Raw genomic sequence first — 85,407 nt, 5'->3', positions numbered from 1 at the left:
CGATTCCCGTTCGGCGCGGGCGGCGCGGCGCAGCGAATCCGCCTTGCCGCGCACCGATTCCGCGCGCTCCTCGGAGGTGCGCACCGCCAGCCGGGCCTCGACCTCCATGGAGCGGGCCTCCGCGAGCGCCGCCGCGGCCTCCTCGCGCTCCTGACCGGCGGTCTCGGTTCCGGCGTCGGAATCCGAATCCAGTTCGGACTGTTCGGATTCCGCGTGCCGCAGCCGATCCTCGAGTTCGGCCAGCTTCGTCAGATTCTCGTCGCGTCCGGTCTCGGCGTCGGCCCGCTGGGCCAGCAGCCGCTCACACTCCTTCTGCGCGGTGCGCGCGCTGTCACCCAGACGACCGAGCCGGTCGTAGATCGACACCAGCGCCTGATCGGATTCGTGCAGCGCCAGCAGCGCCTGATCGGCGGCCTCCTTGCGCACGGTCTGCTCGGCCAGCGCTCCCGACAGCGCCGCTTCCAGTTCCTCGGCCTGCCGCTGCCAGGACTCCAATTCGGCCTTGGCCGAGTCGATATCGGCCTGGATCTCGAGCTGACTGGGCGCGCGATAAGAACCACCGAGCAGCCAGCCGGTCCCGGTGAGATCGCCGTCGCGGGTGACGACCTTCAATGCCGGCTGCGCCGAGAGCACCTCCGCGGCCGCGGTCAAATCGTCGACCACCGCGATCCCGTGCGCCAGCGCCTCGATGGCGACCCGCAGATCCCCCGGACAATCGACCACCTCGGCCAGCCAACGCCCCCCACCCGGCAGCGCGCCGGGTGAGCCCGACGGCGCAATGGCCTCTCCCGCAGCCGAATCAGGGGACGCCATGGTCGTCGGTCCGTCACCGAAGCCCTGGGCGGGCGCTGCCGTCGCGGGACCATGCTCGGGCGTGGCGCTACGAGGCCGCTCGCTGTCTGTCGCGCGGGCGGGGCTGCCGAAGACGAGCGCCGCGCGGCCGCCGTCGGCCGCCTTGATGGCGTGCAGCGCCGCCGCGGCGGCCGAATTCGATTCGGCGGCAATGGCGTCGGCCATGGGGCCGAGGGCCGCGGCGACCGCGCCCTCGTAGCCGGGGTGGATGCGCAGTAGGCCCGACAGCGGGCCGAGCAGGCCCCGGCCGTGGTTTTCCAGCAGCCATGCGCCGCCGTCCTTGCGGGACAGGCCCATGGTGAGGGCCTCGATGCGGGCGGTGAGGGAGGCGACCTTCTTACTCGCCTCGCGATCCTTCTCGCGCAGTTCGGTGACCCGCTCCTCGGCCTGCTGCAGGGCCTGGGCGGCGTGCTCGTAGGCCTCGTCGAGACTTTCCTCGCCCGCGTCGAGTTCGTTCAATTCCGTTTGGACGGATTCGAATTCGGCCTCGGCGGCGCCACCGCGTTCGCGGGCCTCGGCCAGGGCGGTGGACAGACGCGCGATCTCGGTGTCGGCCGATTGGGCGCGGTGGCGCAGATTGTCGACCTGCCCGGACAGCCGCGCCAGGCCCTCCCGGCGGTCGGCGATGGCCCGCACGGCGGCCAGATGGGCCTGTTCGGCGGCCTTGGCGGCCTGTTCGCGCTCGTAGAGCTGCTCGCGCGCGGCTTCCAGGGTGGCCGTGGCGATTTCGACCGCCTCGAGCAGTTCGGCCTCCTCGGCCTCCACACGGGCGGCGTCGGCCTCGAGTTGTTCGGGATCGCGGCTGGTGCCCGTGGGTTGTTCGATGGTCAGGTTGCGGGCGCGGTCGCGCGCGATGCGAATGGTGGCGTTGACCCGCTCGACCAGGGCCGAGAGCTGGAACCAGGTCTGCGCGGCGGCCTCGGCGCTGGGCGTCAGGCGGGAGAGCTGGAATTCCTGTTGGGCCAGCGCGGCATTGGCGGCGTCGAGTTCGGCCTGGACATTGATCTGCTGCTCGCGGGCGAAGGCCTCTTTACTCTGCTGGCTCTCCAGCTCACCGCGACGGCCGACCAGATCGTCGGCGGCCAGACGCAGTCGGGCATCGCGCAGTTCGGCCTGGACGGTCGCGGCGCGGCGGGCCACCTCGGCCTGGCGGCCCAGCGGTTTGAGCTGGCGGCGCAGTTCGGCGGTGAGGTCGGTGAGGCGAGCCAGATTGGCCTGCATGGCCTCGAGCTTGCGAACCGCCTTCTCCTTGCGCCTGCGGTGTTTGAGCACACCGGCGGCCTCCTCGATGAAGGCGCGGCGGTCCTCGGGGCGCGATTCCAGAATCGCCGACAGCTGACCCTGGCCGACGATGACGTGCATTTCCCGGCCGATGCCGGAGTCGGACAGCAGCTCCTGCACATCCATCAGGCGACAGGAGTTGCCGTTGATCTCGTATTCGCCCGCGCCGTCACGGAACATGCGACGGGTGATCGAGACCTCGGAGTACTCGATGGGCAGTGCGCCGTCGGAGTTGTCGATCGTCAACGTTACCTCGGCACGGCCGAGGGGCGCGCGGCCCGCGGTACCGGCGAAGATGACGTCCTGCATCTTCCCGCCGCGCAGGGCCTTCGCGCCTTGCTCACCCATCACCCAGGTGAGCGCGTCGACGACGTTCGACTTGCCCGAACCGTTGGGACCCACCACACAGGTGATGCCCGGCTCCAGGCGCAGCGTCGTCGCGGACGCGAAGGATTTGAAGCCCTTCAGCGTCAGACTCTTCAGGTGCACAGTCGGCCAGGCTACCTCGTCGATGGGCGTTGCCCCGAGTATGCCGGGCGAACGTGTTCGCCCGGCGAGTTACCACTCAGGCGGCCGGGTCGGCCTTCACGGTCAGGGTGTAGTCGGCGGCGGCGCCGTCGAGAGAGACGATCTGCACCTGGTAGTCGGTGCCGTCGGTGACCCAGTCGGCGACGGGGGCCTCGGCGGCGATCATCGGGCCGATCAGCGGCGCGACCGAGACGCGGGCGTTGTTATTGGGCGAGGTGACCTCGAGGTGCAGCTTCAGCCCGCCGCCCGCGGCGATGGCATAACCCTCGGGCTTGCCCTCCATGACGCTGCCGGTGTACTGGCTCTCGCCGGGTCCGACCTGGAGCCGGTGCGAGAAGCTGGGCAGCGCGGGGATGCCCGGCGCCTGGGCGCTCGCGACGCCGCCGGCGACGGCGAACGTGGCCGCCGCGATCACGGCGATGAGCACCGCGGGCACGGCCCGCAGCAACGAACGGAACACACGGGATGCGGTCATGGGGCCTTATTGTTCCCCACAGACCGCCCGAGATCGCAAGCGGCTGGGGGAAATTGATCATCAAATCGCCCGAATTGGGTGTGTCGCACCGGGGATTGCGAACCTACGGTCGGCTTTTCGCCCACGTCGCCGGTCGCGCGGGCATCGGCGGGCGTACGGGCGCAGCGGGCCGTGACCTCCCGGCCCGGGGTTCGCACGGCCGAGCCTCCCACCCCGCGACAACCCGGAACGCCAGCACCGCACCCCACGGCCCGATGACCCAGATCGGCCAGAAGTAGACGAACTCACCCAGGCCGAGTGAGACCGCGGCCCAGATCAGCACATTGAGCAGCCCCACCCCGAGCCACGCACCGCCCTCGATGCGCTGCCACACGGGGATGCGCGGGGCCGCTTTCGAATTCCGCGCCGAGGCAGGCGCTTTCGGCAGATCCGCGACGACCGCCCGCAAATCCTCCTGCGTCGCAGCGGAATACACCCGCTCCAACCGCCCGTCGTACTCCGCCAGATCGATCCGCCCCTCACCCACACTGCGCACCAGCAGATCCGCCACCTGCTTCCGCTCCGCGTCGGAGACCCGGGTGCCGCTCGCGATATCCATGAGCCCGTCCTGTCGATATTCCAATGTGGGATGCTTATAACGATGTTATAGCTCCATTGTGGAATGTCAATCCTCAGCCTTCGACCGAGGGAAAGAGACGGCGAAGCCGGGAGGTGAAGCAGGGGAGGCGGCAGCTTCTAAGTTAACGGCCATTTGCGTTCGTATGTGAGTAAATGAGAAGGTAGAGCTCCACTATTCGCACAAGGAGTTGCCCGTGGATCTGGACTGGTCGCCCACCGATCTGGCGTTTCGCGACGAGGTGCGGCGCTTTCTGGACGAGAATCTGACGCCCGAGTTGCGCCGAGCGGGGCGGCTCGCGACGAGTGTGTATCCCGATCACGAGGCGAGCATGGCGTGGCAGCGCATTCTGCACGCGCGAGGCTGGGCCGCGCCGGCCTGGCCGGTGGAGCACGGCGGGTGCGCGTGGAGTCTGGCGCAGCACTACATCTTCGATCGGGAATCGACGCTGGCGGGTGCGCCGATGCTGTCGCCGATGGGGATCCGGATGGTCGCGCACGCCATCATCGCCTTCGGCACCGCGGAGCAGAAGGCGTATTTCCTGCCGCGCATCCTGACCGGCGAGGTGTTCTTCTGTCAGGGCTACTCCGAACCCGAGGCGGGTTCGGATCTGGCCTCGCTGGCCATGGCCGCGGTCGCCGACGGCGACGATCTGATCTGCACCGGCAGCAAGATCTGGACAACCCATGCGACCGAGGCGAATTGGATCTTCTGTCTGGTCCGCACCGCGCGCCTGGAACGCAAACAGCAGGGCATCACCTTCCTGCTCATCCCGATGGACTCCCCCGGCATCCAGGTCCGCCCGCTGGTCATGACCTCCGGCGAACAGGTCCAGAACCAGGTCTTCTTCGATCAGGTCCGGGTGCCGAGGTCCAATGTCCTGGGTCGCGTCGACGACGGCTGGACCGTCGCGAAATATCTGCTGAACTTCGAACGCGGCGGCGCGGCCTACGGCCCCACGCTGCAGGTCATGGCCGAATCGCTGGCCGCCCAGGCCGCCGCGGCGCCGGGCCCGAACGGCGGTGCGCTACTGGACGATCCGGCCTTCGCCGCCAAACTGGCCGACGCCCGCATCCGCGCCGATGTGCTCGAGATCCTGGAATACCGCACCATGTCGGCGATCTCGCACGGCCGCGATCCGGGCCCGGCGGCCTCCACGCTGAAGATCCTCGGCACCGAATTGAGCCAGCGCCTCACCGAACTCGCCCTCGAGGCGGCCGGTCCGCGCGGACGGGTCTATCAACCGCACGCCGCCATGCCGGGCGGTCCGGTCGCCGACTACCTGCCGCCCGCCGACGACCACCTCAGCGGCGCGGACTGGCAGGCGGTCGCCCCGCTGCGCTACTTCAACGATCGGGCGGGCTCGATCTACGCCGGTAGCAACGAGATTCAGCGCAACATCATCGCCAAGGCAACCCTGGGACTGTGATATGGACTTCGAACCGACCGCCGAACAACAGCTGCTGCGCGACACCGTCACCGACTTCCTGACGGCCCGCTACGACCTGGAGAAAAGCCGCGCCGCGGCCCGCGTGGGCTCGGGCTGGCAGCCGGAGATCTGGCGCGCCTTCGCCGAGGAGGTTGGGATACTCGGCGCGAGCCTGCCCGAGAATGTGGGCGGATTCGACGGCGGCGCGGTGGAGACGATGCTCATCGCCGAGGCGCTCGGCGCGGCGCTGGTCGTGGAACCGTATGTGGACACCGTCGTGGTGGGCGCGGGGCTGCTGCGCCGCGCGGGCGGGGCCCGGGCCGAAACCCTGTTGCGGGGTATCACTTCCGGCACGGTCGTCACGGCTTTCGCCGCGCTGGAGGCCGATTCGGGCTACGACCTGAACAGGGTCTCGACAACCGCACGGCGCGAAGGGGATTCGTGGGTGCTCGACGGTGCGAAGATCGTCGTGACGAGCGCGCCGCTGGCCACGCATCTGCTGATCACCGCCCATACGCCCGCGGGTCTGTCGCTGTTCGTGGTGGACGCCGGAACCGCCGGTCTCACCCTGCACCCGTACCGGACCATCGATGAGCGCCGGGCCGCCGATATCGTCCTGGAATCCGTGCGCGTACCGGCGGACGCCCTGCTGGGAACCGAAGGCGCGGTCGCGGATTCACTCGCGACCGCCGCCGACGAGGCGATCGCCGCCATCGCCGCGGAGGCGGTGGGCGCGATGCGCCGGGTGCTGGCCGACACCGTCGACTACGCCAAACAGCGTAAGCAGTTCGGCGTCCCGATCGGCAGCTTCCAGGTGCTGCAGCACCGTATGGTCGATATGCATCTGGAACTCGAACAGGCCGTCGCCGCAATGTATCTCGTCACGCTGAAGCTCGACACCGCCCCGGCGGAACGGGCCCGTGCCGCGGCCGCCGCCAAGGCCACCATCGGCCGCGCGGCCCGCTTCATCGGCCAGCACGCGGTCCAGTTGCACGGCGCCATGGGCATGACCGAGGAACTGTCCATCGGCCATTACTTCAAGCGCCTCACCGCCCTCGAGTACGAATGGGGTCCGGCCGACCATCACATCGCCCGCTACGCCGCCCTCACCAAGCCCGTCGCCGCGCAATAAGCTCGCGGGATGCGTTCGGAATCCCCTGAGGTGCTCGCACCGGTCGACCCGGCGGAGGTCGGACTGTCCCCGGATCGACTGCGCCTCCTCGACGAGGCGCTGACCGCGGAGGTCGCGGCGGGGCGGCTGTCGGGTGCGGTCGTGGCGATCGCTCGTGGCGGCGGGCTCGCACATCTACTCCCCGTCGGCTGTCGCGATGCCGCGGCCGGTGTGCCGATGACCGCCGATACCCTGTTCTGGCTGGCCTCCATGACCAAACCCGTGACCGCCGCGGCCGCGCTGAGCCTGTCAGAACAGGGCGCGCTGCTGTTGAGCGATCCCCTCGCGACGCATCTGCCGGAGTTCGAGGGGCAACAGGTGGCCGTCGTCGATCCGGATACCCAGGCGGTGAAACTCGTCGAGCCGGTTCGGCCGCCGCAGCTGTTCGATCTGCTGCGGCACACCAGCGGCATCATCGAGGGGTTGCTGGGCGACTCGCCGGTGCATCGGCTCTACGCGGAGGCCGTCGGCGACGGGGTCACCGAACACACCGGCCAGGATTTCATCGATCGACTCGCCCGCCTGCCGCTCCTGCATCAGCCCGGCGCGCAATGGCATTACGGGCTCGGGCTGGATCTCACCGGGCTGATCATCGAACGCACAACCGGCACGCCCCTGCGCACCTTTCTGCGCGAGCGGATCCTCGAACCGCTGGGCATGCGCGACACCACATTCGGTGTGCCAGAAGAACATTCCGATCGCCTGGCCCGCCCCGAGGTACAGGATATGTCCCGGGTGCGATTCGACCACGGCGGCTCGGGCCTGTTCGGTACCGCTACCGACTACCTGCGCTTCGCCCAGATGCTGCTCGGCGCAGGACAATTGGGCACACAGCGGCTACTCGGCCGCAAGTCGGTGGAGCTCATGACCGCAAACCAGCTCGAGCCCGATACCGATGCCCACTGCCTGCGCGCCATGGGAGATTGGTCGCGCGGCAACGGTTTCGGTCTCGGCCTGGCCGTCCGCGGAGCGGTCGGCGCTCCCGCGGCGGGCAGTCCGGGCGAGCTGACCTGGCCCGGCGTCTCGGGCACCTACTGGTGGGCCGACCCGCGCGAGGATCTCGCCGTGGTCTATCTCGCCCACACCGAGGACCGCGTGCACAAGCGCCGCCACTATCAACTGATCCGCGCGCTGGTGCTGCAGGCCCTGAAATAGCCGAGGCGTCACCCACTTCCGGCACAGCGGGTGACGCCTCGGTTCTTCATCGCACGGGACCGAAGTCCCGGGCGGCGATGTGGGTGGGCCGCGCGGTCGGCGCCGCGTAGGGCTCCCCCAGGACGTTCTCGACGCTGTTGAACACCATGAAGATGTTCGACCGCGGGAACGGGGTGATGTTGTTGGCCGAGCCGTGCATGATGTTCGAATCGAACAGCAGCGCCGAACCGCGCGCACCGGTGAACTGGGCGATACCGTGACCGTTCGCCAGTTCGGTGATGTGCGCGTGCGAGGGCACGCCGATCTGCTGCTCCTTCAACGACTCCCGATAGTGATCGGCCGGGGTCTCCCCCTGACACGGCACGAAGGTGCGGTGCGAGCCGGGCATCACCATCAGGCTGCCGTTGAACGGATAGTTGTCGGTCAGCGCGATCGACAGGCTCACCGCTCGCGGCGCGGGCATACCGTCCTCGGCATGCCAGGTCTCGAAATCGGAGTGCCAATAGAATCCGGCGCCCTCGAAACCGGGCATGTAGTTCACCCGGCTCTGATGGATGTAGACGTCCGAGCCCAGCACCTGCCGGGCCAGTCCGACCACCCGCTCGTCGCGCACCAGTTCCGCGATCGCCGCGCTGATCTTGTGTACCTCGAAGATCGACCGGACCCGGTTCGATTTCTTCTCGATGATCACCCGCTCGTCCAGCCGCAGCTCGGGATCGCTTGCCAGCCGGTCGATCTCGGCGGAGAAGTCGGCCACCTCCGTCGGGCTCAGCAACTCGTCGATGATCGCGTATCCGTCGGCATCGAAATTCGCCAGTGCGGGCGATTCGATCCGCCCCCACACCGTGGGGTCGGTCCGCTCGATCAGCGGTGCGGCACCGGCGGTCCGAGTCGGGTATCGGTCGATTCGACTCTCGGCCAACGTCATCGCGGTGTGTTCCTCCTTATTGCTACTGGGATACGGCGACCAACGGGTAGACGCCGTTCTCGTCATGTACCTCTTTGCCCGTCACCGGCGGATTGAACACGCACAGCATCCGCATCTTGGTGCGGGTGACCAGGCGGTGGCGCTCATGCCCATTCAGCAGGTACATCGAGCCCGGGCCCAGTTCGTAGCGCACATCGTTGTCCAGGTCGTAGAGCGTGCCCTCGCCCTCGACCAGCCACACCGCCTCGACATGGTTGGCGTAGTGGAACTCGTGGGTGGTCCCGGCCTGAATGGTGGTCTCGTGGAAGGAGAATCCCACCCCGTCCCCGCCCAGGATGATGCGCTTGCTACGCCAGCCCTCGGCCGCGACGTCGCGATCGGTGCCGGTGATCTCGTCGGTCGTCCGCACGATCATGTCTTCAGTTTCCTCCTCTGACCATGTCGACCGCACGCCCCAAAATGCTCAGGCCGTGGTCGAGTTCGTCCTCGGTGATAGTCAGCGGCGGCAGCAGCTTCACGACCTCGTCCTCGGCGCCGGAGGTCTCCACCAGCAGGCCGTGTTCGAACGCGATGCGGCTGACCTTGCCCGCCTGCGAGGGCTCGTCGAACACCAGGCCGTGCACCAGGCCGCGGCCGCGGGTGGAGATGCCGGAGTAGTTGTCCGACAGCTCGGTGAACGACTTTCGAATCCGCTCGCCCTTGACCGCGGTCGCCTCCTCGAGCCGGTTGTCGCTCCAGAAGTGCTCGAGCGCGGCCGTGGCGGTGACGAAGGCCGGGTTGTTACCGCGGAAGGTGCCGTTGTGCTCACCGGGCGCCCACTGATCGAGATCCCGGCGCATCAGTACCAGGGCCAGCGGCAGGCCGTAGCCGCCGATGGACTTCGACAGCGTGACGATATCGGGGGTGATGCCCGCGGCCTCGAACGAGAAGAACGGGCCGGTGCGCCCGCAGCCCATCTGCACATCGTCGACGATGAGCAGAATGTCGCGCGCCGCGCACAATTCGGCGAGCCGACGCAGCCACTCCGGCCGCGACAGGTTGACCCCGCCCTCGCCCTGCACCGTCTCCACGATCACCGCGGCGGGCTTCTCCACGCCGGAGGAGTTGTCGTCGAGGGCCTTCGCCATCCAGGCCAGCTCGTCGCCGCCTTCGAGGTAGCCGTCATAGGGCATCGGGTTGACATGCACCAGCGGCACGCCCGCCCCGGCGCGCTTGGCGGCGTTGCCGGTGACCGACAGCGCGCCGAGCGTCATACCGTGAAACGCGTTCGTAAAGTTCAGGATCGTGGTGCGGCCGGTCACCTTGCGGGCCAGCTTCAGCGCCGCCTCGACGGCGTTGGCGCCGGTGGGGCCGGGGAACTGCACCTTGTAGTCCAGACCGCGCGGATCCAACAGCACGCTGTTGATCGTCTCCAGCAGTTGCTGTTTGGCGACCGTGGACATATCCAGTCCGTGGGTGATTCCGTCGCGGGAGATGTAATCGATCAGCGCCTGCTTGAGCACGGGATTGTTGTGCCCGTAGTTGAGCGCACCCGCGCCCGCGAAGAAATCGAGATAATCGCGGCCACTGCCATCGCGCAACCATGCGCCCTGCGCGGTATCGAACAGCGTCGGCCAAGAGCGGCAATAGCCGCGCACATTCGATTCCAGATTTTCGAAAACGGTCATCTCAGCCGTGGTCATCGATGATCCCTTCGTGATGTTTGGGCCGCTGCTTTCAATGGCCCGATCCGGTACAGGTCCTCTGATTCGTGCCCGTCCGGGAAATCCTGTGGTTCGAACAGCGTCTGCCGCGTCATGCGCGCGCCCCGGCCGCGGGCCAGGGCGGCGAACATCGCCAGCGACGCCTCGTTGTCCGGTGACACCGTTGTCTCCAGCGTCGAAATGCCTTGCGCCGCAACATTGTTAACCAAATGATCCAACATCGCAACGCTGAGCCCGCGGCCGCGGTATGCATGGTCGACCGCGACCTGCCAGATGAACAGCACGTCCGGCGCCTGCGGGCGCAGATATCCGGTGACGAATCCCGCGATATCTCCCCCGATTTCGACTACGACCGAGGTGGCGCGAAAGTCACGGCACCACAGCAGATACGCGTAGCTCGAATTCGCATCGAGCACCTTCGAATCCACCGCGATCCGCCACATAGCCGCCCCGTCACCGAGGCGTGGTGCGCGAATCACAGTAGGAACCGACGTCTCGATCGGCATACTGCGTGTTCGGGTCTGCATGTAGCTAGATTTGCCAAGAAAGTTTGAGGGCAACCTGTCGGCTTCATTACAGTCGTGTTACACCGGCGTTTTCAGTGAGTTGCCTCACTTATCGGCAACCAAACCGTGAAACGCGCGCCCCCGCCGTGACGTTCACCACATTCCACTCGCCCGCCATGGGCCGCAACGGTTTCCGCGACCAGCGCCAAACCGATTCCGGTGCCGGTTCCCGAACGCCGCCCGCGGCGCACGGTGACGAACCGGTCGAAGATGCGCTCGCGGTCCTCCGCCGCTACGCCGGGTCCGGCGTCGTCGACCGTGATCACCACCTCGCCGCCGTCTCGCCGCACACCCACGGCAATCACCCCGCCGCCGTGCCGGTCACCGTTCTCGAGCAGATTCACCACGGCCCGTTCCAGTTCGAGTTTGCGACCCAGCACCGTGGCGTCGACATCGGATCGCAACAGATCGGGCGGATAGCGCAGTTCCGCGAGTGTGTGGGTGAGCAGATCGCGCACCGACAGCGGCTCGGCGTCCGCGCGGTGCATCCGCGCCTCCGCGCGCGCCAGAGCCAATAGATCGTCGAGCAGCCGCCGCAGATGGTCCAATTCGGCGCGGACGAGATCCAGCGCCCGGCGGGAGCGCTCGGGCAGTTCGTCCCTGTGCCGGTTCATCACCGCGACGCTCGTGGTCAAGGTGGTCAGCGGCGTACGCAATTCGTGACTTACATCACCCACGAGGCGGCGTTCTCGATCGATACGCCGTTGCAAGGAGTCGACCATCGCGTTGAACGCGTCCACGGTCGGCGCGAGATCGGGATCGTCGGTATCGGGCAGCCGGGTGCCGAGCTGTCCGGAGGCGATACTGGCCGCGGTACCGGTCACCTGGCGCAGCGGTTCCAACAGTCGCCGCGACAGCCACAGTCCGAATACCGCGCCGATGCCGGTACCGGCCAGCGCGCAGACGATCAGGGTCTCCCAGAAACCGCGTTCCAACAGGGCCACCGTGGCCGCGAGCAGCGCCGAGACCAGTCCGGCCGTGACGGCGAAGGCGAAAATGGTTCTCGCGCGCAGACTTTGCCGTCGCGCGAACGCAACTCCGCGTCGGCGGCTAACGCTGCACATCCAATCGGTAACCCAAACCGCGCACCGTCACCACGAGCACCGGATCCGACGGATCCTTCTCGACCTTGGTGCGCAATCGGCGCACATGGACATCGACAATGCGCTCGTCACCGAAAAACCCTCGGTCCCACACCCTTTCCAGCAGTACGGTGCGCGAGAGCACACGCCCGGGCGTCTCGGCCAGTTCGCACAGCAGGCGGAATTCGGTGAGGGTCAGATGCAATTCCTCCTCGCCGCGGCGCACAATGCCCGCCTCCGGCGAAAGCAGCAGCGGCGCATCGGGATCCGCGTCCAGCACCACCTCCTGCGGCGCGGGCGGCTCGGCGAACTGCTGCGCGCGGCGGCGCAACGCGCGCATCCGCGCGGTGATCTCCTTGATTTCGAAGGGTTTGGTGACGAAGTCGTCGGCACCGGCCTCGAGGGCGGCCACCACGTCATGGGTGTCGTCACGCGCGCTCACCACGATGATCGGAACATCGTGATCGCGGCGGATCTCCCGGATACAGGAGAAGCCGTCCATATCGCCCAGCATGAGATCGACGATCATCACATCCGGGGCCCCGTTGTCACGCAGCAGCTCGAGGGCGTCCTCGGCCTCCTCCGCCTCCGCGACGTCGTAGCCCTCATCCTCCATAGCCAGTCGCAGAGCGCTGCGCACCCGATCGTCGTCCTCAACGATCATCAGGTTCGCGCCCATGACTCCCACCTCACTTCAGACACACACCGGTAGCTGGAGTACCCGACCGACCACCTCGTAAACCTGGGGCAACACCTCGGGGTGCCGCCCGTTCTCCCCGCCCCGTAAACTACCCGTCGAGACAGTTAGGCGATTGGTGCGCTGCGGGGGTCTGCCCGCCCGAGCGCACGGCGAGCGCAGGAGACACCATGTCAGGTCGCCGCTGCCGATTCGGTATCGCCACCGGAATTGCCCTGGTGACGATGCTGTTGGCCGCGTGCTCATCTTCGTCGGGGACCACGCCGAAACCGGCGCCGGGCTCCGCAGGTCCGGCGGCACCGATCATCGCGGTGACGCCCGGGGACGGCAGCAAGAACGTCGACCCCCTCGGCAAGATCGAAGTGAGCGCGTCCGACGGCATCCTGACCGATGTCGCGATGACGAATGAGCAGGGCAAGCCGGTCGACGGCATCCTGACCCCGGATCGCACCGCGTGGAAGCCGACCGCGCCGCTGGGTTACGACCACACCTACAGTGTGTCGGCCCAAGGCATTTCGATCAGCGGACCGACCGGGCCGTTCAAGGCGTCGTTCGCCACGATCACCCCGAGCAATCAGACCAAGGTGTATCTGACCACCACCGGCGGTCAGCCGCTGGCCGAGGGCGGCACCTACGGCGTGGGCACGGTGATCGTCGCGCATTTCGACGAGAGCATTCCGGACAAGGCGGCCGCGGAGAAGCGACTGACCGTGACCACCGATCCGCCGGTGCAGGGTTCCTGGTACTGGCTCGACGATCGCAACGCGCACTGGCGACCCGAAAAGTATTGGGCCACGGGCACGAAGGTCTCGGTGCAGGCCAATCTCTATGGCGCGCAGTTCGGTCAGGGCCTCTACGGACAAGAGGATTCCAAGACCAACTTCGTGATCGGCCCCGCGCACGTCGCCATCGCCGAGGACAGCACCCACCAGGTGCAGGTCTTCGAGAACGGCAAGCTCATCCGCACGATGCCCACCTCGATGGGCCGCGGCGGCAGCGAGCAGGTCGGCAACAAGACGATCTACTTCAACACCCCCGCGGGCATCTACACCGTGATGGACCGGGGTAATCCGGTCATCATGGACTCCTCCACCTACGGCCTGCCGGTCAATTCCCGGCTCGGCTACAAGGAGGCCATCGGCTGGGCCACCCGCATCAGCGGTGACGGCATCTATCTGCATCAGCTGGACTCCACCGTGTGGGCGCAGGGCAGTCAGAACACCTCGCACGGATGTCTGAACCTCAACCTCGATAATGCCCAGTGGTTCTACAACTGGGCGATTCCGGGGGATGTGGTGGAGATCCGCGGTACCACCGGACCGCCGCAGCAGTCGTGGAACAACGGCGACTGGACCATTCCGTGGGACGAGTGGCAGGCCGGTAGCGCGCTGCGCTGACTCATGCCTCGCAGGCCGTGCCCTGAATCGTGTAGTAGGCGACCGGCCCCGATTCGACCAGCGAGATCGGATCGAATCGGTAGCTGGTGACGCTGCCGGTGCCGGGGTCGGGGACCTCGATCGCCGCGCCCTGGCTGAAGACGATCTCCACCTCGGCGGCGTCGGTATCGGTCAGCAGTGATCGGATGGCCCGGTTCGTCGTGGCCAGGGGGCGCAGCGCGGCCAGGGCGTGGCCGTTGCCGCCATTGCTCAGTTGGCCGTCGACGTACCAGAGCAGCATGTGCCGCGCCGTCGAACGCCACTCCGGGAGCTGCCGCGCGTGCGGACTGGAGAACAGCCATTGCAGCAGGTTCTCTCCCGCACACAGACCGGTGAAGATCGCACGCCATTGTGCGTTGCACGCCACCAGATCCCAATCCAGGGTCAGATTGGCGGCAGGTCCCGGGTGGATGTCGAGCGGATCGGTATCCGTCGGATGCACCGCTAGGCGGAACCCAGCGCGAGCATGCCCAGCGGGCCCAGCATGCTGCTGCCGGCGCCGGCGCTGCCGGTCGCGGCCTTGGCCAGCGGCGCCACCGCGGAGCTGCCGGTGGACAGACCCTTCGCCAGGCCGCCCGCGGCGGAGCTGCCGGTCTCCAACGTCTTGGCCAGGCCCTCGAGCAGTTTGCCGATATCGGCGCCGCCGTCGGCGGTGGGCTTCTTCTTGTTCTTGGCCTTCTTCGCGGCGGGCTTCTTCGCGGCCGCGACCTTGGTCGCGTGCTTGGACGCGGCGACCGGGGCCTCGGTCTTCGCCGCCTCGACCGCCTTGGTGATGGGCAGGGATTCGACGTGGTTCACCAGTCGGACCGTATTGGTGTCGGTGCTGGTGGTCGTCGAGTGCGACGGCTGCGCATTGGCCGTGGTCGTGCTCAGTTCGGCGATGCCCGCGGTCGTGACCAGCGCGGTCATCGAGAGCATGGCCAGTCGGACCGAACCCACCGAGGTCTGTTTCTTGCTGTGCTTACCCATGAGATGTCTTCCTTCGTCGAATTGTCTTGTGTCACCGGCTAGAACAGGCCGCCGCCGACGCCCGCGAGATCGCCGAGGCCGCCGCCGAACAGATCCCCGCCACCGCCGAACAGATCGCCACCGCCGCCGAGCAGATCGCCGCCGCCGTTGCCGAACCAGTCGAAGCCGCCGCCGTCGCCGCCGAACAGGTCGCCACCGCCGTCACCGCCGCCGAGGAGGCCACCGAGCAGGTCGCCACCGTCGCCTCCGCCGCCGAACAGATCGCCGCCGGAATCGCCTGCGCCGTCACCGTTTCCGAACCAGTCGAAACCGCCGCCGTCCTCGGAGGCGTCGGCGCCCTCGTCGCCGCCGCCGAACAGATCGCCGAACAGGCCGCCGCCGTCCTCGGTGGCCTCGTCGCCACCGACCGTGTCACCGCCGTCGGAGGCTTCGTCGCCACCGAACATGTCGTCGCCTTCGGAGGCCTCGTCGCCACCGAACATGTCATCGCCGCCGGAAGATTCATCGCCGCCGGAGGAGTCGTCGCCGCCCGCGGACTCATCACCACCGGAAGACTCGTCGCCGCCCGCGGACTCATCACCACCGGAAGACTCATCACCACCGGAAGACTCGTCGCCGCCCGCGGACTCATCACCACCGGAAGACTCGTCACCACCGGAAGATTCGTCACCGCCGCCGGACTCGTCGCCACCTGCGGACTCGTCGCCGCCGGAAGATTCATCGCCCCCGCTGGATTCGTCACCGCCGCTCGGCTTGTCCTCATCTCCGCCGCTCGGCTTGTCCTTGTCGCCCCCGCCGGACTTGTCGTCGCCGCCACCCGAGGGCTTGTCCTTCTTGCCCTCGTCCTTCTTGGGTTTGTCGTCCTTCTTGTCTTTGTCGTCCTTGCCCTTGTCCTTGTCGTCGGCCTTTCCATTGGACGTGCCGAAATCCTGTGTCCAATAGGGGCTTCCGTCGGAACCTTTGGCATATCCGACGCCGATTTCCTTGAGACCGCAGTTCAAGATATTGGCGCGGTGACCGGGACTTTTCATCCACGCATCGACGACCTCGGCCGGCGTGCGCTGACCCATGGCGATATTCTCCGCCCAGGTCTGCGCCTTGTACCCGGCCTCGCCGATGCGATCGCCCGGATCGCCCTTCGGGGAGTCGTGATCGAAGTACCCGCCCTCGGCCATATCCTTGCTGTGGGCCTGAGCAGCCTCGGTGAGGTGGCTTTCGGCCTTCAGGTCGGAACATCCGGCCTTGGCGCGTTCCTTGTTGACCAGGCTGACGACTTCGTCGGCAGGAGATTTGGAATCGGGAGCCGCGTGCGCCGACGGGGCTCCGGCAATTGCCAGTGCGGCGAATGCCGAAACGCCGACGGATGCGGATATCGAGCGAAATGTAATCGAATGCGAAGTCATGTTTTCTCTCGAAGGCCGGAGCATAACGTTCGCATAACGATAACAGTCACATTCGAATCACGATACGAAACCTCGTGAGACTGAATAGCTTTGAAGCTCCGCCTTAAGAGCGGTGCGCGACAGCAAGATCAAAATATCGAATCGCGACCGCGGAACGGCCGCAATCGATTACAGATACCCGCCGTCGCCGACCGGCGCGGAGCTCGGCGCGACCTGCACGCGGGAACCACCGTCGCGCGCCTCGATCAACTCCGCCAGCGTCATCCCCGCCGAACCCACCGGGGGCCGGGGCCGATCGCCGAGTTCGCGATCCAGCCACGCCATGGACTCCGAATACGACAACCGCCCCACCTCGAGCTGCGCCAGACACCGCCCCGGCCGCACCACCGCCGGGTGCAGCCGCGAGAGATTCTCGTTGGTCGTGATCGCGACCAGCACATCGCGCCCCTGGCCCAGCATCCCGTCGGTGAGATTCAACAGCCGCGAAAGTCCCTGTCCGGTGGACTCTTTCGCCGAGCCGCGGATCAGTTCGTCGCAATCCTCGAGGACCAGCAGCCGCCAGCGACGCTTGGTGTCGTCGTAGGCGTCGACGCCGATGGCGACCTCCATGAGGTAGCCCGAATTGGCGAACAGCACCTCGGGATCGAGTACACAGTCGACCTGGCACCAGTCGGCCCATTCCCGCGCGAGCGCCCGCAGCGCGGAGGTCTTACCGGTGCCCGGCGGCCCGTGCAGCAACAGCAGCCGCCCACTGATCTCCTCGGGCCGCTGAGCCATCACCCGCCCCAGCGCGGTTCCGACCTCGGCGCTGTAATTGCCCTCGATCTGCGGCCAGGCCGCGGCCGTGATCGTGCGCTCACTGCGATTCGCGCACTGCGGCCCGAGATGCCAGAACCCCATCGAGATCCGGCTCTCATCGGGCTCGGCCTCGGCCGTCGCACCCGCCGAACAGGCCTGCACGACCTCGCGCGCCAACGCCTCGGTGACGGCACACACATTCAGCACGGCGGTTCCATTGGTCCGCCGCTGCGCGATCAGCGTCCACCCCTCCCCCACCGCCAACGTCACCCGATAACCGTCGTCATCACTGCTGCGCAGAATCCGCGCATCCTCGGGCAGCAACGACGCATCGGCCTTCACATGCTCGAGCGTCGTCGACACCGCGTGCGGCTGCACCCCGTTCACATAGGGCGCGATCCCCAACGCGTCGATGACATCACGCGGCGAATCCGCGTCATCGAGATTCATCACCCACGAGAGCTCCCCGGCTTCCACGCCCCCGAGCCCCTCGCGCCCGATGACCCGAAGCCGGTCCTGGGTTGAACTCATCCGACGATGATCCGACGAACCCACCCCGAGGTCCAGCGATTTTTACGGTCAATCCTCACTTTCCGGGTATCGGCTCGCGGGTCCGCCATTGCGGGCGGGTCAGGTAGGTGGCGGCGCGGAGGAGCCATTCGATCGGGCCGTAGGTGTGGGTGGTGAGCCACCAGCGACTGAAAGCCAGTTGGAGGGCGAAGGTGAGAAGGCCGAGGGCTACTACGGCGGAGATGGGGATTCGGGCCGAGAGGCCGTAGCCGCTGTAGAGGAGCATGAGGGCTACCGATTGGCCGATGTAGTTGGTGGCGGCCATGCGGCCCGCGGGGGCCAGCCAGGAGATGGGGGTGGACCAGCGGGGGGTGTGGGCCAGGTGCAGGATCAGGGCCAGGTACGCGAAGGTCATCAGGGGGTTCACCAACTCCTGCAGGCCCATGGACCATTCCGGGATCGCGCCCGCGTCGGCGGTGCTCTGGACGAAGGTGATCGCCGAGATCGGCAGGCCCAGGCCGAAGCCGACCCACATGGCGCGAGGTACCCAGCGGCGCAGGCGTTCCCGATCGCGGAACAGGCCCGCCTTACCCGCGGCCAGACCGAGCAGGAACATGCCCAGGCTCGGGATGCCCTGACTCAGCCAGGTCAGCGCCATGAAACGCGGCCCGACATGCAGCTGGGCCCGCAGTGTGTCCAGCGGCCCGCCCGCATATCCGTCCCGCAGCATCGACAGGCCCAGCCAATCGCCCACCGGCAGGTCCCCGTCGCTGGGCAGAAACGACAGCAGCGCGAATCCCACCACCAGCACGGTCCCGATCACCACCGCCGTTCGCGGCCCGATCCACCGCAGCAGCAACAGGATCAGGCACAACCCGGCATAGAGCGTGAGAATGTCGCCGACCCACAGCAGCAGCACGTGCGCCAGCCCGATCACGAACAACGCGAGGCAGCGCCGCACCAACCGGCGCGGCCCGGAGACGTTCGCCCGCCGCGCCGCCTCCAGTTGGAGGGTGAACGAATAGCCGAACAGAAACGAGAACAGCAGAAAGAACCGCCCCAGAAACAACGCCGAGACCACGGCGTCGGTCACCCGATCGACCACACCGTCGTGTTGCCAGAGCTGCCCGGCCACCGCGGCATGATCGGAGGTGAGCAGCCCTACCAGCACCACCGCATTCGTGATCAGAATTCCGAACAGCGCGAACCCACGCAGCATGTCGACCTCGGGAATCCGAACCCCGGAAGTGACCGAAGACGTTGCCGGACTTGCCATTACCCCACGCTATGGGCTCGCCCGCCCCACCCACATCGCCCCCGCGACCGACCCCGCATCGCCCTCGGGCGGTAATCTCCATCACCCCTGCGGCGTACCCGAGGCCCGAGATGTGACCGAAGTGTGACGCCGCGACAGACCGGAACTTTCCGGGCGTGGGTCACGGTTGTACCGGGTGTCGATATGAGGAGGTCATATGGCACGGGAGTTCAACCGCAATCCAGCGGCCGTCGCCGCGCTGTCGCCGGAGCAGTACCACGTCACCCAGAAGAACGGGACCGAGCGGGCATTCACCGGCGAATACTGGGACAACCACGAACCGGGTATCTATGTGGACGTGGTGTCGGGTGAGCCGCTGTTCGCCTCGGTCGACAAGTTCGACAGCGGCAGCGGATGGCCGAGCTTCACCAAACCCCTCGACACCGAAAATGTGGTCGAGAAAAGGGATTTCAGCCATCTGATGATCCGCACCGAGGTGCGCTCGACGCACGGCGACAGCCATCTCGGGCATGTCTTCACCGATGGTCCCACCGAGGCGGGCGGCCTGCGATACTGCATCAATTCCGCGGCGCTGCGCTTCATCCACCTCGACGATCTCGAGGCCGAGGGGTACGGGCAGTACCGCACTTTGTTCACCAAGGAGGACGCATGACCGATACTCGCACCGCGATTCTGGCCGGCGGATGCTTCTGGGGCATGCAGGATCTGATCCGCAAGCAGCCGGGGGTGCTGTCCACGCGGGTCGGCTACACCGGCGGCCGCAACGACCACCCCACCTACCGCAATCACCCCGGGCACGCCGAGGCCGTGGAGATCGTCTACGACCCCGCGCGGACCGACTATCGGGCGCTGCTGGAGTTCTTCTTCCAGATCCATGATCCGACGACCAAGGATCGCCAGGGCAACGACATCGGTAGCAGCTACCGATCGGCGATCTTCTACCTCGACGACGAGCAGCAGCGCGTCGCGCTGGACACCATCGCCGACGTCGAGGATTCGGGTCTGTGGCCGGGCAAGGTCGTCACCGAGGTGACCCCGGCGAGTGCGTTCTGGGAGGCCGAGCCCGAGCACCAGGACTATCTGGAGCGTTACCCGGACGGCTACACCTGCCACTTCCCGCGCCCGGGCTGGAAGCTGCCCAAGCGGCAGACCGCTACATCCTGATCGATCGCGCCACCCCGATTTCCGGGGTGGCGCGCCGATGAATTCGGCGCGTGCGTACCGTCCGAACGGATATGACGACTCACACGCTGGAAACCGCCGAAGCCGATCTGGTCTACGACGTGCACGGCCCGCTGCCGACCGCGGACGGCCGTCCGCCGCTGTTGATGATCGGCCAGCCGATGGACGCCCGCGGTTTCCGCGCGCTCGCCTCGTATCTCACCGATCGCACCATGGTCACCTACGACCCGCGCGGTATCGAGCGCAGTACACGTAAGGACGGCCGAGACGACCACCGCCCGGAGGTTCAGGCCGAGGATGTGCACGCACTGATCGAGGCGCTCGGCGTCGGGCCGGTCGAGCTGTTCGGCTCCAGCGGCGGCGCGGTGACCGCACTCGCGCTGGTGACGGCGCATCCGCACGATGTCACGACGCTCGTCGCGCACGAACCGCCGCTGATCCCGGTGGTGCCCGATGCCGCGCGCGCCGAGCGCGTGCGGGCGGAGATTCGAGATGTCTACGAGGCCAAGGGATTCGGCGCGGGAATGGCGGCCTTCATCCAGTGGACCTCATGGCGGGGTGAGGTCACCGAGGATTACTTCACCCAGCCCCCGGCCGACCCCGCGCAGTTCGGCCTGCCCACCGAGGACGATGGCGCTCGCGACGACATCCTGCTGTCGGATCGGTGCTGGGCGGTCAGCGGCTACTCCCCCGATATCGAGGCCCTGCGCGCCGCGCCGACCCGGATCGTGATCGCCCTCGGCGAGGAGTCGGCCGACGAGTTCACCGGCCGCGCCGCGACCGCGACCGCCGAACTGCTCGGCCAGCGGCCCACCGTCTTCCCCAGTCACCATGGCGGCTTCCTCGACGACGAATTCGGCTACCCCGGTCAACCCGAGGCCTTCGCCGCCAAGCTGCGCGAGGTGCTCGACGCGAAGGACTGATCCGAGCCACGATTAATCTCACCCTGCGCCAATCCCTCGTGCGGGCCGTGCCCGCGAGCCACCATCGATGCATACATGTGAATGTGCTCACCCCACCTCGATGAAGGCGCGAACATGACCGTGACCGACGAGTACCTGGCCAACAATGCCGAATACGCCGCCACCTTCGGCGGCCCGCTGCCGCTGCCCCCGAGCAAGCACGTCGCGGTGGTGGCCTGCATGGACGCCCGGCTGGACGTCTACCGCGTCCTCGGCCTGAAAGAAGGTGAGGCACATGTCATCCGGAATGCGGGCGGGGTGATCACCGATGACGAGATCCGGTCGCTGGCCATCAGTCAGCGGCTGCTCGGCACCACCGAGATCATCCTCATCCACCACACCGACTGCGGCATGCTGACCTTCACCGACGACGATTTCAAACGGTCCATCCTCGACGAGGTCGGCGTGAAGCCCGCCTGGGCGGCCGAGGCGTTCCCGGACCTGGACGAGGATGTGCGCCAATCGATTCGGCGTATCGAGGCCAGTCCGTTCATCACCAAGACCACCTCGCTGCGCGGTTTCGTCTTCGATGTCGCGACCGGCAAGCTGATCGAGATCGTGGCCTAGCCGGATCAGGAGATCGGTAAGACGACGCCGCGCGGCGGGAGGAAACCGTTAAGGAGTCACCGCCCGGCGCGACCGTGCGGTTCGATGGAATTTCCCAGACACTGCGAGGAGTGAGCCAACGATGACGACCGACACCAACCTGCTGTCGTCGTTCCATGTTCGCTGGTCGGCGGCGGAATCCGCATTCGTCGCGCGGTCGGATCGATATCCCGGTCTGACCTGTCGCGACGAATACTCCTCGCTGGCCGCGGTCGACGGCCTGCTCGTCCTGATCGAACGGCAGCGCTGCTCGCAGGCCACCCGCCGACCGGCCGCCTGAGCCTCACACCTCGATGTGCGAACCCATGATCACCGTGCGTTCGCGCGGCAGGCCGAAGTATTCCGCGGCGTCGGCGGTGATGTAGGAGGTGGCGATGAACAGATGCTTGCGCCACCTCGCCATCGTCGGCTGATCGCCGGGTCGCAGCTCGATCTTGGACAGGAAGTACGAGGCCTGATCCAGTTGCAGCCGTCCCTCGGTCGCGGCCGGATCCACCAGCGCCAGCGCGCGCGGCACATCGGGGGTTTCCATATAGCCGAATGTCGCTGTCACATGGGTGATTCCGTCGTCGGTGTGTCCGAGATCGTCCACCGCGATCCGCTCGGCGTCGGATACGCGCGGCACCGTCTCGGTATGGATGGACATGACGACGACGTGTTCGTGTCGCACGTGATTGGCCTCCACATTGGCCCGCATGGCCAGCGGCGCGGTCAACTTGCCGCGATTGAGGAATACCGCCGTGCCGGGAACGGTCGTGGTGCGCGTTCGGCCCTCGCGCAGATCGTCGATGAACACGCGCAGTGAGCCCTCGCGGCGTTCACGTTCGGCGGTGACGATCTCGCGACCGCGCTGCCAGGTGGTCATCACCGTGAAGGCCACCAGGCCGATCAGCAGCGGCAGCCACGCGCCGTGCACGAATTTGGTGAGATTGGCGCCCACGAACAGCAGATCCACGATCAGCAGCGGGACCGCGCCCAGGCACAGCAGCCACAGCGGCGTACCCCATTTCGCCCGTGCCACATAGAAGAACAGCAGGGTGGTGATGGTGATCGTCGCGGTCACGGCCATACCGAAGGCGAAGGCCAGGGCGGCCGAACTGCGGAAGGCGAAGATCAGGGTCAGCACCGAGACCATCAGCAACCAGTTGATCCACGGCACATAGATCTGCCCGACCGTGGATTCGGAGGTGTGCGCGACCCGCAGCCGCGGCAGATAACCGAGCTGAGCCGCCTGTGCCGCAACAGAATACGCGCCGGTGATCACGGCCTGGGCGGCGATCACGGTGGCCGCGGTCGCCAGCACCACCATCGGCAGCCGCGCCCACCCCGGGGCCAGCAGGAAGAACGGGCTGCTGATATTGGCCGAATCGTCGAGGATCAGCGCACCCTGCCCGAGATAGCTCAGCACGCACGCCGGGAACACCAGCAGCAGCCACGCCCGGGTGATCGAGCGACGGCCGAAATGGCCCATATCCGCGTACAGCGCCTCCGCACCCGTCACGGCCAGAACGATCGCGGCCAAAGCGAAGAACGCGGTGCCGAAGTGCCCGAACAGGAAACCCACCGCATAGGTCGGCGACAACGCCTCGAGAATCCGCGGATGCCGGGCGATCCCACGGATTCCCAGCGCCCCGATGGTCACGAACCACACGATCATCACGGGCCCGAAGATCCGCCCCACCACCGCGGTCCCTCGCCGCTGCACCATGAACAACGCCACGATGATCACCGCGGTCAACGGCACGATCATCCGCTCGAACGACGGCTCGACGGTTTTCAATCCCTCCACCGCCGACAACACCGAGATCGCCGGGGTGATCATGCTGTCGCCGAAGAACAGCGAGGCCCCGAAAATCCCCAGTCCCGCAAGGAATACCGCGAACCGCCGCCCGCGCGCCGTACGCCACCGACTCAACAGCGTGATCAAAGCCATGATCCCGCCCTCACCGTCGTTGTCGGCTCGCATGGCCAACAGCACATAGGTGATCGTCACGATGATCATCACCGACCAGAACACCAGCGACGCCACGCCGTACACATTCTCGGGACTCACCGGAACCGGATGCGGGTCACCGGGATTGAACACCGTCTGCAAGGTATACAGCGGACTGGTGCCGATATCCCCGAACACCACCCCCAGCGCCCCGATCACCAGCCCCAACCGCACCGCATCCGTCCCCGTCGAATGCGCGGCCACCTGCGGGCGATCTGTCACGGTCATCCTCCTGGCGGATACGCGGGGAACTTCCTCGCACCGGACGATACCGTCGGTTCGGTTTTCGGAGCGCTTCGACCTCAGCCCTGGTACGGGTACCGCTTGTCCAGATCCAGGTTCAGTTCCAGGACGTTGACCCGGGGCTCGCCGAAGAAGCCGAGGTCTCGGGCGGCGGTGTGGGCATCGACGATCGCACGGATCTGCGACTCGGAGGCGTTGCGGGCCTTGGCGATTCGGGGGATTTGGATGGCCGCGTACCGGGGGGAGATGTTCGGGTCCAGGCCCGAGGCCGAGGCGGTGACGGCGTCGGAGGGGACGGGGGTGTCCCTCGGGACATCGCCCGGGATCGGGATGATCCGGCCCGCGGAGTAGTCCTCGCCGGGGACCGCGCAGTCGACCTTGACGCCCTGGTAGGCGTCGAGGAACGGCTTCGTCGGGCAGGCCTCGTTGACGCTGATCACCTTCGTGGGCTTGACCACGTTGCCGTGCGCGTCGCGCGGGCCCATCACGGCCAGGACCGCGCCGACGCCGTCGGGAGTACAGAACGGCCGGGCGCCGGAAATCCCTTCGCGGTCGCCGATCGCCTTGCTGCGCGCGCAGACCGTGGACAGCAGGGCGAGTTTCGTCTTCGACGAATCGGAGTCGAGGGTGTCGACGTTGCTCTCCGGACCCTGGTTACCGAAGGCGGTATTGGTGGGGTCGTAGCCGTCGGGCATGCTGCCGTCGGCGGGCGCCGAGGCCGAGGGGCGGCTCTGGAAGTACTGCACCAGGGCGTTGCCCTTACCGTCGGTGAACGCCTGTCCGATCAGGCTCGAGCCGACGATCCTGCCGTCCCGCTCGATCAGCGAACCCTCCGCCTTGTCGTGCAGCCCGGGCAGCTGCGCGACCGCGAAAACCGCTACGGGATAGGCGATTCCGGTGATCACCGTGAGCACCAGCAGCGCGCGCAGCGCCGCGATGTGTTGCCGGATCCAGGTTGACATACGCATTAGGACATCCCCGGGAAGAATTGGATGACGAGGTCGATCAGCTTGATGCCGATGAACGGGGCGATGATGCCGCCGAGACCGTAGACATAGAGATTGCGGCTCAACAGCTTCGACGCACTCGACGGCCGATAGTTGACCCCGCGCAGCGCCAGCGGAATCAGCGCCACGATGACCAGGGCGTTGAAGATGACCGCGGACAGAATCGCCGACTGCGGACTGTGCAGCCGCATGATGTTGAGCACGTCCAGGCCGGGGAACAGCGCCACGAACAACGCGGGAATGATCGCGAAGTACTTGGCGATGTCGTTGGCGATGGAGAAGGTGGTCAGCGCGCCGCGCGTGATCAGCAACTGCTTGCCGATCTCGACGATCTCGATCAGCTTGGTCGGATCCGAATCCAGATCGACCATATTCCCGGCTTCCTTGGCCGCCGAGGTGCCGGTGTTCATCGCGACGCCCACATCGGCCTGCGCGAGGGCGGGAGCGTCGTTGGTGCCGTCACCGGTCATCGCGACCAGCCGCCCACCGTCCTGCTCCTTCTTGATCAAGGCCAGCTTGTCCTCGGGCGTGGCCTCGGCGAGGAAGTCGTCCACCCCGGCCTCGTCGGCAATCGCCTTGGCGGTCAAGGGATTGTCGCCGGTGATCATGACCGTGCGAATGCCCATGCGCCGCATTTCGTCGAAACGCTCACGCATGCCCTGCTTCACGACGTCCTTGAGGTGGATCACGCCGAGCAGCCGGGCTTTTCCGTCCCGCATCTCACCGACCACCAGCGGCGTGCCGCCGGAGGCGGAAATGCCGTCGACGGTGACACCGACCTCGCCGGGAATCGCGCCGCCGTTCGAGCGGACCCATTCGATGACCGCACTGGCCGCGCCCTTGCGCAGTTTGTGCCCATCGGACAGATCCACCCCCGACATGCGGGTCTGGGCGGTGAATTCCACCCAGGTGGCCCCGGTCAGCTCGCCCGGGGTGCGCTCGCGCTTGTTGTAGGCCTGTTTGGCGTACACCACGATCGAACGCCCCTCCGGCGTCTCGTCGGCGAGGCTGGAAAGCTGTGCGGCATCGGCGATCTCGTCGGCGGTCACACCCGGCATCGGCACGAAATCCGATGCCTGGCGGTTGCCGAGGGTGATGGTGCCGGTCTTGTCCAGCAGCAGGGTGTTCACATCGCCCGCGGCCTCGACCGCCCTTCCGGACATCGCCAGCACATTGCGCTGCACCAGCCGGTCCATACCCGCGATGCCGATGGCCGACAGCAGCGCACCGATGGTCGTCGGGATCAGACATACCAGCAGCGACACCAGCACGATGCCGGTGATGCCGTTGACGTCCAGTGCCTGACTGTCGGCGACACCCGGATTGTTGGCCTTGGAGAAGATCGCCAAGGGTTGCAGCGTCGCCACCGCGAACACGAAGATGATCGTCAACGCGGCCAGCAGGATGTTCAGCGCGATCTCGTTCGGCGTCTTCTGCCGCGAGGCGCCCTCGACCAGCGCGATCATCTTATCGATGAACGAGCCGCCGGGCTCCTGGGTGATCTTGACGACGATCCGGTCGGACAGCACCGTGGTGCCGCCGGTGACCGCCGAGCGATCGCCGCCGGATTCGCGGATCACCGGCGCGGATTCACCGGTGATGGCCGATTCGTCCACCGACGCAATGCCTTCCACCACATCGCCGTCGCCGGGGATGACCTGTCCGGCCTCGACCACCACGTAGTCGCCGCGCTGCAGTTCCGGCGCCGCTACCTTCGCCTCGGTGACCCGCTCCTGGCCGGGATGCCATTCCACGAGCCGTCGCGCGACGGTATCGGTCTTGGCCTTGCGCAGGGTATCGGCCTGCGCCTTACCGCGGCCCTCGGCGACGGCCTCGGCGAGATTGGCGAAAAGCACTGTCAGCCAGAGCCATACGACGATCGCCCAGGCGAAGAAGGTCGGCTCGGCCATCGCGAGGATGGTCGACCACACCGCGCCGAGCTCCACGATCAACATCACCGGATTGCGCCACAGCGTGCGCGGATCGAGTTTGCGGAAGGCGTCCGGCAACGACTTCACGAGCATCTTGGGGTCGAACAGGCCGCTGGTCACCTTGCTGCCGCTCCGGCCTTGCGGCGGTTGCGGTGTCGAGGGCGTCGCGGTGTCGAGGGTCGTTGTGGACATATCAGTGGATTCCTTCGGCGAGCGGCCCGAGCGCCAGTGCGGGCAGGAAGGTCAGTGCGACCAGAACCAGCGTCACGCCCGCGACCAGACCGACGAATTGCGGTCGATGCGTCGGCAGGGTGCCGATGGACTGCGGCGTATGACCTTGCTGCGCCAGCGAACCGGCCAGTGCCAGAACGAAGATGATGGGAATGAACCGGCCGAGCACCATGGCCAGGCCGAGCGCGGTATTCCACCACACGGTGTTGCCGCTCAGACCGGCGAAGGCCGAACCGTTGTTGTTGGCCGCGGAGGTGAACGCGTAGAGCACCTCGGTCAGCCCGTGCGGGCCGGAGTTGGCCATCGCGGCGCGCTCCCCGGGCAGAGCCATGGCGACAGCGGTGCCGACCAGCACGATCAGCGGGCTCACAAGGAAATAGGAAGCGGCGAGCTTGATTTCGCGCGGGGTGATCTTCTTGCCCAGGTATTCGGGAGTGCGGCCGACCATCAGACCGGCGATGAATACCGTGATCACGGCCAGGATCAGCATGCCGTACAGACCCGAGCCGGTGCCGCCGGGCGCGACCTCACCCAGCTGCATATTGAACAGCGGCCACAGCCCGCCGAGGCTGGTGTAGGAGTCGTGCGCTGAGTCCACCGCGCCGGTCGAGGTCAATGTCGTCGCTGTGGCGAACGTCGCGGAGTTCGAGACACCGAAACGAGTTTCGACACCTTCCATCGCCGCACCGACCGCACTCGGCACGGTGCCGTGGTGACGCAGTTGGAAGAAGTTGGTCAGCACCAGGCTCAACAGCGCCAACGACGCCATCACCGAGACGATCGCGAAACCCTGCTTGGTGCTGCCGACCATACGGCCGAAGGTGCGCGGCAGCGAGAAGCTGATCACCAGCAGCAGAAAGATTTCCACCCAGTTCGTCCAGGTCGTGGGGTTCTCGAAGGGATGCGAGGAGTTCACGTTGAAGAAGCCGCCGCCGTTGGTGCCCAGCTCCTTGATGACCTCCTGGCTGGCCACCGGCCCGCCCGGCAGGGTCTGCGAGCCGGTGTTGCCGACCGTCTGCGCGACCTGGTCGTAGACATGGAAGTTCTGGATCACGCCACCCGCGACCAGCACGATCGCGAAGACGAACGCGATCGGCAACAGGATTCGGACGGTTCCCCTCACCAGATCCACCCAGAAGTTGCCGAGATCGGCGGTGTGGTTGCGGGCGAAGCCGCGCACCAGCGCGATCGCCACGGCCATACCCACCGCCGCCGATACGAAGTTCTGCACGGCCAGCCCGCACATCTGCACGACATGGCCGAGGGTGGACTCACCGGCGTAGTTCTGCCAGTTGGTATTGGTGACGAAGCTGATCGCGGTGTTCCACGCCAGATCGGGCTTCATCTCGGTGCCCGGATCGGTCAGATGGAACGGCAGCCTGCCCTGGACCAATTGCAGGAAGAAGAGGAACAGCACGCTGATCGCCGAGAAGGCCAGCACGCTGCGGGCATAGACGCCCCAGCTCTGTTCCACCCCCGGCTGCACCCCGATGGCACGGTAGAGCACGCGCTCGGCGCGCGAATGCTTCGTGCCGGAGTACACCCGATACATGTAGTCGCCGAGCGGAATGTGCACGACGGCAAGCGCGATGACCAGGGCCGCCGCGAAGGCGATCCCTGCCGTGGTCGTGTTCAACTACTAGAACCTTTCCGGGTACAGCAGTGCGGCCACCAGATAGACGGCGACCGCGACGGCCAGCACGAGACCGATGATGTTCGCCGTCACAGCCGCTCCAACCCCCGTTGGATCAGGCCGAACACAGCGAAGATCGCCACGGTCAGCAGTGTGAACACCACGACAGACATGGGTGGAAAACCTCTCTTCGATTACGACGCACCCTGATGCGCCGCAGTGAGTACAGCGTCAAAATTTGTCGAAAAGAGTGCCGTTAACGCCTTCTTATCGTCTCCCGGGCCCGCATTGACGGCCCACTTACGGGTGTTCCCAGTGTGTCGTCTCCAGGACGTCAAGGTACGCGCGAATCGCGTCAAGAAAGCGTCAACGATGCCGAGCGGCAGCTTTCCCGCCGGGCACAGTGTGTTGTTCGGTCGCGGCATCCGGGTGACCGGCAATCGATGTCGGAGGGAGAAGAAGTGCCGGACTTCGCGGTCACGCTGAGTGTGATACTCGGCTTCCTGGCCTGCGCGCTGATCCTGCGTGTGCTCGCCAACGCGGGCAACCCGACCGAGGTGCGCGTGCCGCGGGACTCACGACCGTCCGCACGCGCGATGATGGACGAGTGAAACGCGGCCAATTACGCATCTACCTCGGCGCGGCCCCGGGTGTGGGCAAAACCTTCGCGATGCTCTCCGAGGCCCATCGGCGGCTCGAACGCAGCCGCGATGTGGTGGCCGCGGTGGTGGAGACGCACGGTCGGAAGAAGACCGCGGAACTGCTCGAGGGTATCGAGCGAATTCCGCAGAAGTCGATGACCTATCGCGGCGCGGCCATGCTCGAGCTCGATGTCGAGGCGGTCCTGCGACGCAAACCCGCCGTCGTACTGATCGATGAACTCGCGCATACCAATGTCCCCGGCTCCAAACACGAGAAGCGCTGGCAGGATGTGCACGAAATCCTCGACGCCGGAATAGATGTCATCTCCACGGTGAATGTGCAGCATCTGGAGAGCCTCAACGACGTCGTCGAGCAGATCACCGGCGTGGCGCAGCGGGAAACGGTGCCGGACTGGGTGGTTCGCGGGGCGGATCAGGTGGAACTCGTCGACATCACGCCGGAGGCGTTGCGGCGCAGGATGTCCCACGGCAACGTCTACGCCGCCGAAAAGGTGGACGCGGCGCTGCGCAATTACTTCCGGCCCGGAAACCTCACGGCGCTGCGGGAATTGGCGCTGTTGTGGTTGGCCGATCAGGTCGACTCGGCGCTGGCGAAATATCGCGCCGATCACAAGATCACCGATATGTGGGAGGCGCGCGAGCGCGTCGTGGTGGCGGTGACCGGCGGGCCGGAATCGGAGACGATCGTGCGCCGCGCCAGCCGCATCGCCACCAAATCCAGCGCCGATCTGATCGTGGTGCATGTGGTGCGCGGCGACGGTCTGGTCGGCGTCTCGCCGCAGCGGCTGACCCGGCTGCGCGATCTGGCCAACAGTCTCGGCGCGAGTCTGCACACCGTCACCGGGGAGGATGTGCCCAGCGCACTGCTGGATTTCGCCCGGCAGGTAAATGCGACCCAGCTGGTGCTCGGCACATCCCGGCGCTCGCGCTGGGCGCGCATTCTCGATGAGGGCATCGGATCGACGGTGGTGCAGATGTCGGGAAAGATCGATGTGCACATGGTCACCCACGAGGAGGCCAAGCGCGGATTCCGCTGGTCGTCACTGAGCCCGAGGGAACGCCGGATCTCGTCGTGGCTGCCCGGCATACTCGTGCCGTCGTTCATCACCGCTATCTGCTATTTCTGGCTGGACAACCATCTCGACCTGGACGGCGAGAGCGCGCTGTATTTCATCGGCGTGATCGCGGTATCGCTGCTCGGCGGCGTCGCGCCCGCCGCGCTGTCGGCGATTCTCGGCGGGGTCCTGCTGAATTGGTTCTTCGTCGCCCCGCGGCACAGCCTGACCATCGCCGAGCTGAACAATTTTCTGACCATCGTGGTGATGGCCATGGTCGCGGTCGCGGTCGCCGCGCTGGTCGACATCTCGGCCAAGCGCGCCCGCGAGGCGCGGCAGGCCTCGCGCCAGGCCGAACTGCTGACCGTTTTCGCGGGCGCGGTTCTACACGGCGCGGATCTGCACGATCTGCTCGAACGCGCCCGCGAGACCTACGGTCAGCGGGCCGCCAGCTTCGTCACCGCCGACGAGGTGCTGGCCTGTGTGGGCGAGGAACCGGCACGCCGCGTCGCCGATGCCGATACCGCCGTCGAGGCCGGTGACGACGAGCACTGGTTACTGCTCAACGGCCGCTCGCTCACCCCGGCCGATCGCCTGGTCCTCGGCGCGGTCGCCAACCAGGCGGCGGGTCTGGTGCGACAGCGGCAGCTGGCCGACGAGGCGCAGGCCGCGGCCGGAGTGCTCGAAACCGACCGGCTGCGCCGCGCCCTGCTGTCGGCGGTCAGCCACGATCTGCGCACGCCGCTGGCCGGGGCCAAGGCCGCGGTGTCGAGCCTGCGCAGCGACGATGTCGAGTTCTCCCCCGAGGACACCGCCGAATTGCTGGAGACCATCGAGGAATCCGTCGATCAGCTCACCGGCCTGGTCGGCAATCTGCTCGACTCCTCGCGCCTGGCAGTCGGCGTGGTGAAACCGCAACTGAAGCGGGTGTATCTGGAAGAGGTGGTCAATCGCGCGGTCGTCGGTGTCACCATGGGCACGCGCGGGCTGCGTCGCGCCGCGGTCGATCGGGTCAAGGTCGAGGTGGACAGCATCGCCGTGCGCGCCGACAGCGGCCTGCTCGAGCGGGTGCTGGCCAACCTCATCGATAACGCCCTGCGCTACTCCCCCGGCGACACGCCGATTCGGGTGACCGCCGAACGCACCCGTGACCGCGTGTCGATTACCGTCGTCGATTACGGTCCCGGCGTGCCCACCGGCCTGGAAGACCAGCTGTTCGAGCCGTTCCAGCGCCTCGGCGACCGGGACAACTCCACCGGCGTGGGGTTGGGACTGTCGGTGGTGCGGGGCTTCGTCGAGGCCATGGGCGGCACGGTCCACGCCGAGCCGACGCCCGGCGGGGGGCTGACGATGGTGATAGATCTGCCGGCCGATCAACAGGAACAGGAGAACGGGTGACGACACCGGCGATAGGACCTCGCGAACGCGACCAGGCCCAGGCCGCGTCGACGAGGGTGCTCGTGGTCGACGACGAGCCGCAGATCCTGCGGGCGCTGCGCATCAATCTGTCGGTGCGGGGGTACGAGGTCATCACCGCCTCCACCGGCGCCGCGGCCCTGCGCGCCGCAGCGGAGAAGCATCCGGATGTGGTGGTGCTCGATCTCGGCCTGCCCGATATGGACGGGATCGATGTGCTGGCCGGATTGCGCGGTTGGAGTCAGGCGCCGGTGATCGTGCTGTCGGCGCGCACCGATTCCGGTGACAAGGTGGAGGCCCTCGACGCGGGCGCCGACGACTATGTGACCAAGCCGTTCGGCATGGACGAGTTGCTGGCTCGGCTGCGCGCGGCCGTACGCCGCTCGGCCACGGTCGGCGACAGCGCCGATCCGGTCGTCGAAACCTCCTCGTTCACCGTCGATCTCGCGGCCAAGAAGGTCACCAAACACGGCCAGGACATCCATCTGACGCCCACCGAATGGGGCGTGCTGGAGATGCTGGTGCGCAATCAGGGCAAGCTGGTGGGGCGGCGGGAACTGCTGCGCGAGGTGTGGGGTCCGTCGTATGCGACCGAAACCCATTATCTGCGTGTCTATCTCGCCCAGTTGCGCCGCAAGCTCGAGGACGATCCCTCACATCCGAAGCATCTGCTCACCGAGGCCGGGATGGGGTATCGCTTCCAGTCGTGACCCTCAGCGCGTCACATGGATCGGCAGCGTTTTCAGGCCGTTGACGAGGTTGGAGCGGATCCGCCGCGCGGATCCGGCCGATTCGACGACGGTGAAGGCGCGCAGCAGTTCCTCGAAGAACACCCGGCCCTCCAATCGGGCCAGATGCACACCGAGACAGAAGTGGTGCGCGGTGCCGAAGGACAGGTGCGGGTTGGGATTTCGGTGGATGTCGAAGCGCTGCGGATCGGTGAAGACGGACTCGTCACGGTTGGCGGAGGTGTACCACATGGCGACCTTGTCGCCCACTCGAATCGGTACGCCGCCCAGTTCGGTATCGATGGTCGCGGTGCGGCGGAAGTAGTGCAGCGGATTGGCGTAGCGCAGAATCTCTTCCACCGCACCGGGAATCAGGCTCGGATCGGCGCGGAGCTCGCGGAGTTGATCGGGGTGATCCAGTAGCAGGCGCAGGCCCGAGGACAGCATGGTTTTGGTGGTGTCGTTGCCCGCGGTCACCAGTTGGGTGAAGAAGCCGCCGAATTCCAGCTCCGACATGGGTTTTCCGCCGAAGCTGCCGGACAGGACGAGACTCGTCAGGTCATCGCGCGGGTGCGAGTCGGCGCGGCGACTCCTCGCGAACTCGATCGCATAACCGGCCATGGCACTGAGCTCGGCCGCCGGATCCAGGTCGCCGACCAGCTCGGGATCCTGTGAGCTCGTGGACTGTTCGGCCCAACGACGAATCAGCGGCCAATCCGCCTCCGGGATCCCGAACAGCCCGCCGACCACCTGACTGGGCAGCACACCCGCCACCTCGTGCACGAATTCGACCGTGCCGTCCACCTCGTCCAGCAGCCGCCGAGTCAACTCGCGCACCCGCTCCTCGAGGCGGCCGATCACGCGGGTGGTGAAATGTCCGGCCAGCGGCTTGCGGTAGACGGTGTGCCGGGGCGGATCCATCATCAGCAACATGCTGCGGCTGCGCTCGAGGCGCTTCGGGGGCGGATTCTCCAGCAGAACGCCCGCGCGCTCGGCGGAGAACAAGCGCGGATTGCGGGCGACGTGGACGAGTTCACGATGGGTGAGCACGGCCCAGTAACCGGGTTCGCCGGGCATGTCCTGCCAGTGCACCGGTCCGGCTCGGCGCAGATCGGCGAATATCTCGTGGATCGGCCCGTCGACGTACAGGTCTGGGTCGTAGATATCGACGGTCACGGATCAGCTATACGTCATCACCGCGTCCTTGTGGCGGGAATGCCCCGGAGACCGGGAAAGGGACGGCTGCGCACCGGTCCTGAGCCAATGGCAGGATCGGGGTATGGCTGAACAGACCGCTGCATCCACTTCGTCGCCGACCACGCTGTGGGTCGAGCGCACCGGCGCCCGGCGCTATACCGGGCGCAGTTCGCGCGGCGCGGAGGTGCTGGTCGGTTCCGAAGGCATCGAGGGCGTGTTCACTCCCGGTGAGCTGCTCAAGATCGCGCTGGCGGCCTGTACCGGCATGAGCACCGACTTTCCGCTGTCGAATCGGCTCGGCGACAGCTACGACGTGACGATCCGGGTGTCGGGTGCGGCCGATCGCGAGAACGAGGTCTACCCGCAGCTCGACGAGGTGGTCGAACTCGATCTGAGCGAACTCGACGAGGCCGGGCGCGAGCGGTTGCTGGTGACCGTGCAGCGGGCCGTCGACAAGGTGTGCACGGTGGGCCGCACGCTGCAGACCGGAACCAAGGTGACGCTGTCGTTCCAGATCGACGCGTGATGGCCGATCCGATTCGGTTGAGCGCATGGGTGCACGGGCTCGTGCAGGGCGTCGGCTTCCGCTGGTGGACCCGCTCGCGCGCGCTCGAGCAGGGTCTGGTGGGATACGCCCGCAACACCAGCGACGGCCGCGTGCACGTCATCGCCGAGGGCCCGCGCGCGCGATGCGAGCGGCTGCTCGAACTGTTGCGGTCCGGCAACACGCCTGGCCGAGTGGATCTCGTTGTGGAAGACTGGGGCGCCGCACAAGGCGGTTTCACCGGCTTCGAGGAACGGTAGCGGCGGGGAACAGGGAGTCGATCGTTGGCAACTGACAATTCCGGCAACCGGCCCGACAACCCCGATTCGAGCGGCCCACCACAGCCCCCCGAATCCGCCTCGGCAACAACGCCGTCGGCCGCCCACCCGGAACCCACCGCCCCCCTGCCGGGCATGCCGAACCTGTTCCCGGGCCAGGACCCGACCGTGCACGGGGCGAGTGAGCACCCCGGCGAATCCGCGGGCACACGGCCGGGCGGCGAATTCGCGGGCGGACAACCCGGCAGCGAACCCTCGGGCGGACAATCGGACAGCGAGTCTTCGCGCGCACGCCCCGGCGGCAAATTCGCGGGCGGACAGCCAGACAGCGGAACCTCAGGCGCACAGCCCGGTAGCGAATTCGCGGGCGGACAACCTGTAGGCGAGCATCCCGGCGGCGAGCACGGTCCCGAGGAGCCGCCGCGGCGGATGCGCGGGAGTATGCAGCGTCAGGAGGCGGGGGTCACGCAGCCGCGGCCGCCGACGCTGGCGGAATCACGGGCGCGCGACAAGGCTCGGAAGCGCGCCGAAGAGGCGCAGCGGGCCGCCGAGGCGGCGCTCGAGGAGAAGCGTAAGCGGCGCAACAAGATGCTCATCGGGGGTGCGGCGGTGGTCGGCGTGGCCGCGCTGGTGGGTGCGGGTTACCTTGCCTACCAGGCGATCACGGCACCGGACGAGGTGACGGCTTCCTGTATCACCGACGACAACGGCAATCAGACGGTCGTCCCGGATCAGGACTGCGAGGTGGCGCAGGCCGCCTACACCTCGAGCCCCGGCTATTACGGCGGCGGCCCGCACATCCCGGGCATCTTCATCTACAACGGTCACCAGTACCGCTACTACTACGGCGGCAATCAGACGGTCGGCCGCCCGCCCACCGGCGGCAGCACGATCGCGCCCAGCCACGCCACCACGACCACCAAGAGCGGCACGGTCGTACGCGGCGGCCTGGGCAGCAAGAGCGGATCGAGCTCGGGCGGTTCGAGCTCCAAGAGCGGAGGTTCCTAGTGCGACGGGTACGCAGTCAGCCCCGAGCGAGCTGGCGGCGGATCATTGCCGATCAGGGGCTGGTGTACGGCTCCCCGGGCGTTGATCAGAACGGCCAACCGCGCCCGTACTGGGACGAATCGGTGCACTACGAATTCGATCTCGACGAGATCCTCGGTCTGGAGGCCCAGGTCGAGGTGCTGCATTCGATGTGCCTGCAGGCGTGCGAGCAGATCGTGCTCACCGAGCGGTTCGCCGAATTCGGCCTGCCGGAATGGAGTTGGGGCCCGATCAAGGAATCCTGGCAGCGCTCGGATCCCTATATCTATGGCCGCTTCGATATGCGCTACGACGGCCGCGGCCCGGCGAAACTGCTGGAATACAACGCCGACACTCCGACCTCCCTGCTGGAGGCCGCGATCGTGCAGTGGCACTGGCTGACCGACAAATACCCCGGCGACGACCAGTGGAATTCGCTGCACGAGAAGCTCGTCGAACGCTGGACCGAACTGCGCGAGAATCACCTGCCCACGGCCGAACTGCACTTCACATGGTCCTCGGCCGATTCCAGCGGTGAGGACAATGTCACCACCGCCTATATGCAGGAGACCGCCGCCGAGGCCGGATTCGACACCATCGCGCTGCCCATCGAGGAAATCGGCTGGGACACCGAACTGGACCGATTCGTGGATCTGGCCAACGCGCCGATCCAGTCGATCTTCAAGCTGTATCCGTGGGAGTGGGTCCTCGACGACGATTTCGGCAAGCGCGTGGTCGATTCGATTCCCAAGCACACCTGGATCGAACCGCTGTGGAAGACCATGCTGTCGAACAAGGCGCTGCTGGCGGTGCTGTGGGAGATGTATCCGGGCCATCCGAATCTGCTGCCCGCCTACATCGATGATCCGCACGAGCTCACCGAATACATCCGCAAGCCCAAACTCGGGCGCGAGGGCGCGAATATGACGATCGTGGGCACGGGCATGGAAACCGCGACCGGCGGCGTCTACGGCGACGAGGGCTTCGTCTATCAGATGTTCGATCCGCTGCCCGATTTCGACGGTATGCGGCCGGTGGTCGGCGCCTGGATCGTCGGCGATACCGCCGCCGGAATGGGCATCCGCGAAACGCCGGGACTTATCACCGACGACAGTTCGACCTTCGTCCCGCATCGCATTCCGACCAAGTAGCATCCACGCAACCCGACACCATCCACCACGGAGGATCCCACCTTGGCTACCACCACCCTCGCGCTCGAATCGGGGTACTGGAGCACGATCGGCCACGGCGTCGGAGCGATCCTCCTGTACGCCGTCGTCGGTCTGCTGCTCATGCTCGTCGGCTTCTGGGCCATCGACATCACCACACCCGGGCCGCTGCGCAAGATGGTCTGTGACGGCAATCCGAACGCGGTCGTGGTCGCCGCGGCGGGCATGGTCAGCATGGCGCTGATCGTGGTGCTGGCGATCTACGCCTCGGCGGGCAAACTGTCCGAGGGTCTGATCGCGACGGCCGTCTACGGGCTGGTAGGCATTGTGGCCCAGGTGATTTCGGTGCGCGTGCTGGAGAAGGCGGTCGGGCTCGACATCGGCGGGCTGCTGAAGTCTCCGACCTATGCGGTGCAGTCGCTGCTGGTCGCCTCCGCGCATCTGGGCATCGGCCTGGTGGTAGCCTTCGCGATCCTCTAGGACGCGGTCCAGGCCAGCAGCTCGTCCAGTGACCAGGCGTTGATCACCCGGTCGGCCTCGACGCCGTTGGCCATCGCGCGCTCGCAGCCGTACCACTGCCAATCCAATTGGCCCGGGGCGTGCGCGTCGGTATCGATCGAGAAATAGCAATCCATCTCGAGAGCCAGCTTCATCAAGCGCGACGGCGGATCTCGGCGCTCGGGGCGGCTGTTGATCTCGACGGCGGTACCGTAGGTGCGACACGCCTCGAAGACGACCTCGGCATCGAATTGCGATTCCGGGCGGGTGCCGCGACCGCCGGTCACCAATCGGCCCGTGCAGTGGCCCAGGACGTCGACATTCGGATCGGCCACCGCGGCCACCATGCGCTTGGTCATGGTCGCGCTGTCGTCGCGCAGACGCGAATGTACGCTGGCCACAACGATATCCAGCCGCGCCAGCAGTTCGGCCTGCTGGTCGAGGCGGCCGTCGTCGAGGATGTCGACCTCGATTCCGGTGAGGATGCGAAACGGCGCCAGCTCCTCGTTCAGCTCGGCCACCACATCCAGCTGGCGGCGCAGCCGGTCGGCCGACAATCCGTTGGCGATGGTCAGGCGCGGCGAATGATCGGTCAGCGCGCAGTATTCGTGGCCGAGGGCCATGGCGGTGCGCATCATCTCCTCGATGGGGCTGCCGCCGTCGGACCAGTCGGAATGGGTGTGCAGATCACCGCGCAGCCGCCTGCGCAGCCCGCCCGCATCCGGCGCGATCGCCTTTGCGGCCGTGCGCATTTCGGTGAGCCGGTCGGGGGTCATTCCCGCGGCGGCCTGCGCGATGACCGCCGAGGTCTTGGGGCCGATGCCCGGCAGATCCTGCCAGTTCCCCGCCCTGCGGTATCGATCGAAATCGACCTCCGACAGGGCGGCCACCGTATCGGCCGCCCGCCGGTAGGCCTTGACCCGATGCGTCTCGGCCCGGGAGCGCTCCATCCAGAAGGCGATCTCCCGCAGGGCCTGCACCGAAAGGTCTTGGGACACTATCGAATCCGTGAGTACTTCACGAAGGCGACTCCGTCCTCGAAGATGCGGCTGGTCGATACCCGGAACCGCGTCGGCTCCGGCAGATGTGCGCCGGGGCCGAACAGCGCACGGCCCCTGCCCAATACGATCGGGTAGAGCTTCAGGAAGATCTGATCGATCTCCGGCAGCAACACCTGCGCGAGTTCACCGCCGCCGCACAGCCAGATGCCGAGGCCCTTCTCCCGCTTGAGTTCTCGCACCCGCGCGAGCGGATCGTCGGAGATCAGTTCGACATCCGGATCCGGGCTCTCGGGCAGCGTCGTGGACGCCACGAACTGGCGCAGGTGCGCGTACGGACTCGAGGTGCCCGTCCGCACGCCGAAATCGTGCGTCTTGCGACCCATCAGCACCGTATCGAAGGTGCTGCCCGCCTTGTCCACGCCCAGCGACTCACGCACCTTCGTCGGCAATGTCTCCGGATATTGCGCGGTGATCGCCGGACCGTGATCACCCCCGACCGGGAAGAAGTCGACCGAACCGTCCTCGCTGGCGATGAAGCCATCGATGGTCGATGCGACGTAGTAGGTCAGCTTGCGCATCCGTCCTCCGTTTCACGGGCCGTACTCGAACAGGTCCGTAATGAAAACGGTAGCGCTTCGGTCGGGTCAGCCGCGCGGCTTCGTCTGGCAGCGAGGGCAGGAGAACGACGAACGATTCATGAACTTTTCGCGCCGGATGGGCGCACCGCAGCGTCGGCACGGCTCGTCCTCGCGGCCGTAGGCGGCCAGGGAGCGTTCGAAGTAGCCGGACTGGCCGTTCACATTGACATACAGCGCGTCGAAGGATGTGCCACCGGCCAACAGCGCCTCGCCCATCACCGTCTGCACATCGGTGAGCAGTCCGCGCAGCGCGGGCCTGGTGAGTTTGGCGGCGATGCGCTCGCCGTGGAGCCCGGCCCGCCACAGCGCCTCGTCGGCGTAGATATTGCCGATGCCCGAGACCACGGTCTGATCGAGCAGGACGCGCTTGATCTCGGATTGTTTGGCCCGCATCTTGGTGACCACGGCCTCGGGATCGAAGCGCGGATCGATCGGATCGCGGCCGATATGGGCGACCGATTCCGGGACCAGGGTGCCGTCGACCTCGACGATGTCGTTGAGCGCCCAGCCGCCGAAGGTGCGCTGATCGACGAAGCGCATCTGAGCGCCGTTACCGAGCGTGGCGACGATATGCGCGTGCTTCTCGAGCGGTGCGTCGGCGGGCTGGACGAGCATCTGCCCGCTCATCCCCAGATGCACCACGAGCGCGGTGTCCGGATCGTCGAAGGTGAGCCACAGGAATTTGCCGCGACGCTGGGCCGATTCGACCCGCAGACCAGCCAGGCGTGCCGCGAGATCGTCCCCACCCATGAGGTGTCGGCGGACCGACCGGGGATGTTTGACCGTGACGACTTCGATCCTGTGCCCGACAACGTGCTCGGCCAGCCCGCGACGCACAACCTCGACTTCGGGCAATTCAGGCATCGAAACTCCTCGAAACCGCGCACCAATTCACAAAACGAACGATTACCACTCACCGGACCACAGCGGAGGGAGCCCGACGATCGACCGTTCGCGGCCGTCCCGTCGTTCAGCGCTCGAAGCGCATGCGCGAAACGCGAGTCTCGAGCGCTGAACGACGGGACTCAGGGCCGCGAACACGCCGCGGCGAAGCGAAGGCAATCAAACACGGCGATCAAACACTGTTCAGCGCTTGCCAGGCCGCGCCCGCGGCCTTCTGCTCGGCTTCCTTCTTGGAGCGGCCGATGCCCTTTCCGTAGGCCTGACCACCGATCACCGCCGTAGCGGTGAATTCCTTGTCGTGGTCGGGTCCGGTGGAGGTGATCTCGTAGCTGGGCACGCCGATGCCGCGCTCGGCGGTCAGCTCCTGCAGGCTGGTCTTCCAATCCAGCCCGGCGCCCATGCGCGGACCGCGTTCGAGCAGATCCGCGAACAGTCGCAGCACCACCTGGCGCGCGACATCGATGCCGTGCTGCAGATGCACCGCGCCGAGCAGCGATTCCATGCCATCGGCGAGAATGCTCGGCTTGTCGCGGCCGCCGGTCAGCTCCTCGCCCTTGCCCAACAGCAGGTGGCGACCCAGACCACCCTCACCGAGGCCACGGGCGACCTCGGCCAGGGCGTGCATGTTCACCACGCTGGCGCGCAACTTGGCAAGCTCGCCCTCGGACTTGGCCGGATGCTCGAGATACAGCCGTTCGGTGATACTCAGACCGAGCACCGAGTCGCCCAGGAATTCCAGGCGCTCGTTGGTCGGCAGACCGCCGTTCTCGTAGGCATAGGACCGGTGGGTGAGCGCGAGCCGGAGCAGATCCGGACGCACATCGACGCCGAGTGCCTCGAGCAGTGAGGTGTGGTCAGCGGCGTCGCCGACGGCTGGGGCGTCCGCTGAGTCCTTGCTGGCGGTCACGATCGGCTACCGGATCGCGCGATCAGATCGCGGAGGTGACCTGGCGGCCCTTGTAGGTGCCGCAGTTCGGGCAGGCGATATGCGGCAGGGTCTTCTGGCCGCAGGCCCGGTTCGGGCAGGTGATCAGGGTCGGCGCGGTGGCCTTCCACTGGCTGCGCCGGGCGTGGGTGTTGGCACGGGACATCCGGCGCTTCGGAACTGCCACGACTAACTCTCCTCTGTCGTCGAACTTGCCGAGCCGTTGCGGCTCGCAAGAGAACTGTCTACGTCTGATTCTGCTGCGGTGTCGGCTGCGAAATTCGCAAGCCCCGCCCAGCGAGGGTCCAGTATCTCATGCTTGTGATCAGAACCCGCAATCGCCATCCGCACACCGCATTCCGGGCACAGTCCCGCGCAGTCCGGTTCACACAGCGGCTGCAGCGGTAACTCCAGCCCGACCGCGTCGATGATCACCGATTCCAGATCGATCATGTCGTCGACCAGGCGGTGGATCTCGTCTTCCTCGGTGGTCTGCTCGGTAGCCGAGTCCGGATAGGCGAACAGCTCGGTGAGCTGCAGCTCGATCTCCTCGGAGAACGGCTCGAGACACCGCGAGCACTCCCCCTCGAGCGGCCCGACGACCGTACCGGTCACCAGCACACCCTCGGAAACGGCCTGCAACGTCAGATCCATTTCGAGCTCGGCCCCCGCCGGAATCCCGACCAGATCGAGCCCGATCTTCCCCGGCGCATTCATCGTGCGACGCAACTCACGCATCGACCCAGGAGCCCGACCGAGATTACGCGTATCCACCACAAATCCCCCGTCCGTCTTCTGACGACGACGAGGATCGGAACCGGATTGGGCGGGCATCACGAACTCACTCGGGTTTGGGATTGGATGGGCAACCACTCCAGGTTACGCGAACCCCACCACCAATCCCAAAACGAGACCCCTCGCTGCGCTCGGGGAATAGAGAGGGCGCCGCCCGGAAACCAGAGAGGGTGCCGCCACTCACCTTTCCCCGAGCGGAGCGAGGGGTCAGCGGCGGAATTCGGAGGCGTAGTCCGGGACGCCGAGGCCGCTGCGCAGTTGTTGGCGGCCGCGGCCGACTGTGCGCAGGGTGTTGTGGAGGGTCTCCTCGAAGTCGGCGAGTTTGGCGTCGACGTACTTGTCGCAGTCTTCGCGGAGGCGGTCGGATTCGGCGTGGGCGCCGTCGATCAGGCGGGCCGATTCGGCGTGGGCGGCGCGGACTACCTCGGTTTGGGCGACCAGGCGGTCCTGTTCGGCTTGACCCTCGGCGACCGAGCGGTCGTAGGAGGCCTGGCCCGCGGCGATCATGCGGTCGGATTCGGTGCGGGCCCGGCCGGTGACGGCCTCGTATTCGGCCTTGCCGTCGGCGATCACGCGATCGGCCTCGGCCTGGGCCGTGCTGACCAGATGGTCGGCGTGTGCGCGAGCCTCGGCGACCATGCGGTCGGCGTGGGCCTTGGCGTCGGCCAGGATGCGGTCGGCCTCCTCGCGAGCGCCGGTGACGGTCAGATGGGCCTGCTCGTTCGCGCCCGCGATCGTGCTCTCCGCGCTCATCCGCGCGTCGTTGACGATCTTGTCGCGGTGATCGAGCACATCCTGGGCATCGTCGAGCTCACCCGGGATGGCCTCGCGGACGTCGTCGAGCAGTTCGAGGGCATCGCCGCGCGGGATTATGCAGTTGCGGGTGGGCGGGATGCCCCGCGCCTCTTCCACGATCGCGACCAGCTCGTCGAGTGCTTCGAATACGCGATACATCTGACCCCACTCTCCTGCCGAACTCTCTCTCGGCCCAGTGTGCCTCCCGTCACGATCATCCGCCCAGTTCACTGTCGGTGTGTCGCCAGGTGTTTCCAACGCCACACCAATCAAGTGGAGGGAATCTCTCCACTTGGTGTTATCTTCTTACCGAGCGGTAGATCAGTCGGTATCCGGAATCCGGATCCGGCAAGGGTTGGATCGGAACGACAATGGCTGTCCTATATCCGGTACCGCCGGGCATGTGGGTAACCCCGCAATCCGGCTCGGTTATTTCCGCGCACCCCGACATGGCCGGCGAGCGCGCGGCGGCATCGCGCACCTTCGCCCGAGTGGGCGCGTTCCTGCGCGGCGACCACTGGCTCCCGCAGCTCATTCGTTTCGCCCTGGTCGGCGGTCTGAGCAATGTGGGCTATTTCCTGCTGTTCCTGGCCTGCTACGGCGGCGGCCCGCAACTGGCCAATCTCACCGGCTCGATCGTGAGCACGGCCCTGGCCAACGAACTGCATCGCCGACTGACCTTCCACGCCTCCGACCGCGTCAACTGGCTCACCGCCCAACTCGAGGGCGGCGGCCTCGCCCTGGCCGGACTCGCCATCACCTCCGCGGGCCTGGCCGTCCTCGATATCGCGGCCCCAGGCATGGGCGATATCAGCGAGGCGATCGCGGTCATCGCCATCACGGCGGCCGTCGGCGCGCTGCGCTTCATCTCTCTGCGGCTCTGGGTCTTCTGACCACCAACGCTCGCACTGTTTCTTGCCCTTCGCACCATTTCCAGCCGCCTACAGGCGGTGCGAAGGGCGACAAACGGTGCGAATGAGAGCTGGTCAGGTGAGCAAGGAACCGGATCGGTATACCCCGCGTCATATTCGAGCAAACGTGTTCTGCGGGTATTCGATTCGGAGGTGTTGCTGTGAACGATTGCCAGGGATGTCGCGTCGCGTGGCGGCGGGCAATGCGCGTATCCACCACGCGGATACGTCCTGTTGCCGCCCGGGGCGAAACCTGCGGGGCGCTGCCGGCGCGGCGATACAGGCGGTCCCGTCCCAATCCTGAGGCGCAATGAGCAGCGGACAACCGCGCGTTCCGAGCAGCCCGCCCCGTCCGACTCCGGGCGCTGTCTCCGGCACCGCGGTCTACCGGCGCAATGAAGTATTGCGGTGTGGATTGAGCGACAACGAGATCCGTCGCAACCATCGACACCGCCAGTGGCGACGCCTCCGCCGAGGCACCTACGTCGACAGGACACTTGACCTCGATGTCCTCCAACAGCATCGACTGCTCATCGACGCGGTCCTGCCCGGCATGGCCGAACAAACCGTCCTCAGCCACCAGTCCGCAGCGGCGATTTACGGCTGCCCCCTGTGGCAGACGCCACTGAACCGTGTCCATGTGACCCGCAACCGGCGTCACGGTGGGCGAATCAAATCGGATGTGCAGATGCACTGCGCACCGGTGAACGAGGTGTCGGTTGTAGCCGGCTATCGGCTCACAACTCCGGCCCGCACGGTCGTCGATCTGGCCCGCACGCTGCCCTTGGAGTCGGCGGTGATCGTCGGCGACGCGCTGGTGAGCATGTTCGGCATCGGGCCGGACGAGCTCGCGATCGAATTGGAGCGAGCCAAGTTTCGGCACGGCATCGCGCACGCCAAACGGGTGATCGCCCGACTCGACGGGCGCAGCGAAAGCGTCGGTGAGTCCCGCAGTCGCCTGATGCTCGAACGGCTCGGCCTACCCTGCCCGATGTCACAGGGCAACGTTTTCGAGCCCACGGGCATCCTCGTCGGACGAGTGGACTTCTACTACGAAAAACCCGGTGTCCTCTGCGAATTCGACGGCCGGGTGAAATACGGCCGGCTACTACCTCCGGGCCGAAGTCCGGCCGACGCGGTGTACCGAGAAAAGCTGCGAGAGGATGCCCTGCGCTCCTTGGGCTTCCAAGTGGTCCGCTGGACGTGGGAAGACCTCTCCGGAAACCAAGTAGCCCCCCGCCTCACCACCGCGATAAACCGCGGAACCCTCACCACCCCCACCGGCCACATAACCCCCGCACCCCCAAAACCAGCCCGTCCCCTCAAAACCCACCCGATCTAGCCTGCTCCGCACCCTTTCTCGCACTTCGCACCGCTTGCGGGCGACTGGAAGCGGTGCGAAGGATCGGAAAGGGTGCGAACCGTGGGAGAGCGCTCAGCCGCGCCGTTCGGCCAGACGCTCGAGTAGGCGCTTGTGCACCTCGGCGGGCAGCATGTCGGTGACATCGCCGCCGAAGGTCGCGACCTCCTTGACCAGCGAGCTGGACAGGAAGCTGTAGGCCGGATTGGTGACCAGGAAGTAGGTGTCCACGCCGGAGAGCTTCTTGTTCATCTGCGCCATCTGCAGCTCGTAGCCGAAGTCGGTGGCATCGCGCAGACCTTTGACGATCGCCGTGATGCCCTGCTCCCGAGCGAAATCCACCGTCAGGCCGTACCAGGACTCGACACGCACATTGGGCAGATCGGCGGTGGCCGAGCGCAACATCTCGATGCGCTCCTCGACGGTGAACATGCCCTGCTTGTTCTTGTTGACGTTCACGGTCACCACGAGCTCGTCGAACTGCGCGGCGGCCCGCCTGATCACATCGAGATGCCCGTTGGTCACCGGATCGAAGGATCCGGGGCACAGTGCTCCAGCCATACCGGAACGCTAGCAGGGCGCTCTCAGGGGATGTACTCGGCCAGGTCGAGCCGCGTTTCGCCGTAGACGCGGGCCTTCAGCGGCGAGAAGTCCGCGGGCCAAGGCGTTTCCGGCGAACGCGACGAGCGTTCGACGACCACCAGGGCATCGGGATGCAACCAGCCGTTGCCCGCCAGCGCCGCCAGATCGGCCGCCACGTCATCGGTCTCCAGGACGTAGGGCGGATCGGAGAACACCAGATCGTAGGGAGCGGCCGGGGCGAGGGCCAGCACCGAGGCGACCGCGGCCTGCCGCAATTCGGCCCCGGGCAGACCGAGGTCGGCGATATTGCCGCGCACGACCCCGGCCGCCTTGCGATCGGATTCGATCAGCAGGGCGTGGGACGCGCCGCGCGACAACGCCTCCAGACCCAGCGCGCCGGATCCGGCGTACAGGTCCAGCACCCGCACGCCGTCGAAATCCAGTCGCGCCGCCAGCAGATTGAACAGCGCCTCGCGCACCCGATCCGAGGTCGGCCGCGTCCCGGCGGGCGGCACCCGAAGCCGCCGCCCGCCGGCCGTTCCGGCCACGATGCGGGTCATTCGGCCGCGGTCTCGTTCGGTCGCACGTCCACCAGCAGATCGCCGCCCTCGACCTGTTGCACTTTGGCGATGGTGATGCGCTGGACGATGCCCGCGCGCGGCGCGGTGATGGCGGCCTCCATCTTCATGGCCTCGATCGTGCCGACGGTGTCACCGGCGGCGATGGTGTCGCCTTCGGAGACCACCAGCGTGACCACACCCGCGAACGGCGCGGCGATATGACCCGGATTGCTCCGATCGGCCTTCTCCGCGGCCGGGATCTCGCTGGCGATCGAGCGATCACGCACCAGCACCGGACGCAGCTGACCGTTGAGAATGCACATCACCGTGCGCATTCCGCGCTCGTCGGGTTCGGAGATGGCCTCCAGGCCGATGAGCAGCGTGACGCCCTTCTCCAACTGCACCCGATGTTCCTCGCCGTGGCGCAGACCGTAGAAGAACTGGTTGGCCGACAGCCCCGAGGTGTCACCGTATTTCTCACGGTGAGCGAGGAATTCGGTGGTCGGGGCGGGGAACAGCAAGCGGTTCAACGTCTCTCGCCGCTGTTCGGAGGTCCCGTTCAACGCCGCCTCGTCCGCGGGCGACAGCGGCGTCTCCGGCTTGGCGGGACCGCGTCCGGCCAGCGCGCGGCTGCGGAACGGCTCCGGCCAGCCGCCCGCGGGCGTGCCCAATTCCCCACGCAGGAAACCGATCACCGAATCCGGGATGTCGAAGCGCCCCGGATCGTCGGCGAAATCCGCGACGTCCACACCGGAACCCACCAGTGACAGCGCCAGATCGCCGACCACCTTCGACGACGGAGTCACCTTCACCAGTCGGCCCAGCAACCGGTCGGCCGCGGCGTATTTCGCCTCGACCTCCTCGAACCGGTCGCCGAGCCCGAGCGCGATGGCCTGCTGGCGCAGATTCGACAGCTGACCGCCGGGGATCTCGTGGTGATACACCCGCCCGGTCGGCCCCGGCAGGCCGGATTCGAAGGGCGCGTAGCCCTTTCGCAGCGCCTCCCAGTAGGGCTCGAGGTCGCAGACGTTCTGCAGATTCAGTCCGGTGTCGTATTGCGAATTCGCCGCCGCCGCAACAATCGCCGACAGCGCGGGCTGACTCGTGGTGCCCGCCATGGGCGCCGAGGCGCCGTCGACCGCGGTGGCTCCGGCCTGCCAGGCGGCCAGATAGGTGGCCAGCTGGCCGCCCGGGGTGTCGTGGGTGTGCACATGCACGGGCAGATCGAAGTTGCTGCGCAGCGCCGAGACCAGCGTATGCGCCGCGGGGGCGCGCAGCAGGCCGGCCATATCCTTGATGCCGATGACGTGCGCACCGGCCTCCACGATCTGCTCGGCCAGCTTGAGGTAGTAGTCGAGGGTGTAGAGATCCTCGTCCGGATTCGACAGATCGCCGGTGTAGCTCAGCGCGACTTCCGCTACGGCCGTGCCGGTTTCGCGGACCGCGTCGATGGCCGGGCGCATCTGGTCGACATTGTTGAGCGCGTCGAAGATGCGGAAGATATCGATTCCGGTCGTGGTGGCCTCGGAAACGAATGCGCGCGTGACCTTTTCCGGATACGGCGTGTAGCCCACGGTATTGCGACCGCGCAGCAGCATCTGCAGACAGATATTGGGCACCGCCTCGCGCAGCGCCGCGAGCCGCTCCCACGGATCCTCGTACAGGAACCGCAGCGCCACATCGTAGGTCGCGCCGCCCCAGCACTCGATCGACAACAGCTCCGGGGTCATTCGGGCGACGTGCCCGGCCACCTGCAGCAGGCTGTTGGTCCGCACGCGCGTGGCCAGCAGCGACTGATGTGCGTCGCGGAAGGTGGTGTCGGTGACGCCGACCCCCTTCTGATCGCGCAGCGCCCGGGCGAATCCGTCGGGTCCGAGCTCGAGCAGTCGCTGGCGCGAACCATCGGGCGGCGCGACGCTCAAATCGATCGCGGGCAGTTTGTCCTGCGGATACACCGTGGTCGGCCGCTCACCGTGTGGCTTGTTGACCGTGACATCGGCCAGATAGCGCAGGATCCTGGTGCCGCGGTCGGCCGAGCCGCGCTGAGTCAGCAGATGCGGGCGCTCGTCGATGAACGAGGTCGTCACCCGGCCCGCGCGGAAGTCCGGATCGTCCAGAACCGCCTGCAGGAAAGGGATATTCGTGGCCACGCCGCGAATCCGGAACTCCGCCACCGCGCGTCGCGCCCGGGTGACGGCCTGTTCGAAGGTGCGGCCGCGACACGTCAGCTTGACCAGCATGGAATCGAAGTACGCGGCCACCTCGGCGCCGAGATTCGCGCCGCCGTCCAGACGGATGCCGCCGCCGCCCGGACTACGGTAGGCGGTGATGCGGCCGGTATCGGGTCGGAAGCCGTTGGCCGGATCCTCGGTGGTGATCCGGCACTGCAGCGCCGCACCGCGAATGGCCACCGAATCCTGGCTCAGGCCGAGGTCTTCGAGGGTCTCCCCCGTCGCGATGCGCAGCTGCGAGGCCACCAGGTCGACATCGGTGATCTCCTCGGTCACCGTGTGCTCCACCTGGATTCGCGGATTCATCTCGATGAAGACGTGCTTGCCGCGCTCGTCGAGCAGGAATTCGACGGTTCCCGCACAGCTGTAACCGATCTCGCGGGCGAAGGCCACCGCGTCGTTGCAAATGCGCTCGCGCAGTGCGGGATCCAGATTCGGCGCGGGCGCGAGTTCGATCACCTTCTGATGCCGCCGCTGCAGCGAACAGTCGCGCTCGAACAGATGCATCACATTGCCGTGCTGATCGGCGAGGATCTGCACCTCGATGTGGCGGGGATTGACCACGGCCTGCTCGAGGAACACGGTCGCATCGCCGAAGGCCGATTCGGCCTCGCGCATGGCCGCCTCGATCGAATCGCGCAACTGCGCGGGTTCGGCCACGCGGCGCATACCGCGCCCGCCGCCACCAGCGACGGCCTTGACGAAGACCGGGAATTCCATCGACTCCGAGGCGGCGACCAATTCGTCCACATCGGCCGACGGCGCGCTGGAATTCAGTACCGGCAGGCCGGCGGCCTTGGCCGCGGCGATGGCCCGTGCCTTGTTGCCTGTGAGCTCGAGCACATCCGACGACGGCCCGATGAAGGTGATGCCCTCGCGCGCGCACGCGGCGGCCAGATCCGGATTCTCCGACAGGAAGCCGTAACCCGGGTAGACGGCGTCCGCGCCCGCGGTCTTGGCGGCCTTGATGATCTCCTCGACCGACAGATACGCCCGCACCGGATGGCCCGGCGCACCGATCTGGTACGACTCGTCGGCCTTCAGACGGTGCACCGAATTGCGGTCCTCGTAGGGAAACACCGCGACCGTTCCGATGCCGAGTTCATAGGCGGCGCGGAAGGCCCGGATGGCGATTTCACCGCGGTTGGCGACCAGCACTTTGGAGAACATTGGCCTAACGTACCTGCCCGATGAGCGGCACCGAAGCCGTGATCCGGCTTCGCAACCATCCTCACAAACCATGCCCCTCGGTCTGCGAAGTTGTGTTGGTACGACCGTAATCTTCGACGACCTCACCTGCGCCTCGACCGAGTTCGGAATAACCCTGTTGCCACCGTCGCTTATGCTCATGCGTGCAGCTGGTTCGCTGCGCCGACGAGTTGGAGCCCCGAGCGTCGGCGATGCGGCGTCGAGTCGGTCCCCGGACCGATGAGAGGGAACCCGGTGAGATTCCGGGACTGTCCCGCAGCGGTATGCAGGAACGAAAGCCGTCATCGGCACTGGGGTAACCCCTGGGAAGCGACGGCCGGTAGGAACCCCGGCGAAAAGCACGCCGGGACCATGTGAGCATGGACGACCCACTCCGGGACCACGTGAGCATGGGCGGCCTGCGAGTCCGAAGACCTGCCAGCTGTGCCGGATACGCCGTATCCGGCGGCCACCGCCTCGTGGATCGGGCGGACGGACACCAGTGCCAGTACCGAGATGATCGGTACGGCAAAGCTTTTGGGGCTCCGTTCGCTTGTGGCGGTGACCCGTGGCTTCCAGCACTGGAGAAATACCGTGACTGTCACATCAGCAACCCCATTCACCGCAACCGTTCTCGGCGTTCCGCGTATCGGGCCGCGGCGCGAACTCAAACGCGCGATCGAGAGCTACTGGGCCGGACGCATCGACGCCGCCGAACTGCACAGCGTCGCCAAATCCCTGCGCACCGACCAGCTGACCGCCCTGCCGGCGGCGGGCCTGGACTCGGTGCCGGTCGGCACCTTCTCCTACTACGACCAGGTGCTCGACACCGCGGTCCTGTTCGGCGCGCTGCCGCCGCGGGTCGCCGGAATCGAGGATCCGCTGGATCGATACTTCGCCGCCGCGCGCGGCGCCGATTCGATCGAACCGCTCGAGATGACCAAGTGGTTCGATACCAACTACCACTACCTCGTTCCGGAGATCGGGCCCGAGACCAGCTTCGCGCTGGATCCGGAGAAGCCGCTCGCGGAACTGCGCGAGGCGCTGGCGCTGGATGTCCCGGCGCGCCCGGTCGTGGTCGGCCCCTTGACCTTCCTCAAGCTGGCCAAGGGCATCGACGGCGTCGATCCGCTGAGCAAACTCGATCAGCTCGTCCCGCTCTATCAGGAACTGTTGCGGCAGTTGGCCGCCGCGGGCGCCGAGTGGGTGCAGCTGGACGAGCCGGTGCTGGTCACCGATCTGAGCGATGACGAGATCGCCCTGGTTCGCGACACCTACGCCACCCTGGCGCGGACGCCGGAGCGGCCCGCGTTGCTGGTGGCGACCTACTTCGGCCGTCCGGGCGCCGCGCTGGCGGCGCTCGCCTCGACCGAAATCGAAGCCGTCGCAATCGATTTCACCCGCGGCGCCACCGTCGAGGATGTCGCGGCCGTGCCCGCGCTGGCGAACAAGCTGATCGTCGCGGGCGTGGTGAACGGCCGCAATGTGTGGCGCACCGATCTCGACGACGCCCTGGCCACGCTGGGTACGCTGCTGGGCAGCACCGGCAAGCTCGCGGTGTCGACGTCGAGTTCGCTACTGCACGTGCCGTATTCGCTCGACGCCGAATCCGATCTCGATGCGGCGCTGCGCTCGTGGCTGGCCTTCGGCGAGGAGAAGGTCACCGAGGTGCGCGTCCTGGCGACCGCGCTGCGCGACGGCACCGAGGCCGTGGCCGACGAATTGTCCACCGCCCGTGCGGCTCTGGCGACCCGACGCGAGGACGCCCGGCTGCACAACGAGACCGTGCGCTCGCGGCTCGCCTCCCTCGGCGCCGACGCCGATCGGCGCGCACCGGCCGAGGAGCGCCGCAAGGTGCAGCGCGAGCGCCTGGACCTGCCGCCGCTGCCGACCACCACGATCGGCTCGTACCCGCAGACCTCGGCGATCCGTAAGGCGCGAGCCGCCTTGCGCGCCAACGAGATCGACACCGCCGAGTACGAGCGGCGCATGCGCGCCGAGATCGACGATGTCATCGCGCTCCAGGAGCGCCTCGGTCTGGACGTGCTGGTGCACGGCGAGCCCGAGCGCAACGACATGGTGCAGTACTTCGCCGAACAGCTCGACGGCTTCGCCGCCACGCACAACGGCTGGGTGCAGTCCTACGGCACCCGCTGCGTACGCCCGCCGATCCTGTTCGGTGACGTGGTGCGCCAGGCGCCGATGACGGTGGAGTGGATCTCCTACGCGCAGTCCAGAACCGATAAGCCGGTCAAGGGCATGCTGACCGGTCCGGTCACCATTCTCGCGTGGTCGTTCGTCCGCGACGATCAGCCGCTGGCCGATTCGGCCCGCCAGGTCGCGCTGGCGATCCGCGACGAGACGGTCGATCTGCAGGGCGCGGGCATCCGCGTCATCCAGGTCGACGAGCCCGCCCTGCGCGAATTGCTCCCGCTGCGCGAGGCGGCCAAGCCCGACTACCTCGACTGGTCGGTCCGCGCCTTCCGCCTGGCCACCAGCGGCGTATCGGACGCCACCCAGATCCACACCCACCTGTGCTACTCGGAATTCGGCGAAGTCATCGGCGCCATCGCCGCCCTCGACGCCGACGTCACCTCCATCGAAGCCGCCCGCTCCCGCATGGAGGTCCTCGACGACCTGAACGCCGCCGGTTTCCACCTCGGCGTAGGCCCGGGCGTCTACGACATCCACTCCCCCCGGGTCCCGTCGGTCCAGGAAATCACCGCCTCCCTACAGGCGGCCCTGAAAGCCGTTCCGGCAGACCGCCTCTGGGTCAACCCGGACTGCGGCCTGAAGACCCGCGGCCCGATCGAGGTCGAAGCAGCCCTGCGCAACATGGTCGAGGCCGCGCACGCGGTGCGCTGAATCGGCTTGTGCCGTAATCCGGCCCGGCGCCCTGGCGGCGCCGGGCCGGAGTCATCAGGGGCCGCCATCGACCTAGGCTGAGATCATGACCGATACCCCACTGCGCTATCGACTGATCACCGGGCCCGATGACGCTCGCTTCTGCGAACGCATCAGTGGGCTGCTCGAGGAAGGGTACAAGTTGTACGGGTCGCCGGCGGTGACGTTCAACGGGGAGCATGTGGTGGCCGCGCAGGCGGTGGTCTGGGATCCGAACTAGACGTACTTCGCACGCTACGCAGCGAGGGTCGGAGGCAAAAGACCTCGCCTCGATCATTTTTATCGGCCGGTACCGTTGAAATTGCAATGATTGCGAAGATCTGTGAGTACCATCTGCACGGTGCGCAAGATGTATGCGGGTGCCCGACTACGGCGGTTGCGCGAGGAACGAAGGATGACCCAGGCCGCCCTGGCGAAATCCCTGGACCTATCCCCCAGCTACCTCAACCAGCTCGAACGCGATCAGCGGCCGCTCACCATTCCGGTGCTGCTCAAGCTGAACTCGACCTTCGATCTGGACGTGCAGTTCTTCGCCGCCGACTCCGACGCGCGGCTGGTTTCGGATCTGCACGAGGTGCTGGTCGAGGCGGCCGGCGGCACCGCGCCGCCCGCGGCCGAAGTCGAGGATCTGGCCACCCGGCTGCCCGAGGTCGCCAAGACCATCGTGGCCATGCATCGGCGGCTGCGCGCGGCGACCGATCAGCTGGATCTGCTGTCCTCCAAGGTCGCGACCCCGACCGGCGCGCCCGGCGTGCCGATGCCCTACGAGGATGTGCGCGACTTCTTCTACGACCACCACAACCACATCGCCCAGCTGGACCTCGCCGCGGAGCGATTGTTCGAGGAATGTGGACTGTCCATCGGCTCGCTGGATCGCCAACTCGCCCGCGTCGCCGAGGAGAAGGCGGGCGTCACGGTGCTGGTGCGCGGCGACGGCGCTGATCCGAACATCCCCAAGCGGCACTACGAACCCGAAACCCGCACCCTGACCCTGGCCCGGCGGCTGCGTCCCGGCCAGCGCGCCTTCCAGATCGCGACCACGCTCGGCTTCCTGCTCTACGGCCCGCTACTGGACGAGGTACTCGGCGATACGCCGTCGCTGACCGGTGAATCGCGCGGTCTGGCCCGGGTGGGCCTGGCCAATTACTTCGCGGGCGCACTGGTTCTGCCCTACGGCAGATTCCTGCGTTCGGCCGAGGAATTGCGTTACGACATCGACCTTCTGGGCCTGCGCTTCGAGGTCGGTTTCGAAACGGTCTGCCATCGGCTGAGCACCCTGCAGCGACAGGGCCAGCGCGGCGTCCCGTTCTTCTTCGTACGCACCGACCGCGCGGGCAATATCTCCAAACGCCAATCCGCCACGGCCTTCCACTTCTCCCGCGTCGGCGGCAGCTGCCCGCTGTGGGTGGTCCACGACGCCTTCGCCCACCCCGGCCGCATCCTCACCCAGGTCGCCTCCATGCCCGACGGCCGCCGCTACCTGTGGATCGCCCGCACCACCAACCCCGGCGCGCACGGATTCGGCACGGCCAGCAAGGAATTCGCGATCGGCCTCGGCTGCGATATCGAATACGCCGACCGTCTCGTCTATTCCAAGGGCCTGCAACTGGACGACCCCTCCGCCGCCGTCCCCATCGGCGCGGGCTGCAAGGTCTGCGAACGCTCGGCCTGCCCCCAACGCGCCTTCCCCCAGATCGGCCGCCCGCTGGCCATCACCGAAACGACCTCGATCGATCTGCCCTACCCGCGCGCGACCCGCTGACCGACACCACGAACCCGGTGCGCATGCCGCAGACGATCGTGGCCACCACGGCGGCCGTCCGAGCGCTACGCCTTGGCCATCCGGGTAGCGCCGATGGAAGCGGCCACCACACAGGCGATTCCGCCCCACTGTGGCAGATTCAGCGCCTGGTTCAGCACCAGCACGCCCGCCAGCGCGGCGACCGCGGGTTCCAGACTCATGAGCACGCCGAATACGCGGGGCGGAATGCGGCGCAGGGCCTCGAGTTCCACCGAATAGGGCAGAACCGAGGATAAGAGGGCCACGCCGAAGCCCGCGAGCAGAACCGTGGGTTCGAGCAGGGCCGTCCCCGCCCCGGCGATGCCGAAGGGGGCCACGATCAGGCCTCCGAAGGCCATGGCCAGCGCCAATCCGCCACCGCCGCTGGTCGTTTCGCCCAGTTTCGCGCCGAGCAGGATATAGGCCGCCCAGAGCGCCGCGGCGATGAGAGCCAGGACGATGCCGGTCCAGACGACCGGTCCGTCGGCCTGGGTCAGCAGCAGTACGCCGCCGCCCGCCAGCACCGCCCATACCGGATCGATCCAGCGACGCGATCCGGCGAGCGCCACGCCCAGCGGACCGAGAAATTCGATGGTGGCGGCGATTCCGAGTGGGATACGGGCGATCGCCTCGTAGAAGGCGACATTCATCAGCGCCAGCACCGAGCCGTAGGCGAGCACCACCGGCAGCGCGCTGCGCCGGATCCGCAGCGCCGAACGCCAGAACACCAGCAGCACCACACCGGCGAACAGCAGCCGCAGACTCACCACACCGGCCGGGCCGGTGGCCGCGAACAATCGCGTGGCCAGCGCCTGACCCAGCTGCAGGCTGACGATTCCGGCCATGACCAGCGCCGTCGGCGGCACCCCGCCGACGCCCTGACGCAGGGCGGCCCGCGAAAACAGCTGCGGCAGCTCGAACTTCCGTCCCCCGACATCGATCGCTACCACTGACTCACCTTCTCGTGTCACCTCAGGACTTGGCCAGATATTCGATCCGCTCCGTATCGACGGCGGCGCGCATCATCGACGCCAGGCCGGGATGTTTCGTCAGACCGGGATCGGACTCGACCACCTCACGCGCCAATTGCTGTGCCGCCGTGATGACCTCGAGGTCGTCCAACAGTGACAACAATCGCAGACTGCGGGCCGTTCCCGATTGAGCGGATCCGAGTACGTCACCCTCGCGACGCTGGCGCAGATCCAGGACCGACAGTTCGAATCCGTCGAGCGTGCCCGCGACTGCCTCGAGTCGCGCCATGGCCGTACCCATGGGCGAGGTCTCCGTGATCAGCAGACACAGTCCGGGATGCGCACCGCGCCCGACCCGTCCGCGCAGCTGATGCAGCTGGCTCACCCCGAACCGGTCGGCGTCCACGATCACCATCACCGTCGCGTTCGGCACGTCCACACCGACCTCGACGACCGTGGTGCACACCAGCACGTCGATGGCGCCGTCGTTGAATTCCCGCATGACGCGGTCCTTCTCGTCATTGGGCAGCCGCCCGTGCAGCAGGCCCACCCGCAGTTCCGACAGCGGGCCGCTGCGCAGGGTTTCGAAGACGTCGGTCGCGGCGTGGGTGGTCGGGCCCTCCTTCTCCTCGGCGGCCTTCTCCTTCTTCTTTCCCTTGCCCTTCGTATCCTCTTCCTCGTCGCCGATGCGCGAGCACACGACATAGGCCTGCCGCCCGGCCCCGACCTCCTCGCGAATCCGCTCCCAGGCCCGTTCCACCCAGGCGGGTCTCATGCGCGCGGGCACCACCCGGGTGGTGATCGGCGAGCGTCCGCGCGGCAGTTCGGTCAGTGTGGAGGTCTCCAGATCACCGAGTGTGGTCATGGCGATGGTGCGCGGAATCGGCGTGGCGGTCATCACCAGCAGATGCGGGCTGATATCTCCTTTGGCCTTGGCGCGCAAGGCATCTCGCTGTTCGACGCCGAAGCGATGCTGCTCGTCGACGATCACCATGCCCAGGTCGTGGAATTCCACCGCGTCCTGGATCAGCGCGTGGGTGCCGATGACGATGCCCGCCTCCCCGGTCATCGCGTCCAGCAGCGCCGACTTCTTCGCGGCGGTGGACATCGACCCGGTTACCAGCACCACCTTGGTGGCCCGTTCGTCCGCGCCCAGTTCCCCGGCCGTACCCAGATCGCCGAGCATTTTGCGTAGCGACCGGTAGTGCTGGGAGGCAAGTACTTCCGTGGGCGCGAGCAGGGCGCACTGCTGCCCGGCGTCGACCACCTGCAACATGGCGTGCAGCGCGACGATCGTCTTGCCCGAACCGACCTCGCCCTGCAGCAGCCGATGCATCGGATGGCTGCGCGACAGATCGTCGGAGATCTCCGCGATCACCTTCTGCTGTCCGGCGGTCAGCTCGAACGGCAGCCTGGTCTCGAAAGCCGTTGCGATACCGCCGGTTCGGGGCGGGCACGGTCGCGCGGCGCGGCCCTCCACATCGTGGCGGCGTTCGGCGAGCACCAGCTGCAGCGCCAGCGCCTCATCGAAACGCAAACGCTCCCTGGCCTGTTCGATATCGGCCTTGTGCTCGGGCAGATGGATGAGCCGCAGCGCATCGGAGATCGCCATCAGGCCGCGGTCGTCGCGAATATCCTCCGACAGCGGATCGTCGATGGGGTCCAGCTGGTCCAGCACCTGCCGCACACAGGCCAGCAGATCCCAGCTCTGCACCTTGGCCGTCGCCGCGTAGACGGGGATGAACTCGCGCTCGAAGAACGAGACATCCACTCCCTCAGCGCCTTTCGCGCTCTCGGCCAATCCGCGCAGCGAACCCCCGCCGCGCACCGCGGTGAGATTCTCGACCGAGTCGTCGGCCTCGGGCAGGATCAGATACGACGGATGCGACAGATTCCAGCGGTCCGGCCGCCACCAGTGCACCGTGCCCGACATCATCGCCCGAACGCCCTGTTTGACAAGATAATTTACCTTGTCGCCGTTGAAGAAGGTGATCTCCACCGGCCGCGCCGAACCGGTGTCGAGTTCGACCTTGAGCAGTTTGCCGCGCCGCTGCCGCATCGGGCGCAGTTCGGTCTTGGTGACCAGGCCGACCACGGTGATATGCGCGCCCTCCTCGGGCGCTTCCTCGGTCAGCGGCTGGCCCTGTGTGGCGTAGCGCAGCGGATAGTGCCGCAGCAGATCCTCGACGGTCTGCATATCGAACGCATCGGCCAGCGGTTCGGCCGCCTTCACACCCAGCACGTGATCGAGTCGGTCACCCAGTGTCGCCATCTATTCCACCCCGATCTGCACCAGATCCACCGGCTGCCCGCCCTCGTAGGAGACGACCTCCACGCCAGGGAAGGTCGCCGAAATATGTTCGGCCAGTTCGTCGGCCAGGCCGGGTGGGGCGTCTGCGCCGAGTAGCAGCGTGACCAGTTCACCGCCCAGTCCGAGCATGCGATCCAGCAGTGTGCGCGCCGCGCGACCCGGATCCGGATCGATGACCACGACATCGTGACCGACCAGGCCCAGCCCGTCGTTCCGCTCACAGGTTCCGACGATGGTCAGCGCGCGCTCGGTCGCGATGCGCAGCGCGCCCCAGCGGGTACCGGCCGCGGCCTCGGACATGGTGAAGGCATCGTCGACCGCGATCCGGCCGTCGTCGTGCAGCGCGAGCGCCGCCAGACCCTGCACCATCGAGCCGCTCGGCAGCATAAGCACCTCGCGCCGACCGTCGCGCGCGGCCACACTCACCGCGACCAGTTCATGGGCGGGCAGCGCGCCGTTGGGCAGCACCAGGACCTCGCGATGCGGCATCCGTCGAATCGCCTCCAGCAGAACCTCGGCGGTCACCGGCCCGTCGAGCACCACCGCACCGGCGTCCTCGAACAACCGCGCGGCCCCCGCTCCGCTGGCGACGACCAGAATTCCGCGATCGGCCGGGCCTCGCACCGCGAGGGGATTCACCGCCAGCCCCTCGATCCGAATATTGCTCATCGCGCCCGCGACCAGGCCCGCCTCGACGGCCGCTCCGGCATCCGCGCAGTGCACGTGGGTCGAGTACCGGCCTCCGCCGTCGCCGACGACCACTACCGAATCGCCCAGCGCCGCAAGTCCTTCTCGTAGGACGGCGATCCGCTGTTCGTCGGTGTCCGAGAGCAGATACATGACTTCGTATTGGGGAATGTCGAGAGTCGTGCTCTCGGTGGGAAAACGAGCGGGACGGCCCCGATCCGCGGGGCCATCGCGGTACTCGTCGGACTTCTGATACGCCGGACGAGCAGGCACCCGGCCCACGATCACCTCGACCAGGGCATCGAACAACACCAGCAGCCCCCGCGCCCCGGCATCCACCACACCGGCCTCACGCAGCACACCCAATTGAGAAGGGGTATCGACCAGCGCCTTGGCCGCGCCATCGGCCGCGGCCAGGGCGATCTCCGCGAGCGATTCGCCTTCTACGTCGGCGACCCGATCGGCCGCCGCCTCCAGCACGGTCAGCATGGTCCCCTCGACGGGCGTGCTCAACGCCTCGCGGACCAGCACGGCCCCGCGTCGCAACGCGACGGGCAGCATCGGCGCGATCAAGGCGTCGCCATCGACCGCCTCGGCGAATCCGCGCAGCGCCTGCGACAGAATGATGCCCGAATTACCCCGTGCGCCAACGGTTCCCGCCCGCGCCATGGCATCGAGTACGGCCCGCGCCGAACCGGTCTGCCCGCTCGCCGCCGCGACGGCCGCGCGCATGGTGGCCAGTAGATTGGTCCCGGTATCGGAATCGGCGACGGGAAAAACGTTCAGCGCATTGATCTCGTCACGATGCCGCTCGAGTCCGGCCAGACAGAGCTGTCCCCAGCGCGCCATTTCCGCACCGTCGAGCGCCTCCCGGACCCCGGGCACCGTCACCGTCCTTCCACCGCCGCCGCGATCTGCACACACCGTCGATCAGCGTAGTCGCCCCCACCGACAGCCTTCCCCAGGTGGTGATCATCACACCCCCGCCAGCAGCCACACCCATTTGGCTTCGCGGCTCGACAACATTTCTTTCCCGCGGCCGTGCCCGCAACGCTTTGCAACCCCACCAACACGTCCAACCTCCAAACCCCCGCCGCGACGAAGGAGCGGCAGATAAACACAGCGATTGGACATCGATCTAGCGCGGCCGCTACTCTTGCAGGGTTGCCTCCCGCGGCCGTCGCTCGGTCGCGGACGTCGACGGTTCTCGTCGACAGGCATTTGACTACAGGTTTCCGGACAGGCTGTCCCGCGAAGACAGCGGTCCCCACATGACATGAAGGAGCTCGCGACTATGGCTGCCGTCTGCGACGTCTGCGCCAAGGGCCCCGGCTTCGGGAAGTCGGTTTCGCATTCGCACCGGCGCACCAACCGTCGCTGGAACCCGAACATCCAGACCGTCCGTGCGCAGGTCGCGCCGGGCAACACCCGCCGCATGAACGTGTGCACCTCCTGCCTGAAGGCGGGCAAGGTCGTCCGCGGCTGAGACACCGAACCCGAGAACGCCCCGGCGCCCGATGAGGGTGAGCCGGGGCTTTCTCGTCGATGGGGGATCATGATCGAACAGCGCTGGCGCGTAATCCCGCTCACCGCGGAGCACACCCGCGGCCTGGCGCAATGTCATATCGCCTGCTGGCGTGAGGCCTATCGCGACCTCGTCCCCGCTCACACCCTGGCAGCCTTCGAACTCGGCCGGGCCACCGAGACCTGGAACCGCAGGCTCGCGCGCCATCCGAACAATACGGTGATCGCACTGGCCGACGACACGGTCATCGGATTCGCCAGCGGCGGCCCCTCCGGCGGCGAAGCGCCGGTGACCACCCGGGAGCTGAACGCGATCTACGTCCGCGCCACCTGGTACGGCACCGGCGTCGCCCACGATCTGATGCGCGCGGTCCTCGACCCCGAGGCGGACACCTCGCTATGGGTCTTCGAGCAGAATCCGCGCGCCCAGGCCTTCTATCGGAAATACGGCTTCGAACTCGACGGCACTCGAAGGACAGAAGCGTTCACACCGGCCGTCGAGGTCCGCATGATCCGCCGCGTGGAATTCAGTTCGCGCCGTTGAGGCAGTCCAGACCGCCCGCGGCGCTGACGCTCTGGAAGATGCACAGCACCCGCGCGTTCACATTGGACGACAGCGACGCCGAACCGGTCTGCGGGTCGTACAGCGCCAGCACCGGGCCGGCCTGCTGGGTGGCCACCGGCTCCGGCTCCAGCGGAATGGTCGCGGCCTGAGCCACCGCGGGGGCGCCCAGGATGGCCGCTCCGGCAACTGCGGTGACGACGGCGCCACGCACGGACTTCATCTGCATGCACTTGCTCCTGATTCGCTCGAACAACTCACGCCACGGCTACGGCAAACGCCACTCGACCGGGGCGGCACCCAATGTACCGAGCAACTCGTTGGTGCGGGAGAACGGCCTCGATCCGAAGAAACCTCGCGAGGCGGACAGCGGTGAGGGATGGGCGGATTCGAGATAGGGCAGCGAGCCGAGCATCGGCTTGAGCGTCGAGGCGTCGCGGCCCCACAGAATCGCCACCATCGGCTGGTCACGGGCCACAAGGGCGCGAATAGCCTGCTCGGTCACCGCTTCCCAGCCCTTGCCGCGATGGGAGGCCGGCTGTCCGGGCTGCACGGTCAGCACCCTGTTCAACATCAGCACGCCCTGATCCGACCACGGCGACAGATCACCGCACGTGGGTGTCGGATAGCCCAGATCCTTGGAGTATTCGGAGAAGATGTTGTTCAGGCTGCGCGGCACCGGCGAAACGTCCGGGGCCACCGAGAAACTCAGGCCCATGGCGTGACCGGGCGTCGGATAGGGATCCTGGCCCACGATCAGCACCCGAACCTTGTCGAAGGGCCGCTGGAACGCGCGCAGCACGTCCTCGCCCTTCGGAAGATAGCCGCGGCCCGCGTTGTTCTCGGCGCGCAGGAATTCGCCCATCTCCGCGATGCGCTCGGTGACCGGTGCGAGTGCCTCGGCCCAGCCCGTATCGATGATCTCCGACAGTGGTTTTGCGCCCATGGCCGGAAAACATAGCGCGGCCGGATTCACGGCGGTAGTTCACCCACCGCCGGTGAACGACTCCCAGCCGACCAGTCCGGTCCAACCGCGGCCGTCGACGGTCACTCCCGCGCCCGCCCCGACCCGTCCGACGCGCCGCCAACCGTCCGGAAGCTGTTGTCCAGCAGCGAAAGTCGCCGCGAACGCGTGATCCTCACCGCCGGTGAGCGCCCAGGCCAGCGGATCGGCGTCCACCAGCTTCGCGGCGTGGTCGAGGGTTTCGTCGCGCACCGAGCCCGTGTCGAGATCGATGGCGACACCGGACGATTCGGCGATATGCCCGATATCGGCGAGTAGCCCGTCGGAGACGTCGGTCATGGCGGTCACGGCCGTACCCCGGGGCAGATCCAGCACCGCCTCGTAGGGCGGGCAGGGAAGCCGATGCGCGGCAACGAGTTCGGGGCAGGACTCGCAATCGAGTCCGGCCGACAGGATCGCCAGCCCGGCAGCAGACCAGCCGAGCCGCCCGGCGACCGCGACGATATCGCCGGGTCGCGCACCCGATCGCAGCACCGGTGGCCGCCCGGCCGGATCACCGAACGCGGTCACCGAGATCACCAGCAGCGGAGCGCTGACCACATCGCCGCCCGCGATCGAACCGCCCGCGCGCCCGGCCTCGGCCCACAGTCCCTCGACCAGTCCGTCGATGAATTCGACCGTCGTATCGGCGGGGCAGCCCAGGGAGACCAGGAAGGCGCTGGGCGCGGAACCCATCGCCACGACATCGGCGGCGTTCTGCGCGATGGCCTTCGCGCCGATCTCGCGCGGACTCGACCAGTCCAGCCGGAAGTGACGATCCTGGATCAACATGTCGGCGCTGACCACATAGCGTCCGGCGGGCGCCGCGATCACCGCCGCGTCGTCGCCGGGACCCAGCACCACATCCGGCGCCTGAGCGCGCCCGGCGTTCATGCGCGCGATCAACCCGAACTCCCCGAGTTCGCGCACGGTCCGCGGACTGTCGGCGGTGATGACCGTCTCCTTCCGTGAGCGGCTGTGGACCTGTCGACGCTACCGTGGCCCCCGATCCGGACAGAACCGCCCTCGTCGCTAGGCTCGATGCGCGATTTCCGACGACAACGACTGGAGACGAATCCCCGGATGAGCAAGGAAGCGGAGCGACCCGACGCGACTACGGCGGACGACCACACCGACGATACGACCGGCTCGTCGGCCGATGTCGGCGAGCCCTCCGAACCCGACGCTCCCGCCGATCGGTACGGCTCGGCCGAATCCGACGGCCCCAAAATGCATCCCGCGCTGATCGCCACCGCCGTCGCCCTCCCGGTCGCCCTGATCGTGGCCGTCCTGGTCATCGCGGTGCTCTCGCGCCAGCACACCACCCGCGAGCCGCTCGCGCTGGGATCGGTGCCCGCGCCCGCCGCGACCGGACAGCCCTGCACCGCGCTGCTACCCGCCCTGCCGGACAAGGTCGGCGACTACACCAGGGCCGAACTCGCCCAACCGGCACCGCCCGCAACCGCGGCGTGGCAGCTGCCCGACGGCGGCGATCCGATCGTGCTGCGCTGCGGGCTGGACCGGCCCCTCGAATTCAACAAGGCGTCCTCGCTGCAGATCGTCAACGGCGTCAACTGGTTCGAGGTCCGCGACCAGACCAGCGGGGTGACCTCCGGTACCTGGTTCGCCGTCGACCGCGGCACCTATATCGCGGTGACCATGCCCAACAGCGCCGGACCCACACCGCTGCAGGACATTTCGAACGCGATCACCAAGACGCTGCCCGCCCAGCCGATCGATCCGGGGCCGGTACCGAACTGACTCAGCGCAGGCCGGTGCCGCGCGACAGGGCCGTCTCGATCAGAGTCGTGACCAGCGTCCGGTTGTCGACGCCCGTGCTCTCCCACATCCGCGGGTACATCGAGATCGAGGTCATACCGGGCATGGTGTTGATCTCGTTGATCACCGGGCCGTCGGGGGTGACGAAGAAGTCGACGCGGCCCAGGCCCTGGCAGTCCAGGGCGCGGAACGCGCGGACCGCCAACTCCCGGATCCGCTCCGCGATATCGTCGTCCAGTTTGGCCGGGATATCGAATTCGCACACGTCGTCGAGATATTTGGTGTCGAAATCGTAGAAGTCCGGCGCGGCCGTCTCGGCCTCGGGCATCCGGATCTCCGCGGGCACACTGGCTTCCACCCGGCCGTCCGGGAATTCCAGTACGCCGCATTCGACCTCGCGGCCGACGATGCCCGCCTCCACGATCACCTTCGGATCATGGTGGCGCGCAACGCCGATGGCCGCGTCGAGATCCTCCCAACGATCCACCTTGGTGATGCCGATGGACGAGCCGCCGCGCGCGGGTTTGACGAAGACCGGCAGGGCCAGCCGCTCGCGATCGGCGGGGCTCACCGTGGCAACACCCGGCCGCAACACGACATGATCGCCGACCGGAAGTCCTTCGGCCACAAGGAGTTTCTTCATGAACTCCTTGTCCATACCGGTCGCGCTGGCCAGTACGCCCGGTCCGACATAGGGCAGTCCGGCCATCTCGAGCAGCCCCTGCATCGTGCCGTCCTCGCCGAAAGCGCCGTGCAGCACCGAGAATACGACATCGACCGCGCCCGGGCCTGCGGCCGAGCCGTCGAGCGGGAGCAGGCTGCCGGAATGGGCGAGCACCAGTTCGGTATCACCGCCGTCCACCGACGGCAGGGCCCGGTCGGCGATGGCCAGGGCGCGAGTATCGGATCCGGCCTGCACCCAGGCGCCCTCGCGGGTGATGCCGACCGGCACCGGCTCGAATCGTTCGGGGTCGAGGCTGCGTAGCACGAAGCCGGCCGAGACACACGACACGGCATGTTCGTTGCTCCGCCCGCCGAAGACGACCGCGACCCTGATCCGATTACTCATAGTGCGAACCGTACCCAAACCGGCCCGCAACCATTCATTCCGGCTTCATCCGCCGCCCGAGCAGCTGTCCCACCGCATCCGAGACCGACAGACCCTCATGGCACACCTGATGGACGGCCGTGGTCAGCGGCACTTCCACCCCGTGGCGTTCGGCCAGCGCGCGGATCGAGGTGCACGACTTCACGCCCTCGGCGACCTGACCGTGGGTGGCCTGCTGCGCGGCGTCCATCGAACCGCCCGCACCGAGCACATGTCCGAAGGACCGGTTGCGCGACAGCGGCGAGGTGCAGGTGGCGACCAGATCGCCCACGCCCGCGAGTCCGGCCAGCGTCACCGGATTGGCGCCCAGCGCCACCCCCAGCCGCATGATCTCGGCCAGCCCGCGGGTGATCAGGCTCGCGATCGAGTTGTCGCCCAGTCCCATTCCCGCCGCGATCCCGCAGGCCAGCGCGATCACGTTCTTACACGCCCCGCCCAGCTCGCAGCCGACGACATCGGTATTGGTGTAGGGCCGGAAGTAGCCGGTGCCGCAGGCGTGCTGCACGGCCTCGGCCCGTTCGGGATCCGCGCAGGCCACCACCGAGGCCGCGGGCTGTTCATCGGCGATCTCACGCGCCAGATTCGGTCCCGACAGCACCGCGATCCGGCCCGGATCGGCCCCGGTGACCTCGTGGATCACCTGACTCATCCGCAGCAGCGTCCCGGTCTCGATGCCCTTGGCCAGGCTCAACAGCGTGGCGTCGGCGGGCACATCGTTCTTCCACGCCGCGAGATTGACCCGCAGCGACTGCGACGGGACGGCCAGCACGACGATATCCGCGCCATCGAGGGCCACCCGATGATCGTCGGTGGCCGCGATGCCCGGCAGCGCCACATCGGTCAGATAGGAGGGATTGCGATGCTCCGAGGCCAGGGCCTTGGCCACCTCCGCGCGCCGAGCCCACATCGTCACGGAGGTCCCCGCGTCGTTCAACACCTTCGCGAACGCGGTGCCCCACGAACCCGCACCCATCACAGCCGCCCTAGTCATGACGCCAATATGCCATCCCGACGGACACAGCCGCGCCGAGTCGCTAAGACGCCAATATGCCATCCCGACGGACACAGCCGCGCCGAGTCGCTAAGACGCCAATACGCCATCCCGACGGACACAGCCGCGCCGAGTCGCTAAGACGCCGATACGCCACCCCGACGGACACAACCGCGCCGAGACACCACCACGCCGATTTCCCCCCAGCGATCTTCCCCTGACCCGGCACAACGACAACCGCTCGGCCCGGCGTGCGAATATTGGGCCATGCGTCCGGATGCCGTCCACGCCGTGATCGCGGTGAAGAACCTCGACAGTGCCAAGAGCCGCCTCGCCGACCGGTTGTCCCCGGCCGAGCGCTCGCGGCTGGTACTGGCAATGCTCTCGGATACCGTTACCGCCGCCACGATCGCCGGACTCGGCTCGGTGACCGTGGTGACCCCCGATGCCGACGTGGCCGCCGCCGTCCGCGCGCTGGGCGCGCACGCGCATCCGGATCCCGCGGCGGCCGACGACGGACTCAACGCCGCCCTGACCGATGCGGCCGCCGCCGTGCGCCGCACCCGCGGACCGGTGGAACTGCTTGCGCTGCAAGCGGATCTGCCCGCCCTGCGCGGCGACGAGCTGCACGACATGTTGACCACCGCGCCGTCGACCGGCCGTTCGGTAGTCGCCGACCATACCGGCCACGGCACCGCCGCCCTGCTGGTGCGCGACGGAATCGCCCCGCTGGCACCGCTTTTCGGCCCGAATTCCGCACGCCGTCACATCGATTCCGGCGCAAAGGATCTCGCCGGTGAGTGGCCCGGCCTGCGCCTGGACGTCGATACCGCCGCCGATCTGACCGCCGCCGCCGCGCTCGGCGTCGGCCCGGCCACCGCGGCGCTTCTCGAAGACATCGGTTGGCCGCACCCTGTTCACACGGATCTCACGCGGAGGTGCACGGCCGGGTCACATGTGTGCTAGATGATCGCCCGACCGGCGATAGGTTGTCGATCGGCGGTGTCACGCGTGGCGCCGCCCGACAGGTAAGGAATGATCGTGAGCGTGAGCGAGCTTGCGAGTGAACCGACGATACAGCGCGCTTCGCGCACGACGGCGACGAGCGCCAGCGAGGAGACGGCGTGAGCGAAACGGATGTCCAGCAACCTCGACTACCGGCAGCGCCGCCCGCGGCTACCCCGCCGCGCACCGCCACCGCGGCGGCTCAGTTGCCACAAGATCGCTATCTCAACCGCGAGCTGAGCTGGCTGGACTTCAACGCCCGGGTGCTCGCCCTGGCCGAGGACACCTCCGAACCCCTGCTCGAGCGGGCGAAATTCCTCGCCATCTTCGCCTCGAATCTGGACGAGTTCTATATGGTCCGCGTCGCCGGGCTCAAGCGCCGCGCCGACGCCGGGCTCGCGGTCCGTTCCGCGGACGGTCTGACCCCCACCGAACAGCTGGGCCTGATCGCCAAGCGCACCCAGGACCTCGCGGTTCGCCACGCCCGGGTCTTCCTCGATCAGGTGCTCCCGGCGCTGGCCGAGGAGAGCATCGCGATCATCGGCTGGGCCGATCTCGACGACGATGAGCGCCAGCGCTTCTCTCGGTATTTCCAGGACCAGGTCTTCCCGGTGCTCACACCGCTGGCCGTCGATCCGGCCCACCCCTTCCCCTACATCAGCGGCCTGAGCCTGAATCTGGCCGTGACGGTGAAGGACTGCGAGACCGGCGGCGAACACTTCGCCCGCGTAAAGGTCCCCGACAACGTCAACCGCTTCGTAACAGTGACGGCCAAGGAGGGACGCGATCCCGACGCCCCGGTCCGTCCGGCGGTGGCCTTCCTGCCGATGGAGGATTTGATCGCGGCCCACCTCGATCAGCTGTTCCCCGGGATGGAGGTGGTCGAGCACCATTCGTTCCGGATCACCCGCAATGCCGACTTCGAGGTCGACGAGGATCGCGACGAGGATCTGCTGCAGGCGCTCGAGCGCGAGCTGGCGCGGCGGCGCTTCGGTTCGCCGGTGCGCCTCGAGGTCTCCGACGATATGACCGAGCACATGCTCGAGCTGCTGCTGCGCGAGCTCGACGTGGACCCGGCCGATGTGATCCAGGTGCCGGGTCTGCTGGATCTGTCGTGTCTGTGGCAGGTGTACGGCGTGGACCGGCCCGCCCTCAAGGACGCACCCTACGTCCCGGCCACCCCGCCCGCCTTCGGCGAAAGGGAAACGCCGCGAAACGTTTTCGCCGCCCTGCGCGAGAGCGATGTGCTGGTGCACCATCCCTACGACTCGTTCTCCACCAGCGTGCAGCGGTTCATCGAACAGGCCGCCGCCGACCCGCAGGTGCTGGCGATCAAGCAGACCCTCTATCGCACCTCCGGCGACTCCCCCATCGTCAACGCCCTGATCGACGCCGCCGAGGCCGGCAAACAGGTCGTGGCTCTGGTGGAGATCAAGGCCCGCTTCGACGAGCAGGCCAATATCAAGTGGGCGCGGCAGCTGGAACAGGCGGGCGTGCACGTGGTCTACGGCCTGATCGGGCTCAAGACGCACTGCAAGACGTGTTTGGTGGTGCGGCGCGAGGGTTCCACCATTCGCCGCTACTGCCACATCGGCACCGGCAATTACAACCCCAAGACCGCCCGACTCTACGAGGATGTCGGATTGCTCACCGCCGCACCGGAAATCGGCGCGGATCTGACCGACCTGTTCAACTCGCTGACCGGGTACTCCCGAAAGGCCAACTACCGCAACCTGTTGGTCGCGCCGAGCAGTGTGCGCGCGGGCATCATCGAGCGGATCCGCCGCGAGACCGAACTCGCCGACCAGGGGCTGCCCGGCCGGATCCGGTTGAAGTGCAACGCGATCGTCGACGAGCAGATCATCGACGCGCTGTATCGCGCCTCCCAGGCCGGCGTGCCGGTGGAGATCGTGGTGCGTGGTATCTGCGCGCTGCGGCCGGGAGTGCCGGGGATGAGCGACAACATCCAGGTGCGTTCGATTCTCGGCCGATTCCTGGAGCATTCGCGCGTCCTGCACTTCCAGGCGCAGGACGAGTTCTGGATCGGCAGCGCGGATATGATGCACCGCAATCTGGACCGGCGCGTGGAGGTCATGGCACAGGTGAAGGATCCGAAGCTGTGCGAGCAGCTGGCCACGGTATTCGACTCCGCCCTGAATCCTTCGACCCGCTGCTGGGTACTACAACCGGATGGAAGCTGGTTGGCCGAGCCCGATCCCGACGGTGACGGGCCGGTGGACCAGGTGCGCGATCATCAGGAGTTCCTCATGCGGCTGCGGCGGCCGGATCAGCAGTGAATCATTCGGTGGCATCGGATTCCGATGACATCGGAATCTCGGACCCGCGCGTGACCGCCAACATCTTGGCGGCCGGCGCCGTGGTGTGGCGGTGGTCCGCCGACGGCGCGATCGAGATCGCCGTGGTGCATCGGCAGAAGTACGACGACTGGTCGCTGCCCAAGGGCAAGCTCGATCCCGGTGAGACGCCGATGGTCGCGGCCGTGCGCGAGGTGGCCGAGGAGACGGGTCTGCGCTGTCGAATCGGGCGCTATCTCGGCCATGTGACCTATCCGGTGACCGGACATCGGAAGTTGAAGCGGGTCGACTACTGGGCCGCCGCGGTGCTCGACGGCGAGTTCGAGGTCAATTCCGAAGTGGATGCGCTGCAGTGGCATCGCGTCGACCAGGTGATGGATCGGCTGTCCTATCCGATGGACCGGCGCATCGTCCGCAGCTTCCTGCGCCTGCCGCCCGATACGACCACCCTGCTGGTGGTCCGCCACGCGAAGGCAGGTCGTCGCGGCCGCTTCGCCGGACCCGATGAGGAACGGCCGCTGGAGAAGTCCGGCATCGAGCAGGCCCTGCTGCTGGTTCCGAATCTGCTCGCCTTCGGCGCGACCGAGATCCACTCGGCCCCGCCGGTGCGTTGCATGGACACCGTGCGCCCACTCGCCGACGAGTTGGGCGTGGATATCGTTCCAGAACCCCTTCTTTCCGAAAAGGGTTATGCCGCAGCGCCTCAGGAGGCCCTGTCCCGCGTACGCACACTGGCGTCTCCCGACACGGTGCGCGTTATCTGTAGCCAGGGCAAGGTGATTCCGTACCTACTGGGCGAATGGGCCGAAATCGACGGCGTCACACTGCCTCCCGCCCGCAACCGCAAGGGCAGCGCCTGGGTTCTCTCCATAGCCGACGGCCGCCTGGTGGCCGCCGACCATCTCGACAAGGCGCTACGGCCACGTTGAGGCTCGGGGACGTTCACAGGATCACCGCGCGTGACCCGATCATCGCTCTGACGTCGAGAAATGCCGCGGCCCTGGGCATTACGGGTGCGGCCCGGAGCTTTACACCCGAGATCGAAACCCGGTGCGCCCGCACCCACGTCCGACGTCGAGAAATGGCATGCCCCAGGGCTATACGCGCAAGATCGAAATGACCCGTGGCCGTGGCACATACGCCTTCACCGCGCCGACGTGCGCCCCGGAGTGATACATCGATGCCGTAATGCGGCGCGCCCCTGAGACATCCGCCGCCGCCGAAGTCGGGCGTGGCCCTGAGCCATCCGCCGAACGTCGGGATCAGGCAAGTCCCCGAATCGTTGGTCGACATCGAAGCCGTGACGGGAACATTCGCCCGAGATCCGAATGAGCCGTGATCCCGAGGCAAGCGCACGGGATCGAGATGGGCCGTGACCCCGACCCATACGCCGAGATCCAGACATGATGATGGCCCCGGGCCCATGCGCCTGACGACGGATTTAGGCGTGGCCCGAGGCCATACATCGAACTACGAACTACGGGCGGGGCTGTCCCACCCCTGGACGCCCCGGCTGGAAGCCTCCGACACACAAGGTTTCCAGCTGCTTCCACACAAGAGGCCCCCGGAAACGTTCTCCGCGAGAGGCTCCGGGAACGCTCCTACACAAGACCCCAGAAACGCTCCTACACAAGAGGCCCCGGAAGCGCTCCTACACAAGACCCCCGGCCATGTTCTTCGGCCGGGGGTCTTGTGTGCAGCGTCAGCGGCGCGCGGTCCGCTTGGCGGCGGTCCGCTTGGCCGTGGTCTTCTTCGCGGCCGTCTTCTTGGCCGTGGTCTTCTTGGCGGTGGCCTTGGCCGTGGTCTTCTTGGCCGTGGCCTTGGCGGCGGTCTTGCGGGCCGGGGCGGCCTTCTTGGCGGTGGTCTTCTTCGCCGTCGCCTTCTTGGCCGGGGCCTTCTTGGCCGCCTTCTTCGCGGTCGCCGTCTTCTTGGCGGCGGTCTTCTTGGCCGTGGTCTTCTTCGCCGTGGCCTTACGGGTGGTCTTCTTGGCCGTACCCGACACCGGCGCTGCCACACCGCGTTTCACGGCCGGACCGGCCGCCGCGATCTTCTGCTTACCCGCGATGATCGCCTTGAACTGCGCACCCGGGCGGAATGCGGGCACCGAAGTCGGCTTCACCTTCACGGTTTCGCCGGTACGGGGGTTACGCGCCACCCGCGCCGCACGCTTGCGCTGTTCGAAGACACCGAATCCGGTGATGGTGACACTCTGACCCTTGTTCACCGCGCGCACGATCGTGTCGACAATCTGCTCGACTGCCGCAGTGGCCGTGCGCCTGTCAGTGCCCAACTTCTCGGTCAGAACGTCGATCAGTTCCGCCTTGTTCATTGAATCCTCCGCAGACTAATGGCCCGTCGTCGGACCGACTAGGTACCACGGTAAACCTTCATTGGGCAAGAGTCTATGTGCCACGCCAAATTTCATGTGGCGTGGCACACGTGCAGCAATCTCGATTGGTAGCTCTCAGCTAACACCCAGGAGTGTTTACCGCTGCGAAATAGGGCTCGGAATGGTGGTGGGTTTCCATGCTGGCCTTGCCTTTTCGAACTCGGCGATGGCGCCCTCCTGACGGAGGGTCAGGCCGATGTCGTCGAGCCCTTCGAGCAGACGCCACCGGGTGTAGTCGTCAATATCGAAGGGCAACACGATGGTTCCGGCGGTCACAGTGCGGGCCTCGAGGTCCACGATCAATTCCAGACCGGGCTGTTCCTCGAGCAACTTCCAGAGCAATTCGACATCATGTTGTGACATTCGGGCCGCCACCAGCCCGCCCTTGCCCGCGTTACCCCGGAAGATGTCGCCGAACCGGGGCGAGATCACCACCCGGAAGCCGTAGTCCATGAGGGCCCAAACGGCGTGCTCACGTGAGGATCCCGTGCCGAAATCCGGACCGGCGACCAGGACTGACCCCCGGTTGTAGGGCTCGGTGTTCAGAATGAAGGTCGGATCCGAACGCCAGGCCGCGAACAGGCCGTCCTCGAATCCAGTTCGGGTGACGCGCTTCAGATAGACCGCCGGGATGATCTGGTCGGTGTCGACATTGGATGCCCGCAGCGGCACCCCGATCCCCTTGTGCACCTTGAACGGTTCCATGAGTTCTCCTGGTTGGTACGAAAAGTCGCCGCTATGAGTTCAGATCCGCAGGTGAGGACAGGGTTCCGCGCACCGCGGTGGCCGCCGCGACCAGCGGCGAAACCAGGTGTGTGCGGCCACCTTTGCCCTGTCGGCCCTCGAAGTTGCGATTGGAGGTCGAAGCACAGCGCTGACCGGGGGAAAGCTGATCGGGATTCATGCCCAGGCACATCGAGCAGCCCGCCTGCCGCCATTCCGCGCCCGCGGCGGTGAAAATCTCGCCCAGACCCTCGGATTCGGCCTGCGCACGCACCCGCATCGAACCCGGAACGATCAACATCCGCACGTTGTCGGCCACCTTGCGGCCCTTCAGAACCTCGGCCACGGCCCGCAGATCCTCGATGCGGCCATTGGTGCACGAACCCACGAACACGGCGTCGACGGGCACTTCCCGAAGCGGAGTACCGGGCTCCAAATCCATGTACCGCAGGGCCTTCTCGGCGGCCTCACGCTGGGTTTCGTCGACGATATCGGCCGGATTGGGCACCGAGTCGCCCAGCGGCGCACCCTGTCCCGGATTGGTGCCCCAGGTGACGAAGGGGGTCAGCGTGGACGCGTCGATATGCACCTCGGCGTCGAATTCCGCGCCCTCGTCGGTCTTCAGCGCATCCCAGGCCGCCACGGCCGCATCCCAGTCCGCGCCCCGCGGCGCGTGCGGACGGCCCTTCAGGAATTCGTAGGTCACCTCGTCGGGAGCGACCATGCCCGCCCGAGCGCCCGCCTCGATCGACATGTTGCACATGGTCATCCGCGCCTCCATGGACATGGCGCGCACGGCCTCGCCGCGGTACTCGAGCACATAGCCCTGGCCGCCGCCGGTGCCGATCTGCGCGATGACGGCGAGAATCACGTCCTTGCTCGTCACGCCGGTGGGCAGCGCACCGTCGATATTGATCGCCATGGTCTTGAACGGCCGCAGCGACAGCGTCTGCGTGGCCAGCACGTGCTCGACCTCGCTGGTGCCGATGCCCATCGCCAGCGCCCCGAACGCGCCGTGGGTGGACGTGTGCGAATCGCCGCAGACCACGGTTGTACCGGGCTGGGTCAGGCCGAGCTGCGGACCGACCACGTGCACGATGCCCTGCTCGATATCGCCCATCGGGTACAACCGGACCCCGAATTCCTCGCAATTGCGCCGCAGCGTTTCCACCTGGGTGCGGGAAATGGGATCGGCGATCGGCTTATCGATATCGATCGTCGGGACATTGTGGTCCTCGGTGGCGATGGTGAGATCGGGCCGGCGGACCGGACGCCCGGCCGCGCGCAGCCCGTCGAAGGCCTGCGGGCTGGTGACCTCGTGGACCAGGTGCAGGTCGATGTAGATGAGATCGGGCTCGCGGGCCTCTCCCTCCCCCGCGCCGCGGGCGACGACGTGCTGCTCCCAGACCTTCTCCGCCAGAGTGCGTGGCCGGTCGGCCATCCTATCCACCTTTCGGTAGCGATCACCGCGCCGAATGGGCTGACGACACGGTGTGGTTTGCATATCTCACTATGCGAGACGTTAATATCGTTGTATGAGACAGCATAGCGGTATCGGAGTGCTCGACAAAGCCATGTCCGTGCTCTACGCGGTGGCCGAGCAGCCGTGCGGGCTCAACGAGCTGTGCACCCGCACGGGCCTGCCCCGGGCGACCGCGCATCGGCTGGCCGTGGGGCTCGAGGTGCACCGCATGCTGGCCCGCGACAACAACGGCCTGTGGCGGCCCGGTCCGGCGCTGTCCGAGCTCGCGACCACGGCCGAGGATCCGCTGCTGGACGCCGCCGGGGCGGTCCTGCCCAGGCTGCGCGAGATCACCGGCGAGAGCGTGCAGCTCTACCGCCTGGACGGGCATTCACGGGTCTGTGTGGCGGCGCTGGAACCCGCGGCCGGACTGCGCGACACCGTGCCCGTGGGCGCCCGGCTGCCGCTGACCGCGGGATCGGCCGCCAAGGTCCTGCTGGCCTGGGCCGACCCCGAATTACAGCGCAGCGTGCTGATGGACGCGGTCTTCGGCGACCGGGCGCTCACCGAGGTGCGCCGACGCGGCTGGGCGCAGAGCGCGGCCGAGCGAGCGGCCGGTGTGGCCAGCGTGTCCGCGCCCGTGCGCGATTCCACCGGGACCGTGGTGGCCGCGGTCTCGGTCTCGGGTCCGATCGATCGAATGGGCCGTCGTCCGGGCGCGCGATGGGCCGCCGACCTGGTCGCCGCGGCCGATGCGCTGCACAAACGGCTCTGAGCGCCCGCTGGCCGGATTCCGATGTGACGTCGGCCATACGCCGTAAACTACAGTCGGCCCATGGGAGTGAATCAACGCGCGCAGATCGTCATGTCCGATGCGGAGGTCACCGAATTCCTCGAGCGCAGCCGGGTCATGACCTTGGCGACGCTGGGCAGTTCGGGCGTCCCCCACCTGACCGCCATGTGGTACGGCCTGGTGGACGGGCAGATCTGGTTCGAGACCAAGGCCAAGTCCCAGAAGGCGGTCAACATCCGCCGCGACCCCCGGGTCACCGTCCTGGTCGAAGCGGGCGAAACCTACGACCAGCTGCGCGGCCTGTCCATCGAGGGCCACGCCGAGATAGTCGACGACCCCGAGGCCCTGTTCCGAGTCGGCGTGAGCGTCTGGGAGCGCTACACGGGCCCGTACACCGAAGAGGTCCGCCCCTTCGTCGAAACCATGCTCAACAAACGAGTAGCCATCCGCATAATCCCCGACCGAACCCGCAGCTGGGACCACCGCAAAATGGGCATGCCCGAAATCCCCGCAGGCGGCTCCACCTGGCCACCCCAGGCCTGACCGCCTCCCCGACGCTCCCCGCAGGTCGCATCCCACTCACGCGACCTGCGGTTCCACCCCTCCTGGCCCGACGTTCCGGCCCCTCGCGGCCCGGCGTCCCCCTCGCGGCCCGGCGTCCCCCTCGCGGCCCGGCGTCCCCCTCGCGGCCCGGCGTCCCCCTCCCGGCCCGAAGTTCCGCCCTCCCGACCCGGGGTTCCGCCCTCCCGACCCGGGGTTCCGCCCTCCCGACCCGAAGTTCCGCCCTCCCGACCCGAAGTTCCGCCCTCACGGCCCGAAGTTCCGCCCCCTCGCGACCTGCGGTTCCACCACCTCTTGGCCCGCGGCCGCCCTACTTTTCCCGGCCGAAGGCCGGGACCTGGGCGGATACGACGAAGGCCCCCAGCTCGGATGAGCTGAGGGCCTTCGTAAGTAGTCCCGACGGGATTTGAACCCGCGCTACCGCCTTGAGAGGGCGGCGTCCTAGGCCGCTAGACGACGGGACCAGGAGTGGCGCTCCGGAGTGGAGGCCCGGCTAGCTTAACCGGCCGAGACCTCGGCGACCAAATCGCCGGGAGGCTGTTCCACCTCGACCGCGAACCGAAGCGAATCAACACTCACCGCTGGGGTACCAGGACTCGAACCTAGAATGGCTGAACCAGAATCAGCTGTGTTGCCAATTACACCATACCCCAATGACCTGGGCTTTCGTCCCTCGTCCCGGCTGGGACCAGGGCCGCTTTCCGGGCCGGGAAGAAGATTACCTCACCCGGCCCGGATAACTACAAATCGGCTGGTAGAGCGGCTGTTTTCGGCCTCGGAGCGGGTTCAGGCGCCCCGCGCGAGCGCCGCCCGCAGCCGATCCATCGTCACCTCGCGCCCGAGCAGCTCGAGCGATTCGTAGAGCGGCGGGCTGATGTGCGATCCGGTCACCGCGACCCGCACCGGCCCGAACGCCTTGCGCGGTTTGAGGCCCAGATCGTCCACCAGCGCCGTTTTGAGCGCCTCCTCCAATGCGGCCGCCGACCAGTCCGAAACGCCCTCGAGCGCCTTCACGGCCGCCTGCAACACCGGCTCGGCCTCGGGTCCGAGGTTCTTGTCCGCCGCGGCGGGGTCGATCTCGAACTGCTCGGCGGGAATGAACAGGAATCTCAGCAGATCCCAGGCATCGCCCAGTACGACGATCCGGGTTTGTACCAACTCGGCCGCCGCGGCGAAAAGCGCCTCGTCCACTTCAGCGCCGATGTGTCCGTGCTCGGTCAGGTACTCACGCAGCCGGTGGGCAAAATCACCCGAATCGAGCAAACGAATGTGCTCAGCGTTGAGTGCATCCGCCTTCTTCTGGTCAAAACGCGCCGGATTCGAATTCACTTTCGATATGTCGAAGGCCGCAACCATCTCCGCCATGGTGAACACATCGCGATCGTCGGCGAGACTCCAGCCGAGCAACGCCAGGTAATTCAGCAAACCTTCGGGAATGAATCCGCGGTCGCGATGGACGAACAGATTCGACTCCGGATCGCGTTTGGACAACTTCTTGTTGCCCTGCCCCATCACGAACGGAAGATGACCGAACTCGGGCGTGAACTCCGCCACCCCGATCCGCTGCAATGCCTCATACAACGCAATCTGCCGCGGTGTCGAAGACAACAGATCTTCACCACGCAACACATGCGTGATCTTCATCAATGCGTCGTCGACCGGGTTAACCAGCGTGTACAGCGGATCACCGGTACCGCGAGTGAGTGCGAAATCGGGAACGGACCCCACTCGGAAAGTGGTTTCCCCTCGTACCAGATCTGTCCAGGTGATGTCGCGATCGGGCATACGCAACCGGATCACGGCACCGCGACCCTCGGCCTTGTACGCCGCGATCTGCTCCGGCGACAGGTCGCGATCGAAGTTGTCGTAGCCCAGCTTGGGATCCCGGCCGGCGGCGCGGTGCCGGGCCTCGACTTCCTCTGGGGTGGAGAAGGATTCGTAGGCCTCCCCCGCCTCCAGCAACCGGCGCACGATGTCGACGTGCTGATCGCGCCGCTGCGACTGGCGATACGGCCCGTAGGGCCCGCCGACCTCGGGGCCCTCGTCCCAGGTCAGGCCGAGCCAGCGCAGCGCGTCCAGCAGGGCGCGGTAGGAATCCTCGGAATCGCGTGCGGCGTCGGTGTCTTCGATGCGGAAGACGAAGGAGCCGCCGTGGTGCCGGGCGTAGGCCCAGTTGAACAGTGCGGTCCGGATCAGGCCGACATGGGGGGTGCCGGTCGGTGACGGGCAGAATCGGACCCGTACGTCAGTCATGTTCCTTCTCTCGATCAGCGTTTGGCGGCAACGGGATTGGATAGGGTGCCGATGCCCTGGACCGTCACGGACACAGTTTGCCCCTCGGCGACCGGTCCTACACCTTCCGGTGTACCGGTGAGGATGACGTCGCCGGGCAGCAGCGTCATCACCGCGGAGATCCATTCGATCAACTTCGGAATATCGTGCAGCAGAAGCGAAGTCCGGCTGCGCTGACGAACCTCGCCGTCGAGCTCGGTGGTGATCTCGAGGTCGGCGGGATCCAGCTCGGTCTCGATCCACGGACCCAGCGGGCAGAAGGTGTCATAGCCCTTGCCCCGAGTCCACTGACCGTCGTGCCGCTGCTGATCGCGGGCGGTCACGTCATTGGCGACGGTGTAGCCCAGGATCACATCCTTGGCGCGGGCCGCGGGCACATCCTTGCACGGCCGCCCGATCACGACCGCGAGCTCACCTTCGTAGTCGACCTGAGAGGAGCTGGGCGGCAACAGGATCGGGGCGTTCGGCCCGATGATCGCGGTATTGGGCTTGAGGAAGATCACCGGATCCTGCGGCGCCTCACCACCCATCTCGGCGGCGTGCGCGGCGTAGTTCTTGCCGATGCACACCACCTTGCTGGCAAGAATTGGCGCGAGCAGCCGCACGTCGGCCAGCGGCCAACTGCGACCGGTGAACGTCGGCGTGCCGAACGGATGTTCGGCGATCTCGCGGGCAATTGCATCGCGCCCTTCGCGGGTCCCTCCATGGTTACGCGAGCTGCCGCCTCCGGGCCCGTCGCTACGGGCGGCGGCGTCCGATTCGGACCCCTCGATGCTGACGAAAGCGACCCCGTCGGGGCTGGCGATACGACCTAGACGCATGGGTCGCAGTCTATCGACCTGCGCGATTTCAATTTGCGCGGTGGGTGTACCGTGAAGGCGCGTCCAAGATACAGGACGCTGGTCCCATTATTTGAGACAGAGGTGAGACGCATGACCACCGTGACCGACATCAGCGCAACCCGCCGGTGGGTCATGCTCGGCCTCGGCGTCTTCGCGCAGTGCGCCAGCGCCGTCATCGTCAATGGCATGCCGTTCCTGCTGCCCGCCCTGACCGATCGCGGAATGCCTTTGGCCACTGCTGGTCTGCTGGTGGCCATGCCGGCGGTTGGACTGTGCTGCATGCTGATCGCCTGGGGGTACGCGGTCGATCGCATCGGTGAGCGCGCGGTGCTGGTGGCCGGTCCGCTGGTGATGTGCGCGGCGGGCGTGGCGGCGGCCACGGTGACGAATTACGTTGCGCTGGGCGCGTTGCTGTTCCTGGCGGGACTGGGCGCGGCCAGCACCAATGGCGCCAGTGGACGCGTGATCGTCGGTTGGTTCCCGCCCGCACAACGCGGCCTGGCCATGGGAATTCGACAAACCGCACAACCGCTGGGCGTCGCGATCGGCGCGCTGACGATTCCCGCCGTCGCTGCGGCGCACGGGTTTTCCACCGCGATCCTGGTTCCTGCCGTCATGGCCGGACTGGCCGCGTTGAGCTGCGCGGTCGGCATCGTGGATCCGCCGCGCCCCGGCGGCGGCGCGGCCGCCCGGCCCGCCAACCCGTACCGGGGCGACTCCACACTGTGGCGCATTCACGGAGTTTCGGTGCTGCTGGTGATTCCGCAGGCGACGGTGTGGACCTTCGCGCTGCTGTGGCTGCACCGCGATGTCGGGCTGTCGTTGGGTATGGCGGGCGCGTTGGTCACGGCCACGCAGATTTTGGGCGCGGGCGGGCGCATCGGGGCGGGAGTGTGGTCGGATCGGGTCGGCAGCCGGTTGCGGCCGCTGCGGTCGGTGGCCGTGGCGGCGGTGCTGTCGATGACCGGACTGGCCGCGGCCGCGGCGCTGCACTGGTGGTGGGCGGCATTGCCGCTGCTGGTGGCGGCGTCGGTGATCACGGTGGCGGACAACGGTCTTGCCTTCACCGCGGTGGCCGAGATCGCCGGGCCGTATTGGAGCGGACGCGGGCTCGGCATCCAGAACACCGGCCAGAATCTGGCCTCGGCCGCGGTCGCACCCGCCTTCGGCGCGGTGATCACCGCGGCGGGGTTCCCGACCGCCTATCTGATCGCGGCCGTAATCGCCGTGGCCGCAGTCCCTCTCGTACCGACCGATCGCGCTGCTCGCGCCGAGGCTCCGGCGGAACCCCAAGGCGTACTGGACAACTGACCCAGAACGCGCCCGGCAAACGGAGAGCGAGGGTTGCTGGAGGCCCGGCAAAGGTTGCTGGGTGCCCAAGGGACGCAACCTTTTTCACATTGTGTCAGAAGAAATCGGCCATGCGCGAGATCTGATAGATCTTTTGCATATCCCCTATAGAGTGAAGAAGCCGCGCTTCGAAATAGTTTCGGCGGCAAGCAATCCCCCTCCCCCCGTAGCGAACGGCCCCGTGCCCGAACAAGATTCGGACACGGGGCCGGACGCGCGTACTTCAGATCGCGGCGGCGATGCGATCGCCGACCTCGACGGTCGACGCTGCGCCGCCGCGCGCGGCGAGATCCTTGGCAACCGCGGCCTCGACGCGAGCCGCCTCGTCGGACTTGCCGACATGGTTCAGCAGCAGGGCGACCGAGAGGATGGCCGCGGTCGGATCGGCCTTGGACTGTCCCGCGATATCGGGCGCGCTGCCGTGCACGGGTTCGAACATGCTCGGGTTCACGCCCGAGGCATCGATATTGCCGGAGGCCGCCAGGCCGATACCGCCGGAGACGGCCGCGGCCAGATCGGTGATGATGTCGCCGAAGAGATTGTCGGTGACGATGACGTCGAAGCGACCCGGATCGTTGACCATGTGGATGGTCGCGGCATCGATGTGCTGGTAGGCGATTTCGACATCCGGGTACTCGCGGCCGACCTCGTTCACCGTGCGCTGCCACAGCGATCCGGCGAAGGCGAGCACATTGGTCTTGTGCACCAGCGTCAGATGCTTGCGGCGCTGCTGTGCCTTGTCGAAGGCGTAGCGCACCACGCGCTCGATACCGAACCGGGTGTTGGTGCTGACCTCGGTCGCCACCTCGTGCGGCGTCTCCACGCGGATCGCGCCGCCGGTCCCTGTGTACGGACCCTCGGTCCCCTCGCGCACGACCACGAAGTCGATATCCGGCGCACCCGACAGCGGACTGGTCACGCCCGGATACAGCCTGGACGGCCGCAGATTCACATGATGATCGAGCGCGAACCGCGTGCGCAACAACAACCCTCGCTCGAGCAGCCCGCTCGGCACCGACGGATCTCCGATCGCGCCCAGCAGAATCGCGTCGTGCTGCCTCAACTCCGGCAGCACCGACTCCGGCAGCACCTCACCGGTCGCGTGATACCGCTTGGCGCCAAGGTCGTAGTGCGTCTTCTCCACACCCGGCATCACCACATCGAGCACCTTCAATGCCTCGGCGATGACCTCGGGCCCGATCCCATCCCCTGGGATGACAGCAAGCTTCATCTCACCAAACTCCGTTCCCTATCACCGACCGAAGACATACAGCTCCAAGGCCCAACCACAGACCCCGCCACGATATCCGGTCCCTCACCCACATCCCACACCAGGGCATTCACCTCCCGAATACTGAGACCCGCCACTCGCTGCGCTCGTGGCGGGCAATTGGGGGGAAGCTTCGCGGTGGGTAATGGAAACCCTCGTGGTGGGCAACGGAAACCCTCAAGGTGGGTGCCGGACACCCTCGCACTGGGTGCCGAAACCTCGTGGTGGGCGACGGAAACCTGCGTGCTGATGTCGGAAACCCTCGCGGCGGGCAACGGACACCCTCGTACTGGTGCCGGAAACCCTCGCGGCGGGCGACCGAAACCCTCGCGGTGGGTCACGGAAACCCTCGCGGCGGGTAACGCAAACCGTCGTGGTGGCTATGGGAAATCCTCGGAGCGAGCAGGGAAGTCGCGGTCGCTGGCGGTGAATCTCGCCGGGCGATAGGCCTTACCGGTCGCGGGCTGCGTGGAGGTCGTGCTCATGGCCAAGGCGGTGGTCCCGGGACTCGGGAGACTGCGAGCGGCCCGACCCTTTCCCTGTTGTTCCGGCCCCCAGGCCGGAACAACAGGGCTCGCACCGTCCGTACGAAACGTCAGTTCAGGTCCACCAGGGTTACCTTCGCCGCGCCCACGGCCTCGGCGATGGCCTGTTGGACGTCGGTGGGGACTTCCTTGTTGACGCGGAGGATGACGGTTGCGCCGTCGGAGTCCACGTCCTGGCTGAGCTGGGCGGCCTGGATGTCGATTTCGGCCTCGCCGAGCTTGGTGCCGATCTTGCCCAGTGCGCCGGGGCGGTCGTCGTAGTTCAGGACGGCCAGGTTGAGGCCCTCGGCGCGCATGTCGTAGTTGCGGCCGTTGATATTGACGATCTTCTGGACCTGCTGGGGCTCGGTGAGCGTGCCAGCGACATTGAGGGTGCGGCCGTCGCCGAAGACCGCGCGCAGGTCGACCAGGCTGCGGTGGCTCGGGCTCTCCGAGACCGTGGAGACGGTGACCTCGACGCCGCGATCCTTGGCCAGCGTCGGCGCGTTCACGAAGGTGACCTGATCCTCGACCAGTGCCGAGAAGATCCCGCGCTCGGCCGAAAGCTCCAGCACCGCAACATCTTCCGAGGACAGCTCGCCACGGACCTGCACCTCGACACTGACCGGCAGCTCACTGGCCAGCGCGCCCAGCAGCGCACCCTGCTTACGCACGATCTCGAGCCACGGCGCGACCTCCTCGCCCACCGAGCCACCGGCCACGTTCACCGCACCCGGCACGAATTCGCCTGCGAGCGCGAGCAATACGGACTTGGCGACATCGGTGCCCGCGCGATCCTGCGCCTCGGAGGTGGACGCGCCCAGATGCGGGGTCACCACGACCTGCGGCAGCTCGAACAGCGGACTGTCGGTGCACGGCTCGGTCTCGAACACATCGATACCCGCGGCCCGCACATGGCCCGACTTGATGGCATCGGCCAGCGCGGCCTCATCGATCAGCCCACCGCGCGCGGCATTGACGATGACGACGCCCTTCTTGGTGAGCGCCAACTTCTCCTTGCTCAGCAGCCCCTTGGTCTCCGGCGTCTTGGGCAGGTGCACCGAGATGAGATCGGCGCGCTGCAGCAGCTCGTCCAACGACAGCAGCTCGATACCCAGCTGCGCGGCACGGGCAGGCGATACGTAGGGGTCGTAGGCGACGATCTTGGTCTCGAACGCGGCCAGTCGCGCCGCGAACAGCTGACCGATCCGGCCCAGTCCGATCACACCGACGGTCTTGCCGAAGATCTCCACACCGTTGAACTTGCTGCGCTGCCAGGTATGTTCGCGCAAAGTGGCGTCGGCGGCCGGAATCTGACGCGCGGCCGACAGCAGCAGCGTCACGGCATGCTCGGCGGCGGTGTGGATATTGGAGGTCGGCGCGTTCACGACCATGACACCGCGCTCGGTGGCCGCGGGCACATCGACATTGTCGAGGCCGACACCGGCGCGAGCGACGATCTTCAGATTCTTACCGGCCTCGAGCACCTCGGCATCGACGGTGGTCGCGGAGCGCACGAGCAGCGCATCCGCCTCGGGCACGGCGGCGAGCAGCTCGGGTCGGTTGGGGCCGTCGACCCAGCGAACCTCGACACCGTCACCGAGCGCGTCGACGGTCGACTGGGCGAGCTTGTCGGCGATCAGAACTACAGGACGGCCATTCTGGCTCACGGTAAGGCACTCCTGAGGAAGAGTTCGGCAATTACGGCCGCCAGCTTAATGGTCGGCATTCCCGCGCTACCTACCCCCTGGTAGTCACCCGCCATCAGTGCTGACGACCAGTTCCGATCGGAGATTTTCGGACGCGAAACGATTGCCGTCCGGTGAACTGAGTGAACCCGATTCGTCGGATTCGTGCCGATCCGGCGAAAGCTTGGCAAAGACAGCCGTTATGCCTGGCCAGACCCGATTTTCGCGGTCACCGTGGGAGCATGGCCATCACCCGGCGCACCTGTTCGGCAATGTTGGCGACCGGCCTGCTCGCACTCGTCGTCGACACCCAACTCCCCCGCGCGAACGCGACCGTGTCCGCGACGAACAAGGTGGCCGTGATCGGCATCGACGGCTGCCTCTACAGCGAGTTGCTCGCCGCGGTCACCCCGAATCTGCAGCGCCTCGCCGCGCGCGGCACGCTCAGCCGCTACTCCATCGCGCCGCATACGACCGTCTCGTGCCCGTCCTGGTCGGCGGTGCTCACCGGCGTCTGGGACACCCGCACCGGCATCTGCGACAACGACGCCACCTGCTCACCGGAACATCTGAGCCGATATCCCACGGTCTTCAATCACATCAAACGCGCTGCGCCCCAACGCAAGACGGCATCGATCGCCACCTGGGACACCATCGGCCGCATCGCGGGCACCGGTGAGCCGCACGCCGATGTGATCATCACCGCGGGCTCGAATCCGTTCGGCACCTACGGCTGCGAGGCCGATATCGATACCGGCACCGCCGCCGCGACGGTCAATGCCATCGGCGAGGGTACGGATTTCGTCTTCACCCATTTCGATCAGGTCGATATCGCCGGACATCGCCTGCGCGCCAGTAACCCCCAGGCCTACCGCGACGCCATCAGCCGCGTGGACATCCTGGTCGGCCGGATCGTCGGCGCGGTCGAACAGCGTTCCCGCACCCACCCCGACGAACGCTGGACCATCCTGGTCACCACCGACCACGGCCACAAACCCGAGGGCGGCCACGGCGGCCAAAGCTCCTACGAGGTAGCCAGTTTCGTGATCGCCCACGGTCCCGACTTCGCGGCCGGACGCAACTACAACGGCTACTCGCTGATCGACATCACCCCGACCGTCCTCGATCTGCTCGGCCTGCCGCCGGCGCCCGATGTGGACGGAAAGTCCCTGCGCGAGGGCGGATCCGGCGATCCGAACGCGACCCCGCCGGACACGCCGGTCGTCGGGCATCCGCTGGATCCCGCCACGACTCGCCTTGCGGCCCTGCCCTTTCCCTACGACGCCGGATGCAAGGTGAGTACCGGGCCGGTCGGGGACTGACCGGCCCGGACCCCGCGGCTCATCCCGCCTGCGCCTCATCGTCGCTGGAACGCATCGCATACACCCGCTCCAGGAAATCGCGGTGCGCCCGCAACGTGGAATCCAGCAGCTCACGCCAGGTGCGCCGATCGATGCGAGCATCGCTGTCCAGCGACGACCGCGAGGCGGGCCGCAACTTATCGATGTGATCGACGATGAAGGTCAGCCGCCGCCGCGGGAACTGCGCGCCGATGCGCGGATTTTCGGTGAGGAAGGTGTCCAGTGCGTAGAGATAGTTGATGGCGCGGTTGTACTCCTCGTCGGTGAGGTGATAGTCCATCCGCTTGATCTCCACGATCCACAGCTCCCCGGAATCGTGCAGCAGGACGAAATCGGGCTCGCGCTTCTCGCTGCCGATCGAGCTGGTGACCAGCGTGAGGCCGAATTTCTGTGCGTACCACCGCTCGAAGCTCGCCCGGACCCGCTTGAGCGATTCGTTCATTCCCAGCGGCGTCCACTCCGGGGCCAGCAGCCAGGGCGCGCGTTCGATCAGTTCCTGGAAGGGCCGCTCGAGCGAGCGACGATCGTCGACGAGCCGACGCAGCCGGTCCACTACCGCGACCCGCTCGCTGGCGATCTGCCCGAGGGAGTAGATCTCGGCCACCCGCGCCCGCTCGAACAGCGCAACCACCACGTCCAGATGCGGATCGCTCTCCTCGGCGATCTCCTTGAGCGTCTCCAACAGACTGCGTTGCGGTCCGAGCGAGAGTGCCAGGCGCACAATGCTTTCCACATGCCCGGGGTCCTCGAGCGCGGGACGGTCCTTGTTCGCCACCAGGATTCGCGCCGCATCGATCACCGAATCGCGGAACATCCTGTCCCCCGGCGCGATCGCCTCGAGAGCGGCGTAGATATGGGACTTCTCGACGAATTCCTCCCATACCCGACGCCGGATCGACCGCTCCCCCATGCGCCCGATCTCCCTGATCAGATCCCGGCCCCAGGACGCGAGCGCCTCCCCGCGCGGCGAATTCCACATGATGTCCTGACGATCCGAACGCACCAGATCCTCATCGCCGTCGAGCCAGTCCACATGGATCGCGCCCACCAGATACGAGCGCAGTTTGTGCTCACCGGTGAATCCGGACGGTATGCCGAAATCCCTTGTCTGCGCGACGATCTTACCGCGGGCGTAAATGCGCACCCCGGCCATCGACTCGTCCCGGTAGGGCTGTTTGGAGTAGGCGACCCAACCCGACACCGGCAGGAGCTGACGCCCCACCGGTACCGGCCGCTGCGCCACATCGATGCGGGTCTCCTCCATCACATCGATGGACAGATCGCTGAGTATGAAGCTCTCGTCGTCCACGGCGCTGTTGCGCACCTCGACCCGCCAATCCGGCCGTTCGATGCCGAACCGCGCGGCCAGTTGACGATTCAGCTCCGGACCCGAGTTCACCCGCTTGCGGAAGAAGTCCCGCAGCACGACCGTCGTCCCGCGATGCGGGCTGAAAGCGCCGTCGCGCGGACCGATTTTCGGGAAGTAGTCGCTCTCGGTGTCGGAGAGCATATCGTCGAGATCCATCACGATATGCGAGACCAACCAGCCCTCGGGCCTGCGATCCTCCGGTCCGCTGCCCGCGGTGATCACCTCGATCGTGCGGCAGATGCCGAAGGCCGCCAGCTTCCCGATCCCCTTGCGGCCCATGACCGGACGGCGACGCTCGCGCGACAGATCCGAACCGGTGCGCAGCCGCCGGTCCGAACCGACCATCAGATAATGCTCGTTGACCTCGTCGGCGGTCATACCGTGACCGTTGTCGGTGACGACGATCTCGTAATGCGCCTCCTCGGCGGCGCGCACGTTTCCGCCCAGTGTCACGCCCCACGGCAGCGCGACCTCCACCGTGGTGGCGTCGGCGTCGTAGGAGTTGGCGATGAGTTCGGCCAGCACGGCCGAAACGCGGTCGTAGAGTTTGATACCCAGCTTGTCGATCGCCAGGCGGCTGATACGCATCGTGTACTTGTGATCGGCCTGCACGTCGTCGCCGTACATATCGGGCCTCCCGCTCGCCCGTGGGGTAGCCGCCGTTCAGCTACCGCTGATCCCATCCTTCGCCGGTCCGTTGACCAGCGGTTGAACGATG

The 85,407-nt window shown here is 67.0% G+C and carries 78 protein-coding genes, 2 tRNA genes and 1 riboswitch; of the genes, 32 read left to right on the top strand and 48 right to left on the bottom strand.

Going from position 1 to position 85,407, the window contains the following annotated elements:
• The 3 genes from NP4_RS04145 to NP4_RS04135 form a co-directional block, all read right to left on the bottom strand.
• Nucleotides 1-2,622: AAA family ATPase (locus NP4_RS04145; protein WP_067991866.1), on the bottom strand; the 2,622-nt coding region annotated here is incomplete at its 3' end.
• Nucleotides 2,623-2,698: 76 nt separating this feature from the next.
• The gene (locus tag NP4_RS04140) at nucleotides 2,699-3,136 is read right to left on the bottom strand and encodes a hypothetical protein (RefSeq protein WP_067991863.1); all 438 of its coding nucleotides are present in this window, start codon (nucleotides 3,134-3,136) and stop codon (nucleotides 2,699-2,701) included.
• Nucleotides 3,137-3,239: 103 nt separating this feature from the next.
• Complete coding sequence (locus NP4_RS04135; RefSeq protein WP_067991860.1) at nucleotides 3,240-3,734, bottom strand: DUF1707 SHOCT-like domain-containing protein; 495 nt, start codon at nucleotides 3,732-3,734, stop codon at nucleotides 3,240-3,242.
• 214 nt (nucleotides 3,735-3,948) lie between these two features.
• Here NP4_RS04135 and NP4_RS04130 point away from each other — a divergent pair, with 214 nt between their 5' ends.
• Genes NP4_RS04130 through NP4_RS04120 form a run of 3 tightly spaced genes read left to right on the top strand, consistent with a single transcriptional unit; the run spans nucleotide 3,949 to nucleotide 7,507 of the window.
• On the top strand, nucleotides 3,949-5,181 hold the full coding sequence (locus NP4_RS04130) for an acyl-CoA dehydrogenase family protein (RefSeq protein WP_067991857.1): 1,233 nt from the start codon (nucleotides 3,949-3,951) through the stop codon (nucleotides 5,179-5,181).
• A 1-nt stretch (nucleotide 5,182) separates the two neighbouring features.
• Nucleotides 5,183-6,313 carry an acyl-CoA dehydrogenase family protein gene (locus NP4_RS04125; RefSeq protein WP_067991855.1) on the top strand — a complete coding sequence of 377 codons (1,131 nt, stop codon included), beginning with the start codon at nucleotides 5,183-5,185 and terminating at the stop codon, nucleotides 6,311-6,313.
• 9 nt (nucleotides 6,314-6,322) lie between these two features.
• Nucleotides 6,323-7,507 (top strand): serine hydrolase domain-containing protein, encoded by a 1,185-nt coding sequence (locus NP4_RS04120; RefSeq protein ID WP_082875491.1) that lies wholly within the window; start codon nucleotides 6,323-6,325, stop codon nucleotides 7,505-7,507.
• A 46-nt stretch (nucleotides 7,508-7,553) separates the two neighbouring features.
• On the opposite strand, the gene thpD is transcribed toward NP4_RS04120, so the two are convergent.
• The 6 genes from thpD to NP4_RS04090 all read right to left on the bottom strand — a co-directional run bounded on the left by thpD (nucleotide 7,554) and on the right by NP4_RS04090 (nucleotide 12,465).
• Complete coding sequence (thpD, locus tag NP4_RS04115; RefSeq protein WP_067991852.1) at nucleotides 7,554-8,435, bottom strand: ectoine hydroxylase; 882 nt, start codon at nucleotides 8,433-8,435, stop codon at nucleotides 7,554-7,556.
• Nucleotides 8,436-8,457: 22 nt separating this feature from the next.
• On the bottom strand, nucleotides 8,458-8,850 hold the full coding sequence (locus tag NP4_RS04110; protein WP_067991849.1) for an ectoine synthase: 393 nt from the start codon (nucleotides 8,848-8,850) through the stop codon (nucleotides 8,458-8,460).
• A gap of 4 nt (nucleotides 8,851-8,854) precedes the next feature.
• Nucleotides 8,855-10,117: a diaminobutyrate--2-oxoglutarate transaminase gene (gene ectB / locus NP4_RS04105; protein ID WP_067991846.1), complete on the bottom strand. Its 1,263-nt coding sequence runs from the start codon at nucleotides 10,115-10,117 to the stop codon at nucleotides 8,855-8,857.
• Nucleotides 10,114-10,554, bottom strand: a complete 441-nt coding sequence (gene ectA / locus NP4_RS04100; RefSeq protein WP_373863802.1) for a diaminobutyrate acetyltransferase — start codon at nucleotides 10,552-10,554, stop codon at nucleotides 10,114-10,116. Before ectA ends, ectB begins: the two co-directional genes overlap by 4 nt.
• A gap of 182 nt (nucleotides 10,555-10,736) precedes the next feature.
• The gene (locus NP4_RS04095; RefSeq protein ID WP_067991845.1) at nucleotides 10,737-11,768 is read right to left on the bottom strand and encodes a HAMP domain-containing sensor histidine kinase; all 1,032 of its coding nucleotides are present in this window, start codon (nucleotides 11,766-11,768) and stop codon (nucleotides 10,737-10,739) included.
• Nucleotides 11,755-12,465 carry a response regulator transcription factor gene (locus tag NP4_RS04090; protein WP_067991842.1) on the bottom strand — a complete coding sequence of 237 codons (711 nt, stop codon included), beginning with the start codon at nucleotides 12,463-12,465 and terminating at the stop codon, nucleotides 11,755-11,757. The genes NP4_RS04095 and NP4_RS04090 overlap by 14 nt, the downstream gene beginning before the upstream one ends.
• A gap of 188 nt (nucleotides 12,466-12,653) precedes the next feature.
• Between NP4_RS04090 and NP4_RS04085 the strand changes: the two genes are divergently transcribed.
• Nucleotides 12,654-13,880 carry a L,D-transpeptidase gene (locus NP4_RS04085; RefSeq protein WP_067991839.1) on the top strand — a complete coding sequence of 409 codons (1,227 nt, stop codon included), beginning with the start codon at nucleotides 12,654-12,656 and terminating at the stop codon, nucleotides 13,878-13,880.
• 1 nt (nucleotide 13,881) lies between these two features.
• Here the strand turns inward: NP4_RS04085 and NP4_RS04080 are convergent, their stop codons facing one another.
• From NP4_RS04080 to NP4_RS04060, 5 genes are all read right to left on the bottom strand, one after another.
• Nucleotides 13,882-14,361, bottom strand: a complete 480-nt coding sequence (locus NP4_RS04080; protein ID WP_062511658.1) for an MmyB family transcriptional regulator — start codon at nucleotides 14,359-14,361, stop codon at nucleotides 13,882-13,884.
• A 2-nt stretch (nucleotides 14,362-14,363) separates the two neighbouring features.
• Nucleotides 14,364-14,888 carry a hypothetical protein gene (locus NP4_RS04075; protein WP_067991836.1) on the bottom strand — a complete coding sequence of 175 codons (525 nt, stop codon included), beginning with the start codon at nucleotides 14,886-14,888 and terminating at the stop codon, nucleotides 14,364-14,366.
• Nucleotides 14,889-14,926: 38 nt separating this feature from the next.
• Entirely contained in the window at nucleotides 14,927-16,291 is a 1,365-nt protein-coding gene (locus tag NP4_RS42040) for a CAP domain-containing protein (RefSeq protein WP_067991833.1), read from the bottom strand.
• A gap of 168 nt (nucleotides 16,292-16,459) precedes the next feature.
• Entirely contained in the window at nucleotides 16,460-17,620 is a 1,161-nt protein-coding gene (locus NP4_RS04065) for a DUF5925 domain-containing protein (RefSeq protein ID WP_067991830.1), read from the bottom strand.
• Nucleotides 17,621-17,675: 55 nt separating this feature from the next.
• Nucleotides 17,676-18,875, bottom strand: coding sequence for a DUF418 domain-containing protein (locus NP4_RS04060; protein WP_067991826.1), 1,200 nt, complete (start codon nucleotides 18,873-18,875; stop codon nucleotides 17,676-17,678).
• A 196-nt stretch (nucleotides 18,876-19,071) separates the two neighbouring features.
• On the opposite strand from NP4_RS04060, the gene msrB reads away from it, so the two are divergent.
• The 5 genes from msrB to NP4_RS04035 all read left to right on the top strand — a co-directional run bounded on the left by msrB (nucleotide 19,072) and on the right by NP4_RS04035 (nucleotide 21,905).
• A complete protein-coding gene (msrB, locus tag NP4_RS04055; RefSeq protein ID WP_067991823.1) occupies nucleotides 19,072-19,527 on the top strand; it encodes a peptide-methionine (R)-S-oxide reductase MsrB in 456 nt (151 codons plus the stop codon).
• Entirely contained in the window at nucleotides 19,524-20,039 is a 516-nt protein-coding gene (gene msrA, locus NP4_RS04050; protein ID WP_067991821.1) for a peptide-methionine (S)-S-oxide reductase MsrA, read from the top strand. Before msrB ends, msrA begins: the two co-directional genes overlap by 4 nt.
• Before the next feature lie 71 nt (nucleotides 20,040-20,110).
• A complete protein-coding gene (locus NP4_RS04045; RefSeq protein ID WP_067991818.1) occupies nucleotides 20,111-20,980 on the top strand; it encodes an alpha/beta fold hydrolase in 870 nt (289 codons plus the stop codon).
• A gap of 114 nt (nucleotides 20,981-21,094) precedes the next feature.
• On the top strand, nucleotides 21,095-21,586 hold the full coding sequence (locus NP4_RS04040) for a beta-class carbonic anhydrase (protein ID WP_067991816.1): 492 nt from the start codon (nucleotides 21,095-21,097) through the stop codon (nucleotides 21,584-21,586).
• A gap of 121 nt (nucleotides 21,587-21,707) precedes the next feature.
• On the top strand, nucleotides 21,708-21,905 hold the full coding sequence (locus NP4_RS04035; RefSeq protein ID WP_067991812.1) for a hypothetical protein: 198 nt from the start codon (nucleotides 21,708-21,710) through the stop codon (nucleotides 21,903-21,905).
• Between the two features lie 3 nt (nucleotides 21,906-21,908).
• Here NP4_RS04035 and NP4_RS04030 read toward each other — a convergent pair whose 3' ends face one another.
• From NP4_RS04030 to kdpF, 5 genes are all read right to left on the bottom strand, one after another.
• Nucleotides 21,909-23,846, bottom strand: coding sequence for a potassium transporter Kup (locus NP4_RS04030; protein ID WP_067991810.1), 1,938 nt, complete (start codon nucleotides 23,844-23,846; stop codon nucleotides 21,909-21,911).
• Between the two features lie 74 nt (nucleotides 23,847-23,920).
• Nucleotides 23,921-24,829, bottom strand: coding sequence for a potassium-transporting ATPase subunit C (locus NP4_RS04025; RefSeq protein WP_067991807.1), 909 nt, complete (start codon nucleotides 24,827-24,829; stop codon nucleotides 23,921-23,923).
• Nucleotides 24,829-26,991 (bottom strand): potassium-transporting ATPase subunit KdpB, encoded by a 2,163-nt coding sequence (kdpB, locus tag NP4_RS04020; protein ID WP_067991804.1) that lies wholly within the window; start codon nucleotides 26,989-26,991, stop codon nucleotides 24,829-24,831. Before kdpB ends, NP4_RS04025 begins: the two co-directional genes overlap by 1 nt.
• Before the next feature lies 1 nt (nucleotide 26,992).
• Nucleotides 26,993-28,666 carry a potassium-transporting ATPase subunit KdpA gene (kdpA, locus tag NP4_RS04015; protein ID WP_067991801.1) on the bottom strand — a complete coding sequence of 558 codons (1,674 nt, stop codon included), beginning with the start codon at nucleotides 28,664-28,666 and terminating at the stop codon, nucleotides 26,993-26,995.
• Nucleotides 28,667-28,669: 3 nt separating this feature from the next.
• Nucleotides 28,670-28,756 (bottom strand): K(+)-transporting ATPase subunit F, encoded by an 87-nt coding sequence (gene kdpF, locus NP4_RS42365; protein ID WP_114755462.1) that lies wholly within the window; start codon nucleotides 28,754-28,756, stop codon nucleotides 28,670-28,672.
• Nucleotides 28,757-29,124: 368 nt separating this feature from the next.
• Between kdpF and NP4_RS40615 the strand changes: the two genes are divergently transcribed.
• The 3 genes from NP4_RS40615 to NP4_RS04000 are packed head-to-tail and all read left to right on the top strand — an operon-like array spanning nucleotide 29,125 to nucleotide 32,506.
• Nucleotides 29,125-29,274 (top strand): hypothetical protein, encoded by a 150-nt coding sequence (locus NP4_RS40615; protein ID WP_156524878.1) that lies wholly within the window; start codon nucleotides 29,125-29,127, stop codon nucleotides 29,272-29,274.
• Nucleotides 29,271-31,778, top strand: a complete 2,508-nt coding sequence (locus tag NP4_RS04005; RefSeq protein WP_067991795.1) for an ATP-binding protein — start codon at nucleotides 29,271-29,273, stop codon at nucleotides 31,776-31,778. The genes NP4_RS40615 and NP4_RS04005 overlap by 4 nt, the downstream gene beginning before the upstream one ends.
• Nucleotides 31,775-32,506, top strand: coding sequence for a response regulator (locus tag NP4_RS04000; protein ID WP_281277636.1), 732 nt, complete (start codon nucleotides 31,775-31,777; stop codon nucleotides 32,504-32,506). Before NP4_RS04005 ends, NP4_RS04000 begins: the two co-directional genes overlap by 4 nt.
• Nucleotides 32,507-32,509: 3 nt before the next feature.
• Here the strand turns inward: NP4_RS04000 and NP4_RS03995 are convergent, their stop codons facing one another.
• The gene (locus tag NP4_RS03995) at nucleotides 32,510-33,700 is read right to left on the bottom strand and encodes a cytochrome P450 (RefSeq protein WP_067991793.1); all 1,191 of its coding nucleotides are present in this window, start codon (nucleotides 33,698-33,700) and stop codon (nucleotides 32,510-32,512) included.
• 103 nt (nucleotides 33,701-33,803) lie between these two features.
• On the opposite strand from NP4_RS03995, the gene NP4_RS03990 reads away from it, so the two are divergent.
• Genes NP4_RS03990 through NP4_RS03970 form a run of 5 tightly spaced genes read left to right on the top strand, consistent with a single transcriptional unit; the run spans nucleotide 33,804 to nucleotide 37,218 of the window.
• Entirely contained in the window at nucleotides 33,804-34,247 is a 444-nt protein-coding gene (locus tag NP4_RS03990; RefSeq protein ID WP_067991790.1) for an OsmC family protein, read from the top strand.
• Nucleotides 34,247-34,525, top strand: a complete 279-nt coding sequence (locus NP4_RS03985; RefSeq protein ID WP_062511677.1) for an acylphosphatase — start codon at nucleotides 34,247-34,249, stop codon at nucleotides 34,523-34,525. The genes NP4_RS03990 and NP4_RS03985 overlap by 1 nt, the downstream gene beginning before the upstream one ends.
• Nucleotides 34,526-34,549: 24 nt before the next feature.
• Complete coding sequence (locus NP4_RS42360) at nucleotides 34,550-35,551, top strand: hypothetical protein (protein WP_245996976.1); 1,002 nt, start codon at nucleotides 34,550-34,552, stop codon at nucleotides 35,549-35,551.
• On the top strand, nucleotides 35,551-36,720 hold the full coding sequence (locus tag NP4_RS03975) for a glutathionylspermidine synthase family protein (RefSeq protein WP_067991787.1): 1,170 nt from the start codon (nucleotides 35,551-35,553) through the stop codon (nucleotides 36,718-36,720). The genes NP4_RS42360 and NP4_RS03975 overlap by 1 nt, the downstream gene beginning before the upstream one ends.
• A 42-nt stretch (nucleotides 36,721-36,762) precedes the next feature.
• Complete coding sequence (locus tag NP4_RS03970) at nucleotides 36,763-37,218, top strand: DUF350 domain-containing protein (protein WP_067991785.1); 456 nt, start codon at nucleotides 36,763-36,765, stop codon at nucleotides 37,216-37,218.
• Here the strand turns inward: NP4_RS03970 and NP4_RS03965 are convergent.
• The 7 genes from NP4_RS03965 to NP4_RS03935 all read right to left on the bottom strand — a co-directional run bounded on the left by NP4_RS03965 (nucleotide 37,215) and on the right by NP4_RS03935 (nucleotide 42,452).
• The gene (locus tag NP4_RS03965; RefSeq protein ID WP_373863801.1) at nucleotides 37,215-38,234 is read right to left on the bottom strand and encodes a PHP domain-containing protein; all 1,020 of its coding nucleotides are present in this window, start codon (nucleotides 38,232-38,234) and stop codon (nucleotides 37,215-37,217) included. The two genes, NP4_RS03970 and NP4_RS03965, sit on opposite strands and share 4 nt — an antisense overlap.
• The gene (locus NP4_RS03960) at nucleotides 38,234-38,815 is read right to left on the bottom strand and encodes a dihydrofolate reductase family protein (RefSeq protein WP_067991783.1); all 582 of its coding nucleotides are present in this window, start codon (nucleotides 38,813-38,815) and stop codon (nucleotides 38,234-38,236) included. Before NP4_RS03960 ends, NP4_RS03965 begins: the two co-directional genes overlap by 1 nt.
• Before the next feature lie 66 nt (nucleotides 38,816-38,881).
• Nucleotides 38,882-39,739, bottom strand: coding sequence for a bifunctional DNA-formamidopyrimidine glycosylase/DNA-(apurinic or apyrimidinic site) lyase (gene mutM, locus NP4_RS03955; RefSeq protein WP_067991780.1), 858 nt, complete (start codon nucleotides 39,737-39,739; stop codon nucleotides 38,882-38,884).
• Between the two features lie 211 nt (nucleotides 39,740-39,950).
• The gene (rnc, locus tag NP4_RS03950; RefSeq protein ID WP_067991778.1) at nucleotides 39,951-40,685 is read right to left on the bottom strand and encodes a ribonuclease III; all 735 of its coding nucleotides are present in this window, start codon (nucleotides 40,683-40,685) and stop codon (nucleotides 39,951-39,953) included.
• A gap of 22 nt (nucleotides 40,686-40,707) precedes the next feature.
• Complete coding sequence (gene rpmF / locus NP4_RS03945; protein WP_062511683.1) at nucleotides 40,708-40,890, bottom strand: 50S ribosomal protein L32; 183 nt, start codon at nucleotides 40,888-40,890, stop codon at nucleotides 40,708-40,710.
• A 2-nt stretch (nucleotides 40,891-40,892) separates the two neighbouring features.
• The gene (locus tag NP4_RS03940; RefSeq protein WP_174556091.1) at nucleotides 40,893-41,537 is read right to left on the bottom strand and encodes a YceD family protein; all 645 of its coding nucleotides are present in this window, start codon (nucleotides 41,535-41,537) and stop codon (nucleotides 40,893-40,895) included.
• Between the two features lie 168 nt (nucleotides 41,538-41,705).
• Nucleotides 41,706-42,452 carry a DivIVA domain-containing protein gene (locus tag NP4_RS03935; protein ID WP_067991772.1) on the bottom strand — a complete coding sequence of 249 codons (747 nt, stop codon included), beginning with the start codon at nucleotides 42,450-42,452 and terminating at the stop codon, nucleotides 41,706-41,708.
• 212 nt (nucleotides 42,453-42,664) lie between these two features.
• On the opposite strand from NP4_RS03935, the gene NP4_RS03930 reads away from it, so the two are divergent.
• Nucleotides 42,665-43,186, top strand: coding sequence for a GtrA family protein (locus NP4_RS03930; protein WP_373863800.1), 522 nt, complete (start codon nucleotides 42,665-42,667; stop codon nucleotides 43,184-43,186).
• Between the two features lie 328 nt (nucleotides 43,187-43,514).
• Entirely contained in the window at nucleotides 43,515-44,546 is a 1,032-nt protein-coding gene (locus NP4_RS03925; protein WP_174556090.1) for a hypothetical protein, read from the top strand.
• Nucleotides 44,547-44,639: 93 nt separating this feature from the next.
• Here NP4_RS03925 and coaD read toward each other — a convergent pair whose 3' ends face one another.
• From coaD to NP4_RS03910, 3 genes are read right to left on the bottom strand one after another with little or no spacing between them, the layout of a single operon-like run.
• Entirely contained in the window at nucleotides 44,640-45,125 is a 486-nt protein-coding gene (gene coaD / locus NP4_RS03920) for a pantetheine-phosphate adenylyltransferase (RefSeq protein ID WP_062511687.1), read from the bottom strand.
• 23 nt (nucleotides 45,126-45,148) lie between these two features.
• Nucleotides 45,149-45,706: a 16S rRNA (guanine(966)-N(2))-methyltransferase RsmD gene (rsmD, locus tag NP4_RS03915; protein WP_067991765.1), complete on the bottom strand. Its 558-nt coding sequence runs from the start codon at nucleotides 45,704-45,706 to the stop codon at nucleotides 45,149-45,151.
• A complete protein-coding gene (locus NP4_RS03910) occupies nucleotides 45,703-49,107 on the bottom strand; it encodes a pyruvate carboxylase (protein ID WP_067991762.1) in 3,405 nt (1,134 codons plus the stop codon). The genes rsmD and NP4_RS03910 overlap by 4 nt, the downstream gene beginning before the upstream one ends.
• Nucleotides 49,108-49,330: 223 nt before the next feature.
• Nucleotides 49,331-49,582, top strand: a riboswitch (cobalamin riboswitch).
• Nucleotides 49,583-49,719: 137 nt separating this feature from the next.
• On the opposite strand from NP4_RS03910, the gene metE reads away from it, so the two are divergent.
• From metE to NP4_RS03900, 3 genes are all read left to right on the top strand, one after another.
• Nucleotides 49,720-51,990, top strand: coding sequence for a 5-methyltetrahydropteroyltriglutamate--homocysteine S-methyltransferase (metE, locus tag NP4_RS03905; RefSeq protein WP_067992123.1), 2,271 nt, complete (start codon nucleotides 49,720-49,722; stop codon nucleotides 51,988-51,990).
• Nucleotides 51,991-52,075: 85 nt separating this feature from the next.
• The gene (locus NP4_RS39610) at nucleotides 52,076-52,249 is read left to right on the top strand and encodes a DUF1737 domain-containing protein (protein ID WP_082875488.1); all 174 of its coding nucleotides are present in this window, start codon (nucleotides 52,076-52,078) and stop codon (nucleotides 52,247-52,249) included.
• A gap of 120 nt (nucleotides 52,250-52,369) precedes the next feature.
• Nucleotides 52,370-53,791, top strand: a complete 1,422-nt coding sequence (locus tag NP4_RS03900) for a short-chain fatty acyl-CoA regulator family protein (RefSeq protein ID WP_082875513.1) — start codon at nucleotides 52,370-52,372, stop codon at nucleotides 53,789-53,791.
• 65 nt (nucleotides 53,792-53,856) lie between these two features.
• Here NP4_RS03900 and NP4_RS03895 read toward each other — a convergent pair whose 3' ends face one another.
• The 3 genes from NP4_RS03895 to fakA are packed head-to-tail and all read right to left on the bottom strand — an operon-like array spanning nucleotide 53,857 to nucleotide 58,627.
• Nucleotides 53,857-54,759: an EamA family transporter gene (locus tag NP4_RS03895; protein WP_067992119.1), complete on the bottom strand. Its 903-nt coding sequence runs from the start codon at nucleotides 54,757-54,759 to the stop codon at nucleotides 53,857-53,859.
• A gap of 22 nt (nucleotides 54,760-54,781) precedes the next feature.
• Nucleotides 54,782-57,052: an ATP-dependent DNA helicase RecG gene (gene recG / locus NP4_RS03890; protein ID WP_067991759.1), complete on the bottom strand. Its 2,271-nt coding sequence runs from the start codon at nucleotides 57,050-57,052 to the stop codon at nucleotides 54,782-54,784.
• Nucleotides 57,053-58,627, bottom strand: a complete 1,575-nt coding sequence (fakA, locus tag NP4_RS03885) for a DAK2 domain-containing protein (protein WP_067992116.1) — start codon at nucleotides 58,625-58,627, stop codon at nucleotides 57,053-57,055.
• A 445-nt stretch (nucleotides 58,628-59,072) separates the two neighbouring features.
• Here fakA and rpmB point away from each other — a divergent pair, with 445 nt between their 5' ends.
• Both rpmB and NP4_RS03875 read left to right on the top strand, forming a co-directional pair.
• Nucleotides 59,073-59,264, top strand: a complete 192-nt coding sequence (rpmB, locus tag NP4_RS03880) for a 50S ribosomal protein L28 (RefSeq protein WP_011210730.1) — start codon at nucleotides 59,073-59,075, stop codon at nucleotides 59,262-59,264.
• A 69-nt stretch (nucleotides 59,265-59,333) separates the two neighbouring features.
• Complete coding sequence (locus tag NP4_RS03875) at nucleotides 59,334-59,846, top strand: GNAT family N-acetyltransferase (RefSeq protein ID WP_067991756.1); 513 nt, start codon at nucleotides 59,334-59,336, stop codon at nucleotides 59,844-59,846.
• Here the strand turns inward: NP4_RS03875 and NP4_RS03870 are convergent.
• Genes NP4_RS03870 through NP4_RS03860 form a run of 3 tightly spaced genes read right to left on the bottom strand, consistent with a single transcriptional unit; the run spans nucleotide 59,830 to nucleotide 61,821 of the window.
• A complete protein-coding gene (locus NP4_RS03870; RefSeq protein WP_062506825.1) occupies nucleotides 59,830-60,093 on the bottom strand; it encodes a hypothetical protein in 264 nt (87 codons plus the stop codon). The genes NP4_RS03875 and NP4_RS03870 overlap by 17 nt on opposite strands.
• Nucleotides 60,094-60,132: 39 nt before the next feature.
• Nucleotides 60,133-60,810 carry a uracil-DNA glycosylase gene (locus NP4_RS03865; RefSeq protein WP_067991752.1) on the bottom strand — a complete coding sequence of 226 codons (678 nt, stop codon included), beginning with the start codon at nucleotides 60,808-60,810 and terminating at the stop codon, nucleotides 60,133-60,135.
• 39 nt (nucleotides 60,811-60,849) lie between these two features.
• Nucleotides 60,850-61,821 (bottom strand): thiamine-phosphate kinase, encoded by a 972-nt coding sequence (locus NP4_RS03860; protein ID WP_255285377.1) that lies wholly within the window; start codon nucleotides 61,819-61,821, stop codon nucleotides 60,850-60,852.
• 129 nt (nucleotides 61,822-61,950) lie between these two features.
• On the opposite strand from NP4_RS03860, the gene NP4_RS03855 reads away from it, so the two are divergent.
• Nucleotides 61,951-62,628 (top strand): DUF3515 domain-containing protein, encoded by a 678-nt coding sequence (locus NP4_RS03855; RefSeq protein WP_067991745.1) that lies wholly within the window; start codon nucleotides 61,951-61,953, stop codon nucleotides 62,626-62,628.
• Between the two features lies 1 nt (nucleotide 62,629).
• Here the strand turns inward: NP4_RS03855 and NP4_RS03850 are convergent, their stop codons facing one another.
• The gene (locus tag NP4_RS03850; RefSeq protein WP_067991743.1) at nucleotides 62,630-63,715 is read right to left on the bottom strand and encodes a D-alanine--D-alanine ligase family protein; all 1,086 of its coding nucleotides are present in this window, start codon (nucleotides 63,713-63,715) and stop codon (nucleotides 62,630-62,632) included.
• A 34-nt stretch (nucleotides 63,716-63,749) separates the two neighbouring features.
• Nucleotides 63,750-64,745, bottom strand: coding sequence for an NAD(P)H-dependent glycerol-3-phosphate dehydrogenase (locus NP4_RS03845; protein WP_067991740.1), 996 nt, complete (start codon nucleotides 64,743-64,745; stop codon nucleotides 63,750-63,752).
• 267 nt (nucleotides 64,746-65,012) lie between these two features.
• Between NP4_RS03845 and cofC the strand changes: the two genes are divergently transcribed.
• The 3 genes from cofC (at nucleotide 65,013) to NP4_RS03830 (ending at nucleotide 68,994) form a co-directional block, all read left to right on the top strand.
• Nucleotides 65,013-65,711 (top strand): 2-phospho-L-lactate guanylyltransferase, encoded by a 699-nt coding sequence (gene cofC, locus NP4_RS03840; RefSeq protein WP_067991739.1) that lies wholly within the window; start codon nucleotides 65,013-65,015, stop codon nucleotides 65,709-65,711.
• A 158-nt stretch (nucleotides 65,712-65,869) separates the two neighbouring features.
• Entirely contained in the window at nucleotides 65,870-68,047 is a 2,178-nt protein-coding gene (locus NP4_RS03835) for an RNA degradosome polyphosphate kinase (RefSeq protein ID WP_067991736.1), read from the top strand.
• Between the two features lie 50 nt (nucleotides 68,048-68,097).
• On the top strand, nucleotides 68,098-68,994 hold the full coding sequence (locus NP4_RS03830) for an NUDIX hydrolase (protein ID WP_245996973.1): 897 nt from the start codon (nucleotides 68,098-68,100) through the stop codon (nucleotides 68,992-68,994).
• Between the two features lie 773 nt (nucleotides 68,995-69,767).
• Here the strand turns inward: NP4_RS03830 and NP4_RS03825 are convergent.
• From NP4_RS03825 to leuC, 3 genes are all read right to left on the bottom strand, one after another.
• Nucleotides 69,768-70,394, bottom strand: coding sequence for an HU family DNA-binding protein (locus NP4_RS03825; protein ID WP_062506833.1), 627 nt, complete (start codon nucleotides 70,392-70,394; stop codon nucleotides 69,768-69,770).
• A gap of 156 nt (nucleotides 70,395-70,550) precedes the next feature.
• Entirely contained in the window at nucleotides 70,551-71,159 is a 609-nt protein-coding gene (gene leuD, locus NP4_RS03820) for a 3-isopropylmalate dehydratase small subunit (protein ID WP_062506835.1), read from the bottom strand.
• Between the two features lie 31 nt (nucleotides 71,160-71,190).
• Complete coding sequence (gene leuC / locus NP4_RS03815; RefSeq protein ID WP_174556089.1) at nucleotides 71,191-72,618, bottom strand: 3-isopropylmalate dehydratase large subunit; 1,428 nt, start codon at nucleotides 72,616-72,618, stop codon at nucleotides 71,191-71,193.
• Between the two features lie 94 nt (nucleotides 72,619-72,712).
• Between leuC and NP4_RS03810 the strand changes: the two genes are divergently transcribed.
• Entirely contained in the window at nucleotides 72,713-73,414 is a 702-nt protein-coding gene (locus NP4_RS03810) for an IclR family transcriptional regulator (RefSeq protein ID WP_067991732.1), read from the top strand.
• A 60-nt stretch (nucleotides 73,415-73,474) separates the two neighbouring features.
• Nucleotides 73,475-73,975 carry a pyridoxamine 5'-phosphate oxidase family protein gene (locus NP4_RS03805; RefSeq protein ID WP_067991729.1) on the top strand — a complete coding sequence of 167 codons (501 nt, stop codon included), beginning with the start codon at nucleotides 73,475-73,477 and terminating at the stop codon, nucleotides 73,973-73,975.
• 409 nt (nucleotides 73,976-74,384) lie between these two features.
• On the opposite strand, the gene NP4_RS03800 is transcribed toward NP4_RS03805, so the two are convergent.
• From NP4_RS03800 to NP4_RS03785, 4 genes are all read right to left on the bottom strand, one after another.
• Nucleotides 74,385-74,457, bottom strand: a tRNA-Glu gene (locus NP4_RS03800).
• Nucleotides 74,458-74,574: 117 nt separating this feature from the next.
• A tRNA-Gln gene (locus NP4_RS03795) sits at nucleotides 74,575-74,646 on the bottom strand.
• 133 nt (nucleotides 74,647-74,779) lie between these two features.
• The gene (gene gltX, locus NP4_RS03790; protein ID WP_067991725.1) at nucleotides 74,780-76,246 is read right to left on the bottom strand and encodes a glutamate--tRNA ligase; all 1,467 of its coding nucleotides are present in this window, start codon (nucleotides 76,244-76,246) and stop codon (nucleotides 74,780-74,782) included.
• A 14-nt stretch (nucleotides 76,247-76,260) separates the two neighbouring features.
• Nucleotides 76,261-77,106 (bottom strand): fumarylacetoacetate hydrolase family protein, encoded by an 846-nt coding sequence (locus tag NP4_RS03785; protein WP_067991722.1) that lies wholly within the window; start codon nucleotides 77,104-77,106, stop codon nucleotides 76,261-76,263.
• A 111-nt stretch (nucleotides 77,107-77,217) separates the two neighbouring features.
• Between NP4_RS03785 and NP4_RS03780 the strand changes: the two genes are divergently transcribed.
• Entirely contained in the window at nucleotides 77,218-78,438 is a 1,221-nt protein-coding gene (locus NP4_RS03780) for an MFS transporter (protein WP_067991719.1), read from the top strand.
• A gap of 262 nt (nucleotides 78,439-78,700) precedes the next feature.
• Here the strand turns inward: NP4_RS03780 and NP4_RS03775 are convergent, their stop codons facing one another.
• Both NP4_RS03775 and serA read right to left on the bottom strand, forming a co-directional pair.
• Nucleotides 78,701-79,708, bottom strand: coding sequence for a 3-isopropylmalate dehydrogenase (locus tag NP4_RS03775; protein WP_067991716.1), 1,008 nt, complete (start codon nucleotides 79,706-79,708; stop codon nucleotides 78,701-78,703).
• Nucleotides 79,709-80,342: 634 nt separating this feature from the next.
• Entirely contained in the window at nucleotides 80,343-81,941 is a 1,599-nt protein-coding gene (gene serA / locus NP4_RS03770; protein ID WP_067991712.1) for a phosphoglycerate dehydrogenase, read from the bottom strand.
• A 260-nt stretch (nucleotides 81,942-82,201) separates the two neighbouring features.
• Between serA and NP4_RS03765 the strand changes: the two genes are divergently transcribed.
• The gene (locus tag NP4_RS03765) at nucleotides 82,202-83,281 is read left to right on the top strand and encodes an alkaline phosphatase family protein (RefSeq protein WP_067991708.1); all 1,080 of its coding nucleotides are present in this window, start codon (nucleotides 82,202-82,204) and stop codon (nucleotides 83,279-83,281) included.
• 19 nt (nucleotides 83,282-83,300) lie between these two features.
• On the opposite strand, the gene NP4_RS03760 is transcribed toward NP4_RS03765, so the two are convergent.
• Nucleotides 83,301-85,316: an ATP-binding protein gene (locus tag NP4_RS03760; RefSeq protein WP_211335738.1), complete on the bottom strand. Its 2,016-nt coding sequence runs from the start codon at nucleotides 85,314-85,316 to the stop codon at nucleotides 83,301-83,303.
• Nucleotides 85,317-85,407 lie beyond the last annotated feature (91 nt).

Origin of the sequence: Nocardia pseudobrasiliensis NBRC 108224 (genome assembly GCF_001613105.1) — a bacterium.
In the GTDB taxonomy this organism is placed as follows: domain Bacteria; phylum Actinomycetota; class Actinomycetes; order Mycobacteriales; family Mycobacteriaceae; genus Nocardia; species Nocardia pseudobrasiliensis.
The sequence above is the reverse complement of the archived record's forward strand: the minus strand, read 5'-3'. Positions and strand labels throughout refer to the sequence as shown.

Excerpts from the sequence above, each read along its gene's own strand:
- NP4_RS04140 (WP_067991863.1), bottom strand. The coding sequence starts at position 3,136 with ATGACCGCATCCCGTGTGTTCCGTTCGTTGCTGCGGGCCGTGCCCGCG.
- NP4_RS04135 (WP_067991860.1), bottom strand. The coding sequence starts at position 3,734 with ATGGATATCGCGAGCGGCACCCGGGTCTCCGACGCGGAGCGGAAGCAG.
- NP4_RS04125 (WP_067991855.1), top strand. The coding sequence starts at position 5,183 with ATGGACTTCGAACCGACCGCCGAACAACAGCTGCTGCGCGACACCGTC.
- NP4_RS04120 (WP_082875491.1), top strand. The coding sequence starts at position 6,323 with ATGCGTTCGGAATCCCCTGAGGTGCTCGCACCGGTCGACCCGGCGGAG.
- thpD (WP_067991852.1), bottom strand. The coding sequence starts at position 8,435 with ATGACGTTGGCCGAGAGTCGAATCGACCGATACCCGACTCGGACCGCC.
- NP4_RS04110 (WP_067991849.1), bottom strand. The coding sequence starts at position 8,850 with ATGATCGTGCGGACGACCGACGAGATCACCGGCACCGATCGCGACGTC.
- ectB (WP_067991846.1), bottom strand. The coding sequence starts at position 10,117 with ATGACCACGGCTGAGATGACCGTTTTCGAAAATCTGGAATCGAATGTG.
- NP4_RS04095 (WP_067991845.1), bottom strand. The coding sequence starts at position 11,768 with ATGTGCAGCGTTAGCCGCCGACGCGGAGTTGCGTTCGCGCGACGGCAA.
- NP4_RS04090 (WP_067991842.1), bottom strand. The coding sequence starts at position 12,465 with ATGGGCGCGAACCTGATGATCGTTGAGGACGACGATCGGGTGCGCAGC.
- NP4_RS04085 (WP_067991839.1), top strand. The coding sequence starts at position 12,654 with ATGTCAGGTCGCCGCTGCCGATTCGGTATCGCCACCGGAATTGCCCTG.
- NP4_RS04075 (WP_067991836.1), bottom strand. The coding sequence starts at position 14,888 with ATGGGTAAGCACAGCAAGAAACAGACCTCGGTGGGTTCGGTCCGACTG.
- NP4_RS42040 (WP_067991833.1), bottom strand. The coding sequence starts at position 16,291 with ATGACTTCGCATTCGATTACATTTCGCTCGATATCCGCATCCGTCGGC.
- NP4_RS04065 (WP_067991830.1), bottom strand. The coding sequence starts at position 17,620 with ATGAGTTCAACCCAGGACCGGCTTCGGGTCATCGGGCGCGAGGGGCTC.
- NP4_RS04060 (WP_067991826.1), bottom strand. The coding sequence starts at position 18,875 with ATGGCAAGTCCGGCAACGTCTTCGGTCACTTCCGGGGTTCGGATTCCC.
- msrB (WP_067991823.1), top strand. The coding sequence starts at position 19,072 with ATGGCACGGGAGTTCAACCGCAATCCAGCGGCCGTCGCCGCGCTGTCG.
- msrA (WP_067991821.1), top strand. The coding sequence starts at position 19,524 with ATGACCGATACTCGCACCGCGATTCTGGCCGGCGGATGCTTCTGGGGC.
- NP4_RS04045 (WP_067991818.1), top strand. The coding sequence starts at position 20,111 with ATGACGACTCACACGCTGGAAACCGCCGAAGCCGATCTGGTCTACGAC.
- NP4_RS04040 (WP_067991816.1), top strand. The coding sequence starts at position 21,095 with ATGACCGTGACCGACGAGTACCTGGCCAACAATGCCGAATACGCCGCC.
- NP4_RS04035 (WP_067991812.1), top strand. The coding sequence starts at position 21,708 with ATGACGACCGACACCAACCTGCTGTCGTCGTTCCATGTTCGCTGGTCG.
- NP4_RS04030 (WP_067991810.1), bottom strand. The coding sequence starts at position 23,846 with ATGACCGTGACAGATCGCCCGCAGGTGGCCGCGCATTCGACGGGGACG.
- NP4_RS04025 (WP_067991807.1), bottom strand. The coding sequence starts at position 24,829 with ATGCGTATGTCAACCTGGATCCGGCAACACATCGCGGCGCTGCGCGCG.
- kdpB (WP_067991804.1), bottom strand. The coding sequence starts at position 26,991 with ATGTCCACAACGACCCTCGACACCGCGACGCCCTCGACACCGCAACCG.
- NP4_RS03990 (WP_067991790.1), top strand. The coding sequence starts at position 33,804 with ATGGCTGAACAGACCGCTGCATCCACTTCGTCGCCGACCACGCTGTGG.
- NP4_RS03985 (WP_062511677.1), top strand. The coding sequence starts at position 34,247 with ATGGCCGATCCGATTCGGTTGAGCGCATGGGTGCACGGGCTCGTGCAG.
- NP4_RS03960 (WP_067991783.1), bottom strand. The coding sequence starts at position 38,815 with ATGCGCAAGCTGACCTACTACGTCGCATCGACCATCGATGGCTTCATC.
- mutM (WP_067991780.1), bottom strand. The coding sequence starts at position 39,739 with ATGCCTGAATTGCCCGAAGTCGAGGTTGTGCGTCGCGGGCTGGCCGAG.
- NP4_RS03940 (WP_174556091.1), bottom strand. The coding sequence starts at position 41,537 with ATGCCCGCCCAATCCGGTTCCGATCCTCGTCGTCGTCAGAAGACGGAC.
- NP4_RS03935 (WP_067991772.1), bottom strand. The coding sequence starts at position 42,452 with ATGTATCGCGTATTCGAAGCACTCGACGAGCTGGTCGCGATCGTGGAA.
- NP4_RS03930 (WP_373863800.1), top strand. The coding sequence starts at position 42,665 with ATGGCTGTCCTATATCCGGTACCGCCGGGCATGTGGGTAACCCCGCAA.
- NP4_RS03925 (WP_174556090.1), top strand. The coding sequence starts at position 43,515 with ATGAGCAGCGGACAACCGCGCGTTCCGAGCAGCCCGCCCCGTCCGACT.
- coaD (WP_062511687.1), bottom strand. The coding sequence starts at position 45,125 with ATGGCTGGAGCACTGTGCCCCGGATCCTTCGATCCGGTGACCAACGGG.
- rsmD (WP_067991765.1), bottom strand. The coding sequence starts at position 45,706 with ATGACCCGCATCGTGGCCGGAACGGCCGGCGGGCGGCGGCTTCGGGTG.
- NP4_RS03910 (WP_067991762.1), bottom strand. The coding sequence starts at position 49,107 with ATGTTCTCCAAAGTGCTGGTCGCCAACCGCGGTGAAATCGCCATCCGG.
- NP4_RS39610 (WP_082875488.1), top strand. The coding sequence starts at position 52,076 with ATGACCGATACCCCACTGCGCTATCGACTGATCACCGGGCCCGATGAC.
- recG (WP_067991759.1), bottom strand. The coding sequence starts at position 57,052 with ATGGCGACACTGGGTGACCGACTCGATCACGTGCTGGGTGTGAAGGCG.
- fakA (WP_067992116.1), bottom strand. The coding sequence starts at position 58,627 with ATGGCGCGCTGGGGACAGCTCTGTCTGGCCGGACTCGAGCGGCATCGT.
- rpmB (WP_011210730.1), top strand. The coding sequence starts at position 59,073 with ATGGCTGCCGTCTGCGACGTCTGCGCCAAGGGCCCCGGCTTCGGGAAG.
- NP4_RS03875 (WP_067991756.1), top strand. The coding sequence starts at position 59,334 with ATGATCGAACAGCGCTGGCGCGTAATCCCGCTCACCGCGGAGCACACC.
- NP4_RS03870 (WP_062506825.1), bottom strand. The coding sequence starts at position 60,093 with ATGCAGATGAAGTCCGTGCGTGGCGCCGTCGTCACCGCAGTTGCCGGA.
- NP4_RS03865 (WP_067991752.1), bottom strand. The coding sequence starts at position 60,810 with ATGGGCGCAAAACCACTGTCGGAGATCATCGATACGGGCTGGGCCGAG.
- NP4_RS03855 (WP_067991745.1), top strand. The coding sequence starts at position 61,951 with ATGAGCAAGGAAGCGGAGCGACCCGACGCGACTACGGCGGACGACCAC.
- NP4_RS03850 (WP_067991743.1), bottom strand. The coding sequence starts at position 63,715 with ATGAGTAATCGGATCAGGGTCGCGGTCGTCTTCGGCGGGCGGAGCAAC.
- NP4_RS03845 (WP_067991740.1), bottom strand. The coding sequence starts at position 64,745 with ATGACTAGGGCGGCTGTGATGGGTGCGGGTTCGTGGGGCACCGCGTTC.
- cofC (WP_067991739.1), top strand. The coding sequence starts at position 65,013 with ATGCGTCCGGATGCCGTCCACGCCGTGATCGCGGTGAAGAACCTCGAC.
- NP4_RS03825 (WP_062506833.1), bottom strand. The coding sequence starts at position 70,394 with ATGAACAAGGCGGAACTGATCGACGTTCTGACCGAGAAGTTGGGCACT.
- leuD (WP_062506835.1), bottom strand. The coding sequence starts at position 71,159 with ATGGAACCGTTCAAGGTGCACAAGGGGATCGGGGTGCCGCTGCGGGCA.
- leuC (WP_174556089.1), bottom strand. The coding sequence starts at position 72,618 with ATGGCCGACCGGCCACGCACTCTGGCGGAGAAGGTCTGGGAGCAGCAC.
- NP4_RS03810 (WP_067991732.1), top strand. The coding sequence starts at position 72,713 with ATGAGACAGCATAGCGGTATCGGAGTGCTCGACAAAGCCATGTCCGTG.
- NP4_RS03805 (WP_067991729.1), top strand. The coding sequence starts at position 73,475 with ATGGGAGTGAATCAACGCGCGCAGATCGTCATGTCCGATGCGGAGGTC.
- gltX (WP_067991725.1), bottom strand. The coding sequence starts at position 76,246 with ATGACTGACGTACGGGTCCGATTCTGCCCGTCACCGACCGGCACCCCC.
- NP4_RS03785 (WP_067991722.1), bottom strand. The coding sequence starts at position 77,106 with ATGCGTCTAGGTCGTATCGCCAGCCCCGACGGGGTCGCTTTCGTCAGC.
- NP4_RS03780 (WP_067991719.1), top strand. The coding sequence starts at position 77,218 with ATGACCACCGTGACCGACATCAGCGCAACCCGCCGGTGGGTCATGCTC.
- NP4_RS03775 (WP_067991716.1), bottom strand. The coding sequence starts at position 79,708 with ATGAAGCTTGCTGTCATCCCAGGGGATGGGATCGGGCCCGAGGTCATC.
- NP4_RS03765 (WP_067991708.1), top strand. The coding sequence starts at position 82,202 with ATGGCCATCACCCGGCGCACCTGTTCGGCAATGTTGGCGACCGGCCTG.
- NP4_RS03760 (WP_211335738.1), bottom strand. The coding sequence starts at position 85,316 with ATGTACGGCGACGACGTGCAGGCCGATCACAAGTACACGATGCGTATC.